This window comes from Streptomyces sp. NPDC030245 (assembly GCF_055572995.1).
In genome coordinates this window covers 1-109,415 of record NZ_JBVICF010000018.1, presented here as the reverse complement: position 1 = coordinate 109,415, position 109,415 = coordinate 1, and the positions used below count along the sequence as shown (strand labels likewise).

105 protein-coding genes, 1 pseudogene and 1 riboswitch are annotated in these 109,415 nt (G+C 71.5%); of the genes and pseudogenes, 48 read left to right on the top strand and 58 right to left on the bottom strand.

The window, feature by feature from the left end; genetic code table 11:
• Nucleotides 1–58: 58 nt before the first annotated feature.
• Nucleotides 59–754 (top strand): ribonuclease H family protein, encoded by a 696-nt coding sequence (locus tag ACZ4Z4_RS36455; protein WP_468337505.1) that lies wholly within the window; start codon nt 59–61, stop codon nt 752–754.
• Nucleotides 755–1,084: 330 nt separating this feature from the next.
• Nucleotides 1,085–1,738: a M23 family metallopeptidase gene (locus tag ACZ4Z4_RS36450; RefSeq protein WP_468337502.1), complete on the top strand. Its 654-nt coding sequence runs from the start codon at nt 1,085–1,087 to the stop codon at nt 1,736–1,738.
• A 29-nt stretch (nt 1,739–1,767) separates the two neighbouring features.
• Here the strand turns inward: ACZ4Z4_RS36450 and ACZ4Z4_RS36445 are convergent, their stop codons facing one another.
• Together ACZ4Z4_RS36445 and ACZ4Z4_RS36440 are read right to left on the bottom strand one after the other, a co-directional pair.
• Nucleotides 1,768–2,589, bottom strand: a complete 822-nt coding sequence (locus tag ACZ4Z4_RS36445) for a phosphoenolpyruvate hydrolase family protein (protein ID WP_468337499.1) — start codon at nt 2,587–2,589, stop codon at nt 1,768–1,770.
• A gap of 23 nt (nt 2,590–2,612) precedes the next feature.
• Nucleotides 2,613–3,866 carry a Tm-1-like ATP-binding domain-containing protein gene (locus tag ACZ4Z4_RS36440; protein WP_468337496.1) on the bottom strand — a complete coding sequence of 418 codons (1,254 nt, stop codon included), beginning with the start codon at nt 3,864–3,866 and terminating at the stop codon, nt 2,613–2,615.
• Nucleotides 3,867–3,976: 110 nt separating this feature from the next.
• Between ACZ4Z4_RS36440 and ACZ4Z4_RS36435 the strand changes: the two genes are divergently transcribed.
• The 5 genes from ACZ4Z4_RS36435 to ACZ4Z4_RS36415 all read left to right on the top strand — a co-directional run bounded on the left by ACZ4Z4_RS36435 (nt 3,977) and on the right by ACZ4Z4_RS36415 (nt 8,989).
• Complete coding sequence (locus ACZ4Z4_RS36435) at nt 3,977–5,431, top strand: aminotransferase-like domain-containing protein (protein WP_468337493.1); 1,455 nt, start codon at nt 3,977–3,979, stop codon at nt 5,429–5,431.
• 909 nt (nt 5,432–6,340) lie between these two features.
• A complete protein-coding gene (locus ACZ4Z4_RS36430) occupies nt 6,341–7,072 on the top strand; it encodes a maleylpyruvate isomerase family mycothiol-dependent enzyme (protein WP_468337490.1) in 732 nt (243 codons plus the stop codon).
• An 85-nt stretch (nt 7,073–7,157) separates the two neighbouring features.
• Nucleotides 7,158–7,472 (top strand): hypothetical protein, encoded by a 315-nt coding sequence (locus ACZ4Z4_RS36425; protein ID WP_468337487.1) that lies wholly within the window; start codon nt 7,158–7,160, stop codon nt 7,470–7,472.
• 16 nt (nt 7,473–7,488) lie between these two features.
• On the top strand, nt 7,489–7,998 hold the full coding sequence (locus tag ACZ4Z4_RS36420; RefSeq protein WP_468337484.1) for a hypothetical protein: 510 nt from the start codon (nt 7,489–7,491) through the stop codon (nt 7,996–7,998).
• A 91-nt stretch (nt 7,999–8,089) separates the two neighbouring features.
• Complete coding sequence (locus tag ACZ4Z4_RS36415; RefSeq protein WP_468337480.1) at nt 8,090–8,989, top strand: AraC family transcriptional regulator; 900 nt, start codon at nt 8,090–8,092, stop codon at nt 8,987–8,989.
• 7 nt (nt 8,990–8,996) lie between these two features.
• Here the strand turns inward: ACZ4Z4_RS36415 and ACZ4Z4_RS36410 are convergent, their stop codons facing one another.
• Entirely contained in the window at nt 8,997–9,329 is a 333-nt protein-coding gene (locus ACZ4Z4_RS36410) for a cupin domain-containing protein (RefSeq protein ID WP_468337477.1), read from the bottom strand.
• Nucleotides 9,330–9,465: 136 nt separating this feature from the next.
• Here ACZ4Z4_RS36410 and ACZ4Z4_RS36405 point away from each other — a divergent pair, with 136 nt between their 5' ends.
• The 4 genes from ACZ4Z4_RS36405 to ACZ4Z4_RS36390 all read left to right on the top strand — a co-directional run bounded on the left by ACZ4Z4_RS36405 (nt 9,466) and on the right by ACZ4Z4_RS36390 (nt 12,690).
• A complete protein-coding gene (locus ACZ4Z4_RS36405) occupies nt 9,466–10,413 on the top strand; it encodes a helix-turn-helix domain-containing protein (protein WP_468337474.1) in 948 nt (315 codons plus the stop codon).
• 122 nt (nt 10,414–10,535) lie between these two features.
• The gene (locus tag ACZ4Z4_RS36400; protein WP_468337471.1) at nt 10,536–11,024 is read left to right on the top strand and encodes an STAS domain-containing protein; all 489 of its coding nucleotides are present in this window, start codon (nt 10,536–10,538) and stop codon (nt 11,022–11,024) included.
• Between the two features lie 75 nt (nt 11,025–11,099).
• On the top strand, nt 11,100–11,945 hold the full coding sequence (locus tag ACZ4Z4_RS36395) for a DUF1206 domain-containing protein (RefSeq protein ID WP_468337468.1): 846 nt from the start codon (nt 11,100–11,102) through the stop codon (nt 11,943–11,945).
• Between the two features lie 115 nt (nt 11,946–12,060).
• Nucleotides 12,061–12,690 (top strand): acyl-CoA-like ligand-binding transcription factor, encoded by a 630-nt coding sequence (locus ACZ4Z4_RS36390; protein WP_468337465.1) that lies wholly within the window; start codon nt 12,061–12,063, stop codon nt 12,688–12,690.
• A gap of 9 nt (nt 12,691–12,699) precedes the next feature.
• On the opposite strand, the gene ACZ4Z4_RS36385 is transcribed toward ACZ4Z4_RS36390, so the two are convergent.
• The 14 genes from ACZ4Z4_RS36385 to ACZ4Z4_RS36320 form a co-directional block, all read right to left on the bottom strand.
• A complete protein-coding gene (locus tag ACZ4Z4_RS36385; protein WP_468337462.1) occupies nt 12,700–13,248 on the bottom strand; it encodes a tellurite resistance TerB family protein in 549 nt (182 codons plus the stop codon).
• Between the two features lie 106 nt (nt 13,249–13,354).
• Nucleotides 13,355–13,975, bottom strand: coding sequence for a PepSY domain-containing protein (locus ACZ4Z4_RS36380; RefSeq protein ID WP_468337459.1), 621 nt, complete (start codon nt 13,973–13,975; stop codon nt 13,355–13,357).
• 117 nt (nt 13,976–14,092) lie between these two features.
• Nucleotides 14,093–16,450 carry a protein translocase subunit SecD gene (gene secD, locus ACZ4Z4_RS36375; protein ID WP_468337456.1) on the bottom strand — a complete coding sequence of 786 codons (2,358 nt, stop codon included), beginning with the start codon at nt 16,448–16,450 and terminating at the stop codon, nt 14,093–14,095.
• A 92-nt stretch (nt 16,451–16,542) separates the two neighbouring features.
• A complete protein-coding gene (locus ACZ4Z4_RS36370; protein ID WP_468337453.1) occupies nt 16,543–16,914 on the bottom strand; it encodes a hypothetical protein in 372 nt (123 codons plus the stop codon).
• Between the two features lie 133 nt (nt 16,915–17,047).
• Nucleotides 17,048–18,103: a LacI family DNA-binding transcriptional regulator gene (locus ACZ4Z4_RS36365; RefSeq protein ID WP_468337450.1), complete on the bottom strand. Its 1,056-nt coding sequence runs from the start codon at nt 18,101–18,103 to the stop codon at nt 17,048–17,050.
• Nucleotides 18,104–18,182: 79 nt separating this feature from the next.
• Nucleotides 18,183–19,094: an ROK family protein gene (locus ACZ4Z4_RS36360; RefSeq protein ID WP_468337447.1), complete on the bottom strand. Its 912-nt coding sequence runs from the start codon at nt 19,092–19,094 to the stop codon at nt 18,183–18,185.
• Entirely contained in the window at nt 19,091–20,788 is a 1,698-nt protein-coding gene (locus ACZ4Z4_RS36355) for a class I mannose-6-phosphate isomerase (protein WP_468337444.1), read from the bottom strand. Before ACZ4Z4_RS36355 ends, ACZ4Z4_RS36360 begins: the two co-directional genes overlap by 4 nt.
• Before the next feature lie 48 nt (nt 20,789–20,836).
• Nucleotides 20,837–24,085, bottom strand: coding sequence for a glycoside hydrolase family 38 N-terminal domain-containing protein (locus tag ACZ4Z4_RS36350; protein ID WP_468337441.1), 3,249 nt, complete (start codon nt 24,083–24,085; stop codon nt 20,837–20,839).
• 30 nt (nt 24,086–24,115) lie between these two features.
• Nucleotides 24,116–24,928, bottom strand: a complete 813-nt coding sequence (locus ACZ4Z4_RS36345; protein ID WP_468337438.1) for a carbohydrate ABC transporter permease — start codon at nt 24,926–24,928, stop codon at nt 24,116–24,118.
• 13 nt (nt 24,929–24,941) lie between these two features.
• Entirely contained in the window at nt 24,942–25,916 is a 975-nt protein-coding gene (locus tag ACZ4Z4_RS36340) for a carbohydrate ABC transporter permease (RefSeq protein ID WP_468337435.1), read from the bottom strand.
• Nucleotides 25,913–27,259 (bottom strand): ABC transporter substrate-binding protein, encoded by a 1,347-nt coding sequence (locus ACZ4Z4_RS36335; RefSeq protein ID WP_468337432.1) that lies wholly within the window; start codon nt 27,257–27,259, stop codon nt 25,913–25,915. Before ACZ4Z4_RS36335 ends, ACZ4Z4_RS36340 begins: the two co-directional genes overlap by 4 nt.
• A gap of 135 nt (nt 27,260–27,394) precedes the next feature.
• On the bottom strand, nt 27,395–28,159 hold the full coding sequence (locus tag ACZ4Z4_RS36330) for an aminoglycoside adenylyltransferase family protein (protein ID WP_468337429.1): 765 nt from the start codon (nt 28,157–28,159) through the stop codon (nt 27,395–27,397).
• A 93-nt stretch (nt 28,160–28,252) separates the two neighbouring features.
• Nucleotides 28,253–28,723, bottom strand: a complete 471-nt coding sequence (gene cynS / locus ACZ4Z4_RS36325; protein WP_468337426.1) for a cyanase — start codon at nt 28,721–28,723, stop codon at nt 28,253–28,255.
• Between the two features lie 41 nt (nt 28,724–28,764).
• Nucleotides 28,765–29,364, bottom strand: a complete 600-nt coding sequence (locus ACZ4Z4_RS36320; protein ID WP_468337423.1) for a carbonic anhydrase — start codon at nt 29,362–29,364, stop codon at nt 28,765–28,767.
• A gap of 175 nt (nt 29,365–29,539) precedes the next feature.
• Here ACZ4Z4_RS36320 and cynR point away from each other — a divergent pair, with 175 nt between their 5' ends.
• From cynR to ACZ4Z4_RS36305, 3 genes are all read left to right on the top strand, one after another.
• Entirely contained in the window at nt 29,540–30,469 is a 930-nt protein-coding gene (gene cynR, locus ACZ4Z4_RS36315) for a transcriptional regulator CynR (protein WP_468337420.1), read from the top strand.
• 113 nt (nt 30,470–30,582) lie between these two features.
• Entirely contained in the window at nt 30,583–30,933 is a 351-nt protein-coding gene (locus ACZ4Z4_RS36310; RefSeq protein ID WP_468337417.1) for a PRC-barrel domain-containing protein, read from the top strand.
• 103 nt (nt 30,934–31,036) lie between these two features.
• Nucleotides 31,037–31,192, top strand: a complete 156-nt coding sequence (locus ACZ4Z4_RS36305; RefSeq protein WP_362990556.1) for a DUF6131 family protein — start codon at nt 31,037–31,039, stop codon at nt 31,190–31,192.
• Nucleotides 31,193–31,310: 118 nt separating this feature from the next.
• Here the strand turns inward: ACZ4Z4_RS36305 and ACZ4Z4_RS36300 are convergent, their stop codons facing one another.
• Nucleotides 31,311–31,439: an LPFR motif small protein gene (locus ACZ4Z4_RS36300; protein ID WP_263398772.1), complete on the bottom strand. Its 129-nt coding sequence runs from the start codon at nt 31,437–31,439 to the stop codon at nt 31,311–31,313.
• A gap of 308 nt (nt 31,440–31,747) precedes the next feature.
• Here ACZ4Z4_RS36300 and ACZ4Z4_RS36295 point away from each other — a divergent pair, with 308 nt between their 5' ends.
• From ACZ4Z4_RS36295 to ACZ4Z4_RS36285, 3 genes are all read left to right on the top strand, one after another.
• Nucleotides 31,748–32,239, top strand: a complete 492-nt coding sequence (locus ACZ4Z4_RS36295) for a hemerythrin domain-containing protein (RefSeq protein ID WP_468337415.1) — start codon at nt 31,748–31,750, stop codon at nt 32,237–32,239.
• A gap of 292 nt (nt 32,240–32,531) precedes the next feature.
• A complete protein-coding gene (locus tag ACZ4Z4_RS36290; RefSeq protein ID WP_468337412.1) occupies nt 32,532–33,413 on the top strand; it encodes an SGNH/GDSL hydrolase family protein in 882 nt (293 codons plus the stop codon).
• A gap of 246 nt (nt 33,414–33,659) precedes the next feature.
• Nucleotides 33,660–34,502, top strand: a complete 843-nt coding sequence (locus tag ACZ4Z4_RS36285) for an endo alpha-1,4 polygalactosaminidase (protein WP_468337729.1) — start codon at nt 33,660–33,662, stop codon at nt 34,500–34,502.
• Here ACZ4Z4_RS36285 and ACZ4Z4_RS36280 read toward each other — a convergent pair.
• The 5 genes from ACZ4Z4_RS36280 to ACZ4Z4_RS36260 form a co-directional block, all read right to left on the bottom strand.
• Complete coding sequence (locus ACZ4Z4_RS36280; RefSeq protein WP_468337409.1) at nt 34,487–35,383, bottom strand: energy-coupling factor ABC transporter ATP-binding protein; 897 nt, start codon at nt 35,381–35,383, stop codon at nt 34,487–34,489. The genes ACZ4Z4_RS36285 and ACZ4Z4_RS36280 overlap by 16 nt on opposite strands.
• A complete protein-coding gene (gene cbiQ, locus ACZ4Z4_RS36275) occupies nt 35,380–36,129 on the bottom strand; it encodes a cobalt ECF transporter T component CbiQ (RefSeq protein ID WP_468337406.1) in 750 nt (249 codons plus the stop codon). Before cbiQ ends, ACZ4Z4_RS36280 begins: the two co-directional genes overlap by 4 nt.
• A 6-nt stretch (nt 36,130–36,135) precedes the next feature.
• Nucleotides 36,136–36,534 (bottom strand): energy-coupling factor ABC transporter substrate-binding protein, encoded by a 399-nt coding sequence (locus ACZ4Z4_RS36270; protein ID WP_468337403.1) that lies wholly within the window; start codon nt 36,532–36,534, stop codon nt 36,136–36,138.
• On the bottom strand, nt 36,534–37,289 hold the full coding sequence (locus tag ACZ4Z4_RS36265; RefSeq protein WP_468337400.1) for an energy-coupling factor ABC transporter permease: 756 nt from the start codon (nt 37,287–37,289) through the stop codon (nt 36,534–36,536). Before ACZ4Z4_RS36265 ends, ACZ4Z4_RS36270 begins: the two co-directional genes overlap by 1 nt.
• 30 nt (nt 37,290–37,319) lie before the next feature.
• A riboswitch (cobalamin riboswitch) is annotated at nt 37,320–37,503 on the bottom strand.
• A 112-nt stretch (nt 37,504–37,615) separates the two neighbouring features.
• Nucleotides 37,616–37,927 (bottom strand): hypothetical protein, encoded by a 312-nt coding sequence (locus ACZ4Z4_RS36260; RefSeq protein ID WP_468337397.1) that lies wholly within the window; start codon nt 37,925–37,927, stop codon nt 37,616–37,618.
• Nucleotides 37,928–38,146: 219 nt separating this feature from the next.
• On the opposite strand from ACZ4Z4_RS36260, the gene ACZ4Z4_RS36255 reads away from it, so the two are divergent.
• On the top strand, nt 38,147–39,160 hold the full coding sequence (locus tag ACZ4Z4_RS36255) for an ArsR/SmtB family transcription factor (protein WP_468337394.1): 1,014 nt from the start codon (nt 38,147–38,149) through the stop codon (nt 39,158–39,160).
• Between the two features lie 38 nt (nt 39,161–39,198).
• Here ACZ4Z4_RS36255 and ACZ4Z4_RS36250 read toward each other — a convergent pair whose 3' ends face one another.
• The 3 genes from ACZ4Z4_RS36250 to ACZ4Z4_RS36240 all read right to left on the bottom strand — a co-directional run bounded on the left by ACZ4Z4_RS36250 (nt 39,199) and on the right by ACZ4Z4_RS36240 (nt 44,245).
• Nucleotides 39,199–40,014, bottom strand: a complete 816-nt coding sequence (locus tag ACZ4Z4_RS36250) for an APH(3') family aminoglycoside O-phosphotransferase (RefSeq protein ID WP_468337726.1) — start codon at nt 40,012–40,014, stop codon at nt 39,199–39,201.
• A gap of 225 nt (nt 40,015–40,239) precedes the next feature.
• Nucleotides 40,240–42,459 carry an MMPL family transporter gene (locus ACZ4Z4_RS36245; RefSeq protein WP_468337391.1) on the bottom strand — a complete coding sequence of 740 codons (2,220 nt, stop codon included), beginning with the start codon at nt 42,457–42,459 and terminating at the stop codon, nt 40,240–40,242.
• A gap of 367 nt (nt 42,460–42,826) precedes the next feature.
• On the bottom strand, nt 42,827–44,245 hold the full coding sequence (locus ACZ4Z4_RS36240) for a tetratricopeptide repeat protein (RefSeq protein WP_468337388.1): 1,419 nt from the start codon (nt 44,243–44,245) through the stop codon (nt 42,827–42,829).
• Between the two features lie 251 nt (nt 44,246–44,496).
• Here ACZ4Z4_RS36240 and ACZ4Z4_RS36235 point away from each other — a divergent pair, with 251 nt between their 5' ends.
• On the top strand, nt 44,497–46,587 hold the full coding sequence (locus tag ACZ4Z4_RS36235; RefSeq protein WP_468337385.1) for a M6 family metalloprotease domain-containing protein: 2,091 nt from the start codon (nt 44,497–44,499) through the stop codon (nt 46,585–46,587).
• A 22-nt stretch (nt 46,588–46,609) separates the two neighbouring features.
• On the opposite strand, the gene ACZ4Z4_RS36230 is transcribed toward ACZ4Z4_RS36235, so the two are convergent.
• Nucleotides 46,610–47,767, bottom strand: a complete 1,158-nt coding sequence (locus tag ACZ4Z4_RS36230) for an epoxide hydrolase family protein (protein WP_468337382.1) — start codon at nt 47,765–47,767, stop codon at nt 46,610–46,612.
• A gap of 397 nt (nt 47,768–48,164) precedes the next feature.
• Here ACZ4Z4_RS36230 and ACZ4Z4_RS36225 point away from each other — a divergent pair, with 397 nt between their 5' ends.
• The gene (locus ACZ4Z4_RS36225; protein ID WP_468337380.1) at nt 48,165–48,950 is read left to right on the top strand and encodes an arylamine N-acetyltransferase family protein; all 786 of its coding nucleotides are present in this window, start codon (nt 48,165–48,167) and stop codon (nt 48,948–48,950) included.
• Nucleotides 48,951–49,072: 122 nt separating this feature from the next.
• Entirely contained in the window at nt 49,073–49,549 is a 477-nt protein-coding gene (locus ACZ4Z4_RS36220) for a VOC family protein (RefSeq protein WP_468337377.1), read from the top strand.
• 67 nt (nt 49,550–49,616) lie between these two features.
• On the opposite strand, the gene ACZ4Z4_RS36215 is transcribed toward ACZ4Z4_RS36220, so the two are convergent.
• Complete coding sequence (locus tag ACZ4Z4_RS36215) at nt 49,617–50,348, bottom strand: class I SAM-dependent methyltransferase (protein WP_468337374.1); 732 nt, start codon at nt 50,346–50,348, stop codon at nt 49,617–49,619.
• 152 nt (nt 50,349–50,500) lie between these two features.
• Here ACZ4Z4_RS36215 and ACZ4Z4_RS36210 point away from each other — a divergent pair, with 152 nt between their 5' ends.
• The gene (locus tag ACZ4Z4_RS36210; protein WP_468337371.1) at nt 50,501–51,337 is read left to right on the top strand and encodes a hypothetical protein; all 837 of its coding nucleotides are present in this window, start codon (nt 50,501–50,503) and stop codon (nt 51,335–51,337) included.
• On the opposite strand, the gene ACZ4Z4_RS36205 is transcribed toward ACZ4Z4_RS36210, so the two are convergent.
• Both ACZ4Z4_RS36205 and ACZ4Z4_RS36200 read right to left on the bottom strand, forming a co-directional pair.
• Nucleotides 51,319–51,816, bottom strand: a complete 498-nt coding sequence (locus ACZ4Z4_RS36205; protein WP_468337368.1) for a GNAT family N-acetyltransferase — start codon at nt 51,814–51,816, stop codon at nt 51,319–51,321. The two genes, ACZ4Z4_RS36210 and ACZ4Z4_RS36205, sit on opposite strands and share 19 nt — an antisense overlap.
• 9 nt (nt 51,817–51,825) lie before the next feature.
• Nucleotides 51,826–52,377 (bottom strand): ArsR/SmtB family transcription factor, encoded by a 552-nt coding sequence (locus ACZ4Z4_RS36200; RefSeq protein ID WP_468337365.1) that lies wholly within the window; start codon nt 52,375–52,377, stop codon nt 51,826–51,828.
• A gap of 58 nt (nt 52,378–52,435) precedes the next feature.
• Here ACZ4Z4_RS36200 and ACZ4Z4_RS36195 point away from each other — a divergent pair, with 58 nt between their 5' ends.
• Nucleotides 52,436–53,398, top strand: a complete 963-nt coding sequence (locus tag ACZ4Z4_RS36195) for a S41 family peptidase (protein WP_468337362.1) — start codon at nt 52,436–52,438, stop codon at nt 53,396–53,398.
• Nucleotides 53,399–53,422: 24 nt separating this feature from the next.
• Here the strand turns inward: ACZ4Z4_RS36195 and ACZ4Z4_RS36190 are convergent, their stop codons facing one another.
• Entirely contained in the window at nt 53,423–56,221 is a 2,799-nt protein-coding gene (locus tag ACZ4Z4_RS36190) for an alpha/beta hydrolase (protein WP_468337359.1), read from the bottom strand.
• Between the two features lie 170 nt (nt 56,222–56,391).
• On the opposite strand from ACZ4Z4_RS36190, the gene ACZ4Z4_RS36185 reads away from it, so the two are divergent.
• Entirely contained in the window at nt 56,392–56,835 is a 444-nt protein-coding gene (locus ACZ4Z4_RS36185) for a DUF3093 domain-containing protein (RefSeq protein ID WP_468337356.1), read from the top strand.
• A 346-nt stretch (nt 56,836–57,181) separates the two neighbouring features.
• Nucleotides 57,182–57,622, top strand: a complete 441-nt coding sequence (locus tag ACZ4Z4_RS36180) for an SSI family serine proteinase inhibitor (RefSeq protein WP_468337353.1) — start codon at nt 57,182–57,184, stop codon at nt 57,620–57,622.
• A gap of 165 nt (nt 57,623–57,787) precedes the next feature.
• On the opposite strand, the gene ACZ4Z4_RS36175 is transcribed toward ACZ4Z4_RS36180, so the two are convergent.
• The gene (locus tag ACZ4Z4_RS36175) at nt 57,788–58,228 is read right to left on the bottom strand and encodes a YunG family protein (RefSeq protein WP_468337350.1); all 441 of its coding nucleotides are present in this window, start codon (nt 58,226–58,228) and stop codon (nt 57,788–57,790) included.
• Nucleotides 58,229–58,258: 30 nt separating this feature from the next.
• The gene (locus ACZ4Z4_RS36170) at nt 58,259–59,479 is read right to left on the bottom strand and encodes a CaiB/BaiF CoA transferase family protein (RefSeq protein WP_468337347.1); all 1,221 of its coding nucleotides are present in this window, start codon (nt 59,477–59,479) and stop codon (nt 58,259–58,261) included.
• 70 nt (nt 59,480–59,549) lie between these two features.
• Here ACZ4Z4_RS36170 and ACZ4Z4_RS36165 point away from each other — a divergent pair, with 70 nt between their 5' ends.
• The gene (locus ACZ4Z4_RS36165) at nt 59,550–60,056 is read left to right on the top strand and encodes a GNAT family N-acetyltransferase (RefSeq protein ID WP_468337344.1); all 507 of its coding nucleotides are present in this window, start codon (nt 59,550–59,552) and stop codon (nt 60,054–60,056) included.
• 10 nt (nt 60,057–60,066) lie between these two features.
• Here ACZ4Z4_RS36165 and ACZ4Z4_RS36160 read toward each other — a convergent pair whose 3' ends face one another.
• Complete coding sequence (locus ACZ4Z4_RS36160; RefSeq protein ID WP_468337341.1) at nt 60,067–61,017, bottom strand: TauD/TfdA dioxygenase family protein; 951 nt, start codon at nt 61,015–61,017, stop codon at nt 60,067–60,069.
• Between the two features lie 169 nt (nt 61,018–61,186).
• Nucleotides 61,187–62,059, bottom strand: coding sequence for an SAM-dependent methyltransferase (locus tag ACZ4Z4_RS36155; RefSeq protein WP_468337339.1), 873 nt, complete (start codon nt 62,057–62,059; stop codon nt 61,187–61,189).
• A gap of 277 nt (nt 62,060–62,336) precedes the next feature.
• Here ACZ4Z4_RS36155 and lpdA point away from each other — a divergent pair, with 277 nt between their 5' ends.
• Together lpdA and ACZ4Z4_RS36145 are read left to right on the top strand one after the other, a co-directional pair.
• Nucleotides 62,337–63,740 (top strand): dihydrolipoyl dehydrogenase, encoded by a 1,404-nt coding sequence (gene lpdA / locus ACZ4Z4_RS36150; RefSeq protein WP_468337337.1) that lies wholly within the window; start codon nt 62,337–62,339, stop codon nt 63,738–63,740.
• Between the two features lie 141 nt (nt 63,741–63,881).
• The gene (locus ACZ4Z4_RS36145; protein WP_468337335.1) at nt 63,882–66,050 is read left to right on the top strand and encodes an MMPL family transporter; all 2,169 of its coding nucleotides are present in this window, start codon (nt 63,882–63,884) and stop codon (nt 66,048–66,050) included.
• A gap of 13 nt (nt 66,051–66,063) precedes the next feature.
• Here ACZ4Z4_RS36145 and ACZ4Z4_RS36140 read toward each other — a convergent pair whose 3' ends face one another.
• Nucleotides 66,064–67,281 (bottom strand): MFS transporter, encoded by a 1,218-nt coding sequence (locus ACZ4Z4_RS36140; RefSeq protein WP_468337331.1) that lies wholly within the window; start codon nt 67,279–67,281, stop codon nt 66,064–66,066.
• A gap of 421 nt (nt 67,282–67,702) precedes the next feature.
• Between ACZ4Z4_RS36140 and ACZ4Z4_RS36135 the strand changes: the two genes are divergently transcribed.
• Entirely contained in the window at nt 67,703–69,235 is a 1,533-nt protein-coding gene (locus ACZ4Z4_RS36135; RefSeq protein WP_468337329.1) for an MFS transporter, read from the top strand.
• A gap of 22 nt (nt 69,236–69,257) precedes the next feature.
• Here the strand turns inward: ACZ4Z4_RS36135 and ACZ4Z4_RS36130 are convergent, their stop codons facing one another.
• Nucleotides 69,258–71,309 carry a pectinesterase family protein gene (locus ACZ4Z4_RS36130; RefSeq protein ID WP_468337326.1) on the bottom strand — a complete coding sequence of 684 codons (2,052 nt, stop codon included), beginning with the start codon at nt 71,307–71,309 and terminating at the stop codon, nt 69,258–69,260.
• A gap of 198 nt (nt 71,310–71,507) precedes the next feature.
• Here ACZ4Z4_RS36130 and ACZ4Z4_RS36125 point away from each other — a divergent pair, with 198 nt between their 5' ends.
• Together ACZ4Z4_RS36125 and ACZ4Z4_RS36120 are read left to right on the top strand one after the other, a co-directional pair.
• Complete coding sequence (locus tag ACZ4Z4_RS36125; RefSeq protein ID WP_468337323.1) at nt 71,508–71,924, top strand: YciI family protein; 417 nt, start codon at nt 71,508–71,510, stop codon at nt 71,922–71,924.
• Between the two features lie 31 nt (nt 71,925–71,955).
• Nucleotides 71,956–73,150 (top strand): annotated as a pseudogene (locus ACZ4Z4_RS36120) (RNA polymerase sigma factor).
• Here ACZ4Z4_RS36120 and ACZ4Z4_RS36115 read toward each other — a convergent pair.
• Complete coding sequence (locus tag ACZ4Z4_RS36115; protein WP_468337320.1) at nt 73,120–74,052, bottom strand: LysR family transcriptional regulator; 933 nt, start codon at nt 74,050–74,052, stop codon at nt 73,120–73,122. The pseudogene ACZ4Z4_RS36120 and the gene ACZ4Z4_RS36115 sit on opposite strands and share 31 nt — an antisense overlap.
• Nucleotides 74,053–74,220: 168 nt before the next feature.
• On the opposite strand from ACZ4Z4_RS36115, the gene ACZ4Z4_RS36110 reads away from it, so the two are divergent.
• Nucleotides 74,221–74,976, top strand: a complete 756-nt coding sequence (locus ACZ4Z4_RS36110) for a sulfite exporter TauE/SafE family protein (protein ID WP_468337316.1) — start codon at nt 74,221–74,223, stop codon at nt 74,974–74,976.
• On the opposite strand, the gene ACZ4Z4_RS36105 is transcribed toward ACZ4Z4_RS36110, so the two are convergent.
• Nucleotides 74,960–76,225: an HNH endonuclease signature motif containing protein gene (locus tag ACZ4Z4_RS36105; RefSeq protein WP_468337313.1), complete on the bottom strand. Its 1,266-nt coding sequence runs from the start codon at nt 76,223–76,225 to the stop codon at nt 74,960–74,962. The two genes, ACZ4Z4_RS36110 and ACZ4Z4_RS36105, sit on opposite strands and share 17 nt — an antisense overlap.
• Nucleotides 76,226–76,519: 294 nt before the next feature.
• On the opposite strand from ACZ4Z4_RS36105, the gene ACZ4Z4_RS36100 reads away from it, so the two are divergent.
• Nucleotides 76,520–76,813, top strand: coding sequence for a hypothetical protein (locus tag ACZ4Z4_RS36100; protein WP_468337310.1), 294 nt, complete (start codon nt 76,520–76,522; stop codon nt 76,811–76,813).
• A 40-nt stretch (nt 76,814–76,853) separates the two neighbouring features.
• Here ACZ4Z4_RS36100 and asnB read toward each other — a convergent pair whose 3' ends face one another.
• Both asnB and ACZ4Z4_RS36090 read right to left on the bottom strand, forming a co-directional pair.
• Nucleotides 76,854–78,692, bottom strand: a complete 1,839-nt coding sequence (asnB, locus tag ACZ4Z4_RS36095; protein WP_468337307.1) for an asparagine synthase (glutamine-hydrolyzing) — start codon at nt 78,690–78,692, stop codon at nt 76,854–76,856.
• Nucleotides 78,693–78,941: 249 nt separating this feature from the next.
• Nucleotides 78,942–79,553: a TetR/AcrR family transcriptional regulator gene (locus ACZ4Z4_RS36090; protein WP_468337724.1), complete on the bottom strand. Its 612-nt coding sequence runs from the start codon at nt 79,551–79,553 to the stop codon at nt 78,942–78,944.
• A gap of 185 nt (nt 79,554–79,738) precedes the next feature.
• On the opposite strand from ACZ4Z4_RS36090, the gene ACZ4Z4_RS36085 reads away from it, so the two are divergent.
• Nucleotides 79,739–80,683 (top strand): DMT family transporter, encoded by a 945-nt coding sequence (locus tag ACZ4Z4_RS36085; RefSeq protein ID WP_468337303.1) that lies wholly within the window; start codon nt 79,739–79,741, stop codon nt 80,681–80,683.
• Here ACZ4Z4_RS36085 and ACZ4Z4_RS36080 read toward each other — a convergent pair.
• Both ACZ4Z4_RS36080 and ACZ4Z4_RS36075 read right to left on the bottom strand, forming a co-directional pair.
• The gene (locus tag ACZ4Z4_RS36080; protein ID WP_468337721.1) at nt 80,634–81,149 is read right to left on the bottom strand and encodes a TetR/AcrR family transcriptional regulator; all 516 of its coding nucleotides are present in this window, start codon (nt 81,147–81,149) and stop codon (nt 80,634–80,636) included. The two genes, ACZ4Z4_RS36085 and ACZ4Z4_RS36080, sit on opposite strands and share 50 nt — an antisense overlap.
• A gap of 505 nt (nt 81,150–81,654) precedes the next feature.
• The gene (locus tag ACZ4Z4_RS36075; RefSeq protein WP_468337300.1) at nt 81,655–83,163 is read right to left on the bottom strand and encodes an MFS transporter; all 1,509 of its coding nucleotides are present in this window, start codon (nt 83,161–83,163) and stop codon (nt 81,655–81,657) included.
• A 272-nt stretch (nt 83,164–83,435) separates the two neighbouring features.
• On the opposite strand from ACZ4Z4_RS36075, the gene ACZ4Z4_RS36070 reads away from it, so the two are divergent.
• The 4 genes from ACZ4Z4_RS36070 to ACZ4Z4_RS36055 all read left to right on the top strand — a co-directional run bounded on the left by ACZ4Z4_RS36070 (nt 83,436) and on the right by ACZ4Z4_RS36055 (nt 87,667).
• Nucleotides 83,436–84,329 carry a Gfo/Idh/MocA family protein gene (locus ACZ4Z4_RS36070; RefSeq protein WP_468337297.1) on the top strand — a complete coding sequence of 298 codons (894 nt, stop codon included), beginning with the start codon at nt 83,436–83,438 and terminating at the stop codon, nt 84,327–84,329.
• A gap of 495 nt (nt 84,330–84,824) precedes the next feature.
• Entirely contained in the window at nt 84,825–85,646 is an 822-nt protein-coding gene (locus ACZ4Z4_RS36065) for an MmyB family transcriptional regulator (protein WP_468337294.1), read from the top strand.
• Nucleotides 85,647–85,780: 134 nt separating this feature from the next.
• Nucleotides 85,781–86,821: a PhlD gene (locus tag ACZ4Z4_RS36060; RefSeq protein WP_468337291.1), complete on the top strand. Its 1,041-nt coding sequence runs from the start codon at nt 85,781–85,783 to the stop codon at nt 86,819–86,821.
• Nucleotides 86,822–86,878: 57 nt separating this feature from the next.
• Entirely contained in the window at nt 86,879–87,667 is a 789-nt protein-coding gene (locus ACZ4Z4_RS36055) for a GNAT family N-acetyltransferase (RefSeq protein WP_468337288.1), read from the top strand.
• Nucleotides 87,668–87,686: 19 nt separating this feature from the next.
• Here ACZ4Z4_RS36055 and ACZ4Z4_RS36050 read toward each other — a convergent pair whose 3' ends face one another.
• Nucleotides 87,687–88,532 (bottom strand): hypothetical protein, encoded by an 846-nt coding sequence (locus ACZ4Z4_RS36050; protein ID WP_468337285.1) that lies wholly within the window; start codon nt 88,530–88,532, stop codon nt 87,687–87,689.
• Between the two features lie 180 nt (nt 88,533–88,712).
• Nucleotides 88,713–89,939, bottom strand: a complete 1,227-nt coding sequence (locus ACZ4Z4_RS36045) for an acyl-CoA dehydrogenase family protein (protein ID WP_468337282.1) — start codon at nt 89,937–89,939, stop codon at nt 88,713–88,715.
• A gap of 181 nt (nt 89,940–90,120) precedes the next feature.
• On the opposite strand from ACZ4Z4_RS36045, the gene ACZ4Z4_RS36040 reads away from it, so the two are divergent.
• Complete coding sequence (locus ACZ4Z4_RS36040; protein ID WP_468337279.1) at nt 90,121–90,765, top strand: TetR/AcrR family transcriptional regulator; 645 nt, start codon at nt 90,121–90,123, stop codon at nt 90,763–90,765.
• Between the two features lie 17 nt (nt 90,766–90,782).
• On the opposite strand, the gene def is transcribed toward ACZ4Z4_RS36040, so the two are convergent.
• Nucleotides 90,783–91,322: a peptide deformylase gene (gene def / locus ACZ4Z4_RS36035; RefSeq protein WP_468337276.1), complete on the bottom strand. Its 540-nt coding sequence runs from the start codon at nt 91,320–91,322 to the stop codon at nt 90,783–90,785.
• 152 nt (nt 91,323–91,474) lie between these two features.
• Here def and ACZ4Z4_RS36030 point away from each other — a divergent pair, with 152 nt between their 5' ends.
• The 5 genes from ACZ4Z4_RS36030 (at nt 91,475) to ACZ4Z4_RS36010 (ending at nt 95,981) form a co-directional block, all read left to right on the top strand.
• Complete coding sequence (locus tag ACZ4Z4_RS36030; RefSeq protein ID WP_398306660.1) at nt 91,475–92,713, top strand: Mur ligase family protein; 1,239 nt, start codon at nt 91,475–91,477, stop codon at nt 92,711–92,713.
• Between the two features lie 41 nt (nt 92,714–92,754).
• Nucleotides 92,755–93,483, top strand: coding sequence for a type 1 glutamine amidotransferase (locus tag ACZ4Z4_RS36025; protein WP_468337274.1), 729 nt, complete (start codon nt 92,755–92,757; stop codon nt 93,481–93,483).
• A gap of 167 nt (nt 93,484–93,650) precedes the next feature.
• Complete coding sequence (locus ACZ4Z4_RS36020; protein ID WP_468337271.1) at nt 93,651–94,676, top strand: 6-phosphofructokinase; 1,026 nt, start codon at nt 93,651–93,653, stop codon at nt 94,674–94,676.
• Between the two features lie 108 nt (nt 94,677–94,784).
• Complete coding sequence (locus ACZ4Z4_RS36015) at nt 94,785–95,735, top strand: cytochrome c oxidase assembly protein (RefSeq protein ID WP_468337268.1); 951 nt, start codon at nt 94,785–94,787, stop codon at nt 95,733–95,735.
• Between the two features lie 87 nt (nt 95,736–95,822).
• On the top strand, nt 95,823–95,981 hold the full coding sequence (locus ACZ4Z4_RS36010; protein WP_468337265.1) for a hypothetical protein: 159 nt from the start codon (nt 95,823–95,825) through the stop codon (nt 95,979–95,981).
• 44 nt (nt 95,982–96,025) lie between these two features.
• On the opposite strand, the gene ACZ4Z4_RS36005 is transcribed toward ACZ4Z4_RS36010, so the two are convergent.
• A complete protein-coding gene (locus ACZ4Z4_RS36005; RefSeq protein WP_468337262.1) occupies nt 96,026–96,421 on the bottom strand; it encodes an SSI family serine proteinase inhibitor in 396 nt (131 codons plus the stop codon).
• A gap of 274 nt (nt 96,422–96,695) precedes the next feature.
• On the opposite strand from ACZ4Z4_RS36005, the gene ACZ4Z4_RS36000 reads away from it, so the two are divergent.
• Together ACZ4Z4_RS36000 and ACZ4Z4_RS35995 are read left to right on the top strand one after the other, a co-directional pair.
• Entirely contained in the window at nt 96,696–97,445 is a 750-nt protein-coding gene (locus ACZ4Z4_RS36000) for a lysophospholipid acyltransferase family protein (RefSeq protein ID WP_468337259.1), read from the top strand.
• Nucleotides 97,446–97,586: 141 nt separating this feature from the next.
• Nucleotides 97,587–98,636, top strand: a complete 1,050-nt coding sequence (locus tag ACZ4Z4_RS35995) for an NAD-dependent epimerase/dehydratase family protein (RefSeq protein ID WP_468337256.1) — start codon at nt 97,587–97,589, stop codon at nt 98,634–98,636.
• 121 nt (nt 98,637–98,757) lie between these two features.
• On the opposite strand, the gene ACZ4Z4_RS35990 is transcribed toward ACZ4Z4_RS35995, so the two are convergent.
• The 11 genes from ACZ4Z4_RS35990 to ACZ4Z4_RS35940 all read right to left on the bottom strand — a co-directional run bounded on the left by ACZ4Z4_RS35990 (nt 98,758) and on the right by ACZ4Z4_RS35940 (nt 106,924).
• Nucleotides 98,758–100,380 (bottom strand): alpha/beta hydrolase, encoded by a 1,623-nt coding sequence (locus tag ACZ4Z4_RS35990; RefSeq protein ID WP_468337253.1) that lies wholly within the window; start codon nt 100,378–100,380, stop codon nt 98,758–98,760.
• Between the two features lie 188 nt (nt 100,381–100,568).
• Nucleotides 100,569–101,738: a site-specific integrase gene (locus ACZ4Z4_RS35985; protein WP_468337251.1), complete on the bottom strand. Its 1,170-nt coding sequence runs from the start codon at nt 101,736–101,738 to the stop codon at nt 100,569–100,571.
• The gene (locus ACZ4Z4_RS35980) at nt 101,738–101,926 is read right to left on the bottom strand and encodes a helix-turn-helix domain-containing protein (protein ID WP_468337247.1); all 189 of its coding nucleotides are present in this window, start codon (nt 101,924–101,926) and stop codon (nt 101,738–101,740) included. The genes ACZ4Z4_RS35985 and ACZ4Z4_RS35980 overlap by 1 nt, the downstream gene beginning before the upstream one ends.
• Entirely contained in the window at nt 101,899–103,404 is a 1,506-nt protein-coding gene (locus ACZ4Z4_RS35975; RefSeq protein ID WP_468337244.1) for a replication initiator, read from the bottom strand. Before ACZ4Z4_RS35975 ends, ACZ4Z4_RS35980 begins: the two co-directional genes overlap by 28 nt.
• Before the next feature lie 4 nt (nt 103,405–103,408).
• Nucleotides 103,409–103,588, bottom strand: a complete 180-nt coding sequence (locus tag ACZ4Z4_RS35970; RefSeq protein ID WP_468337241.1) for a hypothetical protein — start codon at nt 103,586–103,588, stop codon at nt 103,409–103,411.
• A 92-nt stretch (nt 103,589–103,680) separates the two neighbouring features.
• Nucleotides 103,681–104,049, bottom strand: coding sequence for a hypothetical protein (locus tag ACZ4Z4_RS35965; RefSeq protein WP_468337238.1), 369 nt, complete (start codon nt 104,047–104,049; stop codon nt 103,681–103,683).
• A 14-nt stretch (nt 104,050–104,063) separates the two neighbouring features.
• The gene (locus ACZ4Z4_RS35960; RefSeq protein ID WP_468337235.1) at nt 104,064–104,252 is read right to left on the bottom strand and encodes a mobile element transfer protein; all 189 of its coding nucleotides are present in this window, start codon (nt 104,250–104,252) and stop codon (nt 104,064–104,066) included.
• Nucleotides 104,253–104,270: 18 nt separating this feature from the next.
• Nucleotides 104,271–104,924 (bottom strand): DUF2637 domain-containing protein, encoded by a 654-nt coding sequence (locus ACZ4Z4_RS35955; protein ID WP_468337233.1) that lies wholly within the window; start codon nt 104,922–104,924, stop codon nt 104,271–104,273.
• Nucleotides 104,925–104,999: 75 nt separating this feature from the next.
• Nucleotides 105,000–105,161 carry a hypothetical protein gene (locus ACZ4Z4_RS35950; protein ID WP_468337230.1) on the bottom strand — a complete coding sequence of 54 codons (162 nt, stop codon included), beginning with the start codon at nt 105,159–105,161 and terminating at the stop codon, nt 105,000–105,002.
• An 87-nt stretch (nt 105,162–105,248) separates the two neighbouring features.
• Nucleotides 105,249–106,592, bottom strand: a complete 1,344-nt coding sequence (locus tag ACZ4Z4_RS35945) for an FtsK/SpoIIIE domain-containing protein (RefSeq protein WP_468337228.1) — start codon at nt 106,590–106,592, stop codon at nt 105,249–105,251.
• 2 nt (nt 106,593–106,594) lie between these two features.
• Nucleotides 106,595–106,924, bottom strand: coding sequence for an SCO3933 family regulatory protein (locus tag ACZ4Z4_RS35940; RefSeq protein WP_468337225.1), 330 nt, complete (start codon nt 106,922–106,924; stop codon nt 106,595–106,597).
• A 149-nt stretch (nt 106,925–107,073) separates the two neighbouring features.
• On the opposite strand from ACZ4Z4_RS35940, the gene ACZ4Z4_RS35935 reads away from it, so the two are divergent.
• Together ACZ4Z4_RS35935 and ACZ4Z4_RS35930 are read left to right on the top strand one after the other, a co-directional pair.
• Nucleotides 107,074–107,391 carry a putative quinol monooxygenase gene (locus ACZ4Z4_RS35935; RefSeq protein WP_468337223.1) on the top strand — a complete coding sequence of 106 codons (318 nt, stop codon included), beginning with the start codon at nt 107,074–107,076 and terminating at the stop codon, nt 107,389–107,391.
• Nucleotides 107,382–108,623, top strand: coding sequence for a helix-turn-helix domain-containing protein (locus ACZ4Z4_RS35930; protein WP_468337220.1), 1,242 nt, complete (start codon nt 107,382–107,384; stop codon nt 108,621–108,623). The genes ACZ4Z4_RS35935 and ACZ4Z4_RS35930 overlap by 10 nt, the downstream gene beginning before the upstream one ends.
• Nucleotides 108,624–109,415 lie beyond the last annotated feature (792 nt).

The window sequence follows — 109,415 nt, the reverse complement described above, 5'->3', positions numbered from 1 at the left end:
GCAGCAGAACACGGGGCCCGGGGGAAGCTGAGCGGCCGATCGATGAAATCATCGGGGAATGTCTGACTTGATCATTGCCGCCTGTGACGGAGCGGCGAAGAAGAACCCCGGGCCGGCCGCCTGGGCCTGGGTGGTCGCCGACGCCGAGGGCCGCCCGCAGCGCTGGGCGGCGGGCCCGCTCGGCCACACCACGAACAACGTCGCCGAACTGACCGCGCTGGCCGAGCTGCTGGAGGCCACCGACCCGGCGCGGCCGCTCGAAGTGCGGATGGACAGCCAGTACGCGATGAACGCGGTCACCAAGTGGATCGCGTCCTGGAAGCGCAACGGATGGCAGACCGCGGCGAAGAAGCCGGTCGCCAACAAGGAGCTCGTCGTACGCATCGACGCGCTGCTCCAGGGCCGTGCGGTGACGTTCCGGCACGTGGCCGCCCACCAGGTCGGCGGTGATCACCTCAACGCGATCGCCGACGTCGCGGCCAGCGACGCCGCGACGACCCAGCAGCCCGCGGGCACCGCCCACGGCGACCTGGAGATCCCCGAGCCGCGCCCGGAGCGCATGACCGCCGCCCCCGCGGGCCGCACGCCCCGCAAGAGCGCCGCCCGCACGAAGAAGTCGGCCTCCGGCGCGGTGATCAAGGCCAAGTACCCCGGCCGCTGCCACTGCCAGAAGCCGTACGCCGCCGGTGAGAAGATCGCCAAGAACGCGCACGGCTGGGGCCATGTCGAGTGCCGGGACACCGCCGACGCCTGACGCGGCCCAGGCATCGCCGGTGCCTACCGGTCCCCCGTACTCCAGGCGGAGTTCGGCGCCGGTTCCTGTCCCCGTCGTGGCGGAGGCGAACATCCGGTCACCGAGGCGTTCCACCCCGATTCCAGCAAGTGCCGTGCCGGTGGAGTGGACTGTGTTGACGTCGTCATGCGAAGCACAACCCCCTTGATGTGCGCTGAAATTGTCGTGCCGGTGTTCGGAGAGCGTCCAATATCTGTTCGTACTGACCACTAGTCCGGTCGGTTATGGGGGTTTCCCCCGGATGGCGCAGCCGACGTGCGCTCCCGCGCCATGGACGGTCTCCTTTCTGCAATGGGTTACGACATAGACAGCCCGCGTGCAGCGGGCACCACACGACGTGACGCACTGGGCATGGCCGCGGTGCTGCTGGCGGGCGGCGCCCTCTCCTCGGGGGCCGCCGCGCCACGGGCCGGACTGGAGCCCGACGACTCCTGCCCGGCCACCTACGACGCCGAGTTCGAGGAGGCCCTCGCCAGGGCCGACGCGGAGTTCCCGGAGGACGACGAACGAGGTCTCGCCGAGGCGGGTCCCCGGGGGCGGTTCACCCTCCCGCTGCGCCGCCGCTACCGGGTCACCACCCGGTACGGAGCGCGCGGCGACTGGCTCGCCGGTCACCACACCGGGGTCGACCTCGCGGTGCCGCGGGGCACCGCCGTGTACTCGGTGGGCGCCGGGGTGGTGGTGCTGGCCCGCTGGTCGGGGGCGTACGGCAAAGCCGTCACCGTCCGGATGCCGGACGGGCACTACGCGCTGTACGCCCACCTCTCCCGCATCCGGGTGCGCAAGGGTGCCCGGGTCCGCGCCGGGACGCGGCTCGGCAGCAGCGGCAGCACGGGCCGTGCCACCGGACCCCACCTCCACCTGGAGATCCGGACCCGCCGGCACTACGGCTCGGACGTCAACCCCTACCGCTACCTGGCCCGACGGGGCGCCCGCCTCTGGTGAAGGCGGCGGTCCGGCGGTGAGCGCGGAGTTCACGGCCGCAGGGACTTGAACGCCCGCGTCTGCTCGACGACCGCCCGCTCCGTGGGCAGCCGTTCGATGGACGAGGCGCCGAAGAAGCCGACGATGCCGGTGGTGTGCTCAAGGACGTACCGCGCGTCCTCGGGCTCGGCGATGGGGCCGCCGTGGCAGAGCACGAGGGCGTCGGGATTGACGCGCTTGGCGGCGTCGTGCATCTCCTGGACGGCGGCCGCCGCCTGGTCGAGCGTCATCGCGGTGCCCGCGCCGATGGAGCCCTTCGTGGTCAGGCCGACGTGCGGGACGAGGACGTCGGCGCCCGCCCGCGCCATCTCCGTGGCCTGCTCCGGGTCGAAGACGTAGGGCGCGGTGAGCAGGTCGCGCTCGTGGGCGGCGCGGACCATGTCGATCTCCAGGCCGTATCCCATGCCGGTCTCTTCGAGGTTGACCCGGAACGTGCCGTCGTACAGGCCGACCGTCGGGAAGTTCTGCACGCCGGTGAAGCCCATGGCCTTCAGCTGGTCGAGGAAGAGGTCCATGCGGCGGAAGGGGTCGGTACCGCACACGCCCGCGAGGACCGGGGTGTCCCGGACGACGGGCAGCACCTCGCGCGCCATGTCGACGACGATCTCGTTCGCGTCGCCGTACGGCAGGAGTCCGGCCAGGGAGCCGCGGCCCGCCATCCGGTAGCGGCCGGAGTTGTAGATGATGAGCAGGTCGACGCCGCCCTCCTCCGCGCACTTGGCGGACAGGCCGGTGCCGGCGCCCGCTCCGATGACGGGCCGGCCCTCGGCGACCTGGGCGTGCAGGCGGGCGAGTGCTTCCTTGCGGTTCATGGGGTGCTCCTGGAAAGGGTGGGTCAGCGGCCGGCCGGTGCGGCGGCGCGTTCGCCGATCATCTGGTGCAGGCGGTCGGCCATCGCGACCGCGAAGGACGCGTCGTTGATGTGCGCGTCGACCTCGTGCAGGCGCACACCGCTGCCGCACACGGTGGCGCGCAGGGCGTCGAGGCCCGTCATGTCGGCCACCGGGTCGGCGAAGGGGCCGTCCGTCGTGTCCACGGCCGAGAGTCCGCGCAGCGGCCAGAAGAGTTCGGCGGGCCCGCGGGCCGCGGCGAGCTTGTGGCCGAGCATGGCGCCGAGGGCGGCCATCTCACGGGCGGTCGTCCGCATGAGCGTGACCGTCGGGTTGTGGACGAGGAAGCGTCGCCCGGCGAAGCGTTCCGGGATGCTCGCCTCGGGGCCGAAGTTGACCATGTCGAGGGCGCCGGGCGCGACGACCTGGGGGATGGCCGCGGCGCCCGCCGCGGTGAGCCGGTCGGGGCCCGCGCTGAGCACTCCCCCGACGAGTTCGTCGGCGAGTTCGGTGGTGGTCAGGTCGAGCACGCCGTCGAGGAGGCCGTCGGCGGCGAGCTTCTCCACGGCGCGGCCGCCCGCGCCCGTGGCGTGGAAGACCAGGACCTCGTAGCCGAGTTCGGCGAGGCGGGTGCGGGCCGCGTCGACGGCGGGTGTCGTCACGCCGAACATGGTGGCGGCGACGACCTTGCGCCGCGGGCCCGCCAGCTCCTCCAGGTTGCGTTCCTGGCGGCGTGCCATGCCGGCCGCGGCGGCCGCCGCGTTGCCGAGGACGTGCCGCGAGACGGAGTTGATGCCGGAGACGTCGACGACGCTGTACATCATCGTGAGATCGCTGCTGTCGACGTACGGTGCCACGTCACCGCCCGCCATGGTGCTGACCAGCACCTTCGGTACGCCGATGGGCAGGGCCCGCATGGCCTGCGCGGCGATGGCCGAGCCGCCGCTGCCCCCTGCCGCGAGCACCGCGTGGAGCCGTCCCTGCCGGTACAGGTCGAAGACGACCCGCGTCAGTCCTTCGGCCATGGCGGCGACCGCCGCGCCACGGTCGCCCGCGCCCCGCAGCGCGGCGAGGTCGTGCCCGGCGGCGCGCGCCACCGTCTCGGCCGGTATGTCGGGCGTGGGTGTCTGGGCGGGCGGCGGGAGCACGCCGACGTCGACCAGCAGGACGTCGCTGCCGTACTCGCGGAGCCGTTCGCGCAGCCAGGCGTACTCCTCGCCCTTGGTGTCCAGCGTGCCGACGAGGACCACGGTCGCCATGTCCTTCACTCTCCTTCATGTGCCCAGTGGTGCTGATCCTGTGGCCGGTCCCGGTCGGTGACAACGACCAGTGGGGCCGGATTGGCCTGCGGGTAGGCGAAGATGAGGGCATGGCGAAGATCCCGACGGCCCGATTGTCACGGCTTCTCACCGGTTGGTCGTCCGAGGGGGCGGGGCCGCTGCCGCGGCGACTCGCGGACGCTCTGCGGGAGTTGGCCGAGCGTGCGGACGTCGCGCCCGGCACGACGCTGCCGTCCCAGCGTGAACTGGCCGGTGTACTGGGAGTGAGTCGCTCCACGGTGACCGCCGCGTACAGCCTCCTGGAGGACGCGGGCTGGCTGGAGAGCCGCCGCGGCAGCGGTTCGCGGCTGCGCGGCTCGGGTTCGCTGGAGCGGCACGCGGGTGAGGGGCGGCTCGCGAGCTTCGACGCGCGGACGAGCGGGGCCGATCTCTCCAGCGGTGCGCTGGACGGGCTCGGCGCGGTGGGCGACGCGGTCGGTGCGCTGTCGGCCGCGGACCTCGCCCCGATGCTGGAGGGCGACGGCTATCTGCCGCACGGTCTGCCGGAGTTGCGTGAGGGCATCGCGGCGTATTACAGCGAGGCGGGGGTGCCCACGGAGCCGGAGCAGATACTCGTCACCTCCGGTTCCCAGCAGGCGGTGTGGCTGGTCGCGCAGGCCCTCGTCGACCCGGGCGACACGGTCGTGGTGGAGAACCCCACCTACCGGGGGGCTCTGGAGGCGTTGCGGTCGCGCGGCGCGCGGCTCGTCCCGGTCGGCGGCGACCGGCCCGGGGCGGGCGGTGACGGCTCCGACGCCGCGGCGCTGCGGCGCCTGGGCGCGACGGTGCGGCCGCGGCTCGTCTATCTTCAGCCGGCCGTGCACAATCCGACGGGCCGCAGCCTGGACGGCGCGGCGCTGCGGGAGTGGGCGTCGGCGCTCGGCGAGCGTGAGCTGTTCACCGTCGAGGACACCGCGTGCGCGGAGCTCGGCCTGGCGGGCGACGGGGCTCCGGTGCCGCTGGCGGCCCGGCTCCCGATGGCGTCCACGATCACGGTGGGGACGCTGTCGAAGCTGTTCTGGGGCGGGGTGCGGGTGGGCTGGGTACGGTCGTCGCCGCACATCGTCGCGCGTCTCGCGAAGATCAAGACGTCGGTGGACCTGTCGTGTTCGGTGGTGGACCAGCTGGTGGCGGTGCGGCTGCTGGCCGGCCTTCCGCAGGCGCGGGCCACGCGCCGGGCGGTGCTGCGCGACCGGCTGGCGGGCGCGGAGAAGCTGTTGGACGCCCGTGCCCCGCACTGGGAATGGGACCGGCCGGCCGGTGGCCCCGCACTGTGGGTCCGGATACCGGATGTCGACACGGAGGCGCTCGCGCAGTTGGCACGGCGCCGGGGCGTGGCCGTCGTGCCGGGTTCCGCGTTCTCCGCCGTGGACGGTTTCCGGGACCGGCTGCGGCTGCCGTACGCGCACGGCGTCGACAAGCTGGAACGGGCGCTTCCGACTCTCCTCGACTGTGCGGAGCGCAGCCGCGACAAGAGCGCGACGTCCGATGTCAGACCCTCCTGACAGCATGAAGGCATGGGGTTTTTCGACGACTTGGCGCTGCCCGAGGAACCGGCCGAGCCGCGGGGCGAGGTGGTCAGGCTCGGCCCTCCCGGGGAGGACGCGGCCCGGGACCGGCCGCCGCTCGACTGGTTCGAGCCGGCGCCGGTGCCGCAGCTCGCGGTGGCCGGCGCGGGGCCGGCGGCCAAGGTGCTGGTGACCGGCTGGTCCGTGTGGCCGGATTCGGTCACGTTGCACCTCTCCGTGCACCGGCCGGTGTACCGGCACAGCGGCGGGGAGCGGCGGCAGTCCGGGCTGCGGGCGGGGCTGCTGCTGGGTGACGGCAGGCGGGTGACCTCGCTCGACACGACGAGCGAGACGCCCGTGCCGGTGGTCGGACCACAGGAGCTGCGGGCGTACGCGTCGCGGACCAGCAAGACGGCACACGCGTGCTGGTCCGAGGAAGCCGCGACTGGGACGGTGTCCAGGGTTACGGCCACGACGGGACGGCGCGGGACACGCGGTGTACGAGTTCGTCGACGGCATGAAGGACTTCTCCGAGCCCTTGGAGATAGATCTGCTACCGGTGACGGAGTCGGTGTTCGCCGGTACGGGAGTGGGCGCCGCCTTCAGCGAGGACTACATGCCCGTGGTCTTCTCCACCCTGCGGGACGGCACAGGCTGCGTCTACATCGGTATGCGCTGCGGCCCCAGGACCGCTGGACCACGACTGCACCGCGCAGGCCCCGGCTTGTGCCTTCGGCTCCGGCCGGCAAAGGCCGGACCACGGGGAACCGGCCGGCACGGTGCTGCCAGCCCTCGCGTCCAGCCGGCCCCCGCCCCGTCGCATCGGCGAGCCGCCACATCGACGCAGTGCACGACGGCGCGAACCAGGCACAGATAGAGCGACACGTCGTCGCCGATCGGAGGCCCATGCCGCACGATGAGAAAGACAGCCCTGCCGCCCTCCTGCCCCTGCTGCGCACCTGCGTCGACCGGTTGCTCGCGACGGCGGCCGCGCTGTCGGACCAGGACGTACGGGCCCCCTCCCTGCTGCCCGGCTGGACCCGGGGCCACGTCCTGACCCACCTCGCCCGCAGCGCCGACTCGCGCACCCGGCTGCTCACCGCCGCCCGTACGGGAGCCGACCTGCCGCAATACGCCGACGACAACCAGCGGGAACGGGAGATCGAGGAAGGCGCCGGGCGATCCGCCCACGCACTCCTCGATGACATGGACACCGCGCTGCGCCGCTTCCTGGCCGCGGCCGACGACCACCCCCCGAACGCCTGGGACGTGCCGGTGCGCTGGCTGGGGGGCGGTCTGCGGCCGGTACGCGGGGCCGTCGCCAGCATGCTGCGCGAGGTCGAGGTGCACCACAGCGACTTGGACACCGGGCACTGTCCGGCCCACTGGCCCGCCTCCTTCGTCACCCGCGAACTGGCAACGACCACCGCGAAACTGCGTTCCGACCCCACCGCCCCGCCCATGACGCTGCGCGCCGACGAGGACCAGGTCCCGCGGGTGATCGGCGACGGCCCGGGGCCGCGGGTGACTGGCCCGGCAGCCGAGCTGCTGGGCTGGCTCACCGGACGGACCGACGGACACACCTTGAGCGTCGAACCGCGAGGACCCCTGCCGACGCTGCCGACCTGGCGCAGCTGACCGCCGCAGCCACTCCTCACGCGCCGCAGTCATCGCGCCGTCACCGGCGCTCACCTTCGCCGGCTTCGCGGTCGCAGGTGTCGGTTTGGCGTACGCCTCCCCCGTCGTCATGGAGTTGAGTGGTTCGGCCGGCCGACGGGTCGACGGGGGCGGTGGCGAGCGCGAGGTCGCGTTTGCGACAACCATCGCCTACAGCGGGTTTCTTGCTCGGCCCTCCGATGGTGGGCAGGTCGCCGAGCTGACCAGCCTGCCGGTCGCGCTCGGCGCTGTCGCGGTGCTCGTGTTGCTGATCGGCCCGCTGACCCTGGCCGCAGGTACCTTCCGGCGCCGGGAGTCGTCGTCGGCCGAAAAAGCAGGGGCACATCCGGCCCGGGCCACCAGCGGGCGCAAGGGGGACTGACCCAGCCGCCACGGTCGTGGGCGCGGGAGTCCGCCCCCCGGTACGGGAGGCGCCGCCGGACTTCATCGTCGCGCTGCCCCGCTCGGCCTGCGCCGCGGTCTGGCTGCGCAGACGGTGGCCCGGTCGGTCTCGTTGGCGCGAGACCGACCTGCCCGGCCACCCCGGCGGCTGCGTTCTCACCCAAGAGGGATACGTGCCGGGCGACAGCGACGTGCTGCGCGCGATATCGGCGGGGGCGACCGCCTACGGGCTGTACGTCAACCTCAAGGGCGGCGCCCACGGCACCCTGGCCAGGGACGGCCGTCTCGTGGAGCACGAGGAGATCGGTCTGCCCCCGGACGGGACGGATCCGGCCGCGCACTGGCGCTTCCGGTTCTGGCGTTCGGGGCGCGGTGTTCCGTACGCCGCGCAGGAGCTCGCCTATGCCTGCGGGGCGGCCGGACTCCGCGTCACCGACGCGCGGCCCGCCGTGGACGACACCCTGCCGCGACGCTGGGTGGAGCTGCCCCCGCACCTCGTGCGCTGACGACGGGGCTGCGCCAGCCGTTCACAGACGATGCACAGACAATGTGCGGGCGGTGTGCGGGCGATGCATAGGCGAGAGAGAGGAAGTCCGGGTGCTGGAGCGGCTCAACCAAGCCATGGAGTACGTCGAGCGCCACCTCGGCGAGACGGTCGACGTGGCGGAGGCCGCCCGTATCGCGGCCACTTCGGAGTACCACCTGCGCCGGATGTTCGCCGCGCTCGCGGGCATGCCGTTGGCGGAGTACGTCCGGCGTCGGCGGCTCACCCTCGCGGGCGCCGAGGTGCTCGCGGGGCGCGACACACTGCTGGAGATCGCCGTGCGGTACGGCTACGGCTCGGGCGAGGCGTTCGCCCGGGCGTTCCGCGCCATGCACGGCATCGGGCCCGGCGAGGCCCGGCGCACCGGTGCCACGCTCAGCTCCCAGTCCCGGATGACCTTCCGCCTCACCATCGAGGGGAGCGGCGACATCCGCTACCGCGTGGCGGAGAAGCCGGCCTTCACCGTCGTGGGCCCGAAGACCTGGGTGCCGCTGGTGCACTCGGGTCCCAACCAGGCGATCGTCGACTTCGTCCGCGGGATCGCGGCGGCGGACGTGGCGCGCCTGGAGCAGCTGTCGGACCAGGAGCCGCGGGGCATCCTCGCCGTCTGCGACGGCCTGGACCCGAGCCGCGCCGAAGGCACCGAACTCGACTACTACCACGGGGTGATCACGTCCGCGGCCGCTCCCGATGGCGCGGCCGTACTGCACGTCCCGGCCGGGACGTGGGCGGTGTTCTCGGCGTCGGGTCCCGTCCCCGATGCCATCCAGCACCTGTGGCGGGACGTGTTCACGGAGTGGTTCCCCTCGAACCCGTACCGCAGCCGGCCCGGCCCGGAGATCCTGCGTACGCGGCTGTCGCCCGACAAGTCCACGGCGGACGCCGAGCTGTGGCTCCCGGTGGAGCGGGAGCGGGACCACGGCTTCGTCGGCGCAGGCTACCCCTCCGGGTAGAAGCGGGCTACCCCTCCGGGTAGAAGACGAAGAGTGTGCAGCCGGTGGTCGTCTGCGGGATGTGCGAGGAGCCGGCGGGCGCGTGGATGAACGAGCCCGCGGGGTAGTCGCGTTCACCGTCGTTGAAGACCCCGGAGACGACGTAGACCTCCTCGGGTCCCGGCTCGTGCACGTCGATGCCCTCCCAGCGGGAGTGCGGGTCCATCTCGAGGACTTGGGCGCTCGCGCCGTTGCCGCCCTTCCACAGGGGGCGCAGGCGGATGCCGGGGAAGAGTTCGCGGGTGGGGGCGTCGTGCACGGTCGACCAGACGTAACCGGGTGCGGTGTTCTGTTCTGCCATCTCTGCCGTCGCTGTCGAAACAGTCGTCTCTGTCATCTCAGCCGTCTCAGTCGTCTCTGGCGTCATGGCGCCAGCCTTCCCGACCGTCGGCGTCCCGCCGAGTGTCTGAATAGTCATGGCGAGGTATTTTTCTGCCATGCATCATGTCGTCGCGCTCGTGCACGCTCCCCAGTCGACGTTCGAACTCGCCTGCGCGGCCGAGGTGTTCGGCATCGAGCGGCGCGGGATCGCGCGGCGGTACTCGTTCGGTGTGTGCGCCGAGCGCCCCGGCCCCGTGGGCACGCGCGCCGGGTACGACATGGTCGTGACCGACGGCCTGGACGCGCTCGACCGGGCCGACACCGTGGTCGTCCCCGGCTGGCAGCCCACCGCCGAGACCCCCTCCCCCGCCGTGCTGCGTGCGCTGCGCGCCGCGCACGACCGCGGGGCGCGGGTGGTCAGCATCTGCTCGGGCGCCTTCGTGCTGGCACACGCGGGGCTCCTCGACGGCCGGCGCGCGACCACGCACTGGGCCCTCGCGGACGAACTGGCCGCGCGCTTCCCGGCCGTCCGGCTCGATCCCGACGTGCTCTACGTGGATCACGGGGACGTGGCCACCAGCGCGGGATCCGGCGCGGGCATCGACCTGTGTCTGCACCTGGTCCGCGCCGACCAGGGCGCCCGGTACGCCGCGCACGTCGCGCGGAACATGGTGATGCCGCCCCATCGCGAGGGCGGTCAGTTGCAGTACGCGGCCCCGCCGCACCCCGCCCAGTTCGACGGTTCGCTGGCGCCGCTCCTCGCGTGGGCCTCGGAGCGTCTGGCCGAGCCGGTCGGCGTCGAGGAGCTGGCGGCGCACGCGGGTGTCTCGGTGCGCACGCTGGCGCGCCGTTTCGCCGACCAGCTGGGTGTCAGCCCCGGTCAGTGGCTGCTGAGCCAACGCGTCGGCGTCGCGCGGGAGTTGCTGGAGTCCACCGATCTTCCGCTCGACGCGGTGGCGCGGCGTGCCGGGCTCTCCTCGGCGACCAATCTGCGCAGGCGTTTCCTGCGGGCCCTCGGGACGACACCGGGCGTTTACCGCCGGGCATTCCGCGCGGCTCCATAGACGGGCCCACCACCGTGACTACTCTCAGTAGTCATAGAGTTGACGCCCCATCAGTTTCTTTCGCTCGCTAATCCTATCGTCCTATGAGGGTAAGAACGGCTCTGAGCGGGAACGATTGACTCGTGACCTCGGTGCCGCCCAGGACTCGATGGCGTCCGGCGCCGGTCATCGCACGCCACGCCATCGCCGGTACGACTACTCTCCGTGAAGGGAAAGAGACACTGCTGGACTGGGATACGGGCACCGCCGACTTCACCTTCGGCCTGCGCCACCGCGTGGTGAACGGCACTGATGTCCTTGCGTTTTGGGGCGAGCTGGACGCCTGGGCCGACCAGGAGCTCTCTCCCCGCGTCACGGCACTCCTCGACCGGGCCGGCCCGCGGGTCGTCGCGGACCTTCGGGGAGTGACGTTCATGGACGCCGGCGGCCTGCGGCTGCTGGTGCGCATCCGGAACCAAGTGATCCTCGACCGCGGCACCCTGTGGCTCGTGCCCGGCAGCGCGCGCAACCGGCGGCTGCTGCGCATCACCTCTCTCGACCGGGTCTTCACCATCCCGGCCGGCGCGCCGATTCCCTGCACGCGCGCCGGTGCCCGCAGCGGGTTCCGCTGATGCGGCCCGGGGCATGAGCCGGAGCGATCCGGGCATTCGGACGACATGCATCTTCCCTCCATACGCCTCCCCGACATGCGTCTCCCGTCGGCCGCGACCCGCGGCAAGAGCAAGGCACGGCGGGCGGCCAAGGGGCGCGGCGTAGCAGCGGTGGCACGTGCCGGGTTCGTCGGGCGCGGCGTGCTGTATCTCCTCGTCGGCGCGCTGGCCCTGCGCATCGCCTTCTCCGACGGCAACGGCGGCCGCCAGGCCGACCGCGGCGGCGCTCTCGCGGAGCTCGCGGAGAAGCCCTTCGGGAACGTACTCCTGTGGCTGCTCGGCATCGCCCTCGCGGGGATGGCCCTGTGGCGGCTCTCCGAGGTCTTCTTCGGGCAGGCGGGGCCGGACGGCGACGCCGCGCACAAGCGGGCGCTGGCCGGCGCGCGTTTCCTCTTCTACACCTTCGTCGCGTACTCCATCCTCGCCTACGCCGCGGGCGACAAGGGCAGCGGCAGCGGCTCCAGCGACCGGCAGACACAGGACGCGACAGCGAAGGTGCTCGACTGGCCGGGCGGGAAGTGGATCGTCGCCGTGGCAGGCGCGGGCGTCATCGTGGCGGGGCTTTGGATCGCCGGACGGGCCCTGTTGCGCAAGTTCCACGACAAGCTGCGGATGGGCGCGATGTCCCGGCAGGTGCGCCGGGGCGTCGACGTCGTCGGCATCGCGGGCGGCACGACGCGAGGCGTGGTGTTCGCCGTCGCGGGCGGCTTCGCCATCGCGGCGGCGCTGCGCCACAAGCCGGGCGAGGCGAAGGGCATCGACAACACCCTGCGCTCCTTCGCCGACACCGCCGCCGGGCCCTGGCTGCTCGCGCTGATCGCGCTCGGCCTCGCCGCCTTCGGCCTCTTCTCCTGGGCGAACGCGCGCTGGCGCAAGCTCTGAGGGGCGGCTCAGGCCCGCTCACGGGACAGCGCCGCCATGTCGCATCCCTCGCCAGAAGTGGCATGGGATGCCATGGCGGCGCTTGAGCGCCACGGAGGGCATTCGAACGCCCGACATGTACGATGACGTGGTGACTTCCCGCCCTCCCCTGACCCTGGCCGAGCGCAAGCGTCGGCTCGTCTCGGACGAACTGACCGAGTCCGCGCTTCAGTTGCTGGCACGGAAGGGGTACGAAGCGGTCACCATCGACGAGATCGTGACCACCGCCGGCGTGTCCCGGCGCACGTTCTTCCGGTACTTCGCGTCCAAGGAGGACGTGGTCGTCCAGTTCCTCGCCGACATGGGCATCGGCATGCGCGGGGAGCTGGCGGACCGCCCCGCCGATGAGCGCCCCTCGGTGGCGCTGCTGCACGCCGTCAAGGTTCCGCTCGCCGCCTGCTCCGACCACTTCGAGCGCGCGCTGAGCGTGGTGCAGCTGATCCTGCGGACCCCGGCCCTGCTGGCCCGCTTCCTGGAGCGGCAGGAGCAGTGGCGCGGCGATTTGACGGAGGAGATGGGGCGCCGCACCGGGCGCGACCCCGGGACCGACCTGTATCCGCGGCTGGCCGCGGGGATGGCCCTGACGGCGTTCGACGCCGTGCTGACGCGGTGGAGCGGCAGCGACGGCGCCGAGGACCCGGCCGAGCTGCTCGACCGGGCCTTCGAGGTCATCGCCCCGGCGCTGGACGCGGTCGAGGCGGCCTAACCCCTACGATCAGAGGCCGAACTCCTGCGGTGACACGCCGAGTGCCGCGCACGCTTCCCGCAGGACCTGCTCCTCGGCGGGGGCGATGTACCCGTCGGCGCCGGCGACGACGAAGCCCGTCTGCACGACCGCCTTCGCCTCCATCGGCTTCTTGGCGGCCTTGGCGATCTCCTGCATGGCCTCGGCCTTGCCCTGCTGGAAATTGACCGTCAGCTGGTCGACGTGCTTGTTGAACCGCTGGCGGAGCTGGTCCGGCGGGAAGTTCTGCAGAACGTCGTTCTGCACGATCAGTGACTCGACGTGCTGGCGCTCGGCCGGGTCGACCGACCCGTCAGCGGCGGCGACCAGGGCGCACATGGCCATGCTGGCGTCGCGGTAGGCGCCGCTCTTGAGCTCCGTCTTGAGCGAGGCGAGCTGGGTCTTGAGCACACCCACGAGCTGAGCCTTCGATCCCCCGCCGGACCCGGAACCCGGCCGTCCGTGGCCGCCGGAGCTCCGCGTCCCCTGCGACTGCTGCAGACCCTTGGCCTGGTCCTTGATCCGGTCCCACATCGCCATCCGTGCCACCTCGACTGCTGTTCGCTGGTCGGCGCGCGGGCGCGCGCCACTTTGCCAACGCCTTACCAGCCCGCGGAGTTCCACACGGGGGCACCCGTGCGGTCGCTCAGTCCTTGTCGACGTGCTCCCGCAGGATCTTGCGGTTGGTCGCGTCGACGTCGAAGGTCGTCTTGTTCCAGTCGTCGGTGGTCACGACGTCGACGGACCACAGCACCGTGCGGTCCTTGTCGGAGTCGTCGAGCTCGACGGAGGTGACGGTGCCCTTCTTCTTGTCCGTGGCGGTCTCCACGGCCTGCTCCGGCGTCACGGTCGCCTTCTTCAGCCAGTCCGCGAGCTGTCGCTTGTCGTCGGCGTCCTGGTCCTTGTCGGCCTGGGGCTTGTCGGCCTTGCCGGTGACCGCGTCGACGCGTACGGAGTGCGGGGTGCCGTCGTCGGTGGCCACCTCGGCCTCCCAATGCGGGGCGTCGGGCGTGCCCTTGAGCTCGATCGAGACCGGCTTCGACTTGTCGACCGTCGCCAGCGCGCTCTTCAGCGCGTCGTCGTAGCCGACCTTCGCCTTGGGGACGAGGGCCTTGCGCTCGGCCTGGTCGTCCGTGAGGGCGCCGTCCGCCGAGGTGCTGGGCGACGCCGCCCGACCGGCCTCGGAAGCGTCGGTTTTCGCGGCGCCGCCGCCGTCGTCGTTGCCGCAGCCGGTGAGCAGGGCACCCGCCGCGACCGCGGCACACATGAGAGTCGCACCCCGCGAAGCCGACAGGCGGCTACGCCTTACAGATACATTTCTTTTTGTGACCATATGGCCACATTAAGCTACATATCATCACCTCACACGGAGAGACACGTTCGCCTACACGACCGCCCCCGTCCCCCGCTCCCTCCGCCGCCGCGCCTCCAACGGGCTGTACTCGTCCTGCGCCTCTTCCGGGCCGCTCGGACCACCCGGACCGCCCGGCCGGCGCGTGCGCGCGGGCGGCGGCGCCGGGTTGCGGCGTTCGAGTGCGAGGGCGATCGGCACGGCCGTGAAGACGGTGGAGGCCACGCCGATCAGGACCCCGGCGATCAGCGCCAGCGAGAAGTCCGCGAGCGAGTCGCCGCCGAGCACCGCGAGGGCCGTCAGGATGAACAGCGCGCCCATGCCGGTGTTGACGGTGCGCGGCAGCGTCTGCACGACGGCCCGGTTGGCGAGCGCCGGCAGATCGCCGCGCGGATCGCGGCGGCGTGCCTCGCGCACGCGGTCGAAGACGACGACCGTGTCGTTGACGGAGTAGCCGATGACGGTGAGCAGGGCGGCGAGGAAGACGCTGTCGACGGGCTTGCCGAGCCAGGCGAACAGGCCCACCACGAGCAGCACGTCGTGGACCATCGCCGACACGGCCGCCGCCGCGAGGGTCCAGCGGAAACGTACGCTGAGGTAGATCAGCTGGGCGGCGACGGCGATGCCCAGGGCGATGAGCGCCTTCTCGCGCAGTTCGCTGCCGAGGCTCGGGCCGATCATCTCGTCGCGCTCGACGGTGACCGTGCCGCCCGGCCCCGCCAGGGCCTCCTTGACGCGCTGCTGCTCGGCGTCGGTCAGCCGTTCGGTGCGGACGGTGATGTCGCCCTCGCCGGACTCCTGCACCACCGCGCGCGGGAAGCCCGCGTCGGAGACGGCGCCGCGGGCGGTGTCGGCGTCGACGGGCCTGCTGGTGCTGTACTCGACGAGACGGCCGCCGGTGAACTCGACACCGAACTCCAGGCCGCGCAGCACGATGCCCGCGACGGCCACGACGACCAGGAGCGCGCTGGCGCCGAGCCACCGGCGCCGGTGGCGCACCAGGTTCGGGTTCCTGCGGGCCAGCCAGGTGCGGACGCGGCCCGTGGTGGCGATGCCCGTCCAAGCGGGCCGCTTGCGCACGAGGCTCCGTCCGACGGCGAAGTCGGCGAGGACCCGGGTGATGACGAGCGCGGTGACCATCGACGCGAGGACGCCGATGCACAGGGTGATGCCGAAGCCCTTGACCGGTCCGGTGGCGAAGAAGAACAGCAGGCCGGCGGCGAGCAGCGTCGTCACGTTCGAGTCGACGACCGCGCTCCATGCCTTGGAGAAGCCCGTACGCAGGGGTTTGTTCAGGTCGGTCGAGCGGACGGCGAGGTAGTCCTCCCTGGCGCGTTCGAAGACGAGCACGTTGGCGTCGACGGCCATGCCGATGGCGAGGACGAACCCGGCGAGGCCGGGCAGGGTGAGCGTCGCGCCGAGCGCCACCAGGGCGGCGTACGAGATGAGGCCGTACAGCGCGAGGGCGACGGCGGCGAGCGCGCCCAGGAGCCGGTAGATCACGGTGATGAACAGCGCGGTCAGGGCGATGCCGATGAGGGCGGCCCAGGTGCTGGCCTCGATGGCGTCGGCGCCGAGCGTCGGGCCGACCGTGCGTTGTTCGATGATGTCCACGGGCACGGGCAGGGCGCCGCCCTTGACGAGGGCGGCGAGGTCGCGGGCCTCGGACTGGTCGAAGCCGCCGGTGATCTGCGTGGTCCCGCCGGTGATGCCGGTCTTGCAGGCGACGCCCTCGTTCACGCCGGGCGCAGAGATGATCTTGCCGTCGAGGGTGATGGCGACGCGCCGCTCCGGGGCGCCTTGCGGCGCGCAGGCCGCCTCGCCGGTGAGCCGCGCCCAGGTGTCGCCCGCGTCCTTGCGGAAGTCGAGCGTGACCAGCCACCCGGAGAGCGTCTGCTGGTCGAGGGTGGCCTCGGCGTCCTTGACGCCCTCACCGGTCAGCGCGGTCGGGCCGAGCGTGAGGTGGTTGCCGGGCCGGTCGGGGTCGGGGAGCGTGCGTGAGCCGTCGGCGGCGGGCTTCGCCGTGCCCTTTCGGGCGGACTCCCCCGTCACCGGGTGGACCGTCAGCTGGGCGGTGCGGCCGATGACGTCGGCCGCCTTCCGCGGATCCTGTACGCCGGGCAGCTCGACGATGATGCGTTTCTCGCCGGAGCGTGCGATGCCGGGTTCGGAGACGCCGAGGGCGTCGACGCGCTGCCTGAGCACTTCCAGGGCGCGGTCGGTGGACGCGGCGTCCGCCTTGACGGTGGGTGAGTCCTTGGTCTCCAGGACGATCTGGGTGCCGCCCCGAAGATCGAGGCCGAGGCGAGCGGTTTGGGTGAGGGCGATGTACAGGGACAGGGCGACGACCGCGAGCGCGACGATCGCCCGCCACAGGGCTGGGCGGGACATGGGTTCTCCACGATGAGGGCAGGACGGAGGGACGCGTGACCGGGCGTCGCGGATGCGGTGCGCCGGTCAGGCGCCGGGGACGGTCTGCGTGCTCATCGGTGGGGCGGTGCGCGCGGGGCGGCGGGGGCGAGGGGCCGTCGCGGTGGGGCGGGCGCGGTGGCGGGGCGGGTGTCGGGTCCGCCCAGGGCGCGGTGCGGCGCCGTGTCGACGGCCGACTGCGCGGGGCCGGCCGGCTGCGGGCCCGGTATGTGGGCGTCCGGGCGGTGTGCGAGGGCGACGTGGAGTGCCGGCACGTCGTGCGGCCCGGCCGGCTCGCCTGCGTGGGCCGCCACGGTGTGCCGGGTGAGCGGCGCGTCGCCCGCCGTCCCGTACGCCGGGGCGGAGGGGACGAAGAGGGCGAGGACCGTGACGACGAGGGACAGCGCGGACGCGGCCAGGCGCGCGGAACGGCTCTGCTGCGCCACGCCTGCCCCCGTCCCCACGGCTCTCCCCGGATGTCCCTTCGGGTGCGCACGGTGTGGCACCGCCCTGCTCAACGTACGGCCCACCCGGAACCGTTCCGCCCTACGGCATCAAGTTCCGTACTCCCCTACGGCATCAAGTTCCGTACTCCACGAGGCTGGTCGGGACCACGATCTGGCGCGGTGGTTCCGCGGCCGCGGCGTGCAGCCGACCGGCGAGGAGGCGGCCCGCCGCACGGCCGACCTCGTCGCTGTCGTACGCGACGAGTGTCAGGGGCAGCCCGAGCGCGTCGGCCAGTTCGAAGTCGTCGAAGCCCGCGAGGGCGACGTGCGCGCCGCCGTCGGCCCGGACGTCGGTGGCCCGCAGGGCGCGGAACGCCCCTATCGTGTTGCGGTTGTTGGAGCAGAACAGCGCGGTCGGCGGTTCGGGGAGCGCGAGGAGCCCGGCCGCGGCGCGCGTGGCCTCGTGCGGTTCGGTCTGGCCCTGGCGTACGAGGCGTGGGTCGACGGTGAGGCCCGCCGATGCGAGGGCCGCCGCGTAGCCGCGGAGCCGTTCGGTGCCGGTGTGGACGGCGGGCGGGGAGCCGAGGAAGCCGATGCGGCGGTGGCCGCGCTCCAGGAGGCGGGCGGTGGCGTCGCGGGCGCCGCCGAAGTCGTCGACCAGGACGCAGTCCGCCGCGAAGCCCTCGGGCGGACGGCTGGCGAGGACCACCGGCACGCCGTCGGCCACCGCGGCGGCGAGGTGGCGCTGGTCGGCGCCCGCGGGCACGGCGATGATGCCGTCGACGCGGCGGGCCAGCAGATCGGCGACGAGACCGCGTTCGACATCGGTGTCCTGGCCCGTGTTGCCGATGACCGTCTTCAGGCCGTGCTCGGCGGCCACGGAGTCGACGCCGAGTGCGAGGCGTGAGTAGAAGGGGTTGGCGAGGTTGGTGACGACGAGGCCGACCAGGCCGGTGCCGCGACCGAGCCGGAGGCTGCGGGCGACCTCGTTGGGGCGGTAGCCGAGGGCTTCGGCGGCCGCCCGCACCCGCTCGCGGGTGGCGGGCAGCACCTGCGGGTCGTCGCGGAGGACCCGTGACGCCGTCATCGCACTGACCCCGGCGCGTTCGGCGACGTCCCGGAGCGTCGGCTGACCGCTCTTGAGGTCGCGCGGTGGCCGGCCGCCGCGCGGGTCGTGCGGTGCGGGCATGGTGCGGACGTCCTTCCGTTCCGTTCGGCGCGCCGCCCGGACGCGGTGGCTCGGGCGCGGCGGTTCGGGGTGCGGCGGGTCAGGGAACGGCGGCCGCGTGTGCCGCCGCCCCGACGAGCGCCGCCTCCGCGCCGAGCCCCGCGGGCCGCAGCGTGACGGGAGTATCCCCCAGGCCGCGGCGGAGCGCGGGGCGGAGCAAGTCCCAGGACGCGGCCATGGCGCCGCCGACGACGAGCACGCTCGCGTCGAAGGCGCGCACATGCGGGGCGAGGACGGTGCCGAGGGTGGTGAAGGCCTCGTCGAGCACGCGCCGCGCACGCCGTTCCCCGGCTCGCGCCCGCGCAGCGATCTCCCGCACGTCCAGGTCCGGTGGCACGTGCTCGCCGTCCCTGCGGTCCGCGTCCTCATCCCCATGTGTGTAGCGCGCCAGGATCGCGCGCCGGGACACCGAGTCCTCCAGCGGTCTGCCGCCCGCCTCGACGAGGTCGATGCGGCCCTGCGGCGGTACGCCGGGGCCTTCGTGCTGCACGTCGCCGGCGGCGAGGAAGGCGGAGCCCACACCGGTCCCGAGGGTGATGCCCACGCATCGCCGGTGGCCGTGTGCGGCGCCCGCGAGCCACTCGCCGAGGAGGAAGGCGTGGGCGTCGTTGAGGAAGACCGTGCCGGCGGGGCGCGGCCACACCCCGTCGAGGAGCACCGCGCGTACGTCGACGCCGTACAGGTCGTCGAACTTTCCGACGCCCTCGAAGCGCGCGATGCCCTTGTCGTAGTCGAAGGGTCCTGGCACGGCGACGCCCCACACCTGTCCGGCCGGGGCGTCCAGCTCTCCGGCGCAGCGGACGAGCCCGCCCAGTACGTGCTCCGCGGTGCCCCGGGTGTGGACGGGCCTGCGCACGCGCCGGGTCACGGTCGCCGTGCCGGGGTCCACGAGGGCGGCGGCCACGTGGGTGCCGCCGAGTTCGAGGACGGGTCTGCCCTGCGGCGGCCTCACGGGCGCACCAGCGCCTTGACGACCTTGACGGGGGTGTCGCCGATCGCCGCCAGCCGGTAGGGGCCGACCGCCGCCGGGACCGTCAGCGTCTCCGCCAGGGAGAGGGTGTGCCGCTCCCCCGCCGCCGTGCTCAGCATGACGCCCTCGCCCTCCACCACGTTCAGGACGTGGAAGCGGTCCGCCGTGTCGTCGTCGGCCTCGGCGTCCGCGTCGAGGGCGTACCGCCGCACTTCGTAGAACATCTCGTCCAGCGCGCCCAGGAGTTCCTCGCGCCAGCCGCTTCCGGTGCGCAGGGTGCGCGGTTCCTGGATCAGGTCGTGTGCGACGGCGTCGCCGCGGCGGCCGGACTCCAGGTTGGCGAGGCCGTGTGTGTAAGGGAGGGGGCGGGGCCGGCCGTCGGCGTCGGGCCGCAGCCAGTCGTAGAAGCGGAGGGAGTAGAGGTAGGGGGTGGCGCTGATCTCCAGGACGACGTTCCCGGCGCCGCTCGCGTGCGGGGTGCCGGCGGGGATCATGAAGAGGCGGCCCTGTTCGGCGGGGAAGGTCATGACGTGGTCCTCGGGGTCCATGGGGATCCCGTCGTGGGCGGCCTCCTCGATCTCCTTGCGGAAGAGGTCCAGGTCGGCGTCTTCGCGCAGGCCGAGGAAGACGCGGGTGTCCGGGCCGCCGAGGGTCATGTAGTACGTCTCGTGCTGTGTGTAGGGCCAGCCGAACCGCTCCCTCATGTACCGCTCCTTGGGGTGGCAGTGCACGGAGAGGTCGCCGCCGTCGACGGTGTCGAGGTAGTCGAAGCGGATCGGGAAGGAGGTGCCGAAGCGGGCCGTCACGGGCGGGCCGAGCATCGCCGCGGGGTGCAGCACGCACAGCAGTTGGAAGGGGATCTCGGCTTGTCGGCCGGAGTGGGTGCCGATGAGGACGCCCGCCTCCGGGGCGATGAGTTCGTAGCCGAGGGCGGTGTTGCGGGCCGTAGGGTCGAAGCCGAGCCTGCGCTGGGCCCAGTGGCCGCCCCAGGGTGTGGAGTTGAAGTAGGGGCGGGTGCGCACGGGGCGGCGGGCGAGGCCCGTGAGGGTGGCGCGCAGGCCGGTGCCGTCGATGTACGTGGGCCGTCCGGGGTCCTGCGTGTCGAGCCAGGCGTCGAGGCGGGGGGCGAGGGCGTCCCGGTGGCGGTCGAGGACGGGCCAGTCGATGTAGAAGAGCCGCCGCAGCTCTCCGTTCTCGTGCGGGAGTCCGAGGTTGTGGCCGGTGCCCGCGGCGACGGCCGCCTCGGCGTGGCGCTTGGGCAGGTCGGCGTACCAGAGCAGGTCGTGCGGAAGGAGCGCGGCGCCCGGGCCGTGCACGAGCAGCACGTCGCGGCCGGTGGGCCGGCGCGGCCGCGGGAGGTCGTCGAAGAAGTCGCGGAGGGGGTTCTCGGCGAGCTTGGCGTAGTAGGGGTCGGTGGCGTCCTGCGCGGATTCGGTGCGGTGGCGCACCGCGGTGGGCGGGGCGTGGTGGGCGCGCAGGTCCAGGGCCCGCACGGCGGTGCCGCGTGCGGTCAGCTCCGCCGTCAGGGCGGCGGCGAGGGCGTCCCAGTCCACCGTCGGCGGGCCGTCCACGGCGACGGTGAGGGGGCCCGGGGGCAGTTGTGCGGCGACGGCCTGCCAGCCGGTGGCGAGGACGGCCCCGGGCGCGGGGGCGTAGCGCGGGTCGAGCCGGTACACACGTTCTCCTTCGCGCGGACGTACGGGAACAACGCTCGGGGGCGGATTTCAGGGGCGTACGGAGGGATCGGGAGGTGAGGTGTCGCCGGTCGGTCCGGCGACGTGGGTGGTCCGCTGGAAGAGCACGGCTGTCGTGCCGAGCGTGGGCACGTCGAGCGTCACCTCGCCGTCGGTGCACGCCAGTTCACCGGCGGGGGTGCCGAGGAAGTCCGCCCGGTGTGCGGCGGCGACCGGGAAGCGGGCGTGGATCCGGCAGGCCACCGGCTGCTCCGCGAACGACTGGAGGCGCAGCAGGACGTGGCCGGGGCGCGGTGTGGTGGCGCCGACGAGGCGGACGCGCGGGTCGTCGATCTCGACGAAGCAGCACAGGTCGTGGGGGGCCGGCGCGCCGTCCGAGCTCCCCCTGGCTCGGACGGCGCGCATCGGGCGGCTCCAGGCGGCGGCCGTTCGCGGACCGAGGCCGCCGGCTCCGGCGCCGCTGGTACCGGGGCCGCAGGCGAGGCTGTAGCGGTAGGTGAACTCGAAGCCCTGTTCGCTGGGGAAGTTGGTGTCCCACAGGTTGTTGTGGATCCAGGAGTAGACGGTGGCGGGCTCGTCGTGGTCCATGGTCTTCGGGAACGGCGCGTAGGGCAGGGCGATGTTGCCGAACTGCACGAGCGGTGCGTCCTGCGTGGACCAGGCCACCGTCAGGCCGTCGTCGCCCAGGGTCACCCAGCGGCGCACGGCTCTCATGTGCAGGGCGGAGCCGGGCACCACCGGCAGTCCGCTGCCTGTCGCGCCGCCCGAGGCCTCCATGCGGACGACCGGGTCGTCGAAGGCGAAGGGGAAGGCGAAGTAGGCGCTCTCCTTGCCGAGGCGGGCGTCCTTGTCGAGGCGGTTCTCGATGTCGAGGCGGGGCACGCCGTGCGGGAGGGTGAGCATGGTGCGCAGCCGGTTGGCGCCGGCCGGGCGGGTCTCGTACGTGATCGTCTCGGCGGTGGCGGTGGAGCGGCGGGCGATGAGCGCGGCGGGCGGGGCGACGGCGCGGGTGCCGAGGTGTTCGAGGCGGTCGGATGCGGTGGTGCGGCTGGAGTTGTGGTTGAAGGCGCCCGCGGTGGTGTAGCTGTCGTGGACGTAGCCGTTGAAGCCGACGACGGGGTCGGCGCGGACGAGTTCGCGGCCGGTCCTCTTGTCGGTGACCGACGCGACGCAGGCGTGTGCGAGGTCCACGCGGACGGCGAGGTGCTCGTTCTCCAGGAGGGTCGGGTCGGGGTGGGCGAGCGCTTCCGCCGCGGACTCGGCGGGGTCCTCGCGTTCGGTGCCGCCGGTCGGGTTCCAGCCGGTGGCGGCCTTCACCGTCGCCTCCTCCGGCGCCTGGTCGCTCCCGGTGGCGGTGACGACGATGTCCAGGCGGACCGATCCGGCGGGCGGCACGTCGTCGACGCGGACGAGGAGGAAGCGTCCCGCGTCGCGGTGGTCGTCGTTGGTCTGCCGCTCCTCCTCGTGGGCGAGCCGCCGCCCGTCGCGGGCGTCGCGGACGGTGACCGGCCGGTTGAGCGGCACGGTGCTCTCGGGCAGGAAGACGCGGACGACGTCGGTGCGCGGCCATGAGCAGGTGTTGACGACGTGGTACGTGGCCGCCGCGTCCGGTGAGGCGGCGAGCCGCTGGCCGAGGCGGGCGCTCGCGCGGGCGAGGAGCGCGTTGCCGTCGTCGTGGGCGCGCATCGCCTGCCCGTACTTCCAGTGCCACTGGTGTTCTCCGGAGTGGCCGCCCTCGTCGCCGTGGGTCCACGGGTCGCCGGCGCCCCAGGTGTGCTCGTCGAAGAGCGACACCGCTTCGTAGACCCCGGCGGCGTCCCTGCTGTCGTCCTCGGCCCCCGTGGCGCCGAGGAGGGCGGCGAACGCGCCGATGGTCTGGGCGTCGGCGACCACGGACTGGGCGGTCCTGGCCAGGGAGAGCGGGCGCGCCCCCGACCCGACCCCGTCGACCCACCAGTCGGTCCAGTCGCCCTCGAAGGTGCGGATCTCGTCGCCGAGCCGGGCCTCGGCGTCGGTGAAGAAGTCCTCGTTGCGGGAGAGCCGCAGCCGGGGGAAGGCCCAGGTGTCGTTCCAGCGGCGGACGGTGTCGGCGATGACGCGGCGGGGCGGCGCGTTGTCGCCGAACTTGCCCTGGACGCGCAGGTGGAGCACGTCCCAGGGGTAGGGCTCGCGTTTGACCTCCGTGCGGTCCATGGCCCAGCCGAAGATGCCGCCGCGGTAGGGGTAGGGGTGGGTGGCGAGGGAGGTCAGGTAGGCGGGCAGCAGGTCGTCGACGTCCGCGTAGCCGGTGTCGAAGCCGAGGAGCGGGCCTTCCATGTAGGCGAGGCCGTGCGGGGTGTCGGTGACCCACACCAGGACGCTGTTGCCGCTCGGCGCGCGCCAGCGGAAGAGGCGGGGCAGCTTCTCGCCGCCGACCAGGTGGGGGACGGAGCGCCCGGCCCAGTTGTGGGCGACGGAGAGGTACTTGACGCCCGCCGAGGCCAGCGCGTCGACAAGACCGACGACGGCGCCGGGTACGTCGGTCTGCATGGCGGAGGTGAACTCGACGCCGTGTTCGTCGCGCACGGCGCGGGCCGTGCGCAGGAGTTCGTGCAGTTCGTCCGTGGAGCAGGTCTCGGTGTGCAGGTTGAAGGGGAGCGCGGTCAGCTCGATGCGGCCCTCGCGGACCCTGCGCACGAACTCGTCGACCTGCTCGGCGGGCCGGGCCCTCGCCCACTGCTGGAAGGACCACAGCGACTCGACGCACCACCGGAACCGGGACTCGGCGGGCCAGTCGTCGGTGGCGCGGGTGAGCTCCAGGCAGGAGTCGAGGAAGGAGAGGTGCTCGGCGAGGACGGTGCCCTGGGGGTCGGTGTAGCCGATGTCGAGGTGGGAGTGGTGGATCAGGTGCAGGGTCCAGCGGCGCTGCGGGGTGAGGTGTACGTCGATGCCGTCGCGCCCGTCGGGGAGGGCGACGGTGACGCGGGTCGCCGTGTCGACGGCGGGCAGCAGCAGCCGTACGGAGTTGCCGGGCCCGGCGACACGCTCGCAGCGCAGGGCCGTACCGGACTCGGTACGTACGCTCAACTCCCCCGGCAGCTGGGTGCCGTTGACGGGCTCGACGCGCAGCGACTGGAGCAGCGTGCCGTCGTCCGCGTGGCGCATGAGGGGTTCCTCGGTGAGCCGCAGGGCGGTGCCGTCCGCGAGGGTGCCCTCCGCGCCGACCACGCCGGCGCGCAGGCTGTCGCGGATCCGGTCGTCGTCCCAGTCGGTGGTGCGGACCAGAGCCCGTGTCGTCATGCGGATCTCTCCCGGTGGGGGTGTGTCGGGTCAGCGGGCGGAGGCGGTGATGCCGCGCAGGAACAGGCCGCGGAAGAGCAGGAAGAGGACGAGGGTCGGCACGGACACGATCAGCGCGCCGGCCAGGATCACGGGTGGGCCCGTCGTGGAGTAGGCCTTGTTGAGCGTGGCCAGGGTGGCCATGACCGGCTGGACCTCGGGGCTCCGGCTGAGGGTGATGCCGAGGAGCAGGTCGTTCCAGACGGCCGTGAACTGGAAGAGGAAGGCCGCGCCGAGGCCCGCCTTCATCAGCGGCAGGTGGATGCGCCAGAAGATCCTGTGGAAGGAGGCGCCGTCGATCAGCGCGGCCTCCGTCAGCTCCGGTGGCATGGTGGTCATCTGGTTGCGGATCAGGAAGAACGCGAAGGGCACCGCCCACGCCGCGTACACCAGCATCAGGCCGAGCCTGGTGTCGTACAGGCCGGCGTCCGCGTACAGGCCGAAGAGCGGTGCGAGGATGATCTGGAGCGGGAAGAGCGTGCCGGAGTAGATCAGCCAGAACCAGAAGGCGGGCTTCGGAATCGGCAGGACGACGACGGCGAACGCCGCCATGGCGGCCACCAGGACCGCCACCAGGCCGCAGACCACGGCGTACAGGAGCGAGGACCGGAAGCTGTCGCCGATGCCCGCCACCTGCCAGGCCGTTTTGGCGTTGTCCAGCAGGTCGAAGCCCTGGAAGCGCCAGCTGGGCCTGCCGCCGTAGTCGGCCGCGGGCGTCAGGGCGTTGACGGTCAGCAGGTACAGGGGTGCCAGCCAGAGCACCACGCATCCGGCGACGAAGACGTTGCGTACCGCACGTCCCAAGAGACTCACCTCCTCAGCTCTGTGCCGTGTGGGCGTCGGGCATCTGGCGGCGCAGGTACAGCCAGGACGAGGCGACGACGATCACGGTGAGGACGAGCGCGATGGCCGAGCCGTAGCCGACGTGGAAGAGCCGGAACGTCTCGCGGTACATGCTCAGCGCGAGGGTCTCGGAGGAGCGGGAGGGGCCGCCCTGGGTGAGGATCCAGATCATGTCGAACGCCTTGAAGCTGTTGACGACGGCCATGCCGACCACCACGACGGTCACGGCGCGCAGCCCGGGCAGCGTGATGTGCCGGAACATCCGCCAGCCGCTCGCCCCGTCGAGTTCGGCGGCCTCGACCGTCTCCCGCGGGATGGCCCGCAGGCCGATCGCGAAGAGGACGACGTTCAGTCCGGTCGCCTGCCAGGTACTCGCGACGATCATCGACAGGGTGTTCTGCGGCCACTCCAGGAGCCAGGAGCGCGCGAGCCCGTCCAGGCCGATGGCGCGCAGCACCTGGTTGACCGCGCCCTCGGACGTCAGCATGAAGTACCAGACGACGGCGGTGGCGGTGGCGGAGATGGCGTACGGCAGCACGATGATCAGCTGCGCGGCGGCGCCGAACCGCATGCGGTGGGTGGCGACGGCGATGAGGAGCCCGGCGAGGACGGGCAGGAGCAGCGTTCCGCCCACCCACATCAGGGTGTTGAGCACCGAACGGCCGAAGATCGGGTCGTCGGCGAGGCGCGCGTAGTTGTCCCAGCCGGTGAAGCTGCTCGTGAAGCCGTTGTCCTCGAAGAAGCTGCCGTAGACGCTGCGGAAGAACGGATAGACGAACAGGACACCGACGAAGGCGAAGGCGGGCAGCGCCCAGGGCAGGGCGGCGAGGGGGCCGCCGAGCCTGCCGCCGCCCGCCCTCGCGGCCTGGTGCGGGGTGCGGGTCGGCACCCTGCGGCGCGTCCGCGCGGGCCGCGCGGTGCCGTGCGCGGGGGTCGCGGTCCCGGTCATGTCTTCTCCGCCTCCCGCCACACCTGCCAGGCGTCGTCGGCGCGGTCCTGCATGGTGCGCAGCGTCGTGCGGTACGAGGACGGGTTCAGCAGGAAGCCGGCGAGGTCGTCGACGGTCGCCTCGACCAGTTCGGGCGGGCCCTGTTCCCAGAAGCGGTTGAGCAGCCACAGCTTGTCGCCGCGGACCTTCTTCGCGAGCCCTTCGATGACGGGGTTGGCGGCCTCGACCTCCGGGTTGGGGCAGCCGTCCTGGAGGGTGTGCGAGAAGGCCTTCATGACCGTGGGGTGCAGCCAGGCGCCGGTGGCCCGCAGCGCCTCCTCGTGGTCGGGGCCCTTGACGGTGGCGACGAGGGCGCTGGACTCGAAGATGACGCTGGGCCTGGCCTTCGGGTCGGCCATGGGGAGCACGAAGGCGCCGAGGTTCTTGCCGGGCTTGCCGCCCGCGGCCTGAAGGGTGGAGCCGAGCCAGGTGCCGCAGGGCACCATGCCGAGCTCGCCGTGCAGCATGGCCGCCGCGGCGTCGGGGTGGTTCGTGTCCATGGGCGTGAACCAGTCCTTGTCGAAGAAGGACGCCAGGGTGCGCAGGGCGCGTTCGGCACGCGGGTCCGTGTACCGCTCGCGGCCGTTCATCAGGTCGTCGTAGAAGCGGGGGTCCTGGCGGCTGAGGATCTCCTGGAACCAGATGAAGGAGGGCCAGCGGTCGCCCGCGGTGCCGTGCAGCGGGGTGATGCCGTTCTTCTTCAGGCGCGCGCAGGCGGTGAGGAAGTCGTCCCAGGTGCGGGGCGCCGTGAGGCGGTGTTCGCGGAAGACCCGGGGGTTGTAGAAGAACACCCAGTACGCGAGGTTCATCGGCAGGCCGTAGACGCGGCGCCGGTAGGTGAACGCGCCGCGCAGGGAGGCGTCGACCCAGCCCTTGGCGACGGCGTCGTCCCACTGCCGGGTCAGGTCGGCGATGCCGCCGGTGCGGGCGAGGTCCTGGAGGCGGTATCCCGACCAGTACTTGAGCATGTCGGGGGTCTTGCGGGTCCGCAGTGAGGACCGCACGATCTGCTCGAACGACTCCAGGAAAGGGATGACCTGGGGCACCAGCCGCAGCGCCGCCACCGACTTCATGGCCGAGCCCGCGGCGGCCATCGGCTTCTCCCACGCCGCGCTGTCGCCGAGTACGGCGACCTTGCCCGGCGGCTGGCCCTCGGCGGAGCCGCAGGCCGTGGCGCATGTGGCGGCGAGCGCGCCGGTCGCGGCGGCCCGGAGCAGGGTGCGGCGTTCGAGGGGCGGGCTCGGCGCCAGGGGCGCTCCCCCCGTGGGGTGGCGGCTGTGACCACTGTGACGACGACCTGACATGGATGACTCCCTCAGGTGTGCCTCAGCCCGTTGTTAGCGTTAACACGGGCGTCTTGGAGCTTCACCTCGGGGGCGGCGGATGTCAATGGGTCGCGAGCCGGTCATGTGCCGAACTCCCTTTGGCTTGCGGGCCGTTCAGGTTCTCGGCGCCAGCCGGTCGATCTCCCGGACGACGTACTGGGCGTGCGGCTTCACCTGCGGGAGGAGGTCGTCCCAGTGCTCGTCCTCCTCGCCGAGGTAGACGGCACGGGCGCGGGCGAGAACGGGCCGGTGCTCGGCGGGCAGGCGGGTCAGGGCCCAGTCGGCCGCGCCGTCCTTGGACGTGATGTCGCCGGTGGCCAGAGTGGTCCAGACGCGGGCGAGGGTGAGCAGGACGTTGCGCGTGTCGGTGTCGAGTTCGGCCAGCAGCTCGGGGACGCCGGCGAGCATCGCACGGGTGACGTCCGCGGCCGGGACCGGGTCGAGGACCCGGCCCGGCTCCGGCCCCATCAGGGGCGCCCGCCCCCGCAGCACCATCGTGACGAGGAGCGCGAGATCGGGGCTCGGCCCGGGCTCCGGCGTCCGGCCGCGCAGGTACGCGTCGCGCAGCCACTCCCCGTACTGGAACTCGCACCGGGGCGGATACGTCCAGGGGCGGACGTCGTCCTGGACGGCGACGGTCAGCTCGACGGGGCGCAGCGCGTCGCCCGGGGCGCCGCCGCCGGACAGGGCGAGCAGACCGTCGGTCAGGGCCTGGCGCTGCCCCGCCGTGGTGCGCCGCCGCGCGACGAGGAGGATGTCGATGTCGCTGTGGGGGCGCAGTCCGCCGAGGACGGCCGAGCCGTGCGCGTAGACACCGGCGATGTCACCCGCGGCGAACACGTCGCGGACCAGGCGGACCACGTCGTCGGTCTGCGTCACGCACCGCTCCCCTCGCTCCGTGCCACTCCACCCTCGCCCCGCATCGTAGACACCCGGCGCACCCGGAACCGGCGCACCCGGCCGCGGGAGGGGTCAGAACGGCTTGGTGGGCAGGTACTTGCCGTCCAGCGTGATCACCGCGCGCTCGCCGCCCTCGGGGTCGGCGACCTTCCGCACGTCGAGCTTGAAGTTGATCGCGCTGATGATGCCGTCGCCGAACTGCTCGTGGACCAGGGCTTTCAGGGTGGTGCCGTAGACCTGGAGCATCTCGTGGAAGCGGTAGATGGTCGGGTCGGTCGGTATGCCGCCGGGGATCGAGCCGCGGGTCGGGATCGTCCGCAGCAGGGCCGCCGCGTCGTCGTCCAGGTCGAGCAGGGCCGCGACGGCCCGCGCGGCGGGCTCGGGCAGGGCGTGCTGACCGAGGACGGCCGCGGTGACGAAGGCGACGGACAGGCCGGCGGCGTCGGCGATCTGCTGCCAGGACAGGTCCTTGCGCGTCTTGGCCTCCACGGCGAGGACGGCGAGGTCCTGGCGGGCGGCGGGGTCGAACTGGGCGTGGATCATGAGTGATCTTCCTTTCGCACGAGGGGTTTTCTCTAGGGGGGTCAGGCCGCCGCGGTGGCGGCCCGGGTGAGGTCGTCGACGGCGCCGGTGGCGATGTCGTAGACCCAGCCGTGCAGCGTCAGCTCGCCGCGGGCGAGGGCGCGCGCCACGGAGGGGTGGGTGGCCAGGTGGGCCAGCTGGGCGTGGACGTTCTCGCGCACGAGGGCCGCCACCCGTTCCGCGCCGGTCGTGGAGTCGGGCGTACGGGCCACGGCGGCGTCCGCGTGGCGCAGCCAGTCGGCGACGGCCGGGGCACCGCCGAGGTCGTGGCCTTCGGCGAGGGCGGTCATCGCGCCGCAGGCCGAGTGGCCGCACACCACGACGTCCCTGACGCCGAGGACGCCCACCGCGTACTCGACACCGGCGGCGACCCCGTCGGCCGCGTACGGCGAGTGGGCCGGTACGAGGTTGCCCGCCGTGCGTACGACGAACAGCTCGCCGGGCTCGCGCTGGGTGATCAGTTCGGGCACGACACGCGCGTCGGAGCAGCCGATGAACAGCGTGTCCGGCGCATGGCGGGCGGCCAGGCCCGCGAAGAGCTCCGCCTTGGCCGGGAAGACGTCCCGCTGGAAGCGTTTCACTCCCGCCGTGAGGTCTCGCATGGTCACTCCCTTTCGCATTCCGGTGGCGCGCCCCTGGGCAGAGAGCCCGGGGGTCGGCAGTCCCGGCGTCGGTAGCCCCAACGGGGCCGGTGCAAACAACCCTGCATGACCTGCACCTATAGTGTCCAAGACGCAGTAACCATGACTTCCATCGATGCCATCTATAGTTTTCGGCATGGCTCCCGAACTACGTCACCTGCGTTATCTGCTCGCCGTCGCCGAGCACGGCAACTTCACGCGCGCGGCCGAGGAGCTGCACATCTCCCAGCCGACGCTGTCCCAGCAGATCCGGCAGCTGGAGCGCGCGGTCGGCGTCGCGCTCCTGGACCGCAGCGGCCGCGCGGTGCGGCTCACGGACGCCGGCGCCGCCTACCTGCCGCACGCCCGGCGCGCCCTCCAGGACCTGGCCGCCGCCGAACGGGCCGTGCACGACGTCACGGACCTGTCCCGCGGCACGCTGCGGCTGGCCGTGACACCGACGTTCACCGCCTACCTCGTCGGACCGCTCACCGCCCTGCTGCGCGCCCGCCACCCCGGCATCACCCTCTTCCTCCGGGAGCTGCCGCAGGACCGCGTCGAAGCCGGTCTGCTCGCCGACGACCTCGATCTCGGCATCGCCTTCCACGGCGCCCACCTGCCGGGCCTGGCCGCGACGGACCTCTTCACGGAGCGGCTCAGCCTCGTGGTGGGCGACCTCCATCCGCACGCCGGACGCACCGACCCGCTCTCCCTCGACGAGCTCGCCGCGACCCGGCTCGCCCTGCTCAGCGCCGACTTCGCCACGCGCGTGCAGATCGACGCCCACCTCTCCACCCACGCGGTACGCCCGGACGTCGCCGTGGAGGCCACGTCGATCATCGCGCTCACCGAGATCGTCCGGCACACCCCGCTGGCCACCGTGCTGCCCGACGCCCTCACGCGCGACCGCCCCGGCCTGCACACCGTCCCGCTCGCCCCCGCCCTGCCCGAGCGGACGGTCACGCTGCTGCACCGCGAGAGCGGCTACCGCAGCGCCGCCGCGCGCGCTTTCACCGGACTGGCCCGGGAATGGGCACATACGCAACTTCCGCCGCAGCGCTTCGACGACGGCACACCCACCTTTTGATTTTTGTTTGGCCGCGCTCCGACAGGACACTCGATGTGCAGGAGCGGTTGATCATGACGACTCCCTCCGGTATTCAGATTCCGCACTACAGGTATCGACTAAAGGAGTCCTGAATGAGCAACGAGATGTGGAGCTACGTTCCGACCGCCGGCCACAGCCCGGACAGTGACCTCACGGGGTACAAGGTGGAAGCCGCCGACGGGCACATCGGCAAGGTCGACAAGCATTCCAACGACGTCGCCAACCAGTACATCGTCGTCGACACCGGTGTATGGATCTTCGGCAAGGAAGTTCTGCTGCCGGCCAGCACCGTGACCGCCATCGACAACGACGAGCGGCGGATCCTGGTCTCGCTCACCAAGGAGCAGATCAAGAACGCTCCTGAGTTCGACAAGGAAAAGCACCTGGGCGACCCCGCCTACCGCGACCAGCTCGGCGGGTACTACGGCGGTTCGGGCCACTGAGCCCGCTCAGAGCCGCACCGACTCGCCGGTCAGAGCCTTGCCTCACCGGTCAGCGGGCGGTCGACAGGCGTACACTTGAATTGTTCTGAGGGTTGGAGGATCCATGATCGCACTCGGCCTCATCCTGCTCGTCCTCGGTCTGCTGACCGGCGTTTCCATCCTCTGGACCATTGGCGTCGTTCTCGTCGTCATCGGTGCGGTCCTGTGGGTTCTCGGAGCTGTGGGACACTCCGTGGGCGGACGAAAGCATTACTGGTAGAGCGGTAGCCGCCAGAACTCAATAGAGGCAAGGGAAGGGGGCCGGAGTATTCACTCCGGCCCCCTTCCCTTGCCTCTCTTTTTGTTTGCCGAGTTCCTCAGAGGTGGTGCCGAGTTCCTCAGTGGTGGCCGTGAGCGGTGTCGGAGGCGCCACCGAAGAGCCGCGCGACCGCACGGAACGGCAGGGTGACCACCGTGGCGATGGCTCCGCCGATGGCTCGGAGAACGTCTGCAATGGCCTTCAGCATGATCGGGCCTCCAAAGAGCGATAGCTCAATAGCGGTCAATTGCCATGTGTCACCACACGGCCTTACACGCGTCGCTTGCCCCGAAAGCACGCACGAAAACTGCTCGGCCCGCCCGCCCCGGTCCGTACTCCCTCTCCGCGTACTCCCTCTGCTGCCGACGAGAGGCGGATGCCCCACCGGGTGGCCAGGATGGAGCGAGCACCGCCTCCTGAGCAGTCGCCGCCATGGGAGCCCCGCGCACGGGGTACCCGGCTTCCCAGTGACGGGAGACCCCACAGACCGCTCCCCCCCCAGGAAAGGCAGACCCCATGACCCCAACGCAGGACGTCGTCGAGCTGATCCTCCAGGACCACCGCACGATGGAGGACCTCTTCCGCGACATGCGCAGCGTGGAGGCCGACCGGACCGCCGCGCTCAGCGAGTTCGCCGACCTGCTGATCGCGCACGCCCTGGCGGAGGAGGCCGAGGTGTATCCGGCGCTGCGTCGGTTCAAGAACATCGACGACGAAGAGGTCGAGCACGGCGAGGAGGAGCACGAGGAGGGCAACAAGGCGCTCCTCGAACTGCTCGAGGTCGAGGACGTCGGTTCGGACGAGTGGGACGAGAAGCTGGAGAACCTCGTCGAGGCCGTGAACCACCACACGGACGAGGAAGAGCGCACGATCCTCAACGGCGCCCGGGAGAACGTGGCCATGGAACGGCGCGAGGAACTCGGCGCGGCGTTCCTGAAGGAGCGCGACAAGCAACTGTCCGCGCACTGCGGCAGCGTGGACAACATCCGCCGCATCCTGAAGGACTGAGCTCCGGACGCCGACGCCGATGGGGGCGAGCAGCCGATGCGCTGCTCGCCCCCATCGGCATGTGCGGGACCGGCCGGGGCGGGGCGGCTAGACGGCGGAGGTGCTGGGCTGCGGGGGGTGCGGGGCTGCGGGAGCGTTTGTCACCCAAGTGCCAAGGTCGCGGGCGTGGATGCGCACGCGTACGCGTAGTGCGGCGCAGAATCGTCCACTACCTTGCACGAGCCTTTCCTGAGCACCCCCTCACACACTCGTGCCCCGCACCCCCCGCATCCCCCTCCCTCAGGAGAATCCCATGCGCATGCCCGCCCCGCGTCGCACAGTGGCGGCCCTCGCCGCCGTCACGGGAATCGCCGCTCTCGGTCTCGGCGCCGGACCCGCGACCGCCGACACCAAGGCTCCCTTGCGCTACGTCGCACTCGGCGACAGCTACAGCGCCGGTTCGGGCGTACTGCCCCTCGACCTTGGGGCACCTCTCCTGTGCATCCGCACGTCTCTGAACTATCCGCACCTGCTCGCCGCGTCGTCCGGCGCCCAGCTGAAGGACGTGACCTGTGGCGGCGCGCAGACCAAGCACTTCACCACGTCCCAGTACCCGGGCGTGCCCCCGCAGTTCGACGCGCTGAAGAGCGACACGGAGCTGGTGACGCTCACCATCGGCGGCAACGACAACAACACGTTCATCAACTCGATCCTCGCCTGCGGCAGCGCGGGCCTCCTCTCGGGCGGCAAGGGCAGCCCCTGCAAGGACACATACGGCGACAAGTTCAAGGACGAGGTCGAGACGAAGACGTACCCGGCGATCAAAGCATCCCTCGACCAGATCAAGGCCAGATCGCCGAAGGCCCGGGTCGCGATCCTCGGCTACCCGTGGATCACCCCCGCGAAGGCCGTGCCCGGCTGCTTCGCCAAGCTGCCCATCGCGGACGGTGACGTCCCCTACCTCCGGGACCTCCAGGCACACTTGAACGGCGCGGCGCAGCGGGCCGCCCAGGAGACCGGTGCCACGTTCGTCGACCTGGCCGCCGCGTCCGACGCGCACGACGCCTGCCGTCCCGCGGGTCAGCGCTGGATCGAGCCGGTCCTCTTCGGCACGAATATCGTGCCCGTGCACCCCAACGCGCTCGGCGAGGCCGGAATGGCCAAGGAAGCGGCCAAGGCGCTGAACCTGTCCTGAGCTGTTCTGAGCTGTCCTGAACTGTTCTGAACTGCCTTGAACTGTCCTTACCGGCCTTACCGGACGCCCGGCGCTCGGGCCGGGGGCGGGGGCTGCGATCCTGTGCGGGTGAACGGGATCAAGTGGCGTACCAGCAGGAACCGCTCAGGGAACCGCTCCGCGCGGAGCGGCGAGACGCCCTTCGAGGGGCGGTGGGCAGGCGCGGCGGGCGCCCGGCGAGGCAGCAGCGCACGCGTACGGACCGGTGTGGGCGGCGCGCTGCTCCTCGCCCTGCTCGCGGGGTGCTCGACCGGCGGTCCGGACGGACCCGGCGAACCCGGCGGATCGGGTGACTCCGGTGGCTCCCGTGCCGCCGGCCGCCATGACGTCCGGCAGCCGCCGGTCGACGCCACGTTCGACTACCAGCTGGGCGGCCCGTACGCGCCGCCGTCGAAGGTGCGCGTCGTCTCCCGCGACCGCACCGCCGACCCCGTGCCGGGCCGCTACAACATCTGTTACGTCAACGCCTTCCAGGCCCAGCCGGGCAAGGAGGCGGCGCGCTGGTGGCAACGCGAGCACCGTTCTCTTCTCCTGCGTGACGAGGAGGGCCGCGAGGTCGTCGACGAGGACTGGCAGGAACCCCTGCTCGACATCTCCACCGAGAAGAAGCGCGCGGCCCTCGCCGAGATCGTCGGCGCGTGGATCGACGGGTGCGCGAAAGCGGGCTACGACGCGGTGGAGCCCGACAACCTCGACTCCTACGAACGCTCGGACGGCCTGCTCACCCCCGACGACGCGGCCGCGTTCGCCCGCCTCCTGGCCCAGCGCGCGCACCGCCAGGGCCTGGCCATCGCGCAGAAGAACACCACCGACCTGCTGGACCGCCGCGAACGGATCGGCTTCGACTTCGCCGTGACCGAGGAGTGCGCGCGCTACAAGGAGTGCTCGGAGTACGCGTCCGCGTACGACGGGAAGGTCTTCGACATCGAGTACGTGACGAGGGACTTCGACACCGCCTGTCGCACCTGGGGCAAGAATCTCTCCGTCACACTGCGCGACCGCGACGTCCTGCCCGCGGGCGAGGACGGCCACGTCTACCGGCACTGCTGAGAGCCCCGGCCGCGCGCCCCGGCAGCCAGGGCCGCCAACTCCTCCGCGGTGCGCGGCTCCTCCCCCTCCCCCGCCGCGAGGCCGCACGTACGCAGCAGCTCACCGACGGCGATGCCCCACGGCAGGTGCAGCCCGGCCGCGGCCAGGAGGTCCCGCCGGGCCAGCGTCTCCGCCACCGGCCCCGTCCGCACCCCGGAGGGGGTGAGCAGCGCCGCGTCGTCGGCCCAGCGCAGGGCCAGGTCGACGTCGTGGGTCGCCATGACCACGGTCGTCCCGGCGTCCCGCAGCCGCCGCAGGGTGGCCAGGAGCCGCTCCTGGCCGTCGGGGTCGAGCCCCGCGGTCGGCTCGTCGAGGATGAGCACGCGGGGGCGCATCGCCACGGCTCCGGCGATGGCGGTCCGCTTCCGCTGGCCGTAGGAGAGCAGGTGGGTGGGCCGGTCGGCGAGCGCGGTGATGTCGAGGGCGGCGAGCGCCTCGGCGACCCTCGCCCGGACCTCGGCGTCGGGCAGGCCGAGGTTCAAGGGGCCGAAGGAGACGTCCTGTTCGACCGAGGCGGCGAACAGCTGGTCGTCCGGGTCCTGCACGACCAGCTGCACGGTCGTGCGGAGCCGGGTGAGGCCCTTGCGGTGGTACGCCACGGGGACTCCCTCGACCGTCAGCTCGCCGGAGCCGGGCCGGAGGCCGCCGCTGAGCAGTCGCATCAGGGTGGTCTTGCCGCTGCCGTTGCGTCCGAGCAGGGCGAGGGCGCGGCCCTCGACGACGTCGAAGTCGAGGCCGCTGAGGACGGTGGGCCCGTCCTCGTACGCGTAGGACACCGCGCGGAGAGCGACCACGGGCTCGCTCAGGGCCCGCGCGGCGCTCGTGGCACCCGTGGTGCTCATCGAAGGAACCTTTCCAGGACGAGGGTCAGGGCCACCAGGCCCACGAGGAGTGCCGCGCCCGCGGCGAGGAAGGGCCGGGAGATCCGGGCCTCGGGCACGAGGACGCGCAGGGTGCCGTCGTAGCCGCGCCCGGCGAGCCCGGCCTGTAGCCGGCTCGCCCGGTCGAAGGCGCGCACGAACGCGGTGGCGCCGAGACCGGCGAGGGAACGCCAGGTGGCGGCGCGGGTGGTGTGGCCGAGCCGGGCGGCCTGCGCCTGTCTGATCCGGCCCATGGAGTCCAGGAGCAGGAAGCTCATGCGGTACGTGACGAGTGCCACGTCCACGACCGGCGCGGGCACCCCCGCCTTCACCAGGCGGGGCAGCAGGTCCGACATGGGGGTGGTGAAGGCGAACAGGAGCACGCCGAGCGAGGCCGCGGAGGTCCGCAGGAGCAGTCCGCCCGCGCGCGCCGGGCCGCCGTCCGCGAACGCCACGAACCCGTCGGGGCCGCCGACCTGGACGAGCAGGGTCAGGGCGCCGGTCACGCAGAAGCCGAGCGGCACGCGGTAGGCCCGCCACAGCTTGCCGGGCGGCACGCCCGCCGGGCCGAGCAGCAGCGCGAGCGCCGTGACCAGCACCAGGACGGCGCCCGGCCAGGGCGGCAGCGAGATGGCCAGGACGGTGAGGCCGAGACCGAGCACGGCCTTGTCCACGGGGTGCCGGCGGCGCCAGCGACTGCTGTGCGCCGCCGCGTCGATGGGCAGCACGCCGGGTCAGGCCCGCTCGGTCCCGGACCGGGGGCTGCCCGCGTCGACCGGCTCGTCGGAACCGCCCGCCGCCTCGGACCGCACGGCTTCCGCTTCCGCCCGCGCCTGTTCCGCGCCCTGGCGGCGGCCCTTGCGCAGCCCGAAGTAGTAGGCGAGGACGCCCGCGCCGATGGCCGCCTGGAGGGCGAACAGCGCGGACTCGACCTCCCCGGACGGGGGTTCGTACAGCGGCGAGAACCACGGTTCGTAGTCCGGTTCGAGCTCGGTGATCGCCGTCTCGGCCTGGGCGTCGGCGCCGGCGAACGGCTCTTCCTCGTCGTCGCCGAGACCGAGCGCCAGGGGCAGTACCGCGAGCGCGGCGACGATGAGGAGCAGCAGTGTGTTGATCTTCGCGTTCCGGCTCATCAGGCACTGGCCCCCGTCTGCGTCTCGGACGTCTCGGCTGTCTCGGGCGTCTTGGCTGTCTCGGGCGTCTCGGGTGTCGTGGCGCTCCGCTTGCCCTGGAGCAGTACGCCGAGACGCGTGAGCTCGCCCTTGCTGGACTGCACGAGCAGGCGCATCACCAGGACGGTGAGCAGGCCCTCGCTGACCGCCAGGGGGATCTGGGTGACGGCGAAGATGCCGCCGAACTTGCCCAGGGCGCCCAGGAAACCGCTGCCGGGGTCGGGGAACGCCAGGGCCAACTGGACGCTGGTGACGCAGTACGTGGTCAGGTCGGCGACGAACGCCCCGAAGAACACGGTGACCATGAGCGGCACGTCGTACCGCCTGAGGAGCCGGTAGACCGCGTATCCCGCCCAAGGGCCGATGATCGCCATGGAGAACACGTTGGCGCCCAGGGTGGTGAGCCCGCCGTGGGCGAGCAGCAGCGCCTGGAAGAGCAGGGTGATGGTGCCGAGCACCGTCATGATCGGTGGCCGGAACAGGATCGCCCCGAGCCCGGTCCCCGTCGGGTGCGAGCAACTCCCCGTCACCGACGGGATCTTCAATGCGGATAGGACAAACGTGAAGGCCCCGGAGGCACCGAGGAGCAGCGTGCTCTCCGGGTGCTCCTTGACTTCACGGGTCAGGGAGCGGACTCCGTGGACGACGAACGGCGCGGACGCTACGCCCCAGGCGATCGCGTGCGCCGGCGGGAGGAAACCCTCGGCTATGTGCATGGCTCAGCAGACCCTCTCCAGCACCTCGTGGATGGACAACGCGCCTTGGCCGGTCTCCTGGCTGACGGGTCGTACCGACCGGACTCCGCCTTCCCGGGTGCGTGTGCACCCAGTGGCTGCCGCGAGGGCTGGAGCCGGACTTCCCGATCACAGTGGCGAGGGCCGCACCGGCATCACACCGGATTTCCCGAGCACCAAGGCGTGGTGACACTAGTGCGCAAAGATCTGCCTGACAACTCGCGCGGCGGCCGCGGCGGTGGCACGCCTCGACACGCACCACCACCGCGTACGCCCCTGCTCAGAGGCTCAGCGCCTCCGGCAGTCGATCACGACTCGTCGTTCACCCACAGCTGCCACTTGCCGCTGCTGGGGTTCTTCTTGCAGGCCCACTCGGAGTAGATGGAGTTCCGGCCGTCGGCCTGGCACGCGGACAGGGTGCGGTAGGTGCCCACATAGATCCACGACATCGCGCCGAACTCGTCCGTAGCCTTGGCGGCGGTCTTGGCGGCAGCCTCGCTCGTGCCGGAGGACGCGGTGGCCTTCGGAGTGCTGGTCCGGTGCGTGTCGGCCACCGCGGGCGTCGCCGCGAGCGCGGTGGTCAGCGCCGTCGCGGACACGAGCAGGGCGGCCTTGTTCATGTGACGCACGGAATTTCCCTTCGTCGGAGTGGAGCTGTGGCAGAACGGGGGCGGGTGTCGGCGCCGCCGGCAGCGAGGTGTCCGGCGGCGCCGCCCCCTCCCCCCGTGAGCCGGGATGCTGGTGCGTTCTCCCGGCCCTGCCAGTGTTGGCCGCCGGCCGCCATTGATCGACTCGTTTCGGACTGGCCCGAAACGAAGGCCGCGAGGAGGATCGCCCGGGTGACGCTGCGCATCCACTTCACCGCCGAGGACCTGGCCCGCACCCGACTGGCCTCGGCGCCACGACCCTTGCTCGAACTGGAGATCGCCGTCCGGTTGGTGCAGGAACGCTCCCATCCGGTCCGGTTCGACGCCTGGCGCGGACGGGCGACCCGGCACCTGGTGCCCCGGATGCGGACCTTGTGCGAGTTGATCCCCGCCACCGGCGCGGCGGTGGACTTCCTGGACCTGAGCGGTGAGGGGCACCCGGACGACCTGGTCGACCGGCTGCGCGGGACACCTGCCGACCGGGTCCGGAAGGATCTGCGGCAGTGGGCCACCGGCCGCCCCCCGGGCCTCTCGTCCGATGTCCGCGCGCTCGGCGACGACCCGTCCCTGGTCGGCGAGTTGGCGGACACGGTCGCCCATGCCCATCGGCACTTCATCGCGCCCTACTGGTCACGCATCGACAGGCTCGCCCAGGTCGACCGCACCCGCAGGCTCCAGCAGCTGGCCGGGCACGGCGTCGAGCGTCTCCTGAGCGGGCTCAACCCCCGCTACATCGCCTGGCGTCCGCCCGTCCTGCACCTGACCATGGCTTCCGGGCGCGACGCCGACGTCCGTCTCGGCGGGCGCGGGCTCCTCCTGATCCCCACCCTGTTCGGCTCGCACTATCCCGCTCTGGACGACACCGCCGAGCCCCAGCCGTGGATCACCTATCCCCTGCACGACGACCGGCCGGGCGCGGTGCCCGCCGTGTTCACCGCCGAAGCACTGACCGGCTCCGCCGTCCCGCCCGCCCTGACCGCGCTCCTGGGCCGCACGCGCGCGACCGTGCTGCGCGTCATCGGCGACCACCCGGCCTGCACCACGGGCCAGCTCGCCTCGCACGCCCGTATCGCCCTCGCGAGCGCCAGTGAACACGCAAGCGTCCTGCGCCGCGCCGGACTCACCGCACAGACCCGCGACGGCAAGAGCGTCCGGCACACGCTCACACCGGCCGGACACGTACTCCTCGACGCGGGCACGGGCTGACCGGCCCGCCCGCGCCCCCTACGGGCCCCCGGGAGGCGTCAGAAGAATTCGTCGAGCAGCCGGTAGAAGTCCAGCTTCTCCTTGTCGGCCGTGACCGCCGCCCGCTCCTCGTACCGCCGCAGGAACCGTTCGGCGTACCCGGGTCCGAACCACGGGTCCTCCTCGTGGGCCAACTCCCGCAGCAGGACGGCGAGGTCGGTGTGCCGGTCCGCCCTGCCGAGCCGGACGACGTCGATGACTCCGGTGACGCGGCAGGTGTCGGGGTCGAGCAGGACGTTCTCCGGGGTGAGGTCGCCGTGGGTGACGACCGGGTCCTCCGCCGCCGGGCGGGTGCGGCGCAGCTCGTCGAGGAGGCGCTGCCCGGTCCATCCGGCGCGTTCCTCGTCGAGGTCGTCCAGCTCCACGAGGCCGTCGGCCACGTGGCGTGCGGCCTGCTCCATGGTGACCGGCAGGGTGCGGTCGAACGGGCAGTCGTCCAGGGGCAGTCGGTGCAGGGCCGCTGCGAGGTCGGCGAGCGACTCGGCGACCGCGAAGCGCTGCTCCTGTGGCCACTCGTCGGCGGCCGGCCTGCCGGGCACGGCCTCGGTCACCAGCCACGTCACGCGGTCGTCGGCGCCTCGCTCGACGATGCGCGGCACGGGGATGCCCCGGCCGGCCAGCCAGGCGAGGCGGTCGGCCTCGTCCGCCAGGTCGGAGGGCGGGCCGTCGGACGTGACCGGGGTGGTCTTCACGTACAACTCGGGTGCGTCCGCGCCCGCCCCGGTGAGGTGGTGCACCTCGGCGCCCGATGCGCCGTCCGTCGCGGGGGTCCATCGGTACGCGGCGTACCTGCGCCGCAGATCGCTGCTCATGATCGGCATCATGGCAGGCGAGACCCGCGGCTCCCACCCGATATTTCGGGGGGCGTTGATGCGTTGCCGGCCGACCCGGTGCGCGCTGTCGGTTGCGGCAGTCGGGGCAATCGGAGCGGGCCCCGGCGGCGGGCGCCCGGGAAAAAGAACCGGGCGGGCCGGCCGGGACGTTCCCCACTGGTCAGTGGGGGCGTCCCGGCCGGCCCGCCCGTGCCGAACGGCGGTGTGTCAGCGGCCCACGGGTGCGAGCTCCCGGTCCGCCTCGGCGTCCGGCGAACCGGTGTCGCCGAGGTTCTTGTGGAGCTTCTCGCCCTCCACGTCCACGTTCGGCAGCGCCTTGTCCAGCCAGCGCGGCAGCCACCAGGCGGACTTGCCGAGCAGGGCGAGGACGGCGGGCACGATCGCCATGCGGACGACGAAGGCGTCGAAGAGGACGGCGACGGCCAGACCGAAGCCCATCATCTTGATCATGTCGTCGTTCTCCATGATGAAGCCGGAGAAGACGCTGATCATGATGACCGCGGCCGCGGCCACGACCCGTCCGCCGTGGGTGAAGCCGGTGACGACCGACTCGCCCGGGCGCGCCCCGTGGACGTACGCCTCGCGCATCCGCGTCACGAGGAAGACCTCGTAGTCCATCGCCAGGCCGAAGACCACACCGATCATGAAGATCGGCATCATGCTCATGATCGGGCCCGGCTGGTCGACGCCCACGACGTCCGCGAGCCAGCCCCACTGGAAGACCGCGACGACGGCGCCGAGCGCGGCGGCCACCGAGAGGAGGAAGCCGAGCGCCGCCTTGAGCGGGACCAGGATCGAGCGGAAGACCAGCATCAGGAGCAGGAACGCCAGGCCGACGACGAGACCGAGGTAGGGCAGGAGCGCGTCGTCCAGGGTCTGCGAGAAGTCGATGGTCATCGCGGTCTGGCCGGTGACCAGGATCTCGGAGCCGGTGTCGGAGCCGATGCCGTCGGCGGTCGAGCGGATCGACTTGACCAGTTCCTCGGTCTCGTGGTCGCTCGGCCCGGTCTCCGGGACGACGTTCATGATCGCGGTGTCGCCGGCCTTGTTGGGCTGGGCGGGCGTCACCGCGGCGACGCCGTCGATCTTGGCGATCGAGTCGCCGACGGTCTTGGCGGCCCCCGCCACGTCGGCGTCCTTGCTGACGGTGACCATCAGCGGGCCGTTGAAGCCGGCGCCGAAGGACTCCGACAGCATGTCGTACGCCTTGCGCTGGGTGGTGTCCGGCGCGGACGAGCCCTCGTCGGGCAGGCCGAGCTCCAGGCTGGCGGCCGGGACGGCCACGGCACCGAGGCCGATGACGGCGACGAGGAGCACGGAGAGCGGGTGGCGCAGGACGAAGCGCGCCCAGCGGGTGCCGAGCTTCGGCTTGGCGTTCGGGTCCTGGAGCTCGCTCGCGGACTTCTTGCGGTCCTTGCGGCGCAGCACCTTGCGGCCGGCGAAGCCGAGCAGCGCGGGGATCATGGTGAGCGCGATGAGGACGGCGATCACGACGGTGGCCGCCGCGGCCAGGCCCATCTTGGTGAGGATCGGGATGTTGACGATCGCGAGGCCCGAGAGGGCGACGACGACGGTGAGGCCGGCGAACACGACGGCGGATCCGGCGGTTCCGGTGGCCCGGCCCGCGGCTTCCTCCGGTTCGCGGCCCTCGGCTATCTCCGCGCGGTAGCGGGAGACGATGAAGAGGGCGTAGTCGATGCCGACGGCGAGGCCGATCATCATCGCGAGCGTGGAGGTCGTGGCGGAGAGGTCCAGCGTGCTGCCGAGCGCCGCGATGCCGGAGATGCCGATGCCCACGCCGATGATCGCGGTCAGCAGCGGCATGCCCGCGGCGACCAGCGAACCGAAGGTGAGGATCAGGACGACCGCGGAGATCGCGATGCCGATGAGTTCGGCGCTGCCGCCCATCTCCTGCTCGGCCATGACGGCGTCACCGCCGGTCTCGACCGTCAGGCCCGCGTCGCGGGTCTGGTCGGTGGCCTTGGTCAGCGCGTCCCTGGCCTCGTCGGTCAGCTCGGTGGCGGGCACCTTGTAGGTGACCGACGCGTAGGCGGTGGAGCCGTCCTTGCTGACGGTCTTGGCCTTGAACGGGTCGTCGACAGAGCCGACCTGCGGGCCCTTGCCGATGGCCGCGACCATCTTCTCGACCTCGGCCTTGGGCTTGGCGGAGTCGATCTTCTCGCCCTCGGGGGCGCGGATGACGACTCGGGCGCTCGCACCGTCGGCGCTGGCGTCGGGGAAGCGCTTCTCCAGCAGGTCGAAGGCCTTCTGCGACTCCGTTCCCGGCATCGAGAAGGAGTCTTCGGGCGCGGCAGGGGCGGCCGAGGCGGCGAAGATGGCACCGGCCATCAGCCCTACCCAGAGCAACGCCACATAGCGGCGTCGCCGGAAGGCAAGGCGACCTAGTTTGTACAGGAACGTAGCCACGGCGAAAGGGACTCCCGTCGGGTTCGGCAGGCGTGGACGACCCTCTGCCGGTGCGATCGGCGCACGTCAGCGGGTCCAGCAGGATTCCTCTCCATCCTCACTGCCGATGGGGGGCCGCAAGTCCGCCTGCGAGCCGGACTATCGGCCCACGGTCGCTGTACTGCACTGCGCGCGGAGTCATCCCATGGGAGGAGAGCGGATCTCCCTTTCTAGGCCACAGGGTGCAGTCACGTGTCAACGCTTCTTTCATCATTGGCGCGGAACTTTCGCTTCCCCTTTTCTCCCTCCCCAGCCCGGTCAGCATGTCTGCACCACACACGTATCTTCGCCGGAAGGCGGCGCGCACCCCTGATGGCCGGATTCCGCCTCAGCGTCCGAGCGCCGCCAGGCCCTCGGCCGCCTGGTCCGCCGCCGTGGCGCGGGCCGCGGCTGCCTGCGCGCCCTCTCCCAGCGCGTCGGCCAGCCGCGCCCGCGCCAGCCAGTTGTACGGGCAGACGGGGCGCAGCTGGACGCGCTCGCTCAGCAGGGTGCGGGCCAGTTGGTGGCGGCCCGCGCGCAGGGCGGCCTCCAGCAGCGTCTTGTGCACGGCGTCGCGCTGGGCGTGGCTTCCGCCGTACTCGTTCAGGCGGTGCCGTACGGGGAGCAGGAGGTCCACGGCCCGGTCGTACTGCTGCTTTCCGTAGGCGATCAGCGCGCGGCACACGGGCAGTCCGACGTCCGCGGTCATCGCGTGGTTCGACAGGCGCGGTCCACTGTCCGCGACGTAGCGCTCGCGGTCGCGCACCAGGCGTTCGGCTTCCGCGATGCGGTCCGCGCCGGTGTGGGCCATCACCGCGTGCACGTCGTTGAAGGCGTAGTACGCGCCGTCGTGGCGGGCGGCCCAGGCGTCGGCGAGCCGCTGCCACCGGTCCCCCGCGTCCTGTCCGGCGAGGTGCAGCCGCCACAGGAGCGCCGCGGCGTCCAGGAGCTCCATCGCCGCGCCCGTCGATCCGGCGTGGTGCAGGGCGCTGTCGTAGATCTCCAGTACGCGGGAGACGTCGCCGGCCTCCAGGGCGTAGAGGCAGTAGTGCCACCAATTGTGCACGTTCAGGTAGTTGCCCGCCGCCCAGTCCGCGGCGCGCGCGTCCAGGTAGCGGATGCCGTCGGCGAACCGGCCCTGCATCTCGTAGGTGTGCACCACGGCGTGGATGGCCCACACGTCGCGCGGCCGCCGGTCGACGGCCGCAAGGCCCGTCTCCCTGGCCTGTTCGTAGTGGCCGGCTTCCTCCAGGCCGAAGGCGTACATGCCGAGGACTGGGCCGTAGTGCGGGTCCGCCGTGTCCCAGGCGGAGAGCGCGCCGCCGATGCGGTCGCGCAGCCGTGGCGCGTTGCCGGTGAAGAAGTCGATCTGGTGGCCGACGGCCAGGGCGAGCACGTCGCGCGGGTACTCGACGGAGATCTCGCCGAGCAGGCGGCCCGCCCGGTGGAGGTCGCCGTCGAGCCAGGAGGTGGCGGCGGCGACATGCATGCGTTCGCGCGGTGTCATCCCGCCGCGGTGGACGTGTTCCTTGAAGCGCTCGAAGGTGCCGCGGGCGTCGGCGGCGTCCTTCTCCTCGGTGCCGAGCAGGCCGAGATGGGCGGCGAGGACCTGGCCCATGACCGAGCGCGGCGCGGCGGCCAGCACCCGGCCCGCCGTGTCGGCCACCTCGGCGCGGAAGAACAACAGGTGTTCCAGGGCTTGCTCGTAGAGGTCGACGGCCTCGGTGCTGGTGTGTGACATCGGGTGACCGTGCCGGTCGCCTGCCATGGTCGGCTCCTTCCGCGGGGCGGCGCCGAGCGGCCCGGTGTGCGGTCCGCCGGCGGCGGGAAACCAATCCTGCCCGCCGCGGCGGCGCTTGACGCACCGTGACCGGTGCGTGCCGCGCGGCGGGAGCGGCCACCACAGGCACTCTGGCATCACCGCTGCGGGCGGCCTACCTTGGCAGCGGTGGACGCACCACTCGAACGGCTTGTCATGCACTTGTCCCTTTTCTCCCGGCAAGAGGCACGAGGTGAGCCATGTTCCTCCGGCACAGACCCCGCGCGCACACGCGCTCCGCACCAGGACGTCCGGCCCGGCGCACCACCGTCGTCGCCGCCGTCCTCGCCACCCTGGCGGCCGCCGCCGTCGGCACCGCACGGGCGACACCCGACGACACCGGGCGGCCCAGCGAGGCCCGGCCCTCCCTGGCCCGGCCCATCGACCCGCAGAACTGGCGCAACCCCGACGACATGACCTGGCGCGAGTACCGCTCCGTCCCCGGCACGAACTGGGCGGACCCCGGCCTCGAACCCACCGACAAGACCTTCAGGGGTGCACTGGTACTCCTCGACTATCCCGACGAGGAGTTCACCGTCAGCAGACCGCCCGGCTCGACGGTCTTCGGCAACCCCCAGCCCACCGCCGCCAACGTCCCGCGCGGGCAACTGCCCAAGTTCTACGAGGACTTCCTCAACAAGCCGGGCGCACTGAACCGCGGCCACACCATCAACGAGTACTGGATGGAGGACTCCGGCGGACGCGTCGGAGTCGACCTGGAGGCCTTCGGCGTGTACCGCATGCCGTTCAAGTCCTTCCAGTACGGCATCGAGCCCGCCATGAACCCCGGCGCCTGCCCGACGAACACCACCTGCGGCAAGGACATCCGCACCAACGGCAGGGCCGCCTGGGTCGCCGAGGTCGGCGAGCGGAAGGCCGCCGAGTTCGACTTCGTCTTCTACCTCACCGCGGGCCAGGACGAGTCCTCCACCTGGCAGGAGTTCGGCCAGATGAAGTTCGGCTCCGAGGGGCAGGTACCGGCCGCCTGGGGACCGCCCTCCCCCATCGCATCCGGCGGCAACTCCGCCGCCACCCGCTATGTGCCCTGGACCTCCTGGCAGGCCGCGGCCCGCATCTGGCCCAACGCCACCGCCGGCTCCTCCACCCAGGCTGAGAGCTCCGGCATGGGGGTGTACGCCCATGAGCTCAGCCACATCCTGGGCATCGGCGACAACTACAACAACCCCTACGGCAAGCCCCTGAGCCGCGCCTACACCGGCATCTGGAGCATGCTCTCGCGCGGCTCGTTCAACGGTCCTGGCGGGCCGCACACCCGCTGGAAGATCCCGGCCACCGAAGGCGGCTCGATGGGCTCCCAGCACATCCTGCGGGACAAGCTCCAGCTCGGCATCGTCGACGAGAAGAACGTGCTGCGTCTGGACCGTGACGCGCTCGACGAGTCCGGCGTGGCCGTCGCCAGGGTCACCGCCCGCTCCGCGCCGCCCGGCGCGAAGGGCCTGGCCGGCGTCAACATCGCCATGTCACGCGACCTGTCCCCGGCCTGCGACCGCGACACCGACCCGCTGTGCGACGGCGGCGGCTACCAGAACTACACCCTGGAGGTCGTGGACCGCATGGGCATGGACTCCTTCACCCCGGACAACGGAGTGCTGATCACCAAGACCAAGAACGAGGACAGGGCCCCGTTCGCCTGGGTGATCGACGCCCACCCCGAGGACATCGGCATGGTGGACTTCATCCGCCCCGACGGCACCCCGCAGAAGATCACCATGGGCGACTACCGCCAGCTCAGCGACGCCCTCTTCCACGCCGGTACGGACTCCGGCAGTTCCTACGAGTACGTCGACCGCGCCAACCGCCTGCACTTCTACGTCACGGACATCCACCGCACCCGCTCCGGCGTGCTCTCCTACACGCTCGCCGTGAAGTCCCTGGACGGCGCGGGTCCGCAGCGCCGCGGCACCGCGCTGGCCCGCGGAAAGGCGGCGGGCGACCCCGTCAAGAGCCGCGCCACCTGCACCTTCCCGCTGACCAACACCGGCCGCGCGCTGGCCGATCCGCCGGGCGACCACCCCGAGGACGTCACCCGCTACCTCGACTCCGACGTCTACCGGCTCTCCGCCAAGGCCACTGGCCGCGGCTGGTCCGCCTGGCTGCCCAACAAACTGGCCACCGCCAGGGCGGGCGCCACGGTCGAGGTGGACGTCGCCGTCGCCGCGAAGCCGGACGCCCGACCGCAGGGCCGCCTCACCCTCACCGCCCGCTCGGTGAGCGACCCCGACAAGACGGCCGAGGCCACCTGCACGGTGGCGAGGAAGGGCGGCCGCTGACGGAGCGTTCCTCCGCCCCTTGTCAGGCCGTGGGCCGCAGGGGGCGGAAGAAGTCGCGCAGTTCGCGCGCCACCTGGTCCGGTTCCTCGTGGGCCATGAAGTGGCCCCCGTTGCGCGGGGTGCTCCAGTGGCGCAGGTCCGTGAAGACGCGCTCGGCGAGGCTCTTCGGGTAGTGCGTGAAGGCCGGTTCGTGGCTGAGGGTGACGGCGCCGGGCACGGTGATGGGCGGCACGGGCGTGTTGTGCCGTACGTAGTCGTAGTACTGGCGGAAGGAGGAGCCGATGCTGCCGGTCGCCCAGTAGAGGGTGGCGACGGTCAGCAGGGTGTCCTTGTCCCAGCGCGCCTCCAGGTCGCCCGCGCAGTCGCTCCAGTCGCGGTACTTGTCGATGATCCAGGCGAGCAGGCCGGCCGGGGAGTCCCGCAGCGCGGCGGCGAGCGTATCGGGCCGGGTGCACATGATCTCGCTGTAGCCCTGGTCCTCGGCGTCGTACGCGTCGAGGTGGTCGAGGTAGGCCTGCTCCTCGGCGGTCGGCGGCCGCGCGTCGAAGTCGGCGGAGACCACCGCCGAGGTGATGTGCACGCCCACGACCTCGTCCGGGTACAGGGCGCCGAGCCACTGGGTGACGCCTCCCCCGATGTCCCCGCCGAAGGCGCCGAAGCGGCGGTGGCCGAGGGTCTTCGTCATCAGCTCGTGCCAGATCCCCGCGACGTTCCGGCGGGTGAAGGGGCCTTGCGGCAGCTCGGAGTGGAGGAAGCCGGGCAGGGAGGGCACGACCACGTCGAACGCGTCGGCGGGGTCGCCGCCGTGCCCCGCCGGGTCGGCGAGCCGCCGTGCGAGGGGCAGCATCTCGACGTAGCTGCTCGGCCAGCCGTGGCTCAGGACCAGCGGCAGCGGCGTGGGCGCGCCCTCGGGCCGCACCCCGCGCAGGTGCACGAAGTGCACGCGGGAGCCCGCGACGTCGGCGACGCGGTGCGGGAAGGAGTTGAGCGCGGCCTCGGCGGCGCGCCAGTCGAAGCCGTCCGCCCAGTAGGAGACGAGCTCGCTCAGATAGCCGGGGTCGGTGCCCGCGGCCCAGTGGGTGGGGTCGGAGGCCGCGGTGAAGAGGGTGCGCCGAAGGCGCGTGCGCAGGTCGTCGAGGACGTCGTCCGGGACGGATACGTGGAAGGGCGTGGCGTTCACGGTGGTTCGGTTCCTTTGCTCAGGAGGATGCGATGTCGAAGGTCTCGATCGCTGGGGCGCTCCTGGCGGTGGCGCCGAGCCCGTGACGGGGGACGTCAGACGGGGCTGGGGACGCGGACTGCGGTCAGGAGGGCCCGGACAAGGTGGTGCGTGCTGTGTCGCGCGGTCATCGGGCTCACCTCCTCGCGTCTGTCGTGCGGCACGGCGCCGGTGGGGCGCGCGCTTCGCCGGTGATCATACACACGTACGACCGAGCGGCCTCTGGGATTTTTCGTCGTCCACTGCCGCCCCGAAGCCGGCGTCCGACGTCGTTCCGGAGTCCTAGGACCCATGGACGGTGCGGGGGCCGCCCGAAGGTCGTGGTCCCGGGGATGGCCGCCCGGCGACACTGGTGCCCATGGACACCGAACAGATCGACGCCTACCTGCGGCGCATCGGCACCGAACGCCCCGCGGGCCCCACGACGCGAGCCCTCCGCGACCTGCATCTGGCGCATCTGCGGAGCGTTCCCTTCGAGAACCTCTCGGTCCACCTCGGTGAGGACATCGAGCTCACCGACAAGGCTTTGGTGACGAAGGTGGTGGACGGGCGCAGGGGCGGCTTCTGCTACGAGCTCAACGGCGCCTTCGCCGCCCTCCTGAGGGCCCTCGGCTTCGATGTCACCCTGCTCCAGGCCCGGGTGTACGACGACGCCGGAGAGCCCGGCATCCCCTACGATCACCTCGCTCTCCGCGTGCGCACCGAGGACGGCGGGGACTGGCTCGCCGACATCGGTTTCGGCGCCCACAGCCATCTGCCGCTCGCCTTCGCCGACCGCGGCGGGCAGACCGACCCCGGCGGGACGTTCCGCATCGCGGAGGCTCCGGAGGGCGACCTCCAGGTCCTCAAGGACGACAAGCCGCAGTACCTGGTCGACCGGCGCCCGCGCGCGCTGGCCGACTTCAAGGCGGGCGCCTGGTACCACCGCACCTCGCCGGACTCCCACTTCACTCGCTCCTTGGTCTGCTCCCGCATCACCGAAAGCGGCGGCCGGATCACCCTGGCCGGACGCACCCTGACCACCACCGAGGACGGCGAGCGGCACACGACCGAGCTGTCCACGGAGGCGGAGGTGCTCGCGGCGTACGACCGGCACTTCGGCATCGTGCTGGAGAGGGAGCCGCGGATACGCGAGGCCCAGTGATCCGGTGACGCCGGGCGGCGCGATCCGGTCGCGGGACGGCGATGACTTCCGGGCGGTGCGAGAGTCCACACAGGCAGACAGGAAGGGCGGACAGGACCGCCGCGTACCGACAGGAGAGCGCCATGCCCAGGATCACGCCCAGCCTCTGGTTCGATGTGCAGAGCGAGGAAGCGGCGAAGTTCTACGTCTCGGTCTTCCCGAACTCGGAGATCAAGAACGTGTCGTACTACGGAGAGGGCGGCCCGCGGCCGGCCGGCACCGTCCTGACCGTGGAGTTCTCACTCGACGGACAGCCGTTCACGGCGATCAACGGCGGCCCGGAGTTCACGTTCGACGAGGCCGTCTCCTTCCAGATCGACTGCGCCGACCAGGCCGAGGTCGACCACTACTGGACGAAGCTCTCCGAGGGCGGCCAAGAAGGCCCCTGCGGGTGGCTCAAGGACAAGTACGGCCTGTCCTGGCAGGTCGTGCCCGCCGTGCTCGGCGAGCTCCTCACCGACCCGGACTCCGGACGCGCGCAGCGCGCCATGCAGGCGATGCTGGGCATGGGGAAGCTGGATGTGGCGGCGCTGCGGGCGGCGGCGGACGGCCCGGCGTAGCGGAACCGCGTCCGGGCCCCCGCGCCGCCCGGCGTTTCCGGCACCGGCGCGCCGCCCCCGCGCCCGGCTACGCCTTCCGCGCCAGGACCAGGCGCCAGCGGGGACTGCCGTCGGGCCGCCGCCCGAACTCCTCCAGAGGGTGCAGCCGCACGTCGAAGCCCGCGTCGACGAGGTCCTCGCGCACGCCGCCGAGCGGGAAGGTCCGGTAGTACATGACGAACGGCGGCCGCCACAGGCGGTTCCGCACGCGCATCACCCCGTCGAAACCGAGCAGCGCCCAGTACCAGGGGGAGGTGACGGGCTGCGGGGCGCCGATGGGGAACGCGAAGAGGCCGCCGGGGCGCAGCGCCCGGTGGACCCCCGCGAAGAGGGCGGGCCGCTCGGCGGGCAGGAAGTGGCCGAACGCCCCGAAGCTGACGGCGAGGTCGAAGCCCGCGGAGAACGGCAGGGCGCGGGCGTCGGCCCGCACCCAGTCGACCGCGGGCCCGCCGGGGCCCGGTCCCGGCACCGTCTCCGCGGCGGCCGCCAGCATGCCCGCGCTGAAGTCCACGCCGGTGACGCGCCGACGGCACAGCGGCAGCAGCGCACCGACGCCGGCGCCGGTGCCGCAGCACACGTCGAGGCCGTCGTCGAAGGGGCCGAGGGGACGCAGCGCGTCGGCTGTCGCCCGCAGGAATCGGCCAGGCGTGCGGAAGGGCGTGCGGTCGAATTTCGGGGCGAGCAGGTCGTACCCGTGCTCGGTGGACGAGAACGCCTGGACGGCGAGTTCACGCAGCGTGGGACCCTGGGAGGAGAACATCGGCTCCAGGGTAGTCAGCGGGGCCGGCGCACGGGTCCACGGTGGAGCGGCGCCGTGGCCGGATACCGCCACGAGGTCTACCGGGGGGTGGCAGGGGTCGGGTAGAGGTGCACGTCTGCCCCAGACCCGCTCCCCTCTCCCGGAGGTGCCCCATGGCCGCAGACCGGCACAGGACAAGGACCGCATCGGGCAAGACCCGGTTCGACGACATCTACGACCGGCCGGACCCGCGCGCCTACTTCCGGACGCTGGCGCCCTACGAGTACGAGATACCGCAGCACGCCCAGGCGGTCTTCCGCCGCACCCGCGAGCTGCGGGCCCGGCTGTCCGGCGGCGAGGGCCCGGTGACGGTCCTGGACCTGTGCTGCTCGTACGGCATCAACGCGGCGCTGCTCAACCACGACCTGACGCTCGCCGACCTGTACGCGCACTACACGTCGGACGAGGCCGCCGCGCTCACGCCGCACGAACTCGTCGTACGCGACAAGGAGTTCTACGCCTCGCGGCGCCGCCCCGACGCCACCCCGGTCATCGGGCTCGACCTGGCGGAGAACGCCACCCGCTACGCCCTGGACGCGGGCCTGCTCGACGAGGCGTACGCCGAGAACCTGGAGCGGCACCCGCCCAGCCCGCAGCTGTGCCAGGCGGTCGCCCGCACCGGCCTGATCACGGTCACCGGCGGCATCGGCTACATCTCGCACCGCACTTTCGACACGCTGCTCGACTGCGCCCGGCTGCCGGTGTGGGTGAGCGCCTTCGTGCTGCGGACGGTGCCCTATGGACGCATCGCCGAGACGCTGGCCGCGCACGGCCTGGAGACCGTGACGGATTTTTCACGGACCTATACGCAGCGGCTCTTCACCAGCCCCGAGGAGCGTCGCGACGCCCTCCGCCAGGTGGTGCTGGCGGGTGAGGACCCCGAGGGGTACGAGTCGGAGGGCCGCTACCACACGCGGCTGCACGAGTCGCGTCAGAGCGTCAGGACGTAGCTCGTCCCCGGGCGGCCGTCGAGCCGGACGTCCCCGTCGGGCACGAAGCCGGCGCGGACGAGCACCGCCCGTGAGCCCGGGTTGTCGAGCGTCGTGGCGGCACGCAGCACGGTCAGGCCGTACGCGGTGGCGGCGAGGTCGCGGAGCTGCCGGACGGCCCGGGTCGCAAGGCCGCGGCCCGCGGCCTTCTCCGCGACGCGGTAGCCGAGCTCGGCGCCGCCGTCCGCGACGTCGACGAGGTTGACCCGCCCGACGATCTCGCCACCGTCGTCCACCAGCACGTGGAAGAAGCACGCCCCCGTCGCCTGCTCCGCCAGGAGTGCGCGGTGCCGCGCGTCGAAGTCCCGGAAGTAGGCGTCCCCGCGGTCGGGGACCGACGCGGCGAAGTAGGCCCGGTTGGTCTGCTCGAAGGCGAGCAGCGCGGGGGCGTGGTCGGGCCGGAGGAGCTGGAGCTCGGGGGTGGTTGAAGGTGCGGGCATGCGACAACCTCACGCAGGGCCGCCCTTGCCCGGCCGTACCTGCTCGTACATCGCCACGAGCACGCCGTGCACCGGCTCACCGGCCGCGTCCTCCTCGGTCTCGTCGACGAGCCGGGCCAGGGTGTCGGCGAGTTCCCTGGCCTTGTCGGGGCTGAGACGCACATGCCGCAGGGAGAGGGTGGTCCGCGGCGACCGCCCCAGCTCCTGGGCCACGGCGCCGAGCATGGCGGCGGTCCCCTCGGTCCGCGGCTCGGCGACGGCCATGCGTTCGGCCACCCGCTGGTAGTACTGCTCGGTGCCGCCCCTGACCTTGCGGGTCTCGGCGACGCGGACGAGTCCGGCGGTGCGCAGCACCTTCAGATGGTGTGCCACGTTCCCCTTGCCGGTGTCCAGGCGTGCCGCCAACTGGCTGGTGGTGGCGGGCTCATGGCCCAGCATGAACAGCAGTCGCTGCCGCAGGGGATGCGCGAGCGCGGCGTGCTGCTCCGGTGACTCGATCTCGACGGTCTGGTGCGGCGGGGGCGGTTGAGGCGGCGGGCACGGCTGGGGCTGATCGGGCATGCGTCAAGTGTCCAATGTTCTTGACGCTTTCGGAAGAGGGCTGTTCTACTCCTCTGCCATGACCACCGTCACCCAGCGGCTCAGCGTCGCCCCCGTAGTCGAGGCGACCGCCCAACTCGTCGACAGGCACTATGTGTTCCCCGAGCTCGCCGAACAGCTCGGCGTATTGTTGCGGTCCCGCCTCGCCGACGGCGCGTACGACGTGGAGGACCCCGCCGACCTGGCCCGCCTGGTCACCACGGACCTCCAGTCCCTCAACGGCGACCTGCACCTGCGCCTGAAGCACCACGCCCAGGAGGTGCCCGCCGAGCAGGGCGCGGCCGCCCTGTCGGCGCTGCGTGAGAAGTTCGACTCCTCGCTGGGCGGCGCGCCCCGGGTGGAGCTGCTGGACGGCCGGGTCGCGCTGCTCGAACTGGGCCCGGCCATGTTCCCGCTGTCGTGGTCCGCCGGGCCTCTGGGGGCCGCGCTCACCCTGGTCGCCCCGGCCGACGCCCTCATCCTCGACCTGCGCGGCAACACGGGCGGGGACCCCGACACGGTCGCGTTCGTCTGCGCGCATGTGCTGGACGGGCGCACCCACCTCAACTCCATGTACTGGCGCGAGGGCGAGCGTCTCGAACAGTCCTGGAGTCCCGCGCACGTGCCGGGCGCCCGCTTCGGCGGCAGCAAGCCGCTCTACGTACTGACGAGCGGCCGCACCTTTTCCGCCGGTGAGGAACTGGCGTATGACCTCCAGCAGTTGGGCCGGGCGGTCGTCGTCGGGGAGACGACCGGTGGCGGGGCGCATCCGCGCGAGGGGTGGACGGTGCATCCGCACCTGGAGGCGACCATTCCGGTCGGGAGGGCCGTCAATCCCGTGTCGGGGACCAATTGGGAGGGCACGGGCGTACGTCCCGATGTGCCCTGCGCCGCTTCCGACGCCCGCGACCGGGCGCACGCGCTGGCGCTGGAGCGGCTCGACGCGGGGGACGTCGAGCCGCGTCCGCAGGCGGCCGGCCCGGCGGGTGCACCGGTGGGCTGACCGCGTGGGCGTCACTCGTCGCGGCTACGAGGCGTCGCGCACCGTTCCGGTGACCACCGGGCCCGGGTGCGGTTCCCAGTTCTCGTCGTAGACGTGGAGCTGGGCCTTCAGGGATTCCTCCGGTTCGCTCGTCCGGTCCTTGACGGTGGGCACGCGCACTTCGGTGCTCTTCTTGCCCGCGGGCACGACGACGAACAGGCCTTGGCCCTCCGCCATCTTGGACAGCGACCGCTCCGGGCGGGGCCGCGCGCCGAACTCGCTGTCCAGCCAGCGCGGGTCGACGTCCAGGGTGGAGAGCTCCTTGCCGCCGTCGACGGGCAGGAAGGAGAACATGCCCATCATGTCCACGTCGACGGGCTCCGAGAGCGTCATGCGCCACGTCAGCGGCTTGCCCTCGGTGACCCGGTCCTTGACGGGTTCGAGCGTGATCTTCGGCATCGGGTCGTCGTTCCGCGCTGTCACCCCGCCGTGGTGGGAGCCCACCACCGCGCCGCGTACCGCCTTGACGAAGGCGTCGTGCGCGACGTCGTAGCCGTAGCGGGTGTCGCCGCGCACCTCGACCGGCACGTCGACGCTCTCCCCGGGACGCACCGTCACCGTGCGGTGGGTGACCTGCTCCGTGCCGGGCTTGCGCACGAACAACCGGACCTTGCCGCTGCCCTGGCCCGAGACGTGCACCGGGACGCGGTAGGTGCGGACGCCGGAGTCGCCTTCGTCGACGGTCAGCCGACCGATGTCGACGCGCGGCAGCTCGGCCGGCCGCACGGCGGGAGTGCCGGGCCGCCAGCCCCAGGCGTCCATGAGCCAGGCCTTGCCCGAGCGGCTGCGCGGGGTGAGTTCAAGGGTCTTGACGTGCTTGAGGTCCAGCGCGTCCCGGGCCGCGGCCGACAGCGGTACGCGGACCTCGCGCCCCCAGTAGGAGGCGGTCCGGTCGCTGCCCGGCAGTCCGTCGACGCTGATCCGGCCGAGCTTCGCCCGGTGGCCCGACGCGTCGACGAGGGAGACGTCGAACCGGGTCCCGGTGGTGTTGGGCGGCACGATCAGGCGCAGCGCCACGTCCTTGGCGCCCGCGAGCGACACGGGGCGTGCGGGGCTCACCCGGACCGGGTCCCCGGCCCTGCTCCAGCGCATCGCCACCGCGTCGCGGCCGGGTTCCGGCGCGACCTCCCACTGGGCGAAGTGCGGTGAGCTCCCTGCCGTGCGCTCCGGCAGGCAGGCGTCGGCGTCCTCGGCGGCCACCTGGGCGCACAGGCGCCCGCCCTTGACCTTCGTCGAGGCGCCCGGCAGCAGGGCCTGCGTGCGGTGACCGCCGACGGCGTGGGTCAGCACCCGCGCGGGGTCGGCGGAGGGAGCACGCCGGCCGGAGCCGTCGAGGAGGGGCCGCACCCGGTCTTCGCCCGCGACGAACAGGCGGGCCGAGGCGGCTATGTAGGTGGCTCCGGCGGCCTGCTGCCGCTTGGCGGTGAGCCGGGTCGCGGCGTTCTTCGAGCAGACCGGGTCGGAGGTGTCGTCGGACGGGAAGTCGTCCTCGGCGGGCGCGGTCGCCTGGCCCGGAGTCCACTCGCTGTTGAAGAAGTTGTGGTTGGCGCCGACCATGTACACCGCGCTGTGCAGGGCGGCGCCCCGGCTGACGCCGCGCGTTCCGTCGACGTAAAGCTCGCCCTGGAGGTCGGACACGTCTCCGTCGCAGCCCGGCAGGATCGTCGTGGAGGGCACGTCGGGGACGGGGTTCTGGCCGAAGACGGTGGGGCCTATCAGCACATTGCCGCGGATCTTCCAGCGGACAGGACCGCGGTGGCCGTCCTGGTCGGCGGGCGGCCGCGAAAGGCTGTCCAGCGCGGCGCGGTTGACGCCCTCGCCGCCGCGGGAGTGCCCGACGAGGAGGACGCGGGACAGGTCGGCCGGCGCGACGGCGCGCACCCCGGCGGGGGCGGTGGACCGCTTCTCGGCCCACTCCGCCCAGCGGGCGAGGTGCAGCCGCACCAGCGAGGAGCGGGCCTGCGCGCCGCCGTCCTCGGCGAGGTGGTCCTGGCCGTTGATGCCGTTGGCGGCGATGGACACGGTGACGTATCCCTGGGAGGCCAGCAGCTTCTGGGCCCGCTGGTAGCCCTTGTGGCTCGGCACCGGCTTCGTGCCCGGTTTGCAGGGCCACCCCATGTCCTGCCGGTCCCCGGCGCCGTAGCAGGTGTAGTGGCGGCCGTGCAGGAACAGGGCCAGCGGCCGCTTCCCCGGGGCGTCGGCCGGGCCGATCACGTCGGCCTTCATCTCCACCGGTGCGGGGAAGCCGGGCAGCCGTACCGGATCGAGCGAGTACGTGCCGGTGACGGTGCGGTAGCGGCCCGGCTTTCCGGGGTCGACGCCGTTGGCGGGCGCGGGTGGCGCGGGGCGGAGTGTGGGGTCGGGGCCCGGCCCGCGCGACGCGGCGTCGGTCCCGGCCCGGTCCAGGCGGCGCCCGGCGGCCAGCACCTTCAGCTGCTTCGCGGGACCGATGCGCGCGCCGTTCAGCGGCAGCCGGAAGGAGCGCCTGTCCTGCGCCGCCACCGGCCGGCCGAGGAGCTTGTCCCCGGCGTAGAACTCGACTCGCGCGTCCCCCATGGGGACCGGCTCGGGCGAGGCCCACACGAGTTCCTTCCCCGCGCCCTCCCCCGCGAGCCGCCAGCCTTCCGGCAGGCCCTTCCCGTCATCTCCGGCCGAGGTGGGTGCCGGTGGCGGTCCGGGCACCGGGGGGTCGGCGGAGGGCAGGGCCTGGGCGGCGCCCGGCGACACCGCCGCGAGGGCGAGCACCGCCAATGCCGCGGTCGCCACTCGTGCGACACGTCTCAACGTGGTTCTCCTCGTCATCACACATGCCGGAACACGCCTTCGAACTCACGTGCCCCGCTTACGTCTTCGATGACGGGAATCAATGGCCACGAGTTGCCTCGTGGTGCTCACGGGGAGCAAGAGGCGGGCCCCCTGCCCCGATCCGCGCGCCCGCCTGCCAGGATGCGGTCATGCACATCTACGAAGAGCGGCTGAGCGTCCCCCGCTCCTGGTGGGGGCTGGTGGCGCTGGGTGGCGCCGGCCTCGCGGTGGCGGCCATCCCCCTCGGCGTGCTCGCCGCGGTGACAGCGGCCACGGTCGGCATCGCGGTCTCCGCCGCGCTCGTGCACATGCACGGCAGCGTCCGCATCCTGGTGACGCCCGGCTCCCTCGTCGTCGGCAAGCGGGTCATCCCCATCGAGGCGCTCGGCGCGACGGAGATCCTCGACGAGCGCGAGGCCTTCGAGTGGCGCACCGTCAGGGCGAATCCGTACGCGATGCTGCTCCTGCGGTCCTACGTCCCCACCGCACTGCGCATCGAGTTGCGCAACTCATGGGGAGGCGCGCCCTACGTCTACGTGTCGACGCGACAGCCGATGAACCTGGCCGCCGTGCTGGCGTTCTCGCGGGGCTGACCCCTCCGCGAATCCCGGGATGCGACTCCGAAAAACCATCGATTCGAAAGGTGATGGCGCCGTTCAACGATGATTTCCGGACGATACAGATCGTCTAATGCTGAACCAATTTTCTATTTCCGCAGGTCAGGCGTTGGTTTTCGGTTATACCAACACCGTTCGTCCACATGCTGGACACATCGCACGGAACCGCTCCCACCACCCCTGAGCTGCCCGAACGACCGTACGGTCACCGCTCACCGGAACGGCACATCCGGAAATCGACCATCCGGATGGCACTCACTCTCCGCACCGGCAAGACTCCTCACCGCAGTCACCAACCGCAACGATCGAAGGAGAGTCCACCATGCGTCGCACCCTCAAGGCCGTGGGAGCAGCCGCAGCGGCGGCCACCTGCGTCCTCGCCGCGACAGCAGGCACCGCGCACGCCGAGGCCCCGCAGACCAAGAGCCTCTACGCGCCGTCCGCCCTGGTGTTGACGGTCGGCCAGGGCGAAGACGCCGGTACCGCCGCGGTGGAGCGTGCCGTGACGCTCACCTGCGCGCCGCGCCCCGCGGGCACCCACCCCGCCCCGGCGGCCGCGTGCGCCGAACTCGCCGAGGTCAACGGCCGGTTCACCGAACTCTTGGCCGGCACCTCCGACGCCATCTGTACCAAGGAGTGGCAGCCGTACACGGTGACGGTCGCCGGCGTCTGGAACGGCAAGCAGGTCAACTGGTCCACCACCTTCGCCAACCGGTGTGAGATGAAGGCTGGTCTCGGAGAGGGCGTCGCACTGTCCTTCTGACGGGATCCCTGAACCACACTCAAGGGAGTCCCGGTGACCTTTCGTGGGGGAAGGCGGCCGGGACGCGGGGCGGCCCCCGGTGTCGGGTGACACCGGGGGCCGTAGTGTGTCTCCGGTCTTTCCGCTCATCGGCATCCGGCGCGCCCGCCGGCGTCGGCTCGACGTCTAGGACGTGGCGTGAGCGTGCGACGTGGCGTGAGTGCTCGCCGTCTCCCCGCCCGTGGCCAATTCGTCCAGCCTCCGCAGGACCCTGACGCGCAGCAGCTCGTACTCCTCGCGGCAGTGGCGGATCTCGGGCGGCCGGGTCACGGCGGCGGCACCGACCACGGTCTCTCCCGGCAGGAACTGATTACGAGTGAGGTCGATCTCTGTCCCGAGACCCAGCCGGTTCCACCAGTGATAGCCCGTCCGCTCGCCGTCGACGTGGACCTCGCCCAGTATCAGCTCGCCGCCCATCAGGTCGTTCAGGACGAGCGCGGTGACGCCGCACTGGTCCCGCTCGGGGTTGTCCGGCGACCACGTCTCGCCGGAGCGCGGGTCAGCGGTGTCCGCACCCCAACTGTCCCGGAGCGCCGCCTCGATGTCGGTGAGTCTCAGTGGTGTCATGTCGGCAACCCTCGCACCCGCCACTGACAATCACGCGTCGTCCCAGGTCACAGTGGGCCGCACCACGTTTCGCCCGACCGCCCCGTCGATCGCCTCGTCGTCGAGTCCGCTGGCCGCGAGCACCTCCCGCGTGTCCGCGCCCGCGGCCCGCACCTCGGTCCGGATCCGCGCCGGTGTGCGGGACAGGGAGACGGGCGAGGCGAGACCGCGGTAGTCGCCGTCCTCGACGACGAGGCCGCGGTGGCGCACCTGCGGTGAGGTCAGCGCCTCCGCGACGTCGTGCACGGGTGCTGCCGGGATGCCCCGCGCCGTGAGGAGCGCGGTGAGTTCGGCCCGCGGGCGGGCCGCGATGGCCTCCTCCAGTGCGGCGCGGAGTTCCCGCTGGTGGCGTACGCGGTCCGGGTTGGTGCGAAAGCGCGGGTCGTCGGTGAGCGCCGGGATCCCCAGGGCGTCGGCGAGCGCGGTGAACTGCCGGTCGTTGCCGACCGCGATGAACAGCGGCCCGTCGGCGGCGGCGAACGAGTCGTAGGGAGCGATGGTGGGGTGCGCTGAGCCGGTGCGGCGCAGCACGGTGCCGTCGGCAAGCCAGGACGCCGAGTGCGGATGGAGCAGGCTGACGGCGGTGTCCAGGAGGGTGCAGTCGACGAGTTGGCCGAGTCCGGAGCGGTGCCGTTCGTGGAGGGCAAGGAGGATGCCGGAGAAGGCGAGGATGCCGGTGACCTGGTCGACGACCGGGACGCCGACGCGCAGCGGCGGCCCGTCCGCCTCGCCGTTGACGCTCATCAGGCCGCCGTAGGCCTGCAACACCGCGTCGTAACCGGGTTGGCCGCCGAGCGGCCCGTCGGTGCCGAAGCCGGTGACGCGGCAGTGGACGAGAGCCGGGAAGCGGCGCCGCAACTCCTCGTCGGCGTAACCCCACTTGGCGAGGGTGCCCGCCTTGAAGTTCTCGACGAGGACGTCGGTGCCGCGCAGGAGCGTGTCGAGGATGTCGCGTCCCTCGGGCACGGAGAGGTCGACGACGATGTTCTTCTTGCCGCGGTTGAGGTTCCGGTAGTAGGCCGAGGTGTCCGGCGCGACGAACGGCGGGCCCCAGCCGCGGGTCTCGTCACCGGCCGGGGGTTCGACCTTGATGACGTCGGCGCCGTGGTCGGCGAGCAGTTGCGTGCAGTAGGGCCCGGCGAGGACCCGGGACAGGTCGAGCACCTTGAGTCCGGCGAGGGCGCCGCCGTGCGTGCCGGGGGAAAGTGTCATCAACTGCTCCCAGTTCGGTCGAGTGCGAAGGTGCGTGCGCCGATCGCGGACCGGTCGGCACAATGCACCCATGATCCCCACCGCCGTCCGCACGCCCAGAGTCGACCTCGTCCCCCTCCGCGTCGACCACGCCGACGAGATGGCCGCCGTGCTCGGCGACCCGGCGCTGCACACCTTCATCGGCGGCGCCCCCGACGGCGTCGACGCGCTGCGCGCACGCTACCGGCGCATGCTCGCCGGCTCTCCGGACCCCGGCGTCTCCTGGTGCAACTGGGTGCTGCGGCTCCGCGAGGGGGAGCGCCCGGATCTGGTCGGGACGGTGCAGGCGACCGTCGGCCCCACGGGGTGCGCGGAGATCGCCTGGGTGGTGGGGACGCCCTGGCAGGGGCGCGGCTTCGGCTCGGAGGCGGCCCGCGCTCTGGTCGACTGGCTGGCGGGGCACGGCGTGCGCACGGTCGTCGCGCACGTCCATCCCGGCCACGGGGCGTCCGCGGCCGTCGCGCGGGCCGCGGGCCTCGCCGCCACGGACGTGGTCCGGGACGGCGAGGTCCGCTGGGAGTCGGTGCTCAGGACCTGAGCTGCGCCGGTCAGTACGGCCGGTCGCCGGCGATCGCGACGCGCTCCGCGACCCGCCGGTGCGGGGCGTAGTCGTCGACGGCGTAGTGCTGCGTGGCGCGGTTGTCCCAGAAGGCGACGTCGCCCGCCTGCCAGTGGAACCGCACCTGGTACTCCGGCACATGGGCCTGCCGCACGAGGTGGGCGAGCAGCCGGTCGCTCTCCTCGCGCTCCATGCCGACGATGTGCGTGGTGAAGGAGGTGTTGACGAAGAGCGTCCGCCGCCCGGTCTCCGGGTGGGTGCGCACCACGGGGTGGGTGACGGGCGGGAACTCGTCCTGAAGCGGGGCGAGTTTCTCGGGGCCGTAGAAGCGGGCGAAGCCGGGGATGAAGTCGTGCACGGCGTGCGCCCCGTCGATGCGCGCCTTGACGGTGTCGGGAAGGTTGTCGTACGCGGCCGCCATGTCCGCCCACATCGTGTCGCCGCCGAACGGCGGCACCTCGTGCAGCTGCAACACCGCGCCGAGCGCCGGGCGTTCGCGGAAGGTGACGTCGGCGTGCCAGACGTTCTCGTACGTGGGTGTGGCGCTGCCGCCCTTGTCGAAGCGGACGACGTCGTCGGCGGAGCCGCGCGCGAGCAGCGGGTTGGTCTCCAGGTCGCCCCAGTTGCGGGCGAAGGCGCGCTGCTGCTCGGAGGTGATGCGGGCGCCGCGGAAGAACAGCACCTTCCACTCCAGCAGGGCGCGGTTCAACTCCTCGCGCAGGGCGGGTGTCAGCGGTCGCGCGAGGTCGACGCCGCGGATCTCGGCGCCGATGACACGGCCCTGGGGCACGACGTCGAAGAGTTCGTAGGGGCGTTCCTGCCAGTCGTCGGGGAGGCGGCGCAGGGTGCGGCGGCCCTCGTACATGCCGTCGGCGGGAGCGCGTGCTTCGCGCAGGGCGGCGGTCACGGGGGTCTGCGGTGCGGCGGACGGGACAGTCATGAGGCTGATCCTTCGATGCGGAATCGGGCAGGCGGGCGTGCGGAGCGGACTCCGTGCAGCTAGCGGCCCGATCGCTCGCACCCGCGCCGCCACGGGACGCCGAACGTCCTGGTGGCGGCGGTCAGGTGCTGGATCATGGTCGTCATTGTGGGACGTCGGCCCCTGCGGGTCAACCGTTCCGCTGCGGCTTGCGCAGCACTCCCCCGTATTCGTAGATCCCCTTGTTCGCGGCGGTCACGCCGAGGTAAGGCACCAGGTCGGGGTCGACCGGCGCGAGCTCCGGCTGGTCGGGGTCGGGGCGCCAGTCGACGAGGTTGACCACGCCGGGCGCCACGGGTTCGAGGCCTTCGAGCAGGACGTCGACCTCGGCGGGCGTGCGGGTCTGCCACGGCACGCCGCCACCGGCGATGTGCTCGGTCATCCGCGCGCCGCGCTCGGGGTCCTCGCAGACGACCTGCGAGAAGCTCACGAAGCTGCCGGGGGCCGCGCGGTCGATGATCGTGCGCAGGATCCGGTGCGGATCGTCGGCGTCGACGAGGTGGTGTCCCACGGAGAGGAAGAGGACGGCGACCGGCTCGTCGAAGTCGATGAGGCGCACCACGTCGGGGTGGTCCAGGATCGCGTCCTGGTCCCGCATGTCCCCCATGATGACCGTCGTGGAGGAGTCGTCGGCGAGCAGCGCGCGGCCGTGCGCGAGGACGATCGGGTCGACGTCCACGTAGACGACGCGGGCGTCGGGGGCGAAGCGCTGGGCGACCTGGTGGACGTTGTTGTCGGTGGGCAGCCCGCAGCCCATGTCGATGAACTGGCGGATGCCCTCCTCGCGCGTCAGGTGGCGTACCGCGCGGTAGAGGAACTGGCGGTTCTGCCGGCAGATGTCGACGACCTCGGGGAACGAGGGCACGGTGGAGAGGATGAACTTCCGGTCGATCTCGTAGTTGTCCTTGCCGCCCAGCATCCAGCCGTAGCCGCGGGCCGACGTGGGTACGTCGTAGGGAATGGACGGCCCGGTCACCGTCTCGGACTGGTTGTCACTCGCCACAGCGCGCTCTCCACCTCTCCCGCGGGATTCACAGAACGTGTTCCTTGTCGCGACAGTAGCCGGTGATCCACGTTCGAGTGAACGAACTCGGGAAACTTCAACCGCCTTGCGGGGCCCGGCGGTTACGGCTCTCACCGGGGTGTGCTCGCGCGATGGACCGGCCGTGCGGGCTGTGGTGTGTCTCACCCGCTCACCGCGCGGGCCGCCCCATGGCGGATGATCGGGGCAGAGAGCCATCCGCACCACCGGATCCGTACCACCCAGAGAGGACCTCCCCATGGAAGACCGCTTCGACGTCGTCGTGCTCGGAGCAGGACCCGGCGGCTACGTCGCCGCCATCCGCGCCGCCCAGCTGGGCAAGCGGGTAGCGGTCGTCGAGGAGAAGTACTGGGGCGGTGTCTGCCTCAACGTCGGCTGCATCCCGACGAAGGCCCTGCTGCGCAACGCCGAGCTGGCCCACCTCTTCACGCACGAGCAGAAGACGTACGGCATCAAGGTCGACGGGCAGGTGTCCTTCGACTACGGCGACGCGTTCAGCCGCAGCCGCACGGTCGCTGACGGCCGCGTCAAGGGCGTCCACTTCCTGATGAAGAAGAACGGCATCACGGAGTTCGACGGCCGGGGCACGTTCCTGGACGCGAACACGCTCCAGGTCGCCAAGTCCGACGGCACGACCGCCACGATCGGCTTCGACAACTGCATCATCGCCACCGGCGCCACGCCCCGCCTCCTGCCCGGCACGAGCCGCAGCGAGCGCGTGGTGACGTACGAGGAGCAGATCCTCGCCGACTCGCTGCCGCGCTCCATCGTGATCGCGGGCGCGGGCGCCATCGGCATCGAGTTCGCGTACGTCCTGCACAACTACGGCGTGAAGGTCACGATCGTCGAGTTCCTCGACCGCGTGGCGCCGCTGGAGGACGCGGACGTCTCCAAGGAGCTGGCGAAGCAGTACCGCAAGCTCGGCATCGACGTGATGACCTCGACGCGCGTCGAGTCGATCGACGAGTCCGGCGAGCAGGTCCGGGTCACGATCACCGGCAAGGACGGCAAGCAGCAGGTCCTGGAGGCGGACAAGGTCCTCCAGGCCATCGGTTTCGCGCCGAACGTGTCCGGTTTCGGCCTGGAGGCGACGGGTGTGGCGCTCACCGAGCGCGGCGCGATCGAGGTCGACGGCCGCTGCCGTACGAACGTCCCGCACATCTACGCCATCGGTGACGTCACCGCGAAGCTGATGCTCGCGCACACCGCCGAGGCCATGGGCGTCGTGGCGGCGGAGACCCTCGCGGACGCCGAGACGATGGAGCTCGACTACCCGATGATTCCGCGTGCCACGTACTCCCAGCCGCAGATCGCCAGCTTCGGCTGGACGGAGGCGCAGGCCAAGGAGAAGGGCTTCGACGTCAAGGTCGCGAAGTTCCCGTTCCAGGCCAACGGCAAGGCGCACGGCCTCGGCGACACCGTCGGCTTCGTGAAGATCATCAGCGACGCGAAGTACGGCGAGATCATCGGCGCCCACCTGATCGGCCCCGACGTCACCGAGCTGCTGCCCGAGCTGACCCTGGCCCAGCAGTGGGACCTCACCGTCCACGAGGTCGCGCGCAACGTCCACGCGCACCCGACCCTGGGCGAGGCCGTCAAGGAAGCGGTGCACGGCCTGGCCGGGCACATGATCAACTTCTGACGGGTCCACCGGTGCCCCGGGCGCCCCGCCGCGACACGAGTGACCGAAAGTGAGTCGTTCGAGTGGCGGGGCGGCCCGGTCGGGCCGATGCTGGGCGGAACACGACTGTTATGCCTCGGGGGCGAGGAGAGGCAGTAGCCGATGTTCTCTGGCCTGGGCCGATTCGTGGTGCGCCGCCCCTGGTGGATCATCCTGGCGTGGGTGGTGGCGGCCGGCGCCGTGATCTCCCTGGCGCCGAAGCTCACCTCCAGCAGCGACGAGGCGAGTTTCCTGCCCGATCACTACGAGTCCATTCGCGCCTCCGACGTGCAGGAAAAGGAATTCCCCAAGCAGCAGAACATCGGCGCGATCATCGTCTTCCAGCGCTCCGACGGCGGAAAGCTCACCCCCGCCGACTCCGCCGACGTGCGCCGCGTCGCGAAGGAGTTGCAGAGCCGGAAGATCCCCGAGGTGCAGGCGGTCGTGCCCGGCGAGGTCTCGCCCAACAAGCAGGTGCAGACGGCCGTCGTCGCGATGCCGAAGATCACCGACCCTGAGGACACCTCGCAGCAGGACGCCGTGAAGGAGCTCCGCGACGATCTGAAGCCGGAGTTGAAGGGCACGGACCTGTCGGCCGGGATCACCGGCTCGGCGGCGCAGGCCCTCGACGAGAGCGACGCGTCCGAGCGGGCGGGCCTGCTCGTCGGCGTCGGCACGATCGTGATCATCATCGTGCTGCTCCTCGTGATCTTCCGCAGCCCCATCATCGCGCTGCTGCCCGTCGTCCTCATCGGGCTGATCTCGCCGATGGCGACCGGCCTGATCGCCTCCGCGAACAAGGCCTTCGACATGAAGGCGGACTCCTCCATCCAGGAGCTCCTGACCGTCGTCCTGTTCGGCGTCGGCACGGACTACATCCTGTTCCTGCTCTTCCGTTACCGGGAGGCGCTGCGCGCGGGCGAGGACGCCAAGAGCGGCATGGTGCACGCCGTCGAGCGGGTCGGTGAGGCCATCACGTCGGCGGCGGGCGCCGTCATCGTCGCCTTCGCCGCGCTGACGCTCTCCTCGCTCGGCATGCTGCGGTCGATGGGCCCGGCCCTCGCCATCGCGGTCTTCGTGACGCTGCTCGCCGGACTCACGCTCGTCCCCGCGGTGGTGTCGCTCCTCGGTACGAAGGTGTTCTGGCCGTCGAAGTCCTGGCAGCGCGAGCCGCACGGGACGGGGTTCGCCAAGCTCGGCGCGTCCATAGCCCGCAAACCCGCCGTGTGGACGCTGGTCTCCGCGCTGTTCATGGGGGCGCTCACGCTGGGCGCGCTCGGCTACAAGGCCAACTTCGACCTGGCCGGGTCCTCGCTCCCCGAGGACAAGGAGTCGATGGTCGCCCTGGACAACCTCCAGAAGGGTTTCCCCGCGGGCACCACCGACCCGACCTCCGTGTACCTCACGTCCACGGCCGACAGGCCCGTGACGAAGCCGCAGGCCGACGCCTTCCGCGAGCGGCTCTCCGGTGTCGGGGGCGTGGGCGAGGTCGGCGCACCCCGGCTGAGTCCGGACCGCACGACCGCCTCGTATTCCGTGATCCTCGCGGACCCGCCGGCCTCCGACAAGGCGCTGGAGACCGTCAAGGACCGGCTGCGTCCCGCCGCCCACGACGACGCGCCGGCCGGCACGAAGGCCCTCGTCGGCGGTACCACCGCGGTGTACGTCGACATCAACAGGGCGGTGGACCGCGACTACTCGGTGGTCTTCCCCGTCGCGGCGCTCGCCATCATGGTGATCCTCGGTCTGCTGCTGCGGAGCCTGGTGGCGCCCTGGTACCTGATGCTGTCCGTCGCGCTGGGCTTCGGCGCGACCCTCGGCGCGACCTCCCTGCTCTTCCAACAGCTGGGCGACCAGCCCGGGTTGATGTTCATGCTGCCGGTGATCATGTACTTGTTCGTGGTCGCGCTCGGCACGGACTACAACATCCTCATGGTGTCGCGGCTGCGCGAGGAGGCACGCGAGGGCCGCGGCCCGCACGACGCCGCGGGCACGGCGGTGCGGCACTCGGGGCCGACGATCGGCTCGGCGGGCGTGATCCTCGCGGGTACGTTCGCGACGCTGATGCTCGCGGGCAACTCGACGCTCTCCCAGATGGGCTTCTCGCTCTCGTTCGGCATCCTCATCGCCGCGTTCGTCATGGCGCTGATCTTCACCCCGGCGCTGACCGCGCTCATCGGGCACGCGGCCTGGTGGCCCGGCCACGGCGACGAGAAGCGGAACGGGAGCGGCGGTTCCGCGCCGCCGGACCCGGACGAGGAGCGCCTCGGCGGCGCGACGCACAGCCGCTGAGACCGCCGGGGCGTCACGCGGACGCCTCGGCCCGTACAACCCCCGTCAGCAGCCCGCTCAGCGCCACGCACACCACGCCCGCGCCGACGGCGAGGGACACCCGGGCGACCCCGAATCCGGCGGCCCCCGCGGTGACGGCGGCGGCCCCCAGCGGGCCGAGCGAGTAGTGCGTCGTCCAGAACGCCGCCGTGACCCGCCCCAAAAGATGACCGGGTGTCACCTCCTGGCGCAGGGACATGGAGCAGATCCCGGCGACGCCGGTGGCGAGCAGCATGCCCGCCGACAGCGCGCCGATCACCGGCACGCTGTCGGTCAGTCCGAGACAGCCGACGGCGACTCCGCCCAACGCGGTGGCGCCGACCCAACTCGGCCCGAAACCGAGGCCTTTGCGCACCCGGGTGACCACGAAGGAGGCGAGAAAGGTGCCGACGGTGCCCGCGCTGAGCACATAGCCCACCGTGTCGTCCCCGTGCCCGAGGTCCTTCTTGACGCGGAAGATGATGACGTCGGTCATGCCGTGCGTGAGGAAGATGACCAGGGACAGCAGCACGGTCAGCGGGCGCAGGACGGGGTGTGCCCACAGGAAGCGGACACCGGCCAGGAACTCCCCGCGCACGCCTCCGCTTTCGGCGTCGGGGGGCGGGACCGGCCGCAGCCGGACGAGCAGGAGCCCGGCGGCGGACACGGCGAAGGTGGCGGCGTCGATCCCGATGGCGGCGACGGGACCGGCCACCGCCGCGACGAAGCCCGCGAGGGTGGGCCCGCCGACCGTCGCCACGGCGTAGGAGCCGAAGAGGTGGGCGTTGGCCCGGGTGATCTGGTCCGGTTCGACGATGGCGGGCACCACGGTCACGTACGTCACCTGGAAGAGCATCGCGAAGCCGCCGGTGAGCGGGACGACCGTGTAGATCAACCACATCGGCGTCGCGAAGAGCCAGACCAGCGGGATCAGCGCGTACAGCAGGCAGCGCGCCACGTCGGAGAGCATCAGGAGCCGCCGCCGGTCGAACCGGTCGGCGACCACACCGGCGAAGAGGCCGGTGACGATCGACGCCACGCCCGTCGCGCCGGTGACCAGGCCCATCTGGACGACCGAGCCGGTGCTGTGCAGCACGAGCAGCGGTATCGCCACGAACGAGAACGAGTCGCCGAGGGCGGAGAAGGTCTGGATGAGGAGGAAGACGCGGTAGTTGCGGTTCCGCCACAGCGATACCCCGGTGTCAGTGGCCACTGCCCTGCCCTCCGTCGATCCGGACGCGCACGTTAGTGCAAGTTGCCATTTCGCGGAAAGTGTGAGCACAGCCCGAGGCGCTCCGCGCCCTCATTGCTCACAGCTCGAACGAAAATGCAAGCGAAATCGATAAAGCCCGCAAAAGTCGGTGGCCTAGGAAAGGGCGAGAAAAGTCAAGTCCGCCGACGAGCGTTCTCGCATTTCTCACATGCCTCCTCTACCAGCGGCTTTTGGGTGTTAGGGTTTTCCCTTGTCCCGAGCCGGGCCGCCTTTTCGTCGGCGCACCGCTCGGCTTGCGCAGCGGTGATCCGCCCCTTTGCGGGGGGTCGTCGCAGCCCCTCACACCGGAATGGAAGAAGGCCTCCCACGCCTGATTCCGGTTCCGGCGGAATGTGTCCACGCCTCGTTCTGGAGCTCTTTCATGTCTGCTGACAGCACGGCTGTCACCACTCCCTCACCGGCGGGCACGGCCGGTGGCCCACCCGGCGCAGGCCGGCACCTCGGCCTGGCCCTGTTCGTGATCGCCGCGGCCCAGCTGATGGTGGTGCTCGACGGCACCATCACCAACATCGCGCTGCCCAGCATCCAGACCGCCCTGGAGGTGTCCGACGCCAACCTCGCGTGGATCGTCAACTCCTACGCGCTGGCCTTCGGCGGGCTGCTGCTCCTCGGCGGCCGGGCCGGGGACCTCTTCGGCCGACGGCGGATGTTCCAGGTCGGCATCGCCGTCTTCACCCTGGCGTCGCTGCTCGGCGGGCTCGCCCCGAACGAGGGCCTGCTCATCGGCGCCCGCATCCTCCAGGGCGTCGGCGCGGCCGTCGCGGCGCCCAGCGCCCTCTCGCTGATCGCCACGACCTTCCCCGAGGGCAAGCCGCGCAACAAGGCGATGGGGGTCTACGCCGCGATGGCCGGCATCGGCGCCACCGTCGGCCTGCTGCTCGGCGGCGTCCTCACCGACGTCCTCGACTGGCGGTGGGTGTTCTTCGTGAACATCCCCATCGGCCTGGCCGTGCTCGCCGGCACCAGGACGCTCGTCGAGGCCGAACGCCACCCCGGCCGCCTCGACCTGCCGGGCACCCTCACCGGCACGGGCGGTCTGATCGCCCTTGTCTACGGCATCACGCGTGGCGGCGAACACGGCTGGACCGACAGCCTGACGCTGTCCTGCTTCGCCGTCGCCGCCGTCCTGCTCAGCGCCTTCCTGCTCATCCAGAGCCGGACCGCGGACCCGATGATGCCGCTGCGGCTCTTCAAGGACCGCAACCGCTCGGGATCCTTCGCCACGATGCTGTTCATCGGCGCGGGCATGATGGCCACCTTCTACTTCCTCACCCTGTACATGCAGCTGATCCTCGGCTACAGCGCGGTCGAAACCGGCTTCGCCAACCTGCCGTTCAGCCTCGGCATGGGCGTCGCGGCGGCCCTCAGCGCCAAGCTGGTCACCCGCCTCGCCCCCCGCGTGATCGCTGGACCCGGACTCCTTGTGGCGGCCGGGGGCATGTTCTGGTTCGCCACGCTCACCCCGGACTCGTCGTACGCGGGACATCTGATGCCCGCGATGTTCGTGACCGCGCTCGGCCTCGGCATGGGCTTCGTCCCGATGACGCTGGGCGCCGTCAGCGGCGTCGACCACCAGGAGACGGGCATCGCCTCCGCGCTCCTGAACACCGCCCAGCAGATCGGCGGCGCCCTGGGCCTCGCCGTCCTCGCGACCATCTCCACCTCGGCGGCCAACGAGCGGCTGCCCGAAGCGGCCGCCTCGTTCTACCGGGGCGTGGCCACGAAGGACCACGGCCTGGTGGCCGAGGCGGCCGAGGCGCTGACCCACGGCTACACGCTGGCCTTCGTGGGCGCGGGCGTCATGTTCCTGGCGGGCCTCGCCGTCACCGCGCTCGCCATCAACGCCCGCAAGCAGGAGACGGCCGAGGGCGCGGCGCCCGTCCACATGGGCTGAGTCCGCGCGCGTGCGACGGTCCTTAGGGCGTCCAGTCGCCGAGCCAGTCGGCGGTCTCCTGGTCCGCGGCCTGGGCGTCCGTGAGGTGCGGGCGGTCCCCGGAAGGGCCGCCCGCACCGGGGCCGGTGTTCCGGTACTCGGCGAAGCGGTCGTCCTTCCAGGAGAAGCCGCCCATGTCCGTCCAAGGGGCCGGCTTCACGGCGGCACTGAGGTGGGTGTCGCGGACGGTGGTCTGCGGGTCGAGGCTCGCGTCACCGCCCGCGTGCCAGGGACGGCCGAGGTGGAAGCTGCCGGCGGAGACGTCGCCGTTCACCGTCGAGCGGGTGATGAGGAAGCCCTTGCGCCCGGCGGCCGTGCTGGGCGCGGTCACGTATCCGGCCGAGGTGCCGTTCCAGCGCTTCTTCAGGGTCAGGACGGACTTGTCGATCACCGCGGTGGCGCGGCCGAAGACGAAGTCGGTGTTGCCGACGACGTAGGAGTTGGTCATGTGGACGCGGCCCGTCCTGTCCTTGGCGGCCGTGTCGAGGAGCAGCGTGTCCTGGTCGCCGGTGACGATCAGGGAGTCGAGGCGGACCCGGTCGGCCGCGGTGCGCAGCGCCACCGCCTGGTGTCCGTCCAGGCCCTGGTTCCGTGCCTCGTCGAAGTCGTTGGAGATGGTGAGGTTGCGGGCCCGGAAGTCGTCGGCCTCGGCGGCGAAGGTCGCGCTGCCGCTCGTGCCGTACTTCCCGGAGCCGTCCGGTTTCGGCGTCCCGGACGCGTTGTCGTAGACGATGACGGTGTCCTTGCGGCTGGTGCCGGTGCCTTCGACCGTGACGTGCGGCTTGTTCGCCGGGATCCTCACCGTCTCGCGGTACGTGCCGGGGGCGACCCGGATCACGACGCGCGAGGTGTTGCCCGCGGGGACGGCGTCGACGGCCTTCTGCACGCTCGTGTACTGGCCGCTGCCGTCCTTGGCGACGGTGAGGGTGCGGTCGGCGCGGGCGCCGGCCGTCGTGCCGAGGGAACTGCGCGGTCCGGCACCGGACTTGAGGAGCGCGGGGACGTCGGCCGCCTTGTCGAGCCGGTACTCGTAGTACGCCTTCGGGTCGAACGCCGTGCCGCCGCTCTCATTGCGGCCACTGGTCCCGGAGAAGACGTTGCCGCGCTGGACGAGAGCGGCGGTGGCGTCCTTGATGACGGGGTTGTCGACGCCCTGGAAGTAGCTGTTCTCCAGGACCATCTTCGTCCTGCCGCGCGAGTAGTTGCCGTACGACGAGGTGATGTGGGTGCCCGGGTCGTCCTGGAGGTAGTTGTTGTAGAGGTGGGCATGGGCGACGTTGTCGGTCGACGGGTTGCGCTGCTCGGTCTCGCGGAACCAGTTGTGGTGGACCGTGAGGTCGGCGGTGGCGTTCTCGGTCAAGCCGATGCCGAAGGTCTTGTTGTTGTCGCTCAGCTTGTTCCAGGACGCCGTCACGTTGGTGGTGTCCTTGCGGCTGTCGATCAGACCGTCGGCCATGTGCCGCAGATCGTTGTGGTCGATCCACACGTGGTGGGCGCCGTCCATCTGGATGGCGTCCCAGTCGTGCTCCTTGTCGTTCCAGGTGCCGTGGTACGAGTCCCGGATCGTGAGGTTCCGGATGATGACGTTGTGGACGCCCTGACCGAGGAAGAAACCGCCGCCGACGATCTGCCCCGAGGTGCCGGCACCCACGATCGTCTTGTCGGACGCGACCTTGATCTCCTTGCCCTTGGGGTCCATGGTGATCGCCGCGGCCACGACGATGACGTACGGCTCCGGGGCCGTCGCGTACTTCTCCAGGTCGGCGAGGGTCCGCACGGTGACGGTCCGCCCGTCCCGGCCGCCGTACGTCCCCTTCTGGCCCAGGGCGTGGACCGACGCGAAGCCGTCGGCGGTGTCGTCGGCCCAGGCCGGCGCGGCGGCGGCCGCCGCGGCCTTCGGCTGCGCGTCCTCGCCGGACACCCCGAAAGCCGTGCCGTAGGCCATGGCTCCCGCGGCGGCGAGGGCCAGCGGCGTACCCACCTTGAGGGCCGTCTTCTTTCTGCGGTGTCGCGCCCTGCCGTGGAGATCGGTCATGCGTCGCTTCCCATCTGTCCGTACGTGGGGGGACGCCCGTGTCCGGTGGAACGGGCCGCTGAGCAGTCGCCGCCGGGGCACGGAAGGTTGCCCGTCGATAAAATTCTTTTCGCGAGGTGTCGAGAACGCGCCGTCCGCTCCGACGTCTCCTGTGAAAGTCACCCGCGAGGGGTGACGGCGCAGCCGAGGAGCGAAGTCATGAAGTATCTGGTGATGGTCCAGGGCTCGCAGGCCGACTACGACGCGATGGCGGGCAAGCCGTCCGCGGAGAGTCCGGCGTGGAGCGAGAAGGAACTACAGGCGATGTTCGCGTTCATGAGCGAGGTCACCAACGACCTCGCCGAGTCCGGCGAGCTCATCGACGCGCAAGGGCTGACGGAGCCCGCGCGGACCCGTCTCGTCAGCAGGGACAAGGACGGCCGCCCCGTGATCACGGACGGTCCCTACGGCGAGACCAAGGAGGTGCTCGCCGGGTACTGGCTGCTCGAATGCGCGAGCCTGGAGCGGGTCACCGAGATCGCCGAGCGCATCACCGAGTGCCCGGGACCGGAGGGCGTCGTCGACCCGCCCATCGTGATCCGTCCCGTCCAGGATTCCTCCGGAGGCGACTGTTGAGACGTACGACCGCTTCCTCGCGAGGCGAGCGTTGAGACGTACGACCGGGGTCGAGGACCTGCTGCGCCGGCACGCGCCGCAGATCCTCGGCGCGCTCGTCCGCAGGTACGGCACTTCGGCGCCGCCGAGGACGCCGTACAGGAGGCGCTGCTCGCGGCGGCGCGGCAGTGGCCGGACTCCGGGGTGCCGGAGAATCCGCGGGGCTGGCTGATCAAGGTCGCCTCGCGCCGCCTCATGGACCGGCTCCGCGCCGACGAGGCACGGCGGCGGCGCGAGGAGGACGCGGCGCGTCTCACGCCCCGCGACGCCTTCACCGCTCCCCCGCCGGGCGAGAGCCGCGCCCCGGCCGACGACGACACGCTCACGCTGCTGTTCCTGTGCTGTCATCCGGAGCTGACCCCGGCCGCGCAGGTCGCCCTGACCCTGCGCGCCGTGGGCGGACTCACCACGGCCGAGATCGCCCGCGCGCACCTGGTGCCCGAGGCGACGATGGCGTGGGGGCACCTCCCACGCCTTCAAGGCAGTGGGGGAGGATCAGCCGCGCGAAGGCGAGGATCAAGGGGACGCCGTTCCGGCAGCCGGGGGCCGAGGACCGCGACGCGCGGCTCGCCGTGGTCCTCCAGGTGCTCTACCTGATCTTCAACGAGGGCTACACGGCGACCTCCGGCGAGGCGCTGCACCGCGCGGAGCTCGCCCGCGAGGCGATCCGCCTGACCCGTTCGGTACGCCGACTGCTGCCCCACGAGGGCGCGGTGACGGGCCTGTTGGCGCTGATGCTGCTCACCGAGGCGCGCGGCGCGGCGCGGACGGGGCCGCACGGCGAGCTGATCCCGCTCGACGAGCAGGACCGCACCCGCTGGGACCGGCGGGCGATCACCGAGGGCACGGCGCACGACGAGGCGGAGCACGCGGACGCCACCGACTGGCCGCAGATCCTCGCCCTGTACGACGTTCTCGTCCGCCGCGCCCCCGAGCCCATGGCCGAGCTGGGGCGGGCGGTGGCCTACGCGATGGTGCACGGGCCGAGGGCCGGCCTCGGCGAACTGGCGGCGCTGGAAGAGCGCCTGGAGGGCCATTACCGCCTGGCGGCCGTACGCGCCCATCTGCTGGAGAAGGCGGGCGACGCCGAAGGGGCCCGTACCGCCTACCAGTTGGCGGCGCAGGGCACCCTCAGCCGTCCCGAGGCCCACTACCTTCAGACGCGTGCCGCCCGACTGGCGCCCTGAGCGGGGACCGCGTCGAGCGGTGCGCAGTGCTCGGCGACGGTGTCGGCGAAGGCGCGGGCCAGCGGGCTCAGCGCGTCCCAGCGGCGCACCGCCCAGCCCACCGAGAGCGGCGGCAGCTCCGGCACCGGCACGAGACGGAGGCCCGGGGGACCGCACTCGCGCCACCCGGGCAGCAGCGGCACGACGGCCTGGCCGAGCCCGAGCTCGGCGAGCAGCACTGCGGTGTCCCAGTCGGCGACGCTCGTGACGGTCGGCAGCACCACATCCAACTCTCCCAAATGCGCGTCGAGTTGACCGCGCGAGGTCGAGCCCTCCGGGGGCGTGATGAGCTGCCCCGCGGCCAGCTCGGCGGGCTCGACGCGGGGGCGGCCGGCCAGCGGGTCGTCGGCGCGGACGGCGAGGACCCAGGGCAGCTCCACGACGGGCCGCTGCTCGATGCCGCGCACGGGTTCGCCGAGAGTGATCCAGGCGAGGTCCAGGTCGTCGGCCGCGAGCGCGTCGAAACAGCCGCGGCTTGAGCTCACGGTCTGAAACTCCAGGCTGACGCGCGGATAGCGGTCCCGAAAGCCGACGACGGCTTCGGCCATGAAGTGCCGTACGGAGGTGGCGCCCGTGGTGATCCGCACCGCGCCGCCGTCGCCGCGCACCTGCTCGCGCAGCCGGCGCACGGCGAGGTCGATGCCGCCGATCCCGTCGGCGGCGGCCGCCCGCAGGGTGCGCCCGGCCGAGGTGGGCACGACGCCGCGCGCGTGCCGCTCCAGGAGACTGACGCCGAGCTCCCGCTCCAGACGTTTGACGTGCTGGCTCACCGCCGACTGCGTACAGGACAGGTCGCGGGCCACGGCGCTGAGGCTGCCGGCGCGGCACACGGCGATGAAGATGCGAAGGTCGTCGAGGGTCACGGGGGTGAAGTTATCCCTTGGGTGGCTACAAGGAAACCCGAGGATTGACTTGGGTTTTCACCGTGCACCAAGATCGTTGATGGCCCGGGCGGCGACCCGGCGACGGGCGTCGACCCGGGGTTCACGGAGCCCCGGGCGCGCGGGCCATCGACTCGGGAAAGGTGACGTGTGGAAGCGCTCGAGATGGTGGCCGTCGGAGCCGCCGGTGTCGCGGCCGGCGGGCTCAACGCGGTGGTCGGGTCCGGCACCCTCATCACCTTCCCCACCCTGCTGGCGTTCGGCCTCCCGCCGGTGCTCGCCAACGTGTCGAACAACCTCGGCCTGGTGCCGGGCACGCTGAGCGCCGCGTACGGCTACCGCCGCGAGATGAAAGGGCAGTTCAGACGCCTGATCCGGTTCGGCACGGCCTCCCTCGTCGGCGGCCTGGTCGGCGCGCTGCTCCTCCTGCGGCTCCCCGCCGACGCCTTCCAGGCGGTGGTCCCGGCACTCATCCTGACCGCGTGCCTCCTGGTCCTGCTGCAACCCTGGCTGAACCGCAGACTCAAGAACCGCCGGGGCGGGGCGAACAGCGACGGCGGCGCCCCCATGTGGTGCGGGGTCCTCGTCACGGGCGTCTACGGCGGCTACTTCGGCGCGGCCCAAGGCGTCCTGCTCATGGCCCTCTTCGGCACCTTCCTCCCCGACGACCTGCAACGCCTCAACGCCGCGAAGAACGTACTCGCCTCCCTCGTGAACGGCGTCGCCGCCGTCGTCTTCATCGCCGTCGCGGACATCGACTGGACGGCGGCGGGCCTGATCGCCGCGGGCTCCACAGCGGGCGGCCTGATCGGCGCCCGCTTCGGCCGCAAGCTCCCGCCGCTGGCGATGCGCACGTTCATCGTCGTCGTGGGGACGACGGCTTCGGCGATCATGCTGATGCAGTAGCGATCGGCCCGCCCTCCCGCTGGTGCCGTTCCCGTACGGCCCGGTGCCGCTCACGCACCACTTCGAGGAAGGCCTCGCGCAGTTGCGCCCTCGTGCTGCCACGGGTTTTCACGGCGTGGCAGTTCGGACACAGGGCGATCATCCGGCTCGGGTGATCGCGACCACCATCGGCGATCCCATCGATGTGGTCGATCTCCAGTATCGGATCGCCCGCGTCCGTCACGTCGTCGGGCCGACCGCCGCACACCGGGTTCTCGCACCACCCCCCGCTCCGGATGAGCACCGCCCGCCGAGCGGACGCCGACCGGATGGGGTCCCGGGAGACGCCTTCGCGGCGCCGCTGGTGACGCGATGCTTCCCGCCGCTCCACGAGAGTGCACAACCGTTCGTACTGCGCGGCCGACGAGACCGGGTCCTCCGCCGGGGAAGTCGCCGGCCTCGCGGGGGCGGCGCCCCGGCCACCGGGCCGGTCGTCCGCCACCGACTCCTCGTAGAGGCCGACTTCGGTGAGCAGAGGAACCTCGTCGAGGCCGTCGAAGAACCGGTCGGTGATCGCCTGCACCACCGCGACGCGGCCCTGCCCGGAGGCGCGCATCAGCTCGTGCACCGGTGGGACCAGACCTCCGACCGGCCGTTGTTCGGCGAACCAGCGGCGAGGCACGGCATCGCCGTGCGCCTGCGGGACCGCCCCTTCGTGGTCGTCCAGCGTCCACAGCCCGGCGTGGAAGAGAGCCAGGACCGGATAGTCCGGGCGGGGACGCTCACCTCGAAGTCCGTGGCTTCGCAGCAGCCCGCTCAGGGCCGCGCTCGTCTCGGTCCAGGGCAGCGTGCGCGGCTCCCCCTGGAACGCGCGCCCGATGGCCCACAGCAGGGCGATCGGCTGGTAGAGACGGGGGCCCGTCTCCGCGTGGGCGACGCGCAGATTGCCGATGCGGTCGACGAGGCGGTCGACGGTGATCTCGCCGACCGCCTCCTGGGCCACCACCTGGAATCCCAGCGCACCGAGCAGCTTCGCCGCGTGATCGCGGCCGCCGGAGAACTCCGATGCGGTCAGCGGCGCCTCTCCCGGGAGGTAGCCGTGAGCGACACCGATGATGGCCTTCGAGTCGTAGTACCGACCGTCGACCAGCAGCAGATAGCCGCGGGACGCCTTGAACCCGTACCGGCGGAGGAACGCGTCCCGACCGCGCCGGTCGCACTCCTCGACCGCGCGCAGAACTTCCGTCCTGCCTATGCCACTCAGCACCATGGCGCAACGATAGGCCGGGGCACTGACACGCAAGGGCGATGCGGACACGCAAGGGGGCGCATGGGGCGCTTCCCGCGGTGGCACCCGGGGTAACGCAGGTCACAGCCCCGACCCCCTGGTCAGGGAACGACGCGCCATGGTTTATCGTTGAACATGATGTGGCCCCGACCGAGATTCCCCCGTCCGGTCGGGGCCACACTCCATTCATGTGGGCGTCTTCCCCTGTTTCACGCATTCGAGGGCGAATATGCCAATCGCACCGCGTCCCACACGCCCGAACGGCATCATGCGTCCATGGACGGTGCCAAGCCTGTGCAGGTCTTGTTCACGCCCGATGAGTACGCCGTGATCGTGTGCCACGCGGATCGCCTCGGGATGCCGGTGGCCGAGTTCGTCCGTCGCGCCGTGACCGTCCGGACCGAGGAGCGGGCCGGCCCGTGCCAGGCGTCCGGCAGTCGGCGGGGAGCGAGCGTTCCGCCGGTCCAGCGGGGGCTGGGGAGGGACGGGACACCTGCGCTCAAGCGGTTCCTCGACACCCTCGCCGCCTCGGCGGAGCCGGAGGCCGTGGGGGGCGAGAGGGACCGGTGAGGGGTGAGGGTCGGGCGAGGAGGCAAGTGCGGGGTCGAGGTCAGGTGAGGGTGATCTCGGGCTTGTAGAGGTCCAGCCAGAGTGCCAGGTCGAGCGTGCGTTCCAGGTCGCGGCGCGAGGCCTGCGTGATCTGCGGAGCCTCTCGCTCCGCGGCCCGTGCGGCCCGCTCCCGGTCCACCAGATCGAAGACCGGGTGGCCCGGCCGGGCGAGCAGGTCCTTGACGTGGCCCTGGAGCGCGACCGCGTATTTGGGGTCCTGCGTGGACGGGTAGGGGCTCTTCACCCGGTCGTAGACCGACCGCGGCAGCACATCGGCCGTCGCCTCGCGCAGCAGGCTCTTCTCCCTGCCGTCGAAGGATTTCAGCGCCCACGGCGTGTTGTACACGTACTCGACCAGCCGGTGGTCGCAGAACGGGACGCGCACCTCCAGGCCGACGGCCATGCTCGCGCGGTCCTTGCGGTCCAGCAGCACACGGACGAAGCGCGTCAGGTGCAGATGGCAGATCTTCCGCATCCGGTACTCGAAGTCGCTCTCGTCCAGGCGTTGGATGCCGGAGACGGCCGTCGCGTAGCTCTCCTTGATGTAGGCGGGCAGGTCGAGCGCCGAGGTCAGGTCGGGGCGCAGGACGCCGGCGTCGTCCCCGAAGTGGTCGGCGAACCGCACCAGCCAGGGGAAGGTGTCGGCCGTCCGCGCCGTCTCGTCGAAGAATTGCAGATAGCCGCCGAACACCTCGTCCGCGGACTCCCCCGACAGCGCCACTGTGGAGTGCTCGCGGATGGCGCGGAAGAGGAGGTAGAGGGACGCGTCCATGTCGCCGAAGCCCATCGGGATGTCCCGAGCGCGGATCATCTTGGCTCGCACGTCCGGGTCGGCGAGGGCGTGCGAGTCCAGGACGATGTCGCGGTGGTCGGTGCCCGCCGACTTCGCCACGTCGTGCACGAAGGGCGTGTCGGGCGTGGAGCGCAGCTCGTCGGCGACGAAGTTGTCGGCCTGGCCGACGAAGTCGACCGCGAAGCTCCGCACCGTCTCGCCCGTCTCGGCCAGCTGACGCGCCGCGAGTGCCGTCATCGCCGAGGAGTCGAGGCCGCCGGAGAGCAGCGTGCAGCGCGGCACGTCGGAGACGAGCTGGCGGCGCACGATGTCGTCGAGGAGCTCCCGCACCTTCGCGACGGACGCGTCGCGGTCGTCGGTGTGCGGACGCGTCTCCAGCGACCAGTAGACGTGCCGGCGCAGCCCCGCGCGGTCGACCGTGACGACGGTGCCGGGCTCGACCTCGCGCATGCCGTCCCACACGGCGTGGCCGGGCGTCTTGACGACGGTGAAGACCTCCCGCAGGCCGTCCGCGGTGACGCGGCGCCGGGCCAGTGGGTTGGCGAGGATCGCCTTGGGTTCCGAGCCGAAGAGGACGCCGTCGGACGTCTCGTAGTAGTAGAAGGGCTTGATGCCCATGCGGTCCCGGATCATGACGAGCCGGTCGTGCCGCGCGTCCCAGATCGCGAAGGCGTACATGCCGTTCAGCCGCTCGGCGAGGGCCTCGCCCCATTCGAGGTAGCCACGCAGTACGACCTCGGTGTCGGACTCGGTGGTGAACCGGTGGCCACGCCCCGTCAGCTCGCGGCGGAGCTCGGTGAAGTTGTAGGTCTCGCCGGAGTAGACCAGGGCGACGGTGCCGGTCGGTGTCTCGACGGTCATGGGCTGGCGCCCGCCGGGCAGGTCGATGATCGCGAGCCGGCGGTGTCCGAGCCCGGCGGGACCGCCGGTCCACGTGCCGCGGTCGTCGGGACCGCGGCAGGACATCGTCTCCGTCATGGCGTCCAGGGTGGTGGACTCGGCCGTCAGATCACGGTCGAAGGAGACCCAGCCGGTGATGCCGCACATGTGCTTTCCTTCCGCTCGCCGAATTAGGTGTATCTAGCACCTATGTGTGCAGCGTGCGCCTCCCATTGCGTACGGTCAACGCGCCGGCGCGGCGACCGCCTCACCCACCCCCGTGATTCCGGCCGCTCTTTACCAAGGCCAGAGCCGCATCGAACGCGGCGCGCGAGGGCACCGCCCGTCCAATCCGCCCTCCGCGCGCGAGCGGCCCATCCACCGGAACGAAACATTCCGGCCATCGGCAAAGACTTGTCAACGATCTTCCCCGACTCCCCCGGCCGCCGCCCTCAACAGCTCCGCGGCGTCCTCGCGTGCCTGCTCGATCGCGGCGGGGAACACATGGAGGCCGTGCGCCACGAGCGCACCCTCGTGCAGCAGCATCAGGGTCCGCCCCAGGCGCGCCGCCTCGCGCACACCCTCGCGGGCCGCCTCGCGCGGCGCCCGGCGCTCTGCGATCTCTTCCGCGAGACCGGTGAAGAGCGTGAGCATCCAGGCCTTCTGGCCGGTGATGATCGCGTACGCGGGGTGGGCGGGGTCACTGATCTCGGCGTGCGCGTTGACCATGCCGCACCCCTTGGCCGAGTGCTCACCGACCCAGTCCCGCAGGGCGTCGAAGACGGCGAGGATCCGGGCCTCCGGCGAGGGCGCGACCTCCAGGTACGGGGCGAGGAAGGCGCGCCAGCGCTCGTCCCGGTCGGCGAGGTACTCGACGACGATCTGCCCCTTGGAGCCGAAGCGGTCGTAGAGCGTCTTCTTCGTCACCCCGGCCTCGGCGGCGATCAGGTCCACGCCCACGGCATGGATGCCCCGTTCATAGAAGAGCCGCGCCGCGGCGTCGAGGGCGCGGCGCGCGCCCGGCGTCATGACGATGCGCCGCGGCACCGCCGTCCCGCCCTCTTTCGCCCCGTCTTCCGTTCCGCGCCTGTCGTCGCCCATGCGCCCATAGTACGCCCCGAGTAAACCGATCTGTATACTCGCTCCCCAAAGGAGCTATACAGATCGGTTTACTCGCTACTCGCTCCGCCGCATCGCACGACGAGGAGGCATCCATGAACGTCCTGCTGTCGGCCGCATTCGTACTCACCTGGAGCTCCGGGTTCATCGGCGCCAAGCTGGGCGCGGGCAGCGCGTCCGCGGTGACGATCCTGATGTGGCGCTTCCTGCCCCTGGCCGTAGTTCTCGGGCTCGTCGCCCTGGTCCTCATGCGGGCCTCCTGGCGGGGCCTGACGGCGCGCGACCTCACACGGCAGGCGGCTGTCGGCGCGCTGTCGCAGAGCGGCTATCTCCTCACCGTGTATTACGCCATCCAACTCGGCGTCTCCAGCGGGACGACCGCGCTGATCGACGGCACCCAGCCGCTCGTCGCCGGAGCCCTCGCCGGGCCGCTGCTCGGCCAGTACGTCTCCCGCACCCAGTGGATCGGGCTCGGCCTCGGCGTGAGCGGAGTCGCCATCGTCACCGCCGCCGACTTCGCCGGCGGTGGCGGCGCCCCGTGGTGGGCCTATCTCGTGCCGTTCCTCGGGATGCTCTCGCTGGTGGCGGCGACGTTCCTGGACCGGCGCGCGCCCCGCCCGGTCGGCCCTTCGGTGTCGATGACCGTCCACTGCGTCACCAGTGCCGTGGTGTTCACGGGGCTCGCGCTGGCGGCGGGCGCCGCGACGCCGCCGGCCGAGGCATCGTTCTGGACGGCGATCGGGTGGCTGGTCGCGCTCTCCACATTCGGCGGATACGGCCTGTACTGGCTGATCCTCCAGCGTTCCGGGGTCACCCAGGTCAACACCCTGATGTTCCTCATGGCCCCGGTCACGGCGCTCTGGGGCGCGCTGGTGTTCGGCGAGCCCTTCGGCCCGCAGACGATCTCGGGGCTGGTCGTCGGACTCGTGGCGGTGGTGGTCGTACGACGGGGTGCGCACCGGTCTGCCGCCGAGGCACCGCAGGCCGGCGTCAGGGCGGGGTCAGGAAGGCCTGCACCGCGGGCGCGTACCGGTCGGTGATCTCGTCGAGCTCCGCGGCGCGCAGGTGCGGGCCGCGGGCGATGCCGTACATCACGCCGAGCCCGAGCAGCATGCCCACGGCGAGCTCGGCCCGCAGCCCGGCGTCCGGGCCGGGCAGCCGCTCGCTCAGCCTCTGGGCCACCTGGACGCGGAAGTTGGCGCGCAGAATGTCGCCCTGTGCGCCGTGGAGCGGGGCGAAGACGATGCGCAGGATCGGGTCGGCGCCCCGCTCGGCCTGGCCGGTGAGCAGGTGGCGCACCATGTGCCGGCCGAGGTCGGCGACGGGCGCGTCGAGGAACGCGTCGGCATCGGCGTCGAAGGACATGACCTGTGAGAACAGCGCATCCTTGTTGCCGAAATACTTCAGGATCAACGGGGCGCTCACACCGGCCCGTTCGGCCACCGCCTTGAGCGTGATGTCTCCGTGCGCATGCCGGGCGAGAAGGTACCGGGCGGCACGGACAATGGCGGCCTTGGTCGCCTCGGCGTCTCTGCGGGCTGCGGGGGGTGGGGCGGGGAGTGCGGTTGTCGAGCCGGCGGTGCCGGCCCCGCTGCCCGGGGCCTGCGGGGTGCCCGGGCCGTGCGGGACGCCCGTGCCGTGCGAGCTGAGCGCGATGCCCGCGCCGTGCGGGATGCTCCCCCCTTTCACGCTTGCCGCGCTTGCCGCGCTTGCCGCGCCGGCGGCACCGGGCGCCCCATCCGGGCTGGCTGGGCCGTCTGAGCTAGCCGCGCCGGCCTCGCCAGCCGCACCGGCCGCGTCGACCAGTCGGGCGGCGCTTGCCACGCCCGCCGCACCGGACACACCGGCCCCGCTAGCTCCGCCGGCCGCAAGCGCCGTGCCAGCCGCACTGGCCGCCCCTGCCGTAAGTGCCGCACCACCCACGCCCGCCACCCCAAAGCCCCCCGCAACCACACCAGTTGCCGCCACCCCACTCGACACAGGCGCCCCCGCAACCTCGCTCTCCGCCATGTCACCTCCCCTCCAAGGTCGTCCCCTCGGCGGACCCGCCGTGCCGGTGGCCGGGGGCGGTTCGCCGCGTGGCCTTCGTGGTTGGTTCCGAGGGTATGGCCAGGGCGGCGGCGCAGGCGGCGAGCGCGACCGTTCCCGCCAGGGTGAACGCGAGATGGTAGGCGCCCAGCGTGGGGACCTGCACTCCGTCGACGGAGGACGTGTACCGCACGAGCACGGCGGCGACCGCCGCGCTGGAGAGGCTCTGGCCGATCGTCCGCATCAGGACGTTGACGCCGTTCGCGGACGCGGTCTGCTCGACCGGCACCGCCCGCAGGATCAGCGTGGGCAGCGCCGAGTACGCGAAGGCCGTCCCGGTCGCCACGACCGCGGCGCCGACCACGATCACCCACAACTCCCCGCTGTCCACGATGCGTACGAGATAGCCGAGCGCCATGACCGCGCCGCCGACGGCAAGGGTCACCCGAGGGCCGCGTCCCGTCGAGAGGCGGGCCGACATCGGCGACAGGGCCAGCATGACCACTCCGTTGGGCAGCAGGCACAGGCCGGTCGCCACGATCGACAGCTCAAGGCCGTAGCCACTCGCGGCGGGCGCCTGCACCAGTTGCGCGGTCAGCAACGAGTTGGCGTAGAAGGCGAATCCGGCGAGCAGCGCGGTCACGTGCGGCAGCGCCACGCGGCGCCCGGACGCCAGGCGCAGATCCACCAGGGGCTGTTCCGTACGCAGTTCCATGCGCCACCACAGGGGCAGGATGACGGCGGCGCCCGCGAACAGGCCGAGGACCGGGTCGCTCCCCCACCCCCACTGGCCGCCCTGCGACACCGCGAGCAGCAGGCAGACAAGGCCGGCCGCCAGGCCCACCGCGCCCCGGGTGTCGAACCGTCCCGGTGAACGCACCGGTGACTCCCGCACGGCCCACCGGGCGAGAAGGAGACCGAGGGTGCTCAGCGCCGCTGTGGCCCAGAACATGGCGTGCCAGTCCGCGTACTGCACGATGAGCGCTGCCAGCGGCAGCCCGAGAGCGGCGCCGATCCCGACCGTCGAGCTCATCAGGGCGATGGCGGACGCGGTGCGCCGCGGCGGGAGTTCGTCGCGGAGGATGCTGATGGAGAGCGGCACCACCGCGGCGGAGGCGCCTTGCAGGGCGCGCGCCGCGATCAGCAGCCGGATGTCGGACGTGAGCGCGCAGAGCACCGAGCCCGTGGCCATCAGGCCGAGGGCGAGGAGCAGGACGCGGCGCTTGCCGTACATGTCGCCGGCCCGGCCGAGCACGGGTGTGAGGACCGCGCCGGCCAGCAGCGTCGCGGTGACCAGCCAGGACACGGCCCCCGCCGAGCTGCCGGTCAGCCGGGGCAGATCGGGCAGCAGTGGCACGACCGCCGTCTGGGTGACGGCCATGAGGATGCCGCCGAAGGCCAGGACGGGAACGGTCAGCCGGGCGCGGACGCCCCGCGCGTCACCCGGCGGGGCCGGAACCGGCCCATGACGTCTCTCCGCCGACCACCCCATCGCCCCTCCGCCCCACCCCCGCCACGCCCCGTCCCGGCCCGCATGCGGTGAATTGCAATTCACCATAGGGGCGAATAGGAGTGGGTAACAGCAGCAGGTGAATGGCAATTCACCACCGGGGACTTGCTCCTCGGCCGATGGAATCGGGCATTCCGTCGCCCCGCCCGGATGGCCCCCGAGCCGCCCCCGGCATGGCCGTGAACCACCTCGCCGGACGTGCGGCCCCCCTTCGCGGGAGGTCACGCGGGACGGCTTCGGTCATACTGCCGCCCATGAATCGACTCCGTATCGGCCTGGTGGGCACGGGCCCCTGGGCCTCCGCCACGCACGCCCCCGCGCTGGCCCGGCACCCGGGCGTCGACCTCAGCGGCGTCTGGGGACGCCGACCCGAGGCGGCGGCCACGCTCGCGGCCGCGCACAAGACGACGGCGTACGCGGACGTGGACGAGTTGTTCGCCGTCAGCGACGCGGTGGCGTTCGCGGTACCGCCCGACGTACAGGCGCCGCTCGCCGCGCGGGCCGCGGCGGCGGGCTGCCATCTGCTGCTCGACAAGCCGGTGGCCACGACCGTCGACGGGGCACGGCACCTCGCCGAGGCGGTGGAGCGGGCCGGGGTGGCGTCCGTGGTCTTCTTCACGCTGCGCTTCGCCTCCGACACGTCGGCCTGGCTGTCCGAACAGGTCTCCACGGGCGGCTGGTTCACCGGCCGCGCCGACTGGTACGGCTCGTTCTACGGCCCGGACGGCACCGAGGCGTTCTCGTCACCGTGGCGTGCGAGCCGGGGCGGCCTGTGGGACGTGGGCCCGCACGCCCTGTCGATGTTGATACCCGTCCTCGGCGACGTGAGCGCGGTGACGGCCGCGCCGGGGCCCGGGGACACGGTCCATCTCATCCTGCGGCACACCGGCGGCGCGTCCAGCACCGCGACGCTGAGCCTGACGGCGCCCGCGAAGTGCGCGGGGCTGACCGTGGAACTGCGCGGCGAGAGCGGCACCGTCGTACTGCCGACGTGGGAGCCGGGCGAGGCGTTCCGGACAGCGGTCGACGAGCTCGTCGAATCCGCGGGCAGCGGCACGGCGCACCCGTGCGATGTCCGGTTCGGGCTGCGGGTCACGGAGATCCTGGCGCAGGCGGAGGAGCACATGGAGCACATCACGGCCACGTGATCCGGCCGGGCCCGGCCACGGATCCGGCGCGAGCGGCCACGGCATCCGCCCGGGAACAACCACGGGCGGCCGGTACCGTGGCCGCTACGTAATGGCGAGTGACGGCACCGACCGCAGCCGGGATCCTACGGAACCAGCGGAAAGTGGAGCCCTGCGGTCCTGCGCTGCTCCGATTCCGACCGCTCCGACGACTCGGGCCGAAATACGAACAGTTGTCCCACACCTTGTTCCACACGCTTCCCGCATCGGCCCAGTAGGCCTAGGGGGTACCCAATGCCGGGGAATTTCAGCCATTCTCGAACTCCCCGGACAAGATGCCCCGCTGTTGCGCACGAGCGCCACCCGACGATCAAACCTGCAGGTCGGTGACCCCGCACGCTCCATGATGCCCCAGCGACTGATCGTTTTCTTCGGGCAATGTTTACTACCAAAGCCGATGTGAATATTTAGACTGATCACGCTCAACTCGGCGTGCACCAAGAGGGATTACCCACCATGAACAAGACGGCGCTCCGCGCTCTGCTCCGCGAACGACGCGCCCTCATAGCCCCCGAATCGCACGGCTTCGCCCGCCCCACAGGTCAGGGCCGGCGCGCCCCCGGCCTGTCCCAGCACCAGGTCGACCAGTTGCTGCACCGTACGTTCGGGACGTATCACCGCCTGGAGTCCGGCAATTACCCCAATCCGCCGACCTCGCTGCTCCGGGACGTGGCCCGCCTCTTCGGGCTCAACGAACAGGAGTGGGTCTCCCTCTGCCGCTACGCACTCCTTCAGGACCCGCCGGGACCGCTCCACCTCTCCTCCGGCAAGGAGGTGCCCGGAGTCTGGCAGGAGGCCGTCGACGGGATCGGGCACATGGCCTACGTGACGGACGCGTCCTGGGAGATGCTCGCCTACAACACGGCCTTCGCGGGGATGTTCCCGAACGGCAAGGTGCCGGGCAACACACTGCGCTGGATGCTCCTCGACCCGCACGGCCGCGAGACGCTGCTGAACTGGCACACCGCGTGGGCCCCGATGGTGCTGCCGCAGCTGCGGGCGGCGCTGGCCACCCGGCCGGACGACGACATACTGCGGCAGATCGAGAAGGAGATCCTCGCCGATCCCGAGATCGCCGACCTCTACACCGCGGGCAACTCCCACCCGCATCCCGACGGGGACGAGCGCCCCCTGCTGCACGCCCTGGAAGGTCCCGGCTGGGTCACCATGTGTGCCGCGCAGCCCCTGACGGCGCCCGGCTCCCGCCTGATGATCCTGGTGTTCCACCGCGGCACGCAGCGCACCCACTCGCGCGCGCCCATTCTCCGCTCGGACTGAATCGCCCGCCCCGCGCGGACCACCCGCAAACTCCGCCCAACAGGGCAATCCCACCACATTGCAGTACGTTGAGCACATATGTCCATATACGGCCACATCCCCACCCGCTCCGCCGAACCATGGGGAGCCGCCTCGTGACCGCTCACGTACTCAGACCCCGTACCGTCGTCGGCGACCACAAGGTCACCACGGCCGAGATAGCCGACGATGTGAGCACGCACCACGCCGACCACCCACGCCTGCGCGCGATACTCCGCGTCATCGGCAACAGCGGTGTGCGGACCCGTTACTTCACCCGCCCCCTCGACTCCCCCACCGTCTCCGGCACCGCCGACGTCGGGGAGCGCGCCCGCGCCGCATTCGACGACGCGCTCGCCATGGCGGAACGGGCGGCGATCGCGGCCCTGGACGACGCGGGGCTCGCCGCGCGGGACATCGACGCGCTCGTCACCACGCACACCACGAGCTGGGCCGTCCCCAACCTCGACATCCGCCTGGTCTCACGGCTCGACCTCCGCCCCGACCTGCGTCGCGTCGCACTCGCCACGGTGGCCTGCACGGGCGGCACCCAGGCGCTCGCCCGCGCCGCCGACCTCGTCGCCGCGCGACCGGGCAGCAAGGTCCTCGTGGTGGCCGCCGAGGTGCTGTCCACCATCTACCACCACACTGACACCACCATCGAATCGATGATCTACAAGGCGCTGTTCGGAGATGCGGCCGCCGCGACGATCGTCACCGACACGCCCCTGGCGCCCGGTCTTGCCATCGACGACACCTTCGAATACGTCCTGCCGGACAGTGCGGAACGGCAGCGCGGCCGGATCGCCACGGACGGCATCCACTTCGACTCGACGAAACAGGTCCTGGCCGCCGTCACCGACGTGCTGCCCCCGCTCCAGGAGTGGCTCGGGCCGCGGCGGCCCGACTTCGCCGTCATCCACCCCGGCAGCCCCCGCATCATCGCCGACACGGCGGACGCCCTGCGCCTGGACGAGCACGCCGCGCGGCACTCCACGGACACGCTCGGCCACGAGGGAAACCTCGGGGGCGTGAGCGTTCTGCGCGTCCTGGAACGCACCCACGCCGATCCCCCGCCCGACGGCGCACACGGCGCCACCGTCGCCTTCGGCCCCGGCTTCGCCGCGGCGGCCGCACGCTGCCACTGGCGGGCATAGTCCGTTGCCCGTCTAAATCGTTTGCCGTCGCCCCACCGCCCTGCTGAGGTGACCCCCATGGATCATGGAGCGGTACTGACCGCGTACGACCGGCAGCTTCGGCACGACACGCAGGGCGAGGGCGGTGGGACGCGGGTCGAGCGGACCGGTGGTGTCGTGCGGGTGACCGGCTCGGCGCACGACTGGAACGGCGTCCTGTGGGCCGACATCGACGCGTCGACGGCCGACGCCGTGATAGCGGAGCAGGTACGCCACTTCACCGCGGCCGGGCGGGAGTTCGAGTGGAAGCTGCACTCCTACGACCGGCCCGCCGACCTCGCCGAGCGCCTCCTCGCGGCCGGCTTCGAGGCCGAGCCGGTGGAGACCGTGATGGTCGCCGAGGCCGCCTCGCTGCCCGCGGGACCCGGACTGCCCGACGGCGTACGGCTGCTCCCGGTGACGGACGCCGAGGGCGTACGCCTCATGTCCGAGGCCCACCTCGCGGCCTTCGGCGAGGACGACGCCGCACTGAGCGAGCGCCTCGCCCAGCGCATGCTGGCCCAGCTCACCGAGGCGCCCGACGACGTCGTCGCGGTCGTCGCCATGGCCGGCGACCGGCCGGTCTGCGGAGCCCGCCTGGAATTCCGCCCCGGGACCGACTTCGCCGGCCTCTGGGGCGGCGGCACCGACCCGCGCTGGCGCGGCAAGGGCATCTACCGGGCGCTGGTCGCCCACCGCGCCCGGATCGCCGTCGAACGCGGCTACCGCTACCTACAGGTCGACGCCTCCGCCGACAGCCACCCCATCCTGAACCGCCTCGGTTTCACCACACTCTGCACGACGACGCCTTACGTGTACCGGCCGTAGACGTATCTGGCTGCTCTGTCTAGCGGCAGGCCACCGGCTGCTCCGCGTCGTCCCGTTCGTCGTCGGGGCGGGCCCGGTCGTCGATGACGATCCGGACGGGGGTGCCGGGGTCGCCGCTGTGCGGCCTGTCGATGATCGCTTGTACGGCGTCGGTGATCTTTCCTTGGACGTGCTCGGCGATCGCCCGCGTGACGGGGCTGTGGGTGTCGCGGGTGACGTGGGCCAGGCTCATGATCGCGGCGACGAGGCTGGGGCCGGAGAGGCGGACGCTGACGAATCCGTCATCGTCCTCGACCGCGCCGGGGATGTGGAAGTGCTCCGCGTTCCCGGCGACTTGGACGCAGAATGCCCACGTGTCGCGGTGGGCTTCGACGGTGGCGTGGGCGACGCCGGCGGCGGCTCGCAGGATGGTCCTGTCGGGTTCGCCCGGTTCGTGATCCAGAGGTTCGGTGCGCGCGCCGACGCGTTCGCCGGCCGGCCGTTCGGCGCGTTCAGGCTCGTGCTTCGGCGCGGCCGGCTGGTCGGCCACGGGCGGGGCAGGCGCGGCCGGCGCGTTCTCGGTGCGCGTCTTGAGCCGGTTGTCGAGTTGGCTGATGCCGCTGCGGATGGCGACGAGCTCGGTGCTGATGCGGGTGAGCGGGTCGCCGATCGTGTCGCGGGCGCGGTCCAGTCCGTCGCGGATGACGGTCCGGTTCTCGGTGAGGCCGGTGGTGAGGGTGGCGGTGGTGTCCTGCCGGATCCGGTCGATGGCGACCTGCTGATCGGCGGCTTGCTGCTTGAGGGCGGCGAGGTCGGTGCTGATCTGTCCGAGCTGGGCGAGTACTTGCCTGAGCAGGTCGGCGTTGTCGTTGCCGAAGGTCGCCATGGGCCCCCCTGAGGTCGTCGGATGACTTGGCCAGCGTGGAGCCGCCAACGACATGCCGACAAGCGCGTGAACCGGCGATCGGAGGCATGTTCCCGGCGCACATGCCTGACCCCGCTCCCTGGCGAGAGGAGACGCAGGGAGCGGGGCTCGCCGGACTGCCGGCTCCGGCTGAAGCACTGGTCAGCGGATCGGCATCCCCGACAGCGTGCGTGCGATGACGAGGCGCTGGATCTCGCTCGTGCCCTCGAAGATCGTGTAGATCGCGGCGTCGCGGTGCATGCGCTCCACCGGGTACTCGCGGGTGTAGCCGTTGCCGCCGAGGATCTGGACGGCCTGCGCCGTGACCTTCTTGGCGACTTCGCTCGCGTAGAGCTTCGACATGGAGCCCTCGGCCGACTCGAACTTCTTGCCGGTGGTGGCCATCCAGGAGGCGCGCCACACCAGGAGGCGGGCCGCGTCGATCTGGGTGCGCATGTCGGCGAGTTGGAAGGCGACGCCCTGGTTGTCGATGATCGGGCGGCCGAACTGGGTGCGCGTCTTGGCGTACTCCAGGGCCTCCTCGTACGCGGCGCGCGCCGTGCCCACGGCCATCGCGCCGACCGCCGGGCGGGACGCCTCGAACGTGGCCATCGCGGCGTTCTTCACGCGCTCGCCGCCGGCCTTGGCGCGCTCGCGGGCGCGGGCGAGGCGCTCGTCGAGCTTCTCCTTGCCGCCGAGCAGGCAGTGGCCGGGGACGCGGACGTCCTCCAGGACGACCTCCGCGGTGTGCGAGGCGCGGATGCCGTGCTTCTTGAACTTCTGGCCCTGGGAGAGTCCGGGCGTGCCCGGCGGGACGATGAAGGAGGCGTGGCCCTTCGAGCCGAGCTCGGGGTCGACGACCGCGACGACGACGTGGACGTTGGCGATGCCGCCGTTGGTCGCCCAGGTCTTCGTGCCGTTGAGGACCCACTCGTCCTTGGCCTCGTCGTAGACGGCGCGGGTGCGCATGGCCGCCACGTCGGACCCGGCGTCCGGCTCGGAGGAGCAGAAGGCGGCGACCTTGACGTCGTTCACGTCGCCGTACATCTGCGGGATCCAGGTGCCGACCTGCTCCTCGGTGCCGTTGGCGAGCACGCCGACGGCGGCCAGGCCGGTGCCCATGATGGACAGGCCGATGCCCGCGTCGCCCCAGAAGATCTCCTCGGTGGCCATCGGGATGCCGAGGCCGGAGGGGTCGAAGAACTGCTGGGCGTAGAAATCGAGCGAGTAGATCCCTATCTTCGCCGCTTCCTGGATGATGGGCCACGGGGTCTCTTCGCGCTCGTCCCATTCGGCGGCCGCGGGGCGGATCACCTCGGCGGCGAATCCGTGGAGCCAGTCCCGGACTTCCTTCTGTTCGTCGTTGAGCTCCATGGTGAACTCGGCCATGACCCCTCCAGGACCTGCGATCAACCGCGGCGTGCGATCGACTGGGACGTTACTTGCGGTAACCGAAGTCTGTTACCGGCCAGTAGTCCATGTCAACCTCCGGCGGCCCGTTCGGTGGCCCCGAACGGCCGGGTGTTACGTTGCGCGTGCGTCACCGATTCAGCACGGGCGGGGAGAGACGATGGAGACCACGCAGCGGACCGATCAGCAGCGGTCCGCGGAGCACCGACGGCGCGAGCTGCTCGAGGCCGCGGACCGGGTCGTGCTCCGCGACGGGCCGGGCGCCTCGATGAACGCCATCGCCGCCGAGGCGGGCATCACCAAGCCGATCCTCTACCGCCACTTCGGCGACAAGGGCGGTCTCTACGCCGCGCTCGCCAAGCGGCACACCGACGCACTCCTCGAAGCCCTGCGCGCCGCCCTCGACGCGCCCGCCGAGCGCAGGGAGCGGGTCGAGGCGACGCTCGACACCTACCTCTCGGCGATCGAGGCACGCCCCCAGGTCTACCGCTTCCTCATGCATCCGTCGGAGGCCCCCTCCCCCGGCGAGCAGGGCTTCGACGTCGGCCTCCACTCGGCCCCCCTGCTGCGCCGGCTCGGCGAGGAGCTCGCCGAGGTCATCGAGGAGCGCGTCGACCTCGGCCCGGAGAGCGCGCAGCTCGCCCGGGTGTGGGGACACGGCATCGTCGGCATGATGCACGCGGCCGGCGACTGGTGGCTCGGCGAACGGCCGTGCTCGCGCGCGCAGTTGGTGCGCAGCCTGGCCGACCTGCTGTGGGGGCGGCTCGCGGCGGCGGGCAACCGCGTCGGCGGTCCCGGGTTCTGAGACAGACTCCGCGTCCCTCAGGAGTTCCAGGATGCCTTGGCGGCGGCCCGCAGCACCCTGCGGCGCCGCCAGCCCGTGACGCGGTCGGTGTAGACGCAGCCGTCCAAGTGGTCGCACTCGTGCTGGAGGCAGCGCGCGAACCAGCCCGTCCCGTGCACCCGCACCGGCTCCCCCCGCACATCGACGCCCTCGACCACGGCGTGGTCGAAACGCGGCGTCCCCGCTTCGAGTCCCGGCAGCGAGAGGCAGCCCTCCGGGCCGCGCACCGTCACGCCGTCCGCCTCGACGAGTCTCGGGTTGACCACGTGCCCGAGGTGCCGGACGTCCTCGTCGTCGGGGCAGTCGTACACGAACACCCGGCGGCCCACGCCGATCTGGTTCGCGGCGAGCCCCACACCGCGCGCGGCGTACATCGTCGCGAACATGTCCTCGACGAGGCGCGCCAGTTCGGGGCCGAAGTCGGTGACCTCCTCGCAGGCCGTGTGCAGCACGGGGTCACCGAGCAGGGTCAGAGGTCGTACGCGCCCCGAGGCGCCCGGGATCGTGCCGTGTCGCATGGCGGCAAGAGTACGGTCCAGGGGACGGAGCGGCACCGCCGAGGTGCCGAGGTGGTGCCGTGATTCGGGCTTGTCAGTGGATCTCGATAGGCTGAGCAGCGAAACGATGCCGGGGGCAGCCGCGGCGCCGTACGCAAGGAGGATCTCGACAGATGTCAGGCAACACGGACCCGCTGTCGCCGCGGGCCAAGCTGGCCGTGACGGCGGGCAAGGCGGCCGCGGCGGTGTCGCGGGCTGCCGGCCGCGGCAGCGGATCGGTGATCGGCGGCAAGGTCGCGCTCAAGCTCGACCCCGAGCTGCTCGGACGGCTCGCCACGCACCTGGACGTGGTCCTCGTGTCGGCCACCAACGGCAAGACGACCACCACGCGGCTGATCGCCGAGGCGCTGCGGGCCAGCGGCCCGGTCGTCTCGAACGCGCTCGGCGCGAACATGCCCGCAGGCATCACCTCGGCGCTCGCCGGCGGCTCCGACGCGCGCTTCGGCGTGATCGAGGTCGACGAGAAGTACCTCGCGGGCGTCGCCCGTGACGTCGACCCCAAGGCGATCGCCCTGCTGAACCTCTCGCGCGACCAGCTGGACCGCGCCGCCGAGACCCGCATGCTCGCCGAGAAGTGGCGCGAGGGCCTGGCCGGCTCCAAGGCCGTCGTCATCGCCAACGCCGACGACCCGCTGGTCGTCTGGGCGGCCTCCTCCTCGCCGAACGTGGTGTGGGTCGCCGCCGGCCAGGAGTGGAAGGACGACGCCTGGTCGTGCCCGTCCTGCGGCGGCGTCATGCAGCGCCCCGGGGACGACTGGTTCTGCGGCGAGTGCGGTTTCCGCCGCCCGGCGCCCAGCTGGGTGCTCTCCGGTGACCACGTCCTGGACCCGCACGGCTCGGCCTGGCCGATCCACCTCCAGCTCCCCGGCCGCGCGAACAAGGCCAACGCCGCCACCTCGGCGGCCGTGGCCGCCGTCTTCGGTGTGCCCCCGCAGGTCGCCCTGGAGCGGATGTACCAGGTACAGGCGGTCGCCGGGCGCTACGACGTCGTGCAGTTCCAGGGCCGCGACCTGCGCCTGCTCCTGGCGAAGAACCCGGCGGGCTGGCTCGAAACGTTTTCGCTGATCGACCCGCCGCCGACCCCGGTGATCCTCTCCGTGAACGCCCGGGGGGCGGACGGCACGGACACCTCCTGGCTCTGGGACGTGGACTACACCCGGCTCGCCGGTCACCCGATCTTCGTCCTCGGCGACCGCAAGCTGGACCTCGCCGTGCGCCTGGAGGTCGCGGGCCTGGACTTCCGCGTCTGCGAGAGCGTCGACGAGGCAGTCCAGTTCGCCCCGCCGGGACGCATCGAGACGATCGCGAACTACACCGCGTTCCAGGACCTGCGCCGGCGCGTCGGCAACTGACCCACCGGCCCCTCTAGAGACCTTTGTAGGGACGAATGAGCATGAGCGACAACAGCCTGCGGCTGGTGTGGGTCTACCCCGACCTGCTGAGCACGTACGGAGACCAGGGCAACGCCCTGGTGGTGGAGCGCCGCGCCCGCCAGCGCGGCCTCCAGGTCGAGCGCTACGACGTGCGCAGCGACCAGCCGGTGCCCACCTCCGGCGACATCTACCTGATCGGTGGCGGTGAGGACCGCCCGCAGCGCCTCGCGGCCGAGCGGCTGCGCCGCGACGGCGGCCTCCAGCGCGCCGTGGGCAACGGAGCGATCGTCTTCTCGGTCTGCGCCGGCTACCAGATCCTGGGCAACGAGTTCATCAACGACCTCGGCCAGCGCGAGCCCGGCCTCGGCCTGCTCGACGTGGTGTCCACCCGCGGCGAGGGCGACCGCTGCGTCGGCGACGTGCTCGCCGACATCGACCCGCAGCTGGGCCTGCCCCCGCTGACCGGCTTCGAAAACCACCAGGGCATCACGCACGTCGGCCCGGCCGCGCGGCCCTTCGCCCGCGTCACCCTCGGCCGGGGCAACGGCACGGGCGACGGCACCGAGGGCGCGTACAACGGCACGGTCTTCGGGACGTACATGCACGGCCCCGTCCTCGCCCGCAACCCGCTCATCGCGGACCTGCTGCTCAAGCTGGCCCTCGATGTGAACGCGCTGCCGCCGACGGACGACCGCTGGTACGAGGCGCTGCGCAACGAGCGCATCAACGCCGCGCAGCAGCCCGCGTAACACCCCGGCGCACAGCCCGCTTGACGCCCCGCCCGCACATGTGAGCGGGGCCGTCCAGTCTTCGGACGCGAGGTGCGGCCCCGCCCCCCGGCGCCTATAGGGTGGCGGGGATCCAGCCGGACGACGTGGTCCGGTCATCGACCCACGTTGCAAAGGTATTCCGGGCCATGCGCATTGGTGTCCTGACCTCCGGAGGCGACTGCCCCGGTCTGAACGCCGTCATCCGCTCCGTCGTGCACCGCGCGGTGGTGGACCACGGCGACGAGGTCATCGGCTTCCACGACGGCTGGAAAGGCCTTCTGGAGTGCGACTACCGCAAGCTGGACCTCGACGCGGTGGGCGGCATCCTCGCCCGCGGCGGCACCATCCTCGGCTCCTCGCGCGTGCAGCCCGCGCACCTGCGGGACGGCGTGGAGCGCGCCAAGGGCCACGTCACCGAGCTGGGTCTCGACGCGATCATCCCGATCGGCGGCGAGGGCACCCTCAAGGCGGCCAGGCTCCTCTCCGACGCGGGCCTGCCCATCGTCGGAGTGCCCAAGACCATCGACAACGACATCGCGGTCACGGACGTCACCTTCGGCTTCGACACGGCCGTGGGCGTCGCGACCGAGGCCCTCGACCGCCTCAAGACCACCGCGGAGTCGCACCAGCGCGTGCTCATCGTCGAGGTGATGGGCCGGCACACCGGCTGGATCGCCCTCCACTCGGGCATGGCGGCGGGCGCCCACGCGATCGTCGTGCCGGAGCGCCCCTTCGACATCGAGGAGCTGGCCGCGAAGGTCGGTGAGCGCTTCTCCGCGGGCAAGAAGTTCGCGATCGTCGTGGCCGCCGAGGGCGCCAAGCCCCGCGCGGGCTCCATGGAGTTCGACGAGGGCGGCAAGGACGTCTACGGCCACGAGCGGTTCGCCGGCATCGCCCGCCAGCTCTCCCTCGAACTGGAGCAGCGCCTCGGCAAGGAGGCCCGACCGGTCATCCTCGGCCACGTCCAGCGCGGCGGCACCCCCACGGCGTACGACCGCGTCCTCGCGACCCGCTTCGGCTGGCACGCGGTGGAGGCGGTGCACCGCGGCGAGTTCGGCAACATGACGGCGCTGCGCGGCACGGACATCACGATGGTGCCGCTGGCCGAGGCCGTCGAGACGCTGAAGACCGTGCCCGAGGAGCGGTACGCCGAAGCGGAGTGCGTGCTCTGATCCCCTCGCCCCGCGTATTACTCGCCCCCGGTCGCACCAGCGGCCGGGGGCGGTTCTACTCTGGTGCGGACACACGTCGCACAATCCGCACGAATCAGGAGCCACTGGATGGATCACAGCGGGCACGGCATGAACATGGATCTGCCGCCGTTCACGCTGGGGCGGGGCCTCGAGCTGTCGACCGACCCCTTCTTCCTCATCGGCTGCCTGATGGCGCTCGCCCTCTACGGGTGGGGGGTGGCGCGGCTCGTGCGGCGCGGCGACAAGTGGCCGGTGGGCCGCACGATCTCGTTCGTGCTCGGCATCCTGACCGTGCTGCTCGTGATGTGCACCAAGCTCAACGACTACGGCATGGTCATGTTCAGCGTGCACATGGTGCAGCACATGGTGATCAGCATGCTGTCGCCGATCCTGCTGCTGCTCGGCGCGCCGATCACGCTGGCGCTGCGCGCCCTGCCGGTCGCCTCCCGCGGCAGCAAGGGCCCTCGCGAGTGGCTGCTCTGGCTGCTGCACAGCCGGTACATCAAGATCATCACACATCCCGCGTTCACGATCCCGCTGTTCATCGCGAGCCTGTACGCGCTCTACTTCACGCCGCTCTTCGACACGCTGATGGGCTCCAAGGCGGGCCACATCGGGATGATGGTGCACTTCCTCGCCGTCGGCCTGGTCTTCTTCTGGCCGATCATGGGCGTCGACCCGGGGCCGCACCGGCCCGGCTACATCATGCGGATGCTGGAGCTGTTCGCGGGCATGCCGTTCCACGCGTTCTTCGGCATCGCGCTGATGATGGCGACGCAGCCGATGATCGGCACGTACATGCACCCGCCCGCCTCGCTCGGCATCGACGCGCTGGAGGACCAGGAGGCGGCGGGCGGCATCGCCTGGGCCTTCAGCGAGATCCCGTCCGTGGTGGTCCTGGTCGCCCTGCTCTTCCAGTGGCGGCGCTCCGAGGACCGTGAGGCGCGGCGCAAGGACCGCGCCGCGGACCGCGACGGCGACAAGGAGCTGGAGGCGTACAACGCCTATCTGGCCTCACTGGCCGCTCGCGGACGCTAGCGCCAGAGGGTCTTCCCGGGTCACGATGGTCTTCGGACCGCGGTCCGGGCGCCGCGGCGCCGCGGACTGCCGGGAGGAGGCTGAGCGATGCCCGGTTCCACGAAGACCATGGGTGGGTTCACCATCGGAGGCCTGGTCATGGTGACGGCCTATACAGCGGCGCTCGGAAGCAACGGCTGGTTGTGGTTCGGCTGGGTCGTGCTCGGTCTGATCACACTGGCGATGGTGCTGTCGCGCACCACATGAGCGCGGTGGCACGCGACAGCCGGCCCGGAGGCGCCGGGGAAGCCTCAGAAGCGGAAGACGTGGCCGGTGTCCGCGTCGAGCGTGCAGGCGTTCGGGTACGTCTTGCGCCAGGTGACCGGCCTGCCCTTGTACGAGCCGGTCACCTTCACGCTGACCGGCTCGTACTCCTTGGTGCACGCGTGCGGGTCGTCGGGCAGCGCGTCGAAGTCGCCCCTCGCCCGAGCGATCGCCTCGCAGGCCTTGGCCGCCTGCGGGTGGTGTCCCGTCGGCGGCTCGCAGCGCAGCAGCACACCGCGGGTCCAGGTGTTCTGGGCCCCTGTGACGGTGAGGAAGAGGCCGCGCTTGGGGGCCTCGGGCGCGTCCGCCGCCTGGGCGGGGGCGAGCGCGCCGAGAGAGCCGAGGGAGAGAAGAGCGGCGGCGGCGAGGGCGGACGGGCGCATGGAGGACCTCCGGGGTACACGTACACGTCGGATGTGACGGCGACGGCGATGGCGATGGGTACTACGGCTTCGGCGTCGGTCGGGACGGTGACGTTCCGTGGTGCCGAGGACGCCGGGGAGTGCCCAGAGCACCCTCCGGACGCGCCGCCCGGCGAGCCGCCGCGCCGGTCGTTCCCCCGCCCGGCCCCGCGCAAGGGCCCGAACGGGCTCTCGCATCCGCGCCACCGATTGACTACTGTGCGTCGGCACCGGGACGAGGGGGAAGGCTGCCGCCATGTTCTACCTACTGCTCAAGCACGTGATCCTCGGCCCGCTGCTCCGGCTGATGTTCCGGCCCAGAATCGAGGGCCTGGAGCATGTGCCGGACTCCGGCGCGGCGATCGTCGCGGGCAATCACCTGTCGTTCTCCGACCACTTCCTGATGCCGGCGATCATCAAGCGCCGCATCACGTTCCTCGCGAAGGCCGAGTACTTCACGGGGCCGGGCATCAAGGGCCGGCTGACGGCCGCGTTCTTCCGCAGCGCCGGGCAGATCCCGGTGGACCGGTCCGGCAAGGAGGCGGGGCAGGCGGCGATCCGTGAGGGCCTCGGCGTGCTGCGCAAGGGCGAACTGCTCGGCATCTATCCGGAGGGCACCCGCTCGCACGACGGCCGGCTGTACAAGGGCAAGGTCGGCGTCGCGGCGATGGCGCTCAAGGCCCAGGTGCCGGTCGTCCCGTGCGCCATGATCGGCACGTTCGAGGCGCAGCCGCCGGGCCAGAAGGTCCCGAACCTCAAGCGGGTGACGATCCGCTTCGGCGAGCCCCTCGACTTCTCCCGCTACGTCGGGATGGACAACGAAAAGGCCGTCCTGCGGGCCGTCACCGACGAGATCATGTACGCGATCCTCGGGCTCTCCGGGCAGGAGTACGTCGACAAGTACGCGGCCGTCGTGAAGGCGGAGGAGGCCGCGGAGGCCGAGCGCGAGCGCGCGGCGGCGGGCACGAGGGAGCGCCGCAGGTTCCCGAAACTACCGCTGAGCTGAGCTGGGCTGAACTGGGCTGGGCTGAGCTGGGCTGAGCTGGGCTGGGCTGAGCTGGGCTGAACGCCGCTCCCCCGGTTTTCGCCCCTCTGCCGAGAGCAGATCCCTCCTCGGCGCGCGCAAGCCGGGACGTACGGTCCGATCATGAAGAAGACATTGGTGATCGGCGCGACGGGGCAGATCGGGCGAGTGGCGGTGCGGGCCCTCGCGGAGGACGGCTGGGCGGTGACGGCGGCGTCGCGGGGTGCGGGCCGCGACGAACGGTGGCCCGATGACGTACGCACGGTGCGGCTCGACCGGCAGGACGACGCGGCGCTCGCCGAGGCACTGGGCGACGGCGTGGACCTCGTGGTCGACATGGTGGCGTTCACCGCGGCGCATGCCCGGCAGTACAGCGGCCTCAGCGGTCGGATCGGGTCGGCCGTGGTGCTCTCCAGCGGAGCGGTCTACCGGGACGAGCGAGGTCGCAGCTTCGACACCCAGGGCGAGCCCGACGGCTTCCCCGCGTACCCGGTGCCGATACCGGAGAGCCAGCCCACCGTCGAGCCGGGTGAGTCGACGTACGGCACCCGCAAGATCCGGATCGAGCGGGAACTCCTGGCGCTCGGCGAGGAGCTGCCCGTCACCCTGCTCCGCGCCGGGGCGATCTACGGTCCGCACTGCCTCACTCCGCGCGAGCTGTACTTCGTGAAGCGGAACCTGGACGGGCGGCGTACGCGCGTGCTCGCCCACGGCGGCCTGAGCCGCTTCCACCCGGTGAGCGTGCACAACATCGCGGAGCTGGTGCGGCTCGCCGCCGGGCGGCCGGGTTCCCGGGTGCTCAACGCGGGCGACCCGGAGGCTCCCACGGTCGCGGAGATAGGCGCGACGATCGACGCCGTGATGGGAACCGGAGGCGAGACGGTGACCGTGACGGTGCCGGGCGGGGCGCCCGCCGCGAACGTCGGCGTCACACCTTGGAGCACGCCGCACCCGGTGGTCTACGACATGTCCGCGGCGGAGCGGGACCTGGGCTACCGCGCCGTGACGACGTACTCCGACGCCGTGAAGGAGACGGTCGACTGGCTCGCCGAGCAGCTGGGCGACCGCGACTGGCGGGAGGCGTTCCCGAAGATGGCCGCCAACTACGACCCGTCGGTCGACCTCTTCGACTACGCGGCGGAGGACGAGTGGCTGGCGCGACGAAAGCCCTGAGGCCGCCCTCCGCTGGACGCCACCGTGCCCCAACGGGCGGGCCGCCACCGAGCCTTGCCCCGGTGACGGCCCATCGCTCTCCGCGTCTTCGCCTACGCCTTCGCCTTCGCCTTCGTACGCGTTACGGCTTCGGCGTGGCGTGGGGGGCGCAGGTCACGTCGGAGGCGTCGAGCTTCCCGGTCAGCAGGTAGGTGTCGACGCGGTCGTTGAGGCACGGGTTGGGGATGTTGGTGATGCCGTGCGAACCGGCGTCCTTCTCCGTGACCAGGCGGGAGCCCTTGAGGCGCTTGTGCAGTTCGACGGCGCCGGGGTAGGGCGTGGCGGCGTCACGGGTGGACTGGACGATCAGCGTCTGCGGCAGGCCCCGGTGGCTCCGAATCTCCAGCGGGCGCTGCTGCTTGCTCGACCAGGTCGCGCACGGCAGGTTCATCCAGGCGTTGCCCCAGGTGAAGAAGGGGCTGGTGCGGTGGATGCGGGTGTTGTCGCGGTCCCACTTCCGCCAGCTGCGGGGCCACTTGGCGTCGGCGCACTCGACGGCCGTGTAGACCGCGTTGCTGTTCTCCTGGGCGATGTTGCCCGCGGTGTCGGCCATGTCGGGGCTCGCCGCCTCGACGAGGGGCTTCGGGTCGCCGGCGACGTACTTGCTCCAGTTCGTGGCGATCTCAACCCAGTACGAGTCGTAGTACGGCGCGTTCTGGAAGTAGGAGTGCAGCTCGGCCGGGCCGACGACGCCGTCCAGGGGCTGCTTCTTCGCGGTGGCGCGCAGCTTGTCCCACTGGGCGCGGACCTTGTCGTAGGTGTCGCCGAGGTGGAAGGCGGCGTCGTTCTTCGCGACCCACGTCATCCAGTCGATGAGGCGCTTCTCGAAGGCGACGTCCTGGTCGAGGTTGACCTCGTACCAGATCTTGTCCGTACGCGGGTTGACCACGGAGTCGAAGACCATGCGGCGCACGTGCGTCGGGTAGAGGGTGCTGTAGACCGCGCCCAGGTAGGTGCCGTAGGAGACGCCGAGGAAGTTGAGCTTCTGCTCGCCGAGCGCGGCGCGAATGACGTCCAGGTCGCGGGCCGTGTTGGGCGTCGTCATGTGCGGGAGGAGGTCACCGCTGCGCTCCTGGCAGCCGTCCGCGTACTCGGCGGCGAGCTTGCGCTGGGCGCGCTTGTCGGCCTCGCTGTCGGGGATCGGGTCCAGCTTGGGCGCCTTGACGAACTCCTGCGGGTCCACGCAGGAGACGGGGGCCGAGTGGCCGACGCCGCGCGGCTCGAAGCCCACGAAGTCGTACGCCTTGGACGTCTTCTCCCAGAGCTTGCTCTTGGTGACGACGCGACGCGGGAAGCGCAGGCCGGAGGCGCCGGGGCCGCCCGGGTTGTAGAGGAGCGCGCCCTGGCGCTCGTCCTTCGTGCCGGTGCTGCCGATGCGGTCGACGGCGAGCTTGATCTTCCTGCCGTTCGGCTTGGCGTAGTCGAGCGGGACGGTGACCCAGCCGCACTGGATGGGCTTCTCCAGACCCCAGTCGGCGGGACAGTCCCGCCAGTCGATCCCGGCCTTCGCGGCACGCTGCGCGGCGATGGCGGCGCCTCGGGCCTCACGGTCCTTGCCGGGCGATGCCTTGGCGTCGGCGTTCGCCGTGGGGGCGGCGACCCCGCCCGCTATCAGCGTCGCCACGACGAGCCCACCCGCGGATCCGAGCACCGCCGTCCGCCGCCTGCTCCCTGGGGTCCTTCTCAAGTGGGGCCTCCCGCACATAGATTCGAACACTGTCGATCAGTACGGGGATCTTTGCGTCTGCGGGACGCCGGGGACAGGCGCGGCGGGGGTTCTTTACCAATCCGATAAACGGATTGGTACGACCCGGTGAGCGGTGGGCGCATGTCAGAGGCCCGGTCCCCAGTGGGACCGGGCCTCTGACGTCCTGTGAGTGTCTAACTGAGTGACTACGGCTCCCGAACCCCAAAGATGCCGTCCATGGCAGTGGCTCCGGTCTGGATCACGGGGCGGATCTGCTTGCGGTAGACAGTCTCCGTCGTGGTCTGGTTCGAGTGGCCGACGAGGCGCGAGATCTCTTCAAGCGGCACCCCTGAGTCCGAGAGCAGGGACACGAAGGAGGTCCGAGTCTCTCGGGTGGTCCACTCGTGCGCTTCGATCTCGACACTCTTGACCCGTCCGAGAACACGCCGAAACTCACGCCGCACCCTCGTCGCGTCCAACTGCGTGCCGACAGCCGAGGTGAAGACGAGCCCGCTTTCTTGCCACTTGCTCCCTGCGGCGAGGCTCTGCCGTGCCTGGACCTCCCGCTGAACCTTCAGGGCATCGATCGCCCTGCCAGGCAATGCCAGTGTGCGGCGGGACTTTCGGGTCTTCGTATCCCCCGTGCGACGTACCGACCGCCACACCTCGACGTGTGGAGGGACCACAGGCACCGCCGACGGATCACCTTCAAGGTCTACGTGCTCCCACTTCAGGGGGCGAAGCTCTTCAGTACGGCCGCCGGTGAGGAGGGACACGACGATGTACGCGTACAGCGGGGAGTCTTCGGCCGCGACCAGCACTGCCTCAGCCTGCGCCAGGGACAGAGACTTTGAGGGGCGCCCGGGTTGCCCCGTCGGCACGTCACACAGCTCGACGACGTTGCGCTTCACCTTGTCCCGTGCCATAGCCCGCTTCACGGAACGGTTCAGGCAGGCCCGAATCATGGTGAGCGAGGTCGTGCTGAGCACCTTGGCCTTCCGCTCCAACCACTTGTCCACGTCGTCCGCGCTTAGGTCGCGAAGCTTCCTTGCTCCAAGGTCAGGGATTACGTGGTTCTTGCAGAGGCTGCGGTAGGTACTACGGGTGCCATCACCTCGGGCAGGGAGCCCGTAGGTGAGCCAGTCCGTCACCGCGTCCTTGACCGTGTAACCGGTGGGAGCGATCGCAAGACCGTCCTCGTAGTCCCGCAGCACCTCCTTCAACTTCGCCTTAGCAGCCGTCTTCGTCTTACCGCTGGCCCGCTTCACGATCCGCTTGCCACTGGGGTCGAACCCGAGACTGGCCGTAGCGATCCACCGTTGCCTGTTGTCGTCCCAGTGGAGACCGCCGTCGCCCCTGCTCCGTCGCTTGGCCATCAGGCGACCTCTTCCATACGCGCACGGATGTATGCCTGCAACGAGCTCTCGGGGATACGCCGAGCCCGGCCCTCAGTGATGGAGACGAGCCGCTTCGTACGGATCAGGTCGTAGACCTTGGTCCGCCCGAGCTTCAGGCGCGCCATGACCTCGGGCACGGTCAAGAGTTCGGCAGTTGCGGTGGGCATGCGGCGGCTCCTTCCGCTTCAAGGTCGTGCAGGACTTCGCGGGCGGTCTCGCGGTTGAGCTGGATATCCCGGGCGATCGAGGCAGCGAGCCAGGACTCACCGGGGGTGTGGCCGTGTCCGGCGTAGGTCCAGTGAGCGAGGGTGAGCACAGTCGCATCGGGGTGGTCGCCGGGGTCGGGCAGGCCGAGGGCTTCGCGTTGCTGTGCGGCGCGGTAGTCGGCGCGGACCTGGCGGAGGGCACCCAAAGTGGTGGAGTAGTAGCGGGACTTCGTACTGAAGTGGCCCCGGAAGCCGAGCATGTGAGCCCAGCGGGCGAGCCCGCGTTCTGGGTAGGTGGCGTGGAGCTCTGCGCAGGCATGCATGAGGCGGCGTGCGTGGTCGGGCACATCGAGGGTGCGCAGGTCGGCGCCGATGCCGGTGCCGTCGCAGGAGGCGCACAGGACGGGCGTGCCGTCCTTGCGGCGGATGTGCGGATACCCGCCGCTACCGCCGCAGGCTCGACAGCACACGGACCGGTCCACGGTCCCGGTCGTTTCGGCGGCCTTGGTGGCGTACTTGGCCACGTAGGAGGCCACGGCCTGTTCGGTGAGGTCTTCGCCGTGCCCGAAGGCGCCGATGGGCTGCACGTCGAGCTGAGTGCCCCAGCGCAGGGTTCGGGCCGGTTGGTCCCCAGCCGAGGGTACGTCGACCTGGACGCGGGCCGCGGCGGACCGGATCGCGTCATCGAGCAGGGCGAGGGTGGCCCAGGCCGGGGGCGGGGAGTCGGGCCCTTCGGGACCGTCGAAGCGGATGACGGCATGGAAGTGCACGGCCCCGCGCTTCTGGTATTCGGCGACCTTGCCGAAGGAGACCCGGGACTGTTCGCGGGCAGCCTTCTGTGTGAGCCCGGCACGGCGTGCAATCTCACGCCGGAGGTAGATCGTGAAGTAGCGCCACAGGTCGGAGGCGTGGTTGTTCCACAGCACTCCCCCCGCGTAGTCGTACGTGGCCGCGTCCAGGGCGGTGCCCAGTTCCGGGGCGTCTTCACCGTGGCGTTGTCCACAGCGACAGGGCCGGTTGCCAGGCCGGTTGTGGACGGGTCCGAAGCTGGGGGCGGTGAGGGTGGCGAAGACGCGGGGATGGTCGCGGACGGTGGGTGGGGTGCCCTTAGCCGGGTCACCGGTGAGTCCGGCGCGAACCAGGTGATAGGTGTCTCCGGCGTAGGTCCAGGCGCAGGACGGGCAGCGCGAGGCACGGCGGTTGCCGCAGGCCACCCGGAGCACGCCGCCCGGTTCATGGTCGGTGGTGTAGGCGTGCAAGACGGTCTTGGTGGTCGGGTCGATGGTCTTGGTACCGCCCGTCAACCGGATCGGGTCGGCGCATCCCCCGGTGCGGCGAATCTGGTCTTGCCAGCGGTCGAAGCCGTCGGCCGCGGCCACCCTCAGCACATCGGCGAGGGTGACCGGGTCGAGACCCGCCAGGGTGGCGGTGTCGCTCATGCGATCACCGACCGGCCTTGGCGAGCGAGGCCGGGGCGGTGTGGCCGGTGCCATTGCAGGTACGGCAGGTGGCGCGGACGGTCCCGCGCGAGCCGTCGCGGTGACGGTCGCCGGTGGTGATGGCCACCACGGGGAAGCCGTCGCAGTTGCGGCAGACCGGACGGTTCAGGGCGTGCTGCGGCATGATGGAGGAGCCCTTTCGGATCGTTGATCGGGAAGTGGTGGAACCGTCCGGGGCGGCGGAAGTTTGGCGACCGAGGCCGCCCCGGAGGGCCGTTACCTGTAGCGGCGGCTCTTGGACCGCGCGGGCCGGGACCGCATCGGGCGTCGGCGGGACGACCGGCCCTTGGGGATCGGCCGGGCGCTGCCCCTCTTCGAGCTGCGGTTGAGGGTGTAGCTCAGCCCGTACGTGGCCGACAGGACGGCGATGATCGATGCGGCGATGACCTGGACGACGAAGGCAAGCACCAGCAGGACGAGCACGGTCCCCGCGGTGATGACCAGGGTCAGCAGGATCGGGCCCTTGTAGGAGCGGGGCGCTTCCTGTACGAGCACGATCGACTTGGGGTCGGTGCCGGACGGGCAGCGCTGGTAGAGCTCGGTGGGGATGTGTCCGGCGCGAAACTGTTCATCGGGCAGTTGCATGGGACCGCTCCTTGTCAGACCGTGCAGCGGTGCGTACGGGCGGCAAGCTCAGCAGCGGAGCGGTCGTGGTACTCCGCGGAGAAGCCGCAGCGGGGCGCGGTGCAGGCCGCCGAGTGCTTGTCCCGTCCGTGGCCGTCGTGGAAGGTGGCGACCTTCACCGGACCGAACCTGCGGACTTCGCGAAAGCGGCGGTGAACGGGCATGGTGGATCTCCTCTCAGCTCAGGCAAGTTGCGTGACGATCGTGGTGGCAAGTGCTTCCGGGACGCCCAGGCGAGCGCGCAGGGTGGCCGCGTCGATCCGGGTTCCGGTCCGGGCGTGGTGCTCGGTGGCGACCTTCCGGGCGTGCTCGATGAGTGCCGGAGGAACCCCAGGAGCCGATGTTTCGGGCAAGGCCGGGGCTGGAGCCGGTACAGGGATCTCTTCGGGCTCCGGAGCCGGGTCCGGCGAGGGAATGTCGGGTGCGGGGGCCGGGGCTGCGGGCGCCGGCGGAACCGGCACCCGGTCCCCGGCGGGGGTGGGTGAGTGGGCCAGGAGCGTGCCGCCGAGGAAGGCCAGCGCGGGCCATCCGGCGACGCCGAACCGCAGCCAGGCCGGGGGATGCTGCATGTCGAGGAATCCGGCGGTGGCGACGTTGGCGCCGAGTGAGGCCACCAGGGCGACCAGGAACCAGCACCAGGCCAGCCGGGACGGCCCGCCGCTACGCAACCGACGCCAGGCGGCGACCAACAGCAGGTCGACCGAGATCGGGTAAGCCCAGGCCTTCCAGCCGTCCTGTCCGGCTGCTGCGGCCAGGTCATGCAGGTGGGCGAAGGACAACGCACCAGCGATCATGGCTTGCACGAGCACCGCGTCCAGGCGGAGTGAGCGGGTCATGTCCTCACCTCCTTCCGGGGGTTATGCCGGGGGTGGGGCGGGGCGTCGTGTTCGGCCGCCCGGCCCCGGCAGGCTTCATTGGGTGGCTTCGCCCGAGCCCCAGCACGTCGTGCACAAGGCGGTCTGTTCGTCGGTGGTGGCGCGGCCCTTGCGGGTGCCGACCCGGACGGTTTCGGTGATCTCGCCTTTGCCCTTGCAGTCCGGGCACTTCTTCACGCGGGGCCTGCGTGCGGTCATGAGGTGATCTCCCAACTGGCGTGCGGCATGGGTGGGGTAGGGGCCTGGCGTGAGGCGGTCACGCCGACCGGGAGGCGGGAGGGGTCGTTACTCGGTGACCGGCCGCGGAGCGACTCGCGGCGTCGCGGGCTCCGGTACGGGCTCGGAACGAACGACCGGCCGGAAGGGGGCCAAGAAAGCCAGCTCAGGAGTGAGGTGAGCAAACTCCTGGCAGACGGCCGCAGCCTCAGCGGGGGTCATGGCAGGGGTGCGGATGCGGGACCAGCCGCCGGAGGAGTCCCCGGCTACCGCGACGCCAGGGCGGTCCGGCGGGATCGTCGTCACGGCCTGGACCGCTTCGGGGGCGATATCGCCCAGGCCCATTTCGCCGGTCTGCTTGTCGTTGACGCGATGGACGACACGGCCGGTGAGCTGGGCGCGAAGTGTAGTGGCGCCCCTGCCCAGTTCGGAGCCGAAGCGCTGCCCGCATACTTCGAGGTAGATGCCGATTGCGCGGGCCATCTGGGCGAGCCGGATCATCTGCATGACCATCTGATCCCGCGCTGCTTCGTCCTTCTTGGCAGCCACGAGGAACAGTTCGGCCACCTCGTCGACCAGGACCACCAGCGGCACCGGCCGGACCTGTTCGGGTAGATCCCACAGGTCGGAGACGCCGTGCAGGCTGAGCAGGTCGAAACGGTCTTCCATCTCAGCGACTAGCGCATCAAGAAGGCGTCCGGCCTCTTGCGGGGTCGTTGCCAGGGCCGACAGGCGAGGCGCGTACCGGCTCTGTTCCACCCCGCGCTTACAGTCGATGCCGACCAGGCCCACCGGCAGCCTCGCGAGCCCGGCCACCAGGTTGCGCTGGTACATCGACTTACCCGACTGGTTGGCGCCCAGCGTCAGACCGTGCGGCACCTTGGCATAGTCCCGGGCGAACACTGAGCCGTCCTCCCGTAGCGCGACGGGGACAACCATCGGGCCCTCAGCCTTGGAGCGGCGCGGCATGCGTACCCGGTTGAGAACGTCATAGCCGGTCATCCGCAGTTCGACGAAGCCCGGCCGGGTTTCTCGAACGATCACCGATCGCACTCCCCAGGCGTGCCTCAGCCGTTCCGAGGAAGCCGCCACATCCGCCGGTTCCAGCCCCGCAGGGAGACGCAGGGTAATCCGCAGTCCGGTTGAGGTGGGCCGCACCCGGCGCACCTTGGGAGGCTGCGGCCGAACTTCCCGTCGAGCCAGGTTCCGGGTCATGAACGCCCGCACGCCCGAGGGCTGCACCGTTAGCCCGCACACCTCCATCGTGGGCCGGTAGGTCAGGAGGAACCGGCCCCAGGTCAGCGGCAGGCCGACCAGCGACCAGTACACGCGCGGCGCACGGGCCTTCGCGAAGACGAGCCCACCGACGATGGCCGCGACAGCGGCGAGCAGTAACCAGGTTCCAAGGTCCATGGTCAGGACCCCGCGGTAATCGCGACCGCACGGAAGCTGATCCCGTGCCGCTTCTGGCCGTTGAACTCGTTCTCCCAGTCACGGGCCTTGAGGCCGATCACCGATACCGGCGTCCCCGGGGTCAGGGTCTCCGTGATGCCCGTCTCGGGCACGGTCACCTGGTAGAGGTTGCCCTCTCCCTCGTCCGAGACCAACAGGCCCACGGTCGACATGCCCGCACCGGTCTCCCGGTCCACGGCCCGCTCCCCAGTCTTCTTGTTGACCATCTTCGGCTCAGGCGCGGTCGCCACGAACACGATGGCAGTCGAGAGATCGATCTTGAAGGACGGCATAGAGCACTCCTTGAGTCAGACCCAGCGAGAGCATGGGTCGCAGCTTCCCTACGAAGGTAGGCGCAGAAAAACTGCGAGTCAAGAAGTTCTGCGAGTAGCAGTGAGGCTGCATCTCTGCGACCCTGAAGGCGACACTTAAGGAGGACCACATGACCAGCGGTTTCGGCCTCGTCGTCCGGTTCAAGCTGCACGACGCAGAGGCGACAACAGCCTTCGATGCTCTGGTAGAGGAGACGCTGAAGGGCATCCGAGCGCACGAGCCGGGCACACTTCTGTACGTCGTTCACGCAGTGCCGGACGAGCCCAATACCCGGTTGTTCTACGAGCTGTATGCCGACCGAGCGGCGTTTGACCAGCACGAGCAGCAGGAGCACACCCGCCGCTTCCTGGCAGAGCGGGAGAAGTACGTGGCCGACCTGTCTGTCACCTTCGTCCAAGGCCAAAGCTCAGCCGGGGCGTGGACGTGACGCCAGAAGAGCGACGAGCCTTCGGCGCACGGGTTGCTGGTCTGCGCGAAGAGCGCGGTTTCACTCAGAAGCAGTTGGCGGCCGAGATCGGACGCACCGCAAGTTGGCTATCCCAGGTGGAACGCGGCATTCAGCCGGTCAACCGCCTGGACGTGTTGCGCCTGTTGGCGGATGGCCTCGGCGTCTCCGTGCAGGAGTTGCGAGCCGATGCACCGGCGGAGGCGCCTGTGGAGGAACCCCCTGTCGAGATCCCCAACGATCTCGACCAGGCCCGGTTGGTCATCTCGGGGCATCCCGTCCCAGAGGTCATTCTTGATGCAGCCACCCCCGGGCCCGCCAACGTGGAGGATCTGCAACTCGCGGTAGACAGGGTGTGGGAATTGACCCACGCGAACGAGTTCGCGGAGTTGAGTTCGATGCTGGGGCCGCTAGTGCCGCGAATCGAGCGTGCCGCGCGGACTTCTGCGCCAAGTGAGCAAGGGCGGCTCTGGGGTCTGCTGAGCCGGACTTATCAGGCTCTCGCCGCAGCATTCGTACGACAGGATGAGGCGGATGCCGCATGGGTAGCGGCTGACCGGGCCATCCGAGCGGCCGAGCAGTCGGGTAACCACCTGGACGTGTTTGCGAGTGTCTTCCGACTGTCTCAAGCTTTCGTGCGACTCAAGCACCTCGACCAGGCCGAACACTCTGCAACCACAGCCCTCAATGCGCTGGAACGGCACTACGACGACGTCGCAGCAGAGCCCGAGGCACTGTCGGTCATCGGGGCCCTGCACCTAGCGTTGGCTCTTATTCACGCAAGAGCAGGTGAACGGGCCCGGGCCCGGCATGAGATGAAGAGAGCGCGAGAGGTTGCCGCCAAGCTGGGGGAGGACCGGAACGACTTCAATCTGGAGTTTGGGCCGACCAACGTAGAGATCCAAGCCGTCTCGATCGCAGTCGAGCTTGGGGATGCTGGCGAAGCCATTGAGGTCGGCACTGCGCTAGACACATCTGCCCTGTCCTTGGAACGCCGAGCCCGACTGAACATGGATCTTGGCCGCGCTTATGGGCAGAGGCGTCAAGTCGGTGAGGCCCTGGGGGCGCTGCTAGACGCGGAGGCACTGTCTCCCGACCTGATCCACACCCACGTAGCAGCCAGGGACATAATCCGAGACCTTCTTCTTTTCGCCGGTCGCACAGCGCCCCCGGAGCTTAAGGAGCTTGCCGAACGGGCGGACGCACGTCCCTGAGCTGTTACAAGTTTCTCTACCTCATCAAGCCCCCGCCCGATGGGCGGGGGGGGAGGGTGTTCCGCCCTTGCTCCCGGGGGGCTCTGGCCCGTGAGGTTCGGTCGATGCCTCAGCCGTGGCACACCCTTAGATGAACAGACGCCCTCAACTACCGCACGGGGCTACAGCCCTCCCACGCTCCACCGTCCCCTAGGTCAGCACCACAGCGGCGGCACGGCACCTTCGGCCCGTCGAGGACCAAGGCCCAGGCCTGCCGGGAAGGGGATGGGAGTCTCTTGGCCTTCGGCCATCCGGAGCGCTGGCCCCACAGCTCTTCCGGCCGCCGCTACAAGGATCACACCCCACCGGCCCACACGCGGGCCGGTGGGGGCTCGGGGGCTCGGGGCTTCGCTCCTGCCTTCGGCCCGCGCCGCCCCGGCCCCCGGCCCCCACCACCTATCGATGCCTTGGGATGATCCTGTTTCACGCTCTGGCCCGCCAAGGGCCGATGCCCCGGACCGAGCCTGATTCCCCATCCCATCCCAACGCCCCTGTCCCTGTGCCCCACAGCGCCAAGGTCCCGGCACGAGCAGGTACCGCCCCGGTGATCGGCAATGCAAGGTTGGCCACGGGCCCCTACAAGACGCTTTGGGGATCAAAAGCAGGTACGCCACGGCTGAGGCATCGACCGAGCCCCCAGGCCGCCGCAGGGAGGGGCGGTGGGGGCTGGGGCGGTCGGCTCCACGGCTTTAGGCAGCCACTTTGGGGCGAGCCTCTAAGATCATGGCCCCGATTCGGACCTTGCGGGCAGGT

What these genes read in the sequence shown, in the direction of transcription:
- ACZ4Z4_RS36455 (WP_468337505.1), top strand. Translation starts at nt 59, where the DNA reads ATGTCTGACTTGATCATTGCCGCCTGTGACGGAGCGGCGAAGAAGAAC.
- ACZ4Z4_RS36450 (WP_468337502.1), top strand. Translation starts at nt 1,085, where the DNA reads ATGGGTTACGACATAGACAGCCCGCGTGCAGCGGGCACCACACGACGT.
- ACZ4Z4_RS36445 (WP_468337499.1), bottom strand. Translation starts at nt 2,589, where the DNA reads ATGAACCGCAAGGAAGCACTCGCCCGCCTGCACGCCCAGGTCGCCGAG.
- ACZ4Z4_RS36440 (WP_468337496.1), bottom strand. Translation starts at nt 3,866, where the DNA reads ATGGCGACCGTGGTCCTCGTCGGCACGCTGGACACCAAGGGCGAGGAG.
- ACZ4Z4_RS36435 (WP_468337493.1), top strand. Translation starts at nt 3,977, where the DNA reads ATGGCGAAGATCCCGACGGCCCGATTGTCACGGCTTCTCACCGGTTGG.
- ACZ4Z4_RS36430 (WP_468337490.1), top strand. Translation starts at nt 6,341, where the DNA reads ATGCCGCACGATGAGAAAGACAGCCCTGCCGCCCTCCTGCCCCTGCTG.
- ACZ4Z4_RS36410 (WP_468337477.1), bottom strand. Translation starts at nt 9,329, where the DNA reads ATGGCAGAACAGAACACCGCACCCGGTTACGTCTGGTCGACCGTGCAC.
- ACZ4Z4_RS36405 (WP_468337474.1), top strand. Translation starts at nt 9,466, where the DNA reads ATGCATCATGTCGTCGCGCTCGTGCACGCTCCCCAGTCGACGTTCGAA.
- ACZ4Z4_RS36395 (WP_468337468.1), top strand. Translation starts at nt 11,100, where the DNA reads ATGCGTCTCCCGTCGGCCGCGACCCGCGGCAAGAGCAAGGCACGGCGG.
- ACZ4Z4_RS36390 (WP_468337465.1), top strand. Translation starts at nt 12,061, where the DNA reads ATGTACGATGACGTGGTGACTTCCCGCCCTCCCCTGACCCTGGCCGAG.
- ACZ4Z4_RS36385 (WP_468337462.1), bottom strand. Translation starts at nt 13,248, where the DNA reads ATGGCGATGTGGGACCGGATCAAGGACCAGGCCAAGGGTCTGCAGCAG.
- ACZ4Z4_RS36380 (WP_468337459.1), bottom strand. Translation starts at nt 13,975, where the DNA reads ATGTGTGCCGCGGTCGCGGCGGGTGCCCTGCTCACCGGCTGCGGCAAC.
- secD (WP_468337456.1), bottom strand. Translation starts at nt 16,450, where the DNA reads ATGTCCCGCCCAGCCCTGTGGCGGGCGATCGTCGCGCTCGCGGTCGTC.
- ACZ4Z4_RS36365 (WP_468337450.1), bottom strand. Translation starts at nt 18,103, where the DNA reads ATGCCCGCACCGCACGACCCGCGCGGCGGCCGGCCACCGCGCGACCTC.
- ACZ4Z4_RS36350 (WP_468337441.1), bottom strand. Translation starts at nt 24,085, where the DNA reads ATGACGACACGGGCTCTGGTCCGCACCACCGACTGGGACGACGACCGG.
- ACZ4Z4_RS36340 (WP_468337435.1), bottom strand. Translation starts at nt 25,916, where the DNA reads ATGACCGGGACCGCGACCCCCGCGCACGGCACCGCGCGGCCCGCGCGG.
- ACZ4Z4_RS36335 (WP_468337432.1), bottom strand. Translation starts at nt 27,259, where the DNA reads ATGTCAGGTCGTCGTCACAGTGGTCACAGCCGCCACCCCACGGGGGGA.
- cynS (WP_468337426.1), bottom strand. Translation starts at nt 28,723, where the DNA reads ATGATCCACGCCCAGTTCGACCCCGCCGCCCGCCAGGACCTCGCCGTC.
- ACZ4Z4_RS36320 (WP_468337423.1), bottom strand. Translation starts at nt 29,364, where the DNA reads ATGCGAGACCTCACGGCGGGAGTGAAACGCTTCCAGCGGGACGTCTTC.
- cynR (WP_468337420.1), top strand. Translation starts at nt 29,540, where the DNA reads ATGGCTCCCGAACTACGTCACCTGCGTTATCTGCTCGCCGTCGCCGAG.
- ACZ4Z4_RS36310 (WP_468337417.1), top strand. Translation starts at nt 30,583, where the DNA reads ATGAGCAACGAGATGTGGAGCTACGTTCCGACCGCCGGCCACAGCCCG.
- ACZ4Z4_RS36305 (WP_362990556.1), top strand. Translation starts at nt 31,037, where the DNA reads ATGATCGCACTCGGCCTCATCCTGCTCGTCCTCGGTCTGCTGACCGGC.
- ACZ4Z4_RS36300 (WP_263398772.1), bottom strand. Translation starts at nt 31,439, where the DNA reads ATGCTGAAGGCCATTGCAGACGTTCTCCGAGCCATCGGCGGAGCCATC.
- ACZ4Z4_RS36295 (WP_468337415.1), top strand. Translation starts at nt 31,748, where the DNA reads ATGACCCCAACGCAGGACGTCGTCGAGCTGATCCTCCAGGACCACCGC.
- ACZ4Z4_RS36290 (WP_468337412.1), top strand. Translation starts at nt 32,532, where the DNA reads ATGCGCATGCCCGCCCCGCGTCGCACAGTGGCGGCCCTCGCCGCCGTC.
- ACZ4Z4_RS36280 (WP_468337409.1), bottom strand. Translation starts at nt 35,383, where the DNA reads ATGAGCACCACGGGTGCCACGAGCGCCGCGCGGGCCCTGAGCGAGCCC.
- ACZ4Z4_RS36270 (WP_468337403.1), bottom strand. Translation starts at nt 36,534, where the DNA reads ATGAGCCGGAACGCGAAGATCAACACACTGCTGCTCCTCATCGTCGCC.
- ACZ4Z4_RS36265 (WP_468337400.1), bottom strand. Translation starts at nt 37,289, where the DNA reads ATGCACATAGCCGAGGGTTTCCTCCCGCCGGCGCACGCGATCGCCTGG.
- ACZ4Z4_RS36260 (WP_468337397.1), bottom strand. Translation starts at nt 37,927, where the DNA reads ATGAACAAGGCCGCCCTGCTCGTGTCCGCGACGGCGCTGACCACCGCG.
- ACZ4Z4_RS36240 (WP_468337388.1), bottom strand. Translation starts at nt 44,245, where the DNA reads ATGGCAGGCGACCGGCACGGTCACCCGATGTCACACACCAGCACCGAG.
- ACZ4Z4_RS36235 (WP_468337385.1), top strand. Translation starts at nt 44,497, where the DNA reads ATGTTCCTCCGGCACAGACCCCGCGCGCACACGCGCTCCGCACCAGGA.
- ACZ4Z4_RS36225 (WP_468337380.1), top strand. Translation starts at nt 48,165, where the DNA reads ATGGACACCGAACAGATCGACGCCTACCTGCGGCGCATCGGCACCGAA.
- ACZ4Z4_RS36220 (WP_468337377.1), top strand. Translation starts at nt 49,073, where the DNA reads ATGCCCAGGATCACGCCCAGCCTCTGGTTCGATGTGCAGAGCGAGGAA.
- ACZ4Z4_RS36215 (WP_468337374.1), bottom strand. Translation starts at nt 50,348, where the DNA reads ATGTTCTCCTCCCAGGGTCCCACGCTGCGTGAACTCGCCGTCCAGGCG.
- ACZ4Z4_RS36210 (WP_468337371.1), top strand. Translation starts at nt 50,501, where the DNA reads ATGGCCGCAGACCGGCACAGGACAAGGACCGCATCGGGCAAGACCCGG.
- ACZ4Z4_RS36205 (WP_468337368.1), bottom strand. Translation starts at nt 51,816, where the DNA reads ATGCCCGCACCTTCAACCACCCCCGAGCTCCAGCTCCTCCGGCCCGAC.
- ACZ4Z4_RS36200 (WP_468337365.1), bottom strand. Translation starts at nt 52,377, where the DNA reads ATGCCCGATCAGCCCCAGCCGTGCCCGCCGCCTCAACCGCCCCCGCCG.
- ACZ4Z4_RS36195 (WP_468337362.1), top strand. Translation starts at nt 52,436, where the DNA reads ATGACCACCGTCACCCAGCGGCTCAGCGTCGCCCCCGTAGTCGAGGCG.
- ACZ4Z4_RS36185 (WP_468337356.1), top strand. Translation starts at nt 56,392, where the DNA reads ATGCACATCTACGAAGAGCGGCTGAGCGTCCCCCGCTCCTGGTGGGGG.
- ACZ4Z4_RS36180 (WP_468337353.1), top strand. Translation starts at nt 57,182, where the DNA reads ATGCGTCGCACCCTCAAGGCCGTGGGAGCAGCCGCAGCGGCGGCCACC.
- ACZ4Z4_RS36175 (WP_468337350.1), bottom strand. Translation starts at nt 58,228, where the DNA reads ATGACACCACTGAGACTCACCGACATCGAGGCGGCGCTCCGGGACAGT.
- ACZ4Z4_RS36170 (WP_468337347.1), bottom strand. Translation starts at nt 59,479, where the DNA reads ATGACACTTTCCCCCGGCACGCACGGCGGCGCCCTCGCCGGACTCAAG.
- ACZ4Z4_RS36165 (WP_468337344.1), top strand. Translation starts at nt 59,550, where the DNA reads ATGATCCCCACCGCCGTCCGCACGCCCAGAGTCGACCTCGTCCCCCTC.
- ACZ4Z4_RS36160 (WP_468337341.1), bottom strand. Translation starts at nt 61,017, where the DNA reads ATGACTGTCCCGTCCGCCGCACCGCAGACCCCCGTGACCGCCGCCCTG.
- lpdA (WP_468337337.1), top strand. Translation starts at nt 62,337, where the DNA reads ATGGAAGACCGCTTCGACGTCGTCGTGCTCGGAGCAGGACCCGGCGGC.
- ACZ4Z4_RS36145 (WP_468337335.1), top strand. Translation starts at nt 63,882, where the DNA reads ATGTTCTCTGGCCTGGGCCGATTCGTGGTGCGCCGCCCCTGGTGGATC.
- ACZ4Z4_RS36135 (WP_468337329.1), top strand. Translation starts at nt 67,703, where the DNA reads ATGTCTGCTGACAGCACGGCTGTCACCACTCCCTCACCGGCGGGCACG.
- ACZ4Z4_RS36130 (WP_468337326.1), bottom strand. Translation starts at nt 71,309, where the DNA reads ATGACCGATCTCCACGGCAGGGCGCGACACCGCAGAAAGAAGACGGCC.
- ACZ4Z4_RS36125 (WP_468337323.1), top strand. Translation starts at nt 71,508, where the DNA reads ATGAAGTATCTGGTGATGGTCCAGGGCTCGCAGGCCGACTACGACGCG.
- ACZ4Z4_RS36105 (WP_468337313.1), bottom strand. Translation starts at nt 76,225, where the DNA reads ATGGTGCTGAGTGGCATAGGCAGGACGGAAGTTCTGCGCGCGGTCGAG.
- ACZ4Z4_RS36100 (WP_468337310.1), top strand. Translation starts at nt 76,520, where the DNA reads ATGGACGGTGCCAAGCCTGTGCAGGTCTTGTTCACGCCCGATGAGTAC.
- asnB (WP_468337307.1), bottom strand. Translation starts at nt 78,692, where the DNA reads ATGTGCGGCATCACCGGCTGGGTCTCCTTCGACCGTGATCTGACGGCC.
- ACZ4Z4_RS36090 (WP_468337724.1), bottom strand. Translation starts at nt 79,553, where the DNA reads ATGACGCCGGGCGCGCGCCGCGCCCTCGACGCCGCGGCGCGGCTCTTC.
- ACZ4Z4_RS36085 (WP_468337303.1), top strand. Translation starts at nt 79,739, where the DNA reads ATGAACGTCCTGCTGTCGGCCGCATTCGTACTCACCTGGAGCTCCGGG.
- ACZ4Z4_RS36075 (WP_468337300.1), bottom strand. Translation starts at nt 83,163, where the DNA reads ATGGGGTGGTCGGCGGAGAGACGTCATGGGCCGGTTCCGGCCCCGCCG.
- ACZ4Z4_RS36070 (WP_468337297.1), top strand. Translation starts at nt 83,436, where the DNA reads ATGAATCGACTCCGTATCGGCCTGGTGGGCACGGGCCCCTGGGCCTCC.
- ACZ4Z4_RS36065 (WP_468337294.1), top strand. Translation starts at nt 84,825, where the DNA reads ATGAACAAGACGGCGCTCCGCGCTCTGCTCCGCGAACGACGCGCCCTC.
- ACZ4Z4_RS36055 (WP_468337288.1), top strand. Translation starts at nt 86,879, where the DNA reads ATGGATCATGGAGCGGTACTGACCGCGTACGACCGGCAGCTTCGGCAC.
- ACZ4Z4_RS36050 (WP_468337285.1), bottom strand. Translation starts at nt 88,532, where the DNA reads ATGGCGACCTTCGGCAACGACAACGCCGACCTGCTCAGGCAAGTACTC.
- ACZ4Z4_RS36045 (WP_468337282.1), bottom strand. Translation starts at nt 89,939, where the DNA reads ATGGCCGAGTTCACCATGGAGCTCAACGACGAACAGAAGGAAGTCCGG.
- ACZ4Z4_RS36040 (WP_468337279.1), top strand. Translation starts at nt 90,121, where the DNA reads ATGGAGACCACGCAGCGGACCGATCAGCAGCGGTCCGCGGAGCACCGA.
- def (WP_468337276.1), bottom strand. Translation starts at nt 91,322, where the DNA reads ATGCGACACGGCACGATCCCGGGCGCCTCGGGGCGCGTACGACCTCTG.
- ACZ4Z4_RS36030 (WP_398306660.1), top strand. Translation starts at nt 91,475, where the DNA reads ATGTCAGGCAACACGGACCCGCTGTCGCCGCGGGCCAAGCTGGCCGTG.
- ACZ4Z4_RS36025 (WP_468337274.1), top strand. Translation starts at nt 92,755, where the DNA reads ATGAGCGACAACAGCCTGCGGCTGGTGTGGGTCTACCCCGACCTGCTG.
- ACZ4Z4_RS36020 (WP_468337271.1), top strand. Translation starts at nt 93,651, where the DNA reads ATGCGCATTGGTGTCCTGACCTCCGGAGGCGACTGCCCCGGTCTGAAC.
- ACZ4Z4_RS36015 (WP_468337268.1), top strand. Translation starts at nt 94,785, where the DNA reads ATGGATCACAGCGGGCACGGCATGAACATGGATCTGCCGCCGTTCACG.
- ACZ4Z4_RS36010 (WP_468337265.1), top strand. Translation starts at nt 95,823, where the DNA reads ATGCCCGGTTCCACGAAGACCATGGGTGGGTTCACCATCGGAGGCCTG.
- ACZ4Z4_RS36005 (WP_468337262.1), bottom strand. Translation starts at nt 96,421, where the DNA reads ATGCGCCCGTCCGCCCTCGCCGCCGCCGCTCTTCTCTCCCTCGGCTCT.
- ACZ4Z4_RS36000 (WP_468337259.1), top strand. Translation starts at nt 96,696, where the DNA reads ATGTTCTACCTACTGCTCAAGCACGTGATCCTCGGCCCGCTGCTCCGG.
- ACZ4Z4_RS35995 (WP_468337256.1), top strand. Translation starts at nt 97,587, where the DNA reads ATGAAGAAGACATTGGTGATCGGCGCGACGGGGCAGATCGGGCGAGTG.
- ACZ4Z4_RS35990 (WP_468337253.1), bottom strand. Translation starts at nt 100,380, where the DNA reads ATGTGCGGGAGGCCCCACTTGAGAAGGACCCCAGGGAGCAGGCGGCGG.
- ACZ4Z4_RS35985 (WP_468337251.1), bottom strand. Translation starts at nt 101,738, where the DNA reads ATGGCCAAGCGACGGAGCAGGGGCGACGGCGGTCTCCACTGGGACGAC.
- ACZ4Z4_RS35980 (WP_468337247.1), bottom strand. Translation starts at nt 101,926, where the DNA reads ATGCCCACCGCAACTGCCGAACTCTTGACCGTGCCCGAGGTCATGGCG.
- ACZ4Z4_RS35975 (WP_468337244.1), bottom strand. Translation starts at nt 103,404, where the DNA reads ATGAGCGACACCGCCACCCTGGCGGGTCTCGACCCGGTCACCCTCGCC.
- ACZ4Z4_RS35970 (WP_468337241.1), bottom strand. Translation starts at nt 103,588, where the DNA reads ATGCCGCAGCACGCCCTGAACCGTCCGGTCTGCCGCAACTGCGACGGC.
- ACZ4Z4_RS35965 (WP_468337238.1), bottom strand. Translation starts at nt 104,049, where the DNA reads ATGCAACTGCCCGATGAACAGTTTCGCGCCGGACACATCCCCACCGAG.
- ACZ4Z4_RS35960 (WP_468337235.1), bottom strand. Translation starts at nt 104,252, where the DNA reads ATGCCCGTTCACCGCCGCTTTCGCGAAGTCCGCAGGTTCGGTCCGGTG.
- ACZ4Z4_RS35955 (WP_468337233.1), bottom strand. Translation starts at nt 104,924, where the DNA reads ATGACCCGCTCACTCCGCCTGGACGCGGTGCTCGTGCAAGCCATGATC.
- ACZ4Z4_RS35950 (WP_468337230.1), bottom strand. Translation starts at nt 105,161, where the DNA reads ATGACCGCACGCAGGCCCCGCGTGAAGAAGTGCCCGGACTGCAAGGGC.
- ACZ4Z4_RS35945 (WP_468337228.1), bottom strand. Translation starts at nt 106,592, where the DNA reads ATGGACCTTGGAACCTGGTTACTGCTCGCCGCTGTCGCGGCCATCGTC.
- ACZ4Z4_RS35940 (WP_468337225.1), bottom strand. Translation starts at nt 106,924, where the DNA reads ATGCCGTCCTTCAAGATCGATCTCTCGACTGCCATCGTGTTCGTGGCG.
- ACZ4Z4_RS35935 (WP_468337223.1), top strand. Translation starts at nt 107,074, where the DNA reads ATGACCAGCGGTTTCGGCCTCGTCGTCCGGTTCAAGCTGCACGACGCA.